This window comes from Pengzhenrongella frigida (genome assembly GCF_004168625.1).
GTDB lineage: Bacteria > Actinomycetota > Actinomycetes > Actinomycetales > Cellulomonadaceae > Pengzhenrongella > Pengzhenrongella frigida.
Genome location: NZ_SDWW01000003.1, coordinates 1 through 115,343, shown reverse-complemented (window position 1 = coordinate 115,343; position 115,343 = coordinate 1). Strand labels below are relative to the sequence as shown.

The 115,343-nt window shown below is 72.4% G+C and carries 98 protein-coding genes, 1 tRNA gene and 1 riboswitch (1 of these 100 running past the window's edge); of the genes, 37 read left to right on the top strand and 62 right to left on the bottom strand.

Features of this window, described 5'->3' with window-relative positions:
* A protein-coding gene (locus EUA98_RS02005) for an MFS transporter (RefSeq protein ID WP_130100983.1) crosses the window boundary here: on the top strand, positions 1-159 show its final stretch. Its footprint begins 1,188 nt before the window's first position; the window shows 159 of its 1,347 coding nt (coding positions 1,189-1,347); its start codon lies off the left edge, out of view; the stop codon is at positions 157-159.
* A 52-nt stretch (positions 160-211) separates the two neighbouring features.
* On the opposite strand, the gene EUA98_RS02000 is transcribed toward EUA98_RS02005, so the two are convergent.
* Positions 212-1,114: a hypothetical protein gene (locus tag EUA98_RS02000; RefSeq protein WP_207218931.1), complete on the bottom strand. Its 903-nt coding sequence runs from the start codon at positions 1,112-1,114 to the stop codon at positions 212-214.
* 5 nt (positions 1,115-1,119) lie between these two features.
* On the bottom strand, positions 1,120-1,770 hold the full coding sequence (locus tag EUA98_RS01995) for a hypothetical protein (protein WP_130100982.1): 651 nt from the start codon (positions 1,768-1,770) through the stop codon (positions 1,120-1,122).
* A 179-nt stretch (positions 1,771-1,949) separates the two neighbouring features.
* Between EUA98_RS01995 and EUA98_RS01990 the strand changes: the two genes are divergently transcribed.
* Positions 1,950-3,224 (top strand): MFS transporter, encoded by a 1,275-nt coding sequence (locus EUA98_RS01990; RefSeq protein ID WP_242511211.1) that lies wholly within the window; start codon positions 1,950-1,952, stop codon positions 3,222-3,224.
* Between the two features lie 121 nt (positions 3,225-3,345).
* On the opposite strand, the gene EUA98_RS01985 is transcribed toward EUA98_RS01990, so the two are convergent.
* From EUA98_RS01985 to EUA98_RS01955, 7 genes are all read right to left on the bottom strand, one after another.
* On the bottom strand, positions 3,346-4,899 hold the full coding sequence (locus tag EUA98_RS01985) for an ABC1 kinase family protein (RefSeq protein WP_207218930.1): 1,554 nt from the start codon (positions 4,897-4,899) through the stop codon (positions 3,346-3,348).
* Between the two features lie 33 nt (positions 4,900-4,932).
* Positions 4,933-5,820: an efflux permease Rv1217c-related protein gene (locus EUA98_RS01980; protein WP_130100981.1), complete on the bottom strand. Its 888-nt coding sequence runs from the start codon at positions 5,818-5,820 to the stop codon at positions 4,933-4,935.
* Positions 5,733-6,554: an efflux permease Rv1217c-related protein gene (locus EUA98_RS01975; RefSeq protein WP_130100980.1), complete on the bottom strand. Its 822-nt coding sequence runs from the start codon at positions 6,552-6,554 to the stop codon at positions 5,733-5,735. Before EUA98_RS01975 ends, EUA98_RS01980 begins: the two co-directional genes overlap by 88 nt.
* A gap of 51 nt (positions 6,555-6,605) precedes the next feature.
* On the bottom strand, positions 6,606-7,478 hold the full coding sequence (locus tag EUA98_RS01970; RefSeq protein ID WP_130100979.1) for an ABC transporter ATP-binding protein: 873 nt from the start codon (positions 7,476-7,478) through the stop codon (positions 6,606-6,608).
* A 144-nt stretch (positions 7,479-7,622) separates the two neighbouring features.
* On the bottom strand, positions 7,623-8,393 hold the full coding sequence (locus tag EUA98_RS01965; protein ID WP_165372685.1) for a GAF and ANTAR domain-containing protein: 771 nt from the start codon (positions 8,391-8,393) through the stop codon (positions 7,623-7,625).
* Between the two features lie 135 nt (positions 8,394-8,528).
* A complete protein-coding gene (locus EUA98_RS01960; RefSeq protein ID WP_165372684.1) occupies positions 8,529-9,176 on the bottom strand; it encodes an ANTAR domain-containing protein in 648 nt (215 codons plus the stop codon).
* Positions 9,177-9,315: 139 nt separating this feature from the next.
* Positions 9,316-9,882, bottom strand: a complete 567-nt coding sequence (locus EUA98_RS01955; RefSeq protein ID WP_130100976.1) for a hypothetical protein — start codon at positions 9,880-9,882, stop codon at positions 9,316-9,318.
* 126 nt (positions 9,883-10,008) lie between these two features.
* Between EUA98_RS01955 and EUA98_RS01950 the strand changes: the two genes are divergently transcribed.
* Both EUA98_RS01950 and EUA98_RS01945 read left to right on the top strand, forming a co-directional pair.
* Positions 10,009-10,860 (top strand): CPBP family intramembrane glutamic endopeptidase, encoded by an 852-nt coding sequence (locus tag EUA98_RS01950; protein WP_130100975.1) that lies wholly within the window; start codon positions 10,009-10,011, stop codon positions 10,858-10,860.
* Positions 10,861-10,946: 86 nt separating this feature from the next.
* The gene (locus EUA98_RS01945) at positions 10,947-12,539 is read left to right on the top strand and encodes an MFS transporter (RefSeq protein ID WP_242511209.1); all 1,593 of its coding nucleotides are present in this window, start codon (positions 10,947-10,949) and stop codon (positions 12,537-12,539) included.
* 55 nt (positions 12,540-12,594) lie between these two features.
* On the opposite strand, the gene EUA98_RS01940 is transcribed toward EUA98_RS01945, so the two are convergent.
* From EUA98_RS01940 to EUA98_RS01920, 5 genes are all read right to left on the bottom strand, one after another.
* The gene (locus tag EUA98_RS01940; RefSeq protein ID WP_130100974.1) at positions 12,595-14,067 is read right to left on the bottom strand and encodes a glutamate synthase subunit beta; all 1,473 of its coding nucleotides are present in this window, start codon (positions 14,065-14,067) and stop codon (positions 12,595-12,597) included.
* Positions 14,068-14,299: 232 nt separating this feature from the next.
* Positions 14,300-15,643, bottom strand: a complete 1,344-nt coding sequence (locus EUA98_RS01935) for an alpha/beta fold hydrolase (RefSeq protein ID WP_242511208.1) — start codon at positions 15,641-15,643, stop codon at positions 14,300-14,302.
* Positions 15,644-15,688: 45 nt separating this feature from the next.
* Positions 15,689-16,492, bottom strand: coding sequence for an energy-coupling factor transporter transmembrane component T family protein (locus EUA98_RS01930; protein WP_242511207.1), 804 nt, complete (start codon positions 16,490-16,492; stop codon positions 15,689-15,691).
* Positions 16,489-18,108: an ABC transporter ATP-binding protein gene (locus EUA98_RS01925; protein ID WP_130100973.1), complete on the bottom strand. Its 1,620-nt coding sequence runs from the start codon at positions 18,106-18,108 to the stop codon at positions 16,489-16,491. The genes EUA98_RS01930 and EUA98_RS01925 overlap by 4 nt, the downstream gene beginning before the upstream one ends.
* A gap of 14 nt (positions 18,109-18,122) precedes the next feature.
* The gene (locus tag EUA98_RS01920; RefSeq protein WP_242511206.1) at positions 18,123-18,989 is read right to left on the bottom strand and encodes an ECF transporter S component; all 867 of its coding nucleotides are present in this window, start codon (positions 18,987-18,989) and stop codon (positions 18,123-18,125) included.
* Between the two features lie 95 nt (positions 18,990-19,084).
* Positions 19,085-19,189: riboswitch (TPP riboswitch) on the bottom strand.
* A gap of 109 nt (positions 19,190-19,298) precedes the next feature.
* Between EUA98_RS01920 and EUA98_RS01915 the strand changes: the two genes are divergently transcribed.
* Complete coding sequence (locus tag EUA98_RS01915) at positions 19,299-21,860, top strand: cation-translocating P-type ATPase (protein ID WP_207218929.1); 2,562 nt, start codon at positions 19,299-19,301, stop codon at positions 21,858-21,860.
* Between the two features lie 42 nt (positions 21,861-21,902).
* On the opposite strand, the gene malQ is transcribed toward EUA98_RS01915, so the two are convergent.
* Positions 21,903-23,417 carry a 4-alpha-glucanotransferase gene (gene malQ / locus EUA98_RS01910; RefSeq protein ID WP_130100971.1) on the bottom strand — a complete coding sequence of 505 codons (1,515 nt, stop codon included), beginning with the start codon at positions 23,415-23,417 and terminating at the stop codon, positions 21,903-21,905.
* 310 nt (positions 23,418-23,727) lie between these two features.
* Here malQ and EUA98_RS01905 point away from each other — a divergent pair, with 310 nt between their 5' ends.
* Positions 23,728-25,461, top strand: coding sequence for an L-lactate permease (locus EUA98_RS01905; RefSeq protein ID WP_130100970.1), 1,734 nt, complete (start codon positions 23,728-23,730; stop codon positions 25,459-25,461).
* Positions 25,462-25,553: 92 nt separating this feature from the next.
* Positions 25,554-28,382 carry an FAD-binding and (Fe-S)-binding domain-containing protein gene (locus EUA98_RS01900; protein WP_130101022.1) on the top strand — a complete coding sequence of 943 codons (2,829 nt, stop codon included), beginning with the start codon at positions 25,554-25,556 and terminating at the stop codon, positions 28,380-28,382.
* Positions 28,383-28,488: 106 nt separating this feature from the next.
* On the opposite strand, the gene EUA98_RS01895 is transcribed toward EUA98_RS01900, so the two are convergent.
* Positions 28,489-29,724, bottom strand: a complete 1,236-nt coding sequence (locus EUA98_RS01895; RefSeq protein WP_130100969.1) for an Nramp family divalent metal transporter — start codon at positions 29,722-29,724, stop codon at positions 28,489-28,491.
* A 226-nt stretch (positions 29,725-29,950) separates the two neighbouring features.
* On the opposite strand from EUA98_RS01895, the gene EUA98_RS01890 reads away from it, so the two are divergent.
* The 5 genes from EUA98_RS01890 (at position 29,951) to EUA98_RS01870 (ending at position 31,932) form a co-directional block, all read left to right on the top strand.
* Positions 29,951-30,205 carry a DUF8691 family protein gene (locus EUA98_RS01890; RefSeq protein ID WP_130100968.1) on the top strand — a complete coding sequence of 85 codons (255 nt, stop codon included), beginning with the start codon at positions 29,951-29,953 and terminating at the stop codon, positions 30,203-30,205.
* Positions 30,202-30,453, top strand: coding sequence for a hypothetical protein (locus EUA98_RS01885; protein ID WP_130100967.1), 252 nt, complete (start codon positions 30,202-30,204; stop codon positions 30,451-30,453). Before EUA98_RS01890 ends, EUA98_RS01885 begins: the two co-directional genes overlap by 4 nt.
* A complete protein-coding gene (locus EUA98_RS01880; RefSeq protein ID WP_130100966.1) occupies positions 30,446-30,997 on the top strand; it encodes a potassium channel family protein in 552 nt (183 codons plus the stop codon). The genes EUA98_RS01885 and EUA98_RS01880 overlap by 8 nt, the downstream gene beginning before the upstream one ends.
* Positions 30,998-31,117: 120 nt before the next feature.
* Entirely contained in the window at positions 31,118-31,555 is a 438-nt protein-coding gene (locus EUA98_RS01875) for a DUF6325 family protein (protein ID WP_207218928.1), read from the top strand.
* Between the two features lie 80 nt (positions 31,556-31,635).
* Positions 31,636-31,932: an SHOCT domain-containing protein gene (locus EUA98_RS01870; RefSeq protein ID WP_130100965.1), complete on the top strand. Its 297-nt coding sequence runs from the start codon at positions 31,636-31,638 to the stop codon at positions 31,930-31,932.
* A gap of 43 nt (positions 31,933-31,975) precedes the next feature.
* On the opposite strand, the gene EUA98_RS01865 is transcribed toward EUA98_RS01870, so the two are convergent.
* The gene (locus EUA98_RS01865; RefSeq protein WP_130100964.1) at positions 31,976-34,768 is read right to left on the bottom strand and encodes a helix-turn-helix transcriptional regulator; all 2,793 of its coding nucleotides are present in this window, start codon (positions 34,766-34,768) and stop codon (positions 31,976-31,978) included.
* A gap of 161 nt (positions 34,769-34,929) precedes the next feature.
* On the opposite strand from EUA98_RS01865, the gene EUA98_RS01860 reads away from it, so the two are divergent.
* From EUA98_RS01860 to recQ, 3 genes are all read left to right on the top strand, one after another.
* A complete protein-coding gene (locus EUA98_RS01860) occupies positions 34,930-35,793 on the top strand; it encodes a Cof-type HAD-IIB family hydrolase (RefSeq protein ID WP_130100963.1) in 864 nt (287 codons plus the stop codon).
* Positions 35,794-35,803: 10 nt separating this feature from the next.
* Entirely contained in the window at positions 35,804-36,664 is an 861-nt protein-coding gene (locus EUA98_RS01855; RefSeq protein WP_130100962.1) for an aldo/keto reductase, read from the top strand.
* A gap of 101 nt (positions 36,665-36,765) precedes the next feature.
* Complete coding sequence (gene recQ, locus EUA98_RS01850; RefSeq protein WP_434063466.1) at positions 36,766-38,787, top strand: DNA helicase RecQ; 2,022 nt, start codon at positions 36,766-36,768, stop codon at positions 38,785-38,787.
* A gap of 84 nt (positions 38,788-38,871) precedes the next feature.
* Here recQ and EUA98_RS01845 read toward each other — a convergent pair whose 3' ends face one another.
* From EUA98_RS01845 to EUA98_RS01835, 3 genes are all read right to left on the bottom strand, one after another.
* Positions 38,872-39,120, bottom strand: coding sequence for a WhiB family transcriptional regulator (locus tag EUA98_RS01845; RefSeq protein ID WP_130100961.1), 249 nt, complete (start codon positions 39,118-39,120; stop codon positions 38,872-38,874).
* A 153-nt stretch (positions 39,121-39,273) separates the two neighbouring features.
* Positions 39,274-40,635 (bottom strand): Na+/H+ antiporter NhaA, encoded by a 1,362-nt coding sequence (gene nhaA / locus EUA98_RS01840; RefSeq protein ID WP_130100960.1) that lies wholly within the window; start codon positions 40,633-40,635, stop codon positions 39,274-39,276.
* A 134-nt stretch (positions 40,636-40,769) separates the two neighbouring features.
* A complete protein-coding gene (locus EUA98_RS01835) occupies positions 40,770-42,374 on the bottom strand; it encodes a peptide chain release factor 3 (protein WP_130100959.1) in 1,605 nt (534 codons plus the stop codon).
* Positions 42,375-42,602: 228 nt separating this feature from the next.
* Between EUA98_RS01835 and EUA98_RS01830 the strand changes: the two genes are divergently transcribed.
* Together EUA98_RS01830 and EUA98_RS01825 are read left to right on the top strand one after the other, a co-directional pair.
* A complete protein-coding gene (locus EUA98_RS01830; protein ID WP_130100958.1) occupies positions 42,603-43,325 on the top strand; it encodes a VIT1/CCC1 transporter family protein in 723 nt (240 codons plus the stop codon).
* A 72-nt stretch (positions 43,326-43,397) separates the two neighbouring features.
* Entirely contained in the window at positions 43,398-43,898 is a 501-nt protein-coding gene (locus tag EUA98_RS01825) for a DUF2231 domain-containing protein (RefSeq protein WP_130100957.1), read from the top strand.
* Between the two features lies 1 nt (position 43,899).
* Here EUA98_RS01825 and EUA98_RS01820 read toward each other — a convergent pair whose 3' ends face one another.
* Positions 43,900-44,481, bottom strand: a complete 582-nt coding sequence (locus tag EUA98_RS01820) for a hypothetical protein (protein ID WP_130100956.1) — start codon at positions 44,479-44,481, stop codon at positions 43,900-43,902.
* A 124-nt stretch (positions 44,482-44,605) separates the two neighbouring features.
* Here EUA98_RS01820 and EUA98_RS01815 point away from each other — a divergent pair, with 124 nt between their 5' ends.
* From EUA98_RS01815 to cydC, 7 genes are all read left to right on the top strand, one after another.
* Entirely contained in the window at positions 44,606-45,286 is a 681-nt protein-coding gene (locus tag EUA98_RS01815; protein WP_130100955.1) for a response regulator transcription factor, read from the top strand.
* A complete protein-coding gene (locus tag EUA98_RS01810; RefSeq protein WP_130100954.1) occupies positions 45,283-46,554 on the top strand; it encodes a sensor histidine kinase in 1,272 nt (423 codons plus the stop codon). The genes EUA98_RS01815 and EUA98_RS01810 overlap by 4 nt, the downstream gene beginning before the upstream one ends.
* Positions 46,555-46,596: 42 nt before the next feature.
* Positions 46,597-47,127, top strand: a complete 531-nt coding sequence (locus EUA98_RS01805; RefSeq protein ID WP_130100953.1) for a methyltransferase family protein — start codon at positions 46,597-46,599, stop codon at positions 47,125-47,127.
* Between the two features lie 276 nt (positions 47,128-47,403).
* Complete coding sequence (locus EUA98_RS01800; RefSeq protein WP_130100952.1) at positions 47,404-48,891, top strand: cytochrome ubiquinol oxidase subunit I; 1,488 nt, start codon at positions 47,404-47,406, stop codon at positions 48,889-48,891.
* Positions 48,892-48,923: 32 nt separating this feature from the next.
* Positions 48,924-49,982, top strand: coding sequence for a cytochrome d ubiquinol oxidase subunit II (gene cydB, locus EUA98_RS01795; protein WP_130100951.1), 1,059 nt, complete (start codon positions 48,924-48,926; stop codon positions 49,980-49,982).
* A 14-nt stretch (positions 49,983-49,996) separates the two neighbouring features.
* Entirely contained in the window at positions 49,997-51,772 is a 1,776-nt protein-coding gene (gene cydD / locus EUA98_RS01790) for a thiol reductant ABC exporter subunit CydD (RefSeq protein ID WP_130100950.1), read from the top strand.
* The gene (gene cydC, locus EUA98_RS01785) at positions 51,769-53,673 is read left to right on the top strand and encodes a thiol reductant ABC exporter subunit CydC (protein WP_130100949.1); all 1,905 of its coding nucleotides are present in this window, start codon (positions 51,769-51,771) and stop codon (positions 53,671-53,673) included. Before cydD ends, cydC begins: the two co-directional genes overlap by 4 nt.
* Before the next feature lie 30 nt (positions 53,674-53,703).
* Here the strand turns inward: cydC and EUA98_RS01780 are convergent, their stop codons facing one another.
* Positions 53,704-54,351 carry a response regulator gene (locus EUA98_RS01780; RefSeq protein WP_207218927.1) on the bottom strand — a complete coding sequence of 216 codons (648 nt, stop codon included), beginning with the start codon at positions 54,349-54,351 and terminating at the stop codon, positions 53,704-53,706.
* 236 nt (positions 54,352-54,587) lie between these two features.
* On the opposite strand from EUA98_RS01780, the gene EUA98_RS01775 reads away from it, so the two are divergent.
* On the top strand, positions 54,588-55,490 hold the full coding sequence (locus tag EUA98_RS01775) for a universal stress protein (protein WP_130100947.1): 903 nt from the start codon (positions 54,588-54,590) through the stop codon (positions 55,488-55,490).
* Positions 55,491-55,580: 90 nt separating this feature from the next.
* Here EUA98_RS01775 and EUA98_RS01770 read toward each other — a convergent pair whose 3' ends face one another.
* The 16 genes from EUA98_RS01770 to EUA98_RS01695 form a co-directional block, all read right to left on the bottom strand.
* A complete protein-coding gene (locus EUA98_RS01770) occupies positions 55,581-56,384 on the bottom strand; it encodes a VIT1/CCC1 transporter family protein (protein WP_130100946.1) in 804 nt (267 codons plus the stop codon).
* A gap of 147 nt (positions 56,385-56,531) precedes the next feature.
* Positions 56,532-57,962 (bottom strand): pyruvate kinase, encoded by a 1,431-nt coding sequence (gene pyk / locus EUA98_RS01765; protein ID WP_130100945.1) that lies wholly within the window; start codon positions 57,960-57,962, stop codon positions 56,532-56,534.
* Between the two features lie 158 nt (positions 57,963-58,120).
* The gene (locus EUA98_RS01760) at positions 58,121-59,605 is read right to left on the bottom strand and encodes a glutamate synthase subunit beta (protein WP_130100944.1); all 1,485 of its coding nucleotides are present in this window, start codon (positions 59,603-59,605) and stop codon (positions 58,121-58,123) included.
* Positions 59,598-64,166: a glutamate synthase large subunit gene (gltB, locus tag EUA98_RS01755; RefSeq protein WP_130100943.1), complete on the bottom strand. Its 4,569-nt coding sequence runs from the start codon at positions 64,164-64,166 to the stop codon at positions 59,598-59,600. The genes EUA98_RS01760 and gltB overlap by 8 nt, the downstream gene beginning before the upstream one ends.
* Before the next feature lie 160 nt (positions 64,167-64,326).
* Positions 64,327-65,229: a prolipoprotein diacylglyceryl transferase gene (gene lgt, locus EUA98_RS01750; RefSeq protein ID WP_242511205.1), complete on the bottom strand. Its 903-nt coding sequence runs from the start codon at positions 65,227-65,229 to the stop codon at positions 64,327-64,329.
* Positions 65,226-66,059 (bottom strand): tryptophan synthase subunit alpha, encoded by an 834-nt coding sequence (gene trpA / locus EUA98_RS01745; RefSeq protein WP_130100942.1) that lies wholly within the window; start codon positions 66,057-66,059, stop codon positions 65,226-65,228. Before trpA ends, lgt begins: the two co-directional genes overlap by 4 nt.
* A complete protein-coding gene (gene trpB / locus EUA98_RS01740; protein WP_130100941.1) occupies positions 66,056-67,336 on the bottom strand; it encodes a tryptophan synthase subunit beta in 1,281 nt (426 codons plus the stop codon). The genes trpA and trpB overlap by 4 nt, the downstream gene beginning before the upstream one ends.
* A 35-nt stretch (positions 67,337-67,371) precedes the next feature.
* Positions 67,372-68,193 carry an indole-3-glycerol phosphate synthase TrpC gene (trpC, locus tag EUA98_RS01735; RefSeq protein WP_130100940.1) on the bottom strand — a complete coding sequence of 274 codons (822 nt, stop codon included), beginning with the start codon at positions 68,191-68,193 and terminating at the stop codon, positions 67,372-67,374.
* Positions 68,194-68,321: 128 nt separating this feature from the next.
* Positions 68,322-68,792 (bottom strand): DUF2752 domain-containing protein, encoded by a 471-nt coding sequence (locus EUA98_RS01730; protein ID WP_130100939.1) that lies wholly within the window; start codon positions 68,790-68,792, stop codon positions 68,322-68,324.
* A gap of 19 nt (positions 68,793-68,811) precedes the next feature.
* Positions 68,812-69,459, bottom strand: coding sequence for a DUF4190 domain-containing protein (locus EUA98_RS01725; RefSeq protein WP_130100938.1), 648 nt, complete (start codon positions 69,457-69,459; stop codon positions 68,812-68,814).
* A gap of 82 nt (positions 69,460-69,541) precedes the next feature.
* Positions 69,542-69,850 carry an HGxxPAAW family protein gene (locus tag EUA98_RS01720; RefSeq protein ID WP_242511204.1) on the bottom strand — a complete coding sequence of 103 codons (309 nt, stop codon included), beginning with the start codon at positions 69,848-69,850 and terminating at the stop codon, positions 69,542-69,544.
* Between the two features lie 50 nt (positions 69,851-69,900).
* A complete protein-coding gene (locus tag EUA98_RS01715) occupies positions 69,901-70,509 on the bottom strand; it encodes a Trp biosynthesis-associated membrane protein (protein WP_130100937.1) in 609 nt (202 codons plus the stop codon).
* Positions 70,506-72,080, bottom strand: a complete 1,575-nt coding sequence (locus tag EUA98_RS01710) for an anthranilate synthase component I (RefSeq protein ID WP_130100936.1) — start codon at positions 72,078-72,080, stop codon at positions 70,506-70,508. Before EUA98_RS01710 ends, EUA98_RS01715 begins: the two co-directional genes overlap by 4 nt.
* Positions 72,077-72,484 carry a phosphoribosyl-AMP cyclohydrolase gene (hisI, locus tag EUA98_RS01705; protein WP_130101017.1) on the bottom strand — a complete coding sequence of 136 codons (408 nt, stop codon included), beginning with the start codon at positions 72,482-72,484 and terminating at the stop codon, positions 72,077-72,079. Before hisI ends, EUA98_RS01710 begins: the two co-directional genes overlap by 4 nt.
* Positions 72,485-72,590: 106 nt before the next feature.
* On the bottom strand, positions 72,591-74,435 hold the full coding sequence (locus tag EUA98_RS01700; RefSeq protein ID WP_130100935.1) for an ABC transporter ATP-binding protein: 1,845 nt from the start codon (positions 74,433-74,435) through the stop codon (positions 72,591-72,593).
* A complete protein-coding gene (locus EUA98_RS01695) occupies positions 74,432-76,321 on the bottom strand; it encodes an ABC transporter ATP-binding protein (protein ID WP_130101016.1) in 1,890 nt (629 codons plus the stop codon). The genes EUA98_RS01700 and EUA98_RS01695 overlap by 4 nt, the downstream gene beginning before the upstream one ends.
* 219 nt (positions 76,322-76,540) lie before the next feature.
* On the opposite strand from EUA98_RS01695, the gene EUA98_RS01690 reads away from it, so the two are divergent.
* The gene (locus tag EUA98_RS01690) at positions 76,541-77,185 is read left to right on the top strand and encodes a TIGR03085 family metal-binding protein (protein WP_130100934.1); all 645 of its coding nucleotides are present in this window, start codon (positions 76,541-76,543) and stop codon (positions 77,183-77,185) included.
* A 59-nt stretch (positions 77,186-77,244) separates the two neighbouring features.
* On the opposite strand, the gene hisF is transcribed toward EUA98_RS01690, so the two are convergent.
* The 10 genes from hisF to EUA98_RS01640 form a co-directional block, all read right to left on the bottom strand.
* Positions 77,245-78,015 (bottom strand): imidazole glycerol phosphate synthase subunit HisF, encoded by a 771-nt coding sequence (gene hisF / locus EUA98_RS01685; RefSeq protein ID WP_130100933.1) that lies wholly within the window; start codon positions 78,013-78,015, stop codon positions 77,245-77,247.
* A gap of 4 nt (positions 78,016-78,019) precedes the next feature.
* Positions 78,020-78,880 carry an FKBP-type peptidyl-prolyl cis-trans isomerase gene (locus EUA98_RS01680; RefSeq protein WP_130100932.1) on the bottom strand — a complete coding sequence of 287 codons (861 nt, stop codon included), beginning with the start codon at positions 78,878-78,880 and terminating at the stop codon, positions 78,020-78,022.
* Positions 78,881-78,946: 66 nt separating this feature from the next.
* Entirely contained in the window at positions 78,947-80,308 is a 1,362-nt protein-coding gene (gene pafA / locus EUA98_RS01675) for a Pup--protein ligase (RefSeq protein WP_130100931.1), read from the bottom strand.
* A gap of 17 nt (positions 80,309-80,325) precedes the next feature.
* Entirely contained in the window at positions 80,326-81,027 is a 702-nt protein-coding gene (gene prcA, locus EUA98_RS01670) for a proteasome subunit alpha (protein WP_130100930.1), read from the bottom strand.
* Positions 81,024-81,872 carry a proteasome subunit beta gene (prcB, locus tag EUA98_RS01665; protein ID WP_130100929.1) on the bottom strand — a complete coding sequence of 283 codons (849 nt, stop codon included), beginning with the start codon at positions 81,870-81,872 and terminating at the stop codon, positions 81,024-81,026. The genes prcA and prcB overlap by 4 nt, the downstream gene beginning before the upstream one ends.
* Before the next feature lie 7 nt (positions 81,873-81,879).
* On the bottom strand, positions 81,880-82,071 hold the full coding sequence (locus EUA98_RS01660) for a ubiquitin-like protein Pup (protein ID WP_130100928.1): 192 nt from the start codon (positions 82,069-82,071) through the stop codon (positions 81,880-81,882).
* A 114-nt stretch (positions 82,072-82,185) separates the two neighbouring features.
* Positions 82,186-83,883: a depupylase/deamidase Dop gene (gene dop, locus EUA98_RS01655; RefSeq protein WP_130100927.1), complete on the bottom strand. Its 1,698-nt coding sequence runs from the start codon at positions 83,881-83,883 to the stop codon at positions 82,186-82,188.
* A gap of 68 nt (positions 83,884-83,951) precedes the next feature.
* Positions 83,952-85,592 (bottom strand): proteasome ATPase, encoded by a 1,641-nt coding sequence (arc, locus tag EUA98_RS01650; protein WP_130100926.1) that lies wholly within the window; start codon positions 85,590-85,592, stop codon positions 83,952-83,954.
* 101 nt (positions 85,593-85,693) lie between these two features.
* The gene (locus EUA98_RS01645; RefSeq protein WP_207218934.1) at positions 85,694-86,668 is read right to left on the bottom strand and encodes a tRNA (adenine-N1)-methyltransferase; all 975 of its coding nucleotides are present in this window, start codon (positions 86,666-86,668) and stop codon (positions 85,694-85,696) included.
* Between the two features lie 157 nt (positions 86,669-86,825).
* Complete coding sequence (locus EUA98_RS01640) at positions 86,826-87,977, bottom strand: site-2 protease family protein (RefSeq protein ID WP_130100924.1); 1,152 nt, start codon at positions 87,975-87,977, stop codon at positions 86,826-86,828.
* Between the two features lie 65 nt (positions 87,978-88,042).
* On the opposite strand from EUA98_RS01640, the gene EUA98_RS01635 reads away from it, so the two are divergent.
* On the top strand, positions 88,043-88,948 hold the full coding sequence (locus EUA98_RS01635; protein ID WP_130100923.1) for a RecB family exonuclease: 906 nt from the start codon (positions 88,043-88,045) through the stop codon (positions 88,946-88,948).
* A 1-nt stretch (position 88,949) separates the two neighbouring features.
* Here EUA98_RS01635 and EUA98_RS01630 read toward each other — a convergent pair whose 3' ends face one another.
* The gene (locus EUA98_RS01630; protein WP_242511203.1) at positions 88,950-89,735 is read right to left on the bottom strand and encodes an HAD family hydrolase; all 786 of its coding nucleotides are present in this window, start codon (positions 89,733-89,735) and stop codon (positions 88,950-88,952) included.
* 69 nt (positions 89,736-89,804) lie between these two features.
* Here EUA98_RS01630 and EUA98_RS01625 point away from each other — a divergent pair, with 69 nt between their 5' ends.
* Entirely contained in the window at positions 89,805-90,665 is an 861-nt protein-coding gene (locus EUA98_RS01625; protein WP_130100922.1) for a PAC2 family protein, read from the top strand.
* Between the two features lie 47 nt (positions 90,666-90,712).
* Here EUA98_RS01625 and mshC read toward each other — a convergent pair whose 3' ends face one another.
* Positions 90,713-91,999 (bottom strand): cysteine--1-D-myo-inosityl 2-amino-2-deoxy-alpha-D-glucopyranoside ligase, encoded by a 1,287-nt coding sequence (mshC, locus tag EUA98_RS01620; protein WP_130100921.1) that lies wholly within the window; start codon positions 91,997-91,999, stop codon positions 90,713-90,715.
* 52 nt (positions 92,000-92,051) lie between these two features.
* Here mshC and EUA98_RS01615 point away from each other — a divergent pair, with 52 nt between their 5' ends.
* A complete protein-coding gene (locus EUA98_RS01615) occupies positions 92,052-93,068 on the top strand; it encodes a magnesium and cobalt transport protein CorA (protein ID WP_165372683.1) in 1,017 nt (338 codons plus the stop codon).
* A 56-nt stretch (positions 93,069-93,124) separates the two neighbouring features.
* Here EUA98_RS01615 and EUA98_RS01610 read toward each other — a convergent pair whose 3' ends face one another.
* The gene (locus tag EUA98_RS01610; RefSeq protein WP_130101014.1) at positions 93,125-93,991 is read right to left on the bottom strand and encodes an undecaprenyl-diphosphate phosphatase; all 867 of its coding nucleotides are present in this window, start codon (positions 93,989-93,991) and stop codon (positions 93,125-93,127) included.
* Between the two features lie 90 nt (positions 93,992-94,081).
* Between EUA98_RS01610 and EUA98_RS01605 the strand changes: the two genes are divergently transcribed.
* On the top strand, positions 94,082-95,044 hold the full coding sequence (locus EUA98_RS01605) for an aldo/keto reductase (protein WP_130100919.1): 963 nt from the start codon (positions 94,082-94,084) through the stop codon (positions 95,042-95,044).
* A 52-nt stretch (positions 95,045-95,096) separates the two neighbouring features.
* On the opposite strand, the gene EUA98_RS01600 is transcribed toward EUA98_RS01605, so the two are convergent.
* On the bottom strand, positions 95,097-95,438 hold the full coding sequence (locus EUA98_RS01600) for a primosomal protein (protein ID WP_130100918.1): 342 nt from the start codon (positions 95,436-95,438) through the stop codon (positions 95,097-95,099).
* Positions 95,439-95,538: 100 nt separating this feature from the next.
* Between EUA98_RS01600 and EUA98_RS01595 the strand changes: the two genes are divergently transcribed.
* The gene (locus EUA98_RS01595; protein WP_130100917.1) at positions 95,539-95,802 is read left to right on the top strand and encodes a DUF5703 family protein; all 264 of its coding nucleotides are present in this window, start codon (positions 95,539-95,541) and stop codon (positions 95,800-95,802) included.
* Positions 95,803-95,862: 60 nt separating this feature from the next.
* Here EUA98_RS01595 and EUA98_RS01590 read toward each other — a convergent pair whose 3' ends face one another.
* Together EUA98_RS01590 and ald are read right to left on the bottom strand one after the other, a co-directional pair.
* The gene (locus tag EUA98_RS01590; protein ID WP_130100916.1) at positions 95,863-97,194 is read right to left on the bottom strand and encodes a M20/M25/M40 family metallo-hydrolase; all 1,332 of its coding nucleotides are present in this window, start codon (positions 97,192-97,194) and stop codon (positions 95,863-95,865) included.
* Positions 97,195-97,254: 60 nt separating this feature from the next.
* Positions 97,255-98,370: an alanine dehydrogenase gene (gene ald, locus EUA98_RS01585; RefSeq protein ID WP_130100915.1), complete on the bottom strand. Its 1,116-nt coding sequence runs from the start codon at positions 98,368-98,370 to the stop codon at positions 97,255-97,257.
* A 140-nt stretch (positions 98,371-98,510) separates the two neighbouring features.
* Here ald and EUA98_RS01580 point away from each other — a divergent pair, with 140 nt between their 5' ends.
* On the top strand, positions 98,511-99,032 hold the full coding sequence (locus tag EUA98_RS01580; RefSeq protein WP_130100914.1) for an Lrp/AsnC family transcriptional regulator: 522 nt from the start codon (positions 98,511-98,513) through the stop codon (positions 99,030-99,032).
* Between the two features lie 47 nt (positions 99,033-99,079).
* On the opposite strand, the gene EUA98_RS01575 is transcribed toward EUA98_RS01580, so the two are convergent.
* From EUA98_RS01575 to EUA98_RS01565, 3 genes are all read right to left on the bottom strand, one after another.
* On the bottom strand, positions 99,080-101,005 hold the full coding sequence (locus EUA98_RS01575; RefSeq protein ID WP_165372682.1) for a GAF domain-containing SpoIIE family protein phosphatase: 1,926 nt from the start codon (positions 101,003-101,005) through the stop codon (positions 99,080-99,082).
* A 417-nt stretch (positions 101,006-101,422) separates the two neighbouring features.
* Complete coding sequence (locus tag EUA98_RS01570; protein ID WP_242511202.1) at positions 101,423-102,058, bottom strand: MBL fold metallo-hydrolase; 636 nt, start codon at positions 102,056-102,058, stop codon at positions 101,423-101,425.
* A complete protein-coding gene (locus EUA98_RS01565; protein WP_130100912.1) occupies positions 102,055-103,137 on the bottom strand; it encodes an S-(hydroxymethyl)mycothiol dehydrogenase in 1,083 nt (360 codons plus the stop codon). Before EUA98_RS01565 ends, EUA98_RS01570 begins: the two co-directional genes overlap by 4 nt.
* A gap of 284 nt (positions 103,138-103,421) precedes the next feature.
* On the opposite strand from EUA98_RS01565, the gene EUA98_RS01560 reads away from it, so the two are divergent.
* Both EUA98_RS01560 and EUA98_RS19995 read left to right on the top strand, forming a co-directional pair.
* Positions 103,422-103,850, top strand: a complete 429-nt coding sequence (locus EUA98_RS01560) for an SsgA family sporulation/cell division regulator (RefSeq protein ID WP_130100911.1) — start codon at positions 103,422-103,424, stop codon at positions 103,848-103,850.
* Between the two features lie 68 nt (positions 103,851-103,918).
* A complete protein-coding gene (locus EUA98_RS19995; RefSeq protein ID WP_130100910.1) occupies positions 103,919-105,322 on the top strand; it encodes an alpha/beta fold hydrolase in 1,404 nt (467 codons plus the stop codon).
* 113 nt (positions 105,323-105,435) lie between these two features.
* Here EUA98_RS19995 and EUA98_RS01550 read toward each other — a convergent pair.
* Positions 105,436-105,518, bottom strand: a tRNA-Leu gene (locus tag EUA98_RS01550).
* Positions 105,519-105,743: 225 nt separating this feature from the next.
* Between EUA98_RS01550 and EUA98_RS01545 the strand changes: the two genes are divergently transcribed.
* Complete coding sequence (locus EUA98_RS01545; protein ID WP_242511201.1) at positions 105,744-106,898, top strand: AI-2E family transporter; 1,155 nt, start codon at positions 105,744-105,746, stop codon at positions 106,896-106,898.
* Positions 106,899-106,909: 11 nt separating this feature from the next.
* Here EUA98_RS01545 and EUA98_RS01540 read toward each other — a convergent pair whose 3' ends face one another.
* From EUA98_RS01540 to imuA', 3 genes are all read right to left on the bottom strand, one after another.
* Positions 106,910-110,413, bottom strand: coding sequence for an error-prone DNA polymerase (locus EUA98_RS01540; protein ID WP_165372681.1), 3,504 nt, complete (start codon positions 110,411-110,413; stop codon positions 106,910-106,912).
* Positions 110,406-112,082, bottom strand: coding sequence for a DNA polymerase Y family protein (locus EUA98_RS01535; RefSeq protein WP_350339476.1), 1,677 nt, complete (start codon positions 112,080-112,082; stop codon positions 110,406-110,408). The genes EUA98_RS01540 and EUA98_RS01535 overlap by 8 nt, the downstream gene beginning before the upstream one ends.
* Before the next feature lie 112 nt (positions 112,083-112,194).
* Positions 112,195-112,881, bottom strand: coding sequence for a DnaE2-dependent mutagenesis accessory factor ImuA' (gene imuA', locus EUA98_RS01530; RefSeq protein ID WP_491562668.1), 687 nt, complete (start codon positions 112,879-112,881; stop codon positions 112,195-112,197).
* 567 nt (positions 112,882-113,448) lie between these two features.
* On the opposite strand from imuA', the gene EUA98_RS01520 reads away from it, so the two are divergent.
* Positions 113,449-113,979: a YbhB/YbcL family Raf kinase inhibitor-like protein gene (locus tag EUA98_RS01520; protein ID WP_130100907.1), complete on the top strand. Its 531-nt coding sequence runs from the start codon at positions 113,449-113,451 to the stop codon at positions 113,977-113,979.
* Positions 113,980-113,983: 4 nt separating this feature from the next.
* Positions 113,984-114,565 (top strand): YbaK/EbsC family protein, encoded by a 582-nt coding sequence (locus EUA98_RS01515; RefSeq protein ID WP_130100906.1) that lies wholly within the window; start codon positions 113,984-113,986, stop codon positions 114,563-114,565.
* A 164-nt stretch (positions 114,566-114,729) separates the two neighbouring features.
* Here the strand turns inward: EUA98_RS01515 and EUA98_RS01510 are convergent.
* Positions 114,730-115,343: HNH endonuclease signature motif containing protein (locus EUA98_RS01510; RefSeq protein ID WP_130100905.1), on the bottom strand; the 614-nt coding region annotated here is incomplete at its 5' end.

Genomic DNA, 115,343 nt, shown 5'->3' with positions numbered 1-115,343 from the left:
ATCGTCCCGCTCGCGGGTCTGCTCGTCGTGGCCCTTGCCGGTGCGCTCCCCGCCCGCAGAGTGGCGACCTCGGCGCGGGCCGGCGCGGGCTCGGCAGCACCGGTCGAATCGCTGCCCTCCGGACCCGAGAAGATTCCGGCCGGGCCGCACGTCTCGTAGACCTCCCGCGAGGCCCGTCGCCGAGCAAGGTGCGACAGTCGGGGCCCCCGCCTCACGGCGGGTCGTCGACGAAGCGGAAGCGCACGCGGGCGCGGTCGAAGTCCACGACGAACGTCGACCCCGACGGAGACCACCGCTCCGGGACGAGGAAGAGTCGCCCGTCCCCTTCGGCCAGCAGCCGCAGACCCCGGTAGCGGTACCGATAGGTCTGGCCCTCCTCCGGCGGGAAGGTGGTCTCGACCACCGCCGGGTCACCGGCGAACAGCGGCTCGGCGGTGTCGACGACGACGGCGGGCAGCGAGACCAGATCGCGGGCGAGCGCCTTGGCCTGACCGGTGCCGGACCACTGCGCGAGGGTCGCGGTCAGCCAGAAGACCGAGGCGACGACGACGAGCACCAGCAGGACGATCGTCGTGCGCCCGGGCCGCGAGCGCCCGGTGGCCCAGGTCGCGCCCCGGGCCAGCAGCCCCGCGCCGACTCCCAGCAGCGCCGGGGTGACCAGGGGGAAGGCGGGCCAGGACCCCACCAGCGGAAACGCGAGCAGCAGCACGAGCGCCACCCCGAGAAGCACCGCGCCGGCGGACCTGAGGACGACGAGCCAGCGGCTGGCGGAACCGCTCGGGACCGCATCGAGGCGGCGCCGCACCGCGCCGTTGCCCCAGACCAGTGCAGCCGTGCCCAGCAGCAGGACGAGCGTCGGGACGAGCAGCGGCTGCGGTGCGCGCATGACGAACTCCTGCGTGCTGAACCCCAGGGTGTCGACGTCCACGCCGAAGTACGCGAACTGCGCCCGCGCCGAGACGTAGCCGAAGTAGAACAGCAGGGCGCTGACCAAGGTGGCCGGTGCCACGACGGTCCCGACGAGGTTCCAGACACGGGCCAGGTCGACCGGCGCGGGTGACCCGGCCTCGTCCGGGGCCGGTTCCGGCTGGACGGGATGCGCGGCCTCCTCCACGACGATCAGCCGTCGCTCGGTGAGGGGCTCTCGTCGGCCCCGTCGTCCGTCCCGGTCTCGTCCTCGGTGCCGCTGGTGCTCGGGCGAAGGATCAGGGTCGAGGCCCCGTCGACGACGACGACCTGATCACAGGTGGCCTGGTCCGGGCACCGCAGCGTGCCGTCCAGTCGCACGCGAACCGACTCGGGCTCCGGTGACGGCGGGACGACAGCGAGCGCGCACCCCCGCTGGTCCTCCGAGATCGTCGCCCCGACGCACGGGGGCTTGTCCTCGCAGCCGACCGCCTGCACCGTGCCGCCCGGCTCCCCGACCTGGACGGCGTCGATCTCGAGCGTCACACCCGCGGGGAGCTCACTGCCCCAGAACAGGGCCTGGCACCACGCCTCACCGACCCGGACGGTCGACCCCCCACCGACCGGCAGGCCGGCCAGCTCCACGCTGACCCCACCTCCGCCCCCCTCGGCGGGGTCCTCGGTTCCCGAGGTCTCCTCCCCGGAGGCCGAGCCGGACTCCTCCTGCGAGGACGAGCCTCCGGTCGAGCCGGCGGCCTGCGACGTCGTGGGTGACGACGACTCCGAGTCCGGTCCGGCGCAGCCCGCCCCCACCGCCAGAGCGAGGGCCAGCAGGAGCGCAGCACGTCGGTGTTCTCTGGGCATGACTCCCGACCCCTCTCCCTGCGGACGTCATTTCAGTCTCGCCCCGGCGCGCGGTGCGGGCGAGTCCACGAGGCGGCGGCGCCCCGGCGACCGGTGGCCTTCACGAGACCGGCGACGTCCGAGCGCCGATCCGCAAATCAGATCGCCCGGATGAACCGGGGGGTCCTAGAGTGGCGGCCGTGCCACATCCCGCAGCGAGCCCGGCGTTCGTCGCCGTCGAACCCCGGCAGCGCTGGCGGCGCGACGCGACGGTCTTCCTCACGAGCCAGACCGTCTCGCTGTTCGGCTCGATGCTCGTCCAGTACGCGATCATGTGGCACCTCACGCTGGAGACGAAGTCGGGCGCGGTGATGGCCTTGGCCGCCGTGTTCGGTTTCCTCCCGCAGGCGGTCGTGTCCATCTTCGGCGGGGTGTGGGCCGACCGGCTCAACCGCAAGCTGCTCATCATCGGCGCCGATGCCATGATCGCGACGGCGACGCTGGCACTCGCGCTGCTCATGCTCGGCGGGGCCGACGACCTGTGGCTCATCTACGTCGCCCTGGCGATCCGGTCGGTCGGTGCCGGGATCCAGATGCCGGCGGTCAGCGCACTGCTGCCGCAGATCGTCCCCACCGACAAGCTCATGCGGGTCAACGGCATCAACGGCACGATCCAGTCCTCGATGATGCTCCTCGCACCGGCGGCAGCGGCCGCGGTGTATGCGAGCTCGACGATCGTCGCGGTCTTCTTCGTCGACATCGTCACGGCGGTCATCGGCATCGCCCTGCTGAGCCTGCTCTCCGTCCCGAGCCCCGTCCGCCGTCTCGCTGCAGGCGAGGCGCGCGCCGGGTACTTCGACGACCTCGTCGGCGGGTTGCGCTACACCGCGTCGCACACCTTCGTGCGGTGGCTGCTCGGGCTCTACGCCGTGGTCTTCGTGCTCATCGTCGCGCCGTCCTACCTGACGCCGCTCATGATCGTGCGGACCTTCGGTGACGAGGTGTGGAAGCTCACCGCCAACGAGGTCGCGTTCAGTGTCGGCATGATCCTGGGCGGCGCGTTGCTGGCCACCTGGGGCGGCCTGAAGAACCGCATCGCGATGGTCGTGGGGGCCACGGTGGCCTTCGGTGGCCTGTCGGTCGGGCTCGGCCTGTCGACGAACCTCTACGTGTTCTTCGCGTTCATGTTCGCCGTCGGCCTCGCGGTGCCGTTCTTCTCCACGACGTCGATGACGCTGCTGCAGGAGACGGTCGAGCCCGAGATGCAGGGCCGGGTGTTCGGTTTCGTCGGCATCGTGATGGCCGTCGCAATGCCCATCGGGATGGCGGTCTTCGGTCCGCTCGCCGATCGGTTCACGGTCGAGGCCGTGCTCGTCGCCTCCGGCGTGGCCACCTTCGGGGTGGTCGCCGCCGCCGTCGCCCTGCCGTCGGGGCGACGCGCCCTGGTGGCCGCCAGCAGCCACGCCGTTCCGTGACGTTGCGGGGCCCGCGTCACCGCGGTGTCCGCCCGCCCCGACCCCGCCAAGTGGAACCGACGAGGTAGGCGCCGAGCGCGCCGAGGGCCGCGAAACCGGTCCGGACCAGGGGCTCCTCCCACTAGCCGTACCGCTTCGGGTCCGCGGCGACGACGCGGCCGATCCCGCCGATGAGTGCGGCGGTGATCGTGCCCGCCACCAGACGGTTGCCGACCCGTTCGGCCTGGTCGAGCAACGGCCGCAGCTCCGCCGCCCGGATCTGCACGTCGAGGCCACCCTGCTCGAGGACCGCGAGCGCCCGTCGCAGGTGATCGGGGGCATCGACCCCCAGCTGGACGGCGTCGACCACGAGGTCCCGCAGGCGGCCGATGACCGCCTGCGGGGCGAAGGCCTCGCGGACCAGCCGGCGGGTGAACGGGGTGAGCACGCCCCAGAGGTCGAACTCGGGGTCGAGCTGCCGGCCGAGCCCGTCGACCATGACGAGCACCTTGAGCAGCAGGGCCACCTCCCGCGGCAGCTGGAGGTGGTGGGCGCGCAGGAGGTCGATGGCCTCGGCGACGAGGGCCACCACCGGGATCTCGGCGAGCGGTCGGCCCGCGTACCGCCGGACGAGGACGTCGACCGAGTCGCGCAGCCCCTGCCGGTCGCCGGGACGGGACCGCCCGCACATCTCGAGGACCGCCCCCACCAGCCGATCGGTGTCCTTGCGGGCGACGGCGACCAGCAACCGGACCAGCTGCTCGCGCAGCCTGTCGCCGATCACGCCGACCATGCCGAAGTCGATCAGCCCGATGGTTCCGTCGGCCTCGACGAAGAAGTTCCCCGGATGCGGGTCGGCATGGAAGAACCCGTCCTCGAAGACCATCTCGCACAGGAGGGTGGCGGCGCGCACGGCGAGGTCCTCGCGACCGATCCCCGCCGCGTCCAACGCATCGAGGTCGTTGATCTTGATGCCGTGCACACGCTCGAGCGTGAGCACCCGCGACGTCGTCCGGTCCCAGAAGACCCGCGGGATGTGGATCCGCGGATCCCCGGCGACCTGGCGCGCGAAGCGCTCGGCGTGCCGCGCCTCCTGGACGTAGTCGAGCTCGGCCCGCAGCGTGTCGCTGAAGTCCTTGACAAAGCCGACGACGTCGTACTCGCGCGCGGGCGCCCAGGCACGACGCGCGATCTCGGCGAGCTCGCGGAGGATCTCCAGGTCCTGGGTGACACTCTCGACCGCCCCGGGGCGGCGGACCTTGACGACCACCTCGACCCCGTCGATCGCGGCGGCGTGCGCCTGCCCGATCGAGGCGCTCGCCAGCGGGACGTCGTCGAACGCGGCGAACGCGTCGTGCGGGCTCGTGCCCAGCTCGTCCTGGATGACCTGGCGGATCGCCTCGATGCGGACCGGCGGGGCGGAGTCCTGCAGCTTCGCCAGCTCCGTCACGTAGGCGGGCGGGAGGAGGTCGGGGCGGGTGGAGAGGATCTGCCCGAGCTTGACGAACGTGGGCCCCAGCTCCGCCAGCATGATCCGCACCCGCTCGGGCTGCGTCGTCGTCCGCGACGCGTCGGTCGGTGCGTCGCGATCGAGCGAGGGTCGCAGCCCCGTCCCCACCGCCCCGAGGACGAAGCCGAGCCCGTGCCGGGAGAGCGTCTCGACGATCTCCCGAAGCCGGTCCCGCCGCCCGCTCACGGCGCCGCTCCGTCCCGCGTCGCGGGCGTCGACTCAGCCACCGACGACGTCCCGTCGCTGGAAGGCGACCATCCCGGCGACGACGAACCCCAGCGCGAGCACACCCATCACGACGGCGGCGCTCGCGCCCACGGGGTCCACGGGGACCATCTCGAGGTGGTGGAACGGTGAGAGTGCGACGAGGGGCTCGGGCCAGTCGAGCGGCGGACCGACGAAGTTCAGGACGTAGGCCACCATCGTCGCTGAGGCTCCCACCGGCACGACCAGGCGTGGCGCCACCCCGAAGAGGAACACCGCCAGGCCGAGGAACAGTGCGACGAGCGGGAGGGTGTTGAGCACGGCCGCCGCGGCATCCGCATAGGCGAGGTCGGCGCCGACGACCGCGGCGCAGGCCCAGGTGGCGGTGGCGGCGGTCCCGGTGAGCAGAAGGACCGCGACCGCGGCGAGCAGCACGTGCCCACCGAGCCACCGCCACCGCAGGACCGGCCGCACCAGGAGCTGATCGAGCCGCTGCGAGTCCTCCTCGGCCCGGGCCGCCCCGACCCGCCAGGTGACGTAGAGCGCCATCACGAGGCCGGTGATCACCCCCATCATCGCGACGTAGCCGAGGCTGATGTCGGCGAGGTCGATGCCGAAGGTGGCCATCAGCTCGGCGTAGGCCGGGTCGCCCGCGACGAACTCCTCCAGGCTCGGCAGCATCGCCCCGGCGACCGCCCCCAGCGCGGCGATCCCGACGGCCCAGCTGAGCAACGTCCCGATCGTGCTGCGCCACGCGAACGCCAGCGGGCTGGACAACCAGAGGTCGCGCGAGCGCTCGACCGCGCGCGCGGCGATCATTCCGGCGCCGCTGTCCCGGCGGTCCCGCAGACCGACGGCGACCGCCAGCAGCGAGCCGACCACGACGACGGGGACGAGCAGCACCGGCCAGTGGTTCCCGCCGAGGGCTCGAGGCGATCGTTCCAGCCGAGCGGGGTCAGCCAGGCGACCCACGACCGCGTGTCTGCGCTGTTGGCGACCATGCGCAGCAGCACGGCCGCGCCGAGGATCGTGGCCGCGGTGCCGAGCACCCGGCCCCGCGACCCGAGCAGCTGCGACAGGGCGGCGGTCAACGCGACGTACGTCGCGCCGAAGCAGGCGACCTCCGCCCCGAACAGCAGCGCGCCGCCGCCGTCGGCTCCGGCCGCGATCATCGCCGTCCCGACGGCCAGCCCGACGAGGGCGCTCGCCGCGACCAGGACCACGAGCTGCGCGCCCAGCGCGGTCCGCGCCCGCACCGGACCGGCGAGAAGCAGCTCGGAGCGATGCGCGTCCTCATCGCCGCGCAGCAGTCGGGCGGTGGTCACGACCGCCCAGACGCCCACCACCATCTGCAGCATCCAGCCTCCGTCCCACACGACGAGCGCACCGATCGACGTCCCGGCCGGCGTCCCCACCAGCACCCGCATGGCCGGATCCTGGCCGAACTGCGCGACCAGCTCTCGTGAGGCCTGGTCGGGGTACATGGACTCGAAGACCTGCACCTCCATCACCGCATAGGCGGCGAGGGCCACGACGAGCACCGCCGCTCCGACCCGCACCAGCCGGGCCGTCAACCGGACGACCGCGCTCCGCTCCGCCGGCCGCGCGCCGGCGGTGCGGTGCGCCGCGTGCTCCACGCCGACCACCTCCTGGCTGGGCGAGTCGTTCCGGGTCAGTTGTGTTCGCGGTCAGTAGTAGGTGAGGAAGATCTCCTCGAGCGAGGGCTCCTCGGTCCGGATCCGGTTCACCGGGACGCCCGCCAGCCGCTCGATCAGCGCAGCGGGCGAACCGGCGACCGCGACCCGCACGCCGCCGTCGATGAGATCGATGTCGGTCAACCCGGGGACGTCTTCGAGCGACGGCACGGGCCCGTCCACCAGCACCTCGATGACGGTGGTGTGCAGGCGACGCAGGTCGTCGAGGGCCGCGACCTCGACCAGCCGGCCGCTGCGCAGGATGCCGACCCGGTCGCAGAGGTCTTCCACCTCGTCCAGGATGTGCGAGGACAGGAAGATGGTCTGCCCCGCGACGGTCACCTCCCGCGCCAGGCGTTGGAACTCCTCCTCCATCAGCGGGTCGAGGCCTGCGGTCGGCTCATCGAGCAGCAGCACGTCCGGGCGGGACATGAAAGCCGCGACCAGGGCGATCTTCTGGCGGTTCCCCTTGGAGAACGACCGCAGCCGTGGCGCGGGGTCGAGCTCGAAACGGTCGAGCAGCTCCGCGCGGTACTTCGCGTCCACCCCGCCGGCGACGCGGCCGAGCAGGTCGAGGGTCTCGGTCCCGGTGAGCTGGGGCCACAGCGCGACGTCGCCCGGCACGTACCCGACATACCGGTGCGCCCGCCGGATGTCGCGCACCGGGATCCCGAGGATCTCTGCGGTCCCCCGGGTGGGGCGCACCAGGCCGAGCAGCAGCCGGATCGTGGTCGACTTGCCCGCGCCGTTCGGGCCGAGGAAGCCGAAGATCTCCCCCTGCTGGACCTCGACGGTCAGGTCGTCGAGGGCGACCACGCGACCGAAGTGCTTCGTCAGTCCGTGGGTGCTGATCGCCGCGGGCACCATGGACACCTCCTGAGCGGGGCGCGCTCCGACCGCTCACGATCGTGCGCTGCTCCCACGCTGCGCCCCGGTGGTCCGGCTGACCAGTGCCGATGGTCCTGCGTCGGTGCCGATGGTCCTGCGTCGGTCGAGGGCGGCCGGACGCGGTCACCGGACCAGCGGCGACCCGTCGTTGAACGGATGCCCACCGAGGGGTGGCTTGTGCCCGACGGCGGTGACGATCTCGGCGGCGACCGTGCGCAGCTTGATGTTGCGGTTCTGGGAGGCCGTGCGGAGGATCTCGAACGCCGCGTCGGCGTCGCAGCGGTTCTGCCCCATGATGATGCCGATCCCCTGGTCGATCACCGTCCGCGACGTCAGCGCGGCACGGAGCTGGTCGGTGATCTCGACGTTCTGGGCGAAGCGCACCGCGAGATTCAGCGCCCGCGACGCCTCATCGGCGAAGCGTTTCGCCTCACCCTGCTCGGTGGGGCCGAAGGCGTGCGGCTTTCCGGAGTACAGGTTCAGGGCGCCGATGGCGTGGTCCCCGCCGTCCAGCGGCATCGACAGGGACGACCGGACCCCCAAGGCGAGCGCACGAGGTCGGTACTGGCTGAACCGTTCGTCGCTGGCGAGGTCATCGATCAGGACGACGTTGCCGCTGCGCATCGCCGTCAGGCAGGGACCCTCGTTGTGGCCGTACTGCGCCTCGTCGAACTGGCTGGCGTACCGGTCGCTGCTGGCGACCGTGACCGGGTGACCGTAGCGGGAGACCGTGACACCGGCCGAGATGTCGCCGCCGAGGAACGCGACGGCGATCTCCACGAGCCGTTGCAGGAAGCCCTCGACGTTGTCGGAGGCCAGAACGAGGTCTTGCAGCTCGCCGGCGGCGTGCCTCGATGCACCTGCGGGCTGGGCGATCGGGATGTTGTCGGACATGGGTGGCCGAGGTTTCCAGGGTTCGAGCCCGCGTTCCGCGTTCACCGGGGACGGCGCGCCGAGTCCTGACGCACGCGAGATGCCTCCGGCTCCTTCCATGGTGACACCGAAGTCAGGACGAACAGACCATTCGGGTCAGCTCCCGCTCGAACCCAGTCGGGCGTCGAGCCGCACTCCGCGGCCGGCGGCCGGCGGCCGGCGGCTCACGGTCGACGCGATCTCCGCCGCGACGACGCGCAGGCGTACGTGCCGGTTCTGGGAGGCTGCTCGAAGGATCGCAAATGCCACGTTGGCATCGCACCGGTTCTGTCCCATGACGATCCCCAGCGCGTGGTCGATCACGGTCCGCGACGCGAGCTCTGCGCTGAGCTGATCGGTGACCTCATTGCCCCGCGCCAGTCGCAGCGCCAGGGACAGCACCCGAGACGACTCGTCCGCGAACCGCTGCGCCTGGCCTCGTTCGACCGGACCGAAACCGGCCAGGAGTCGCGGGTACAGGGTGACCGAACCGGTGGCGCGGTCGAGGTCGCTCAAGGGCACCGAGAGACGCCCGCTGCGACGGGCTCCAGCGGCCTGCTCGAGCCCCGACCGAGTCGTCGGTCGACCGTCGCGGGTGACGGTGATGACGGCCGAGGCCGCGCCATCCACGTGGTGCACCGCCGCGGTGGCCAGTCGCTGCAGAAGATCACTGAGGTCGTCCGCGGCCAGCACCAGCTCGGCCAGCTCGGGACGAGCGGGCCCGGTTGATCCGGGGGAAAGGTCGATCGAGTCGAGGCACGGCACGGTTCGCCAGCGTTTCCAGGGTTCGAGCCCGCGTTCCGCGTGCACCGGAAACGACGCGTCACCGGTTGACGCGCTCGGATGACCCCCGACCCCCCGACTGTCCCACCCGCGAGCACGCAAAGAAAGCGAGCGAGCGAGCTCAGCGGCGCGGGCGCTCCCCCGCGCGCTCGACGATCTCCGCCAGCACGTCCTTCTCGTAGACGTCCCCGGCGTCGACCGGGCCGCCGTCGAGCGCCGACCACTGCCAGTGCGGCGCCACGGCCTGCTCGGCGCCACGGGCACCGAGCCGAAGGTCGAGCACCGCCGCGAACTGGTACCCGAAGCGGGCCTGCAGCGCGCGTGCCCGCCCGAAGTCGCCGGTCGCCTCCCGGTCCAGGTCCGCACGGTCGGTCGCGAGCTCGAGCAGCAGCAGGTTGTGCTCCGGCCCCAGCTTGCCCCGGTGGTGGACGATCAGGTCCGGGATGCGCCGACCCTCGTCGTCGACGAGCCGCACGGACTCCTCGAGGTACATGCCGGACCGGTTGTACTCGCAGTCGATGTCCCACGACTCCTCGACCATCGGACGCAGGTACCAGCCCAGATGGAACGCCACGGCCCGCTCGCTCGGTCGACTCGTGCCCCCGGCCCCGCTGAGCAGGGACCACTCGTTGACGATCGTCGTCGTCAAGGCGATACGAACACGGCTCTGGAGGTCGGAAAGTTGCATGTGCCGACTTTAGTGGTCCGGAGGGAGCGCAAAGGGCCGACCAAGGTCCGGCACAAGGAGGATCAAAGATGCCCGCCGTCCTGCGAATGCTGGTCACGTCCGGGCGAGTGCGGCAAGGTTGCTCCGGTGGCAGACGGCGCGCACGACCCTCGGTCCGCGGCACCCCGGGACGTCAGCCCCGCCCCCGCCGCCGCTCGGTTGCTCGCGGCTGCGCTGGTGTGCGGCTCCGCCGTCCTGCTGTTCGCTGTGCACGTGCGCCCCGTGGCGTACGTCCCCCTCGTCCTGGGGGTGGCGCTCGCGTGGCGGATCGACCGCCCCCTGGGGCGCGACCTGCTGCTCATCGCCACCGGGATGACCATCGTCAGCTCGATCTCCCTCGAGGCGGACCTGTCCGACGCGGGCATCGCGCGGTTCGCCGTGGCGCTCTCGCTGGCCGTGGCAGTCCCGTTCGCTCTGTCGAGGTGGTGGCTGCGGGAAGAGTCCATCCAGTTCCCGTGGCGTGCGCACCGGCCGTGGACCCGGACCCACTGGGGCTACCTGGCGGGCGTCGTGCTCACCGGCTACCTCGTCCTGCCGTGGTACTTCCTGTCCTCCGGGGTGTGGTCGAACTGGCCGCCGCTGACGGGGCCCGGCGACATCGCCCGGCTCTTCGTCGGGGTGGCGGCGGTGGGGACCTGGGACGAGCTGTTCTTCATCTGCACGGTGTTCGCCCTCCTGCGGCGGCACTTCGCGCTCTGGCCCGCGAACGTCCTGCAGTCCCTGGTGTTCGTCTCGTTCCTCTGGGAGCTCGGCTACCGCAGCTGGGGTCCGGTCCTGACCGTGCCGTTCGCCCTGATCCAGGGCTTCACCTTCGCGAAGACGGCGTCGCTGACCTACGTGCTGGTCGTCCATCTGCTGTTCGATGCGGTCGTGTTCGCGGTGCTCGTGCACGCCCACGACCCGCGCCTGTTCGACGTGTTCCTCACTGCTCCCTGGTGAGCACCCCGCTCCGGCCCGGCCACGCGTCTCCCGTGAGGGGGCCTCAGCGTTCGCGGGGGTACGAAAGCCTCAATAGCATCCGAGAGGTGACGACCGATCAGAAGGTGCCCACGACCGGACTAGTCCTCCTCACGCTCGGCTCGGGTCAGTTCCTCATGACCCTCGACAGCTCGGTGATGAACGTGTCGATCGCCACGGTCGCCGCCGACGTCGGCACCACGGTCACCGGGATCCAGACGGCGATCACCCTGTACACGCTGGTGATGGCGATGTCGATGATCACGGGCGGGAAGATCGGCTCGATGATCGGGCGCAGGCGCGCCTTCGCGATCGGCTGCGTGATCTACGGCGCCGGCTCCCTGACCACCGCGCTCGCACCCAATCTCACGGTCCTGATCATCGGCTGGTCGTTCCTCGAAGGCATCGGGGCAGCCCTGATCCTGCCGGCGATCGTCGCCCTGGTCGCGGGGAACGTCCCACCGGAGGGCCGACCGCGGGCCTACGGCCTGATCATGGCCGCCGGGGCGATCGCCATCGCGATCGGACCGCTGATCGGCGGCCTCGCCACCACCTACTTCTCCTGGCGGTGGGTCTTCGTCGGCGAGGTGCTCATCGTGATCGCGATCCTCGCGCTGTCCCGGCGGATCCACGATGCGCCGGTCGAGGCGGAGCAACCCCCGCTCGACCTGGTCGGTTCGACCCTCTCCGCCTCAGGGCTCGGGCTGGCGGTCTTCGGTGTCCTGCGGTCGAGCGAGTGGGGCTGGGTGATCCCCAAGGTGAACGGCCCGTCGATCGTCGGCCTCTCACCGACGATCGTCCTGATCCTGCTCGGGACGGTGATCCTGTGGCTGTTCGGGGTGTGGGAGCGCCGGGTCGAGAAGCGGGGTGGTGAGCCGCTCGTCCGGCTGGCGATGTTCGGCAATCGGGAGTTCACCGGCGGCCTGACGATGTTCTTCTTCCAGTTCCTGGTGCAGGCCGGGCTCTTCTTCACCATCCCGCTCTACCTGTCGGTCGCGCTGGGTCTGTCGGCGATCGACACCGGGCTGCGGATCATGCCCCTGTCGATCACGCTCCTGCTCGCCGCCGCCGGTATCCCGAAGTTCTTCCCGGACGTCTCCCCGAGACGCGTCGTGCGGGTCGGGCTGCTGTCGATGTTCGCCGGGATCGTGTCCCTCTTCACCAGCATGGACGTCGATGCCGGTGCGGAGATCGTGACGATCCCCCTGCTGTTCGCGGGCTTCGGCATCGGGGCCCTCGCCTCGCAGCTCGGCAGCGTGACGGTCTCCGCGGTCCCTCCCGAGGAGACGGTGGAGGTCGGTGGCCTGCAGAACACCGCCACCAACCTCGGGGCCTCGATCGGCACGGCGCTGGCCGGCTCCCTGCTGATCGCGGCGCTGACCGCCTCGTTCCTCGCCGGCATCGAGGAGAACCCCGACGTCCCGCCGGAGGTCGCTGCCCAGGCGACCGTCGAGCTGGCCGGGGGCGCCCCGTTCATCTCCAACGCCGACCTCGAGGACGCCCTCACGCAGGCCGGCGTGAGCAGCGAGGTCACCCAGGCTGCCCTCGACGAGAACACCGAGGCCCGCCTCGACGGCCTCCGGGTCGCGCTGGCCGCGCTGGCGCTCATCGCGCTGCTCGGCCTCTTCTTCTCCGGCCGGATCCCCACCGAGCAACCCTGAGCCGCGTCGACGATCCGCCGCAGCTCTGCTCAGGCGCGCAGTGACACCGTGACGCTCAGGCGCGCAGTGACACCGTGACCGCGGTGACCGGCGCGGGCAGCTGCGTGCTGCCGGACAGGTAGGCGTCCACCGCGGCGGCCGTCGCGCGACCCTCCGCGATCGCCCAGACGATCAGCGACTGGCCCCGCCCGGCGTCCCCGGCGACGAACACCCCGGGTACAGCGGTGGCGAAGTCGTCGGCCCGCTCGATCGCGCCGCGGGGAGTGACGTCGACGCCGAACTGCTCGAGCAACGGTCCCTGCTCGGGGCCGGTGAAACCCATCGCCAGCAGGACGAGCTGCGCCGGGATCTCCCGCTCGGAGCCCTCCACCGGGGTGGGCCGGCCGTCGATCATCTCGACGTCGACGAGCACGAGGGCACTCACGTCGCCGGAGCCGTCGTCGCGGAACTCCTTGGTGCTGACGGCGTAGACCCGTTCGCCGCCCTCCTGGTGCGCGCTCGCGACCCGGAAGAGCATCGGGTACGTCGGCCACGGCTGGCCCTCGGGCCGGTCCTGCGGCGGGCGCGGCATGATCTCGAGCTGGGTCACCGAGCGCGCGCCCTGGCGCACCGCGGTCCCGACGCAGTCCGCTCCGGTGTCACCGCCACCGATGACGACGACGTCCTTGCCCGTCGCCAGCACCTGATCGTCATGCGGGTCGCCGGCCGCGGCGCGATTGGCGGGCGGCAGGTACTCCATCGCCTGGAGCACGCCACCGAGCTCCCTGCCTGGGACGGGCAGGTCGCGGGGGGTGGTCGAGCCGATGGCGATCACGATCGCGTCGTACCGGTCGCGGAGCTCGGTGCCGGAGACGTCGCGACCGATCTCGACCGAGGGCCGGAACCGGGTGCCCTCCGCCTCCATCTGCTCCAGGCGTCGGTCGATGTGACGCTTCTCCATCTTGAACTCGGGGATCCCGTAGCGCAGCAGGCCGCCGATCCGGGGTGCACGCTCGTAGACGGCCACCGTGTGGCCCGCGCGGGTCAGCTGCTGGGCCGCAGCGAGTCCGGCGGGTCCCGAGCCCACCACGGCCACGCTCTTGCCGGTGAGCCACTGCGGGATCTGCGGCACGACGAAGCCGCGGGCGAAGGCCTCGTCGACGATCGAGACCTCGATGTTCTTGATGGTCACCGGCGGCGCGTTGATGCCCAGCACGCAGCTGGACTCGCACGGCGCCGGGCACAGGCGCCCGGTGAACTCCGGGAAGTTGTTGGTGGAGTGCAACCGCTCGGCGGCGTCCTCCCACTGCCCGCGCCACACGAGGTCGTTCCACTCCGGGATGAGGTTCCCGAGCGGGCAGCCGTGGTGACAGAACGGGACGCCGCAGTCCATGCACCGGCTGGACTGACGGCCCAGCATCGCGAGATCGTCCGGGTTGCCCGCGCGGTGCGCGTGCACCTCCTGCCAGTCCAGGATGCGGACCGCGACCGGACGGTCGGCCGGCAGCTCTCGGTCACGGGTGGTCAGGAAGCCGCGGGGGTCAGCCACGTGCCACCTCCAGGTTCAGGGCCGGCGCACGAGGCGCCGTCGGTTCGAGTGCACGACCAGACGCGGACACGCCGATCGGCGGGCACGAGCATGCTCGGCGGGGTCGGGCGAACGATCTGTCACACCGTGGGCCGCACGGCGCGCACGTATCGGCGAAATCGTAAGCCCTTCGTCGGGGCGGTCGCGTGAACCGAACGTCCCGTGGACACCCGGCCGGAGGTCGGCCCCGAGGTCAGCGGACCGTCCACGTCCCCGCCGCGAGCCCCATCAGCTTGGGCAGGATCACGTCGCCCGCCACCCGGAGCCCGTCGTGCAGGTACTCGTTGGTGACCCACACGCTCGAGCTGCCCACCCGGTCCGACGTGCCGAGCGCCAGGTCGAGGTCGACGTACGGGTCGTCGTAGTACTGCACGGCCGCGACCGGCACCTCGTTCGCGGCCAGGCGGGCGACGTCGTACAGCTCGGGCCACTGCGTGCGGGCGGCGAGCTCCTCGGCCGCGGCCTGGAACGGCCGCAGCGCCCGGATCTGCGCGAACATCCACGGGTAGACCGCCTCGCCGGTGAGCAGCAGCGGCCGCTCCCCCGCGCCGAACGCCGGCTGCCGGTCGTGCTCGGCCTGCGCCGCCCAGCCGCCCGTGCGGGTGCCCTGGTGGTAGATGACCTCCTGCAGCACCGCGTACAGCGGGTTGTCGTCGAACCCCGTCTGATGGGCCACCGCCTCGAGGAAGGCGTCGCAGGGCTCCCCCGTGGCGTCGTCGACCTGGGCGGTGTCCAGCAGCCAGTGCAGCGCGTCCACCCCGGTGCTCATCCCGAACGGCATCCCGAGCATCTGCAGCCGCTCGGGGGTGAACCGGTCGCCGTTGGGCAGCACGACGCCCGGTCCGCGCGCACCGCCCGCGGCCAGCCGGTCCGCGAGCCGGCCGAGCAGGGCGACGTCGTCGGGGTAGCGCTGGGCGAGCACGGCGTTGCGCGCGGCCTGCCGCGGGTAGGTGTGCCGGTACACCGTCTCGGCGTCCGCGGTGATGCCCGGGAGCCCGCCGGTGACGTAGCAGGCGGTCAGCGCCTCGGGGTGGCGCGACAGGTACGCCAGGGTGAGGAAGCCGCCGTACGACTGGCCGAGGGTCGCCCACTTCTGCCCGGCATAGACGGTCCGGCGCAGGTGTTCGACGTCGGCGATGATCGCGTCCGCGCGGAAGCACGCCAGGTAGTCGGCCCCGGCTGCGGCGCTGTCGAACGCGGCGATCCGACGTCCGTCGATCCGCGAGGACCGACCGGTCCCGCGCTGGTCCACGAGCACCACCCGGTGCGTCGCGAGCGCCGTCGACCACCAGCCGTGCGCCAGGGGCCGCGGTCCCTGCCCCCCGGGCCCGCCCTGCAGGAAGAGCAGGAGCGGCAGGTCGTCACCGGCGCGGTCCGGGTCGACGATCTCCCGGGCGAAGACCTCGATCGCCGGGTACCGGTCGGGTGCCGACCAGTCGACCGGCACGGTGAGCCGGTGCTCCCGGACGACGACGCCCGGCACGCGGTACTCCGTCGAGCTCGGGCCGGACAGGGGCTGCGCATCGAAGGTGGTCACGTGAGCGAGGGTAGGCGCCCGGGCGTGCCGCGCGAACCCTGACAGTCAGGCGAGCGCGAGGTGCCAGGTCCCGGCGAGGACCCCGGCGGCGGTCGCGACCGTGACGATCACGATCCCCCCGGCCACCACCACGGCGTCCGACCACCGCAGCCGGCTCTGCCGGGCCCAGGTCCGCGGACCGGCGAGCCCGAACCCGCGGGCCTCCATCGCCATCGACAGGCGGGTCCCGCGCCGGATCACCAGCACCAGCAGGGCCAGCACCTGCCCGACGGCGGTCCGGGCCCGTCCGAGCGCACCGTCGTCACCCAGGCCGCGAGCGCGACGGGCCACGCCGAGCGACTCCCACTCGCTGCCGATCAACGCGAACAGCCGCATCGCCGCGAGCGCGGCGAGCACGAACCGGTGCGGGAGCCGAGCGACCTGCGCGAGCGCGTCGGCCAGGTCGGTCGGGTCGGTCGTCGCGAGCAGCACCACCCCGGGCAGGCCGACGGACAAGATCCGCAGCGTGATCGCGCACCCGGCGAGCAGCGACCCCTCCGTGATGGTCACCGGCCCGACGGCGACCAGCACCGCGCCCGAGTCGAGCCCGAGCCAGGTGGTCACCAGGCCCGCCGGGATCGCCCCGGCGAGCACGACCCAGCCGCGCCGGAGCAGGCCGCGCAGACTCAGCCCGCACCACGGCAGGACCGCGAGCTCGAGCAGCAGGGCCGTACCGGCCGTGACGACGTCCACGGTGAGCAGCAGCATCACCGAGATGAGCAGGGCGACCGCGAGCTTGGCGACGGGGTTGGCCCGGGCGACCGGCGCATCGCGGACGTCGTCGCCGGCGCCGAGCTGCAGGACGCTCACCGGGTCACCGCCGGTGCGGACGGCGCGCCGACCGGCTGCACGGTGCCGCCCGCGACGCGCAGCTCGCGGGCGCGGCCCTCGGCGACGAACACGTCGACCAGCTCGCGGTCATGCGTCGCGCAGACCAGGGCGGTGCCGGCGTCGAGCAGCTCGCGGAGCAGGTCGACGAGCTCGGCCCAGGTGCGGGAGTCCTGCCCGAAGGTGGGCTCGTCGAGGACCAGCAGCGTCGGCCGGGTCACCAGGGCGGTGGCGACGGACAGCCGTCGCTGCTCGCCGCCCGAGAGGGTGAACGGGTTCGCCTGCGCGAGCCGATCGAGCCGGAGCCGCACGAGCACCGCCGTCGTCCGGGCGGCCGTGTCGGCGGGATCCATCCCGGCGCGATTCGGCCCGACGGCGAGCTCGGCCTCGACCGTCGCGGCGACGAACTGGTGCTGCGGCTCCTGGAACACCATCCCGATCCGGGTCACGAGCTCCCGGGCCCGCCACGTCACGGGATGCGGTCCGGCGCCGCCCGCCAGCATCGCTTCCGCGACGACCTCGCCGGCCGCGGGGGCGGTGAGCCCGGCCAGGGCGAGGGCGAGGGTGGACTTGCCGGCGCCGTTCGGGCCGGTGAGGAACAGGGCCTGACCCGCGCGCACCTCGAGGTCGACGTCGGACAGCACCGGCGGCCGGCGGCCGCGTCGCACGGCCAGGCCGCGGGCGTGCAGCAGGACCGCGCCCTCGACCGGGGCCGTGGCCGTGGCCGTGGCCGTGGCCGGGGCCGGGACGCGGCGAACGGGCGCCGCGGGCCGGAACCGCGGCGGCACCCACACGCCGTGCCGGAACAGCTCGGGCCCCTGGTCGGCCAGCACCTCGAGCACGGGACCGTCGGCGAGGACCCCACCGCCGGGCTCGAGCACCACGATCCGCGTCACCAGGCCGAGCCACTGCTCCACCCGGTGCTCGACGACGATCAGGGTCGCGGCGGCGGCGGTGGCCTGGCGGGTGAGCACCCGCTCCACCGACCGGACCAGCATCCGGGCCCCGTCGGGATCGATCATCGCGGTGGGCTCGTCGAGCATCAGCAGCCCGGGTCGCATCGCGACCACCCCGGCGAGCGCGAGCCGTTGGCGTTCCCCGCCGGACAGTGTCGCGGTCGAGTGCGCGCGGTCGTACGGGAACCCGACCGCCCGCAGCGCCGCATCGACGCGCGGCCAGATCAGCTCGGCGGGCAGGGCATGGTTCTCCAGCCCGAACGCGACGTCGTCCCCGCAGCGGGCCAGGACGGTCTGCGCATCGGGGTCCTGCAGCAGCAGCCCGGTGCGCGACTCCCCCGGACCGGTGCCGGCGAGGCGGGCCAGGCGGGCGTCGAGACCGTCGAGGCACAGCTGGCCGACCGACTCGCCGGCGCCGGCGTCGAGCAGGCCCGCGGCCGCGGCGAGCAAGGTCGACTTCCCCGCGCCGCTCGGCCCGAGCAGCAGCACGCGCTCGCCCGGGGCGATGTCCAGGTCGACCCCGCGCAGCGCCCACGCCTTGCGGCCGGAATGCCGCCACCCCCACCCCCGGGCGGTCAGCCGCACGCCGGGGGCGGCCAGAACGGCCGTCCCCGGCGACGGCACCGGCGAGCTCCCGGTCATGCGTCCGACGACCGTCAGACCCGCCGCGCGTCGCGACCGGAGGCCAGCGAGGCCAGCGCCCCCGTCCGCGCGAGCGCCTTGGTCAGCGCCCACGAGCCGATCCCCGCGATGACCACGCCGCTGACGATGGTCGCGGCGATGTACGCCACCTTGAACGTCGGGGAGAACTCGGGGTAGTACAGGAACGTGTCGAGGAGCCCGACGACGACCCCGGCGCCCGCGCCACCGCCGATCGCCGCCCCGAGCCCGAACCGGCGGTACAGCAGGATCGCGAACACGACCTCCGGGCCGAGGCCCTCGAGCAGGCCGTACCAGACCGTCGCGAAGCCCCACTGGTTCCCCACCAGGGCGGACACGACGGCGGCGACGAGCTCGGTGTACACGGCCGCCCCGGGCTTGCGGATGATGAGCGCGCCCAGCACGCCGGGCACCAGCCAGACGCCGACGCCGAGGCCCGACGCCGGCGGGAACGCGGCCAGCGGCGCCTTGAGCACCTCCCAGGACAGGTTCCACAGCACGAACAGGAACCCGCCCGCGACCCCGAGCACGGACGCGGTCACGATGTCCACGACCCGCCACGGCTCACGCGTGGTGGCGGTCCACCCGGCCAGCCACAGACCGGCGAGGCCGAGCAGGATCGCCACCGGGATCGTCAGGTCGGCGAGCGGGGCCCCGAACACCTGGGGCTCCGCCGGCAGCCCGACGGCCCAGACCGCCGCCGCGAGCACGAGTCCGCCCACGGCCGGAGCGAGCACACGGGGCGTGAGCTGCCCCCACCCGCCATCGTCGCCGGACGGCGCGTGCGTCGGGCTGGGTACCGTCGCCGGTGGTCCGGCCTGCTGAGCAGGCGGGGCGGGCGACATCTCTTCGGATCTAGCCATGACTTTCCTCCCGTTGTCACACGGGGAGGGCTGCGACGTGTGCACCGCCGGGTCGACGGCGAGATCGCCGACGACGACGTCAGTGCCCCGGCTCGCGGCCGAGATACCCGACTCCCTACGCCGGTGCAAACCGGATCAGGTTCGAGGGTCTGCGGTTGCCCGCACTCTCAGCGCCTGGTGGCGCTCCCCTGTCGTTACCCCGTCGAGATTACACCGCCGGCGGCCCCGGGTGCACGCGCGTCGGCCGCACGGTCACCCCGCGCCCGCGCCCCGCTCGCCGGCCGGGGCCCGCTCGCTAGCGTGGGTGGCGTGACACCGGGACTGAGCTCCGGCGAGGCGGCGGACCGGCTGGCGGCCGACGGGCCGAACCGGCTGCCCGCACCGGCCCCGCCCCACCCCCTGCGCGAGCTCGCACGCCAGATGGTGCACTTCTTCGCCGTGATGCTCTGGGTGGCCGCCGCCCTGGCCTGGATCGCCCAGATGCCCGAGCTGGCCGCCGCCATCGTCGTCGTGGTCGTCCTCAACGGGTCGTTCTCGTTCGCGCAGGAGTACCGGGCCGACCGGGCCGCCGAGCGGCTGCGCGACCTGCTGCCGGTGCGCGCCACCGTCCGTCGCGACGGCCACGCCCAGGTCGTGGACGCGGCGCGCCTCGTCGTCGGCGACGTCGTGATCCTCGAGGCCGGCGACCGCGTCTCGGCCGATCTCCGGCTCGCCCACGGGCCCGGGCTGCAGGTCGACGAGTCGACCCTCACGGGCGAGAGCGCCGCACGGTCCACGGCGACCGGCGACCGGCTCCACGCCGGGACGTACATCGTCGAGGGGCACGGTGAGGCGGTCGTGGAGGCGACCGGCGCGCGCACCCGCCTCGCCGAGATCGCCGCGGCCACCCGCGGTGCGGTCCGACCCCGCAGCCCGCTCGCCACCCAGCTGCACACCGTCGTGCGACTCATCGCCCTGATCGCCGTCGTGATCGGGTTCGGGCTCTTCGCCGCCTCCGTCGTGCTGGGCCGCACCCTGAACGAGAGCTTCCTCTTCGCGATCGGCGCGACGGTCGCCCTCGTGCCCGAGGGGCTGCTGCCCACCGTCACGTTGTCGCTGTCCCGGGCCGCGCAGCGCATGTCCGCTCAGCACGCGCTCGTGCGACGCCTCGAAGCGGTGGAGACGCTCGGGTCGACGACGTTCATCTGCACGGACAAGACCGGCACGCTGACCCGCAACCAGATGTCCGTGGTGACGGCCTGGACGCCCGCCGGCACGGTGAATGTCCACGGGCTCGGCTACGAGCCGACCGCGACGCTGACCGGGCCGCCCGCGGCGCTCCGGGCGCTGGCCGCGTCCGCCGACTGCGCCGCGCGGTGCTCGCCCGACGCCCATGCCGTCGCGCGCCGCGACGGCTGGGAGCCGGTGGGCGACCCGATGGACGTGGCCCTGCACGTCCTGGCGTCGCGAGCGGGGGTCACGCACGCGCCCATCCCCGGCCACCGCCGCCCGTTCGACCCGCGGCGGCGCCGCTCGTCGGTCCTGGACGCGGACGGGCTGCACGTGGTGGGCGCACCGGACTCGGTCCTGGCGCTGTGCCACGAGGTCCCGGCCGCCGCGCGCGACGCGGTGACGCAGCTGGCGACCGGGGGCCTGCGGGTGCTCGCGGTCGCCGGACGACCCCCCTCGGACAGCCGTCTGCGCACCGACGACGGTTCCCCCGACGACGAGCACGACCTGGACCTGCTGGCCGTGCTCGGGCTCGAGGACCCCCCGCGGGACGACGTCGCGGCCGCCATCGCCTCGTGCCGCACCGCCGGCATCCGGATCGCCATGGTGACCGGCGACCACCCGATCACCGCGGTGACGATCGCGCGCGAGGTCGGTCTCGTGCGCGGCGAGGCGCTGGTCGTGGAGGGGACCGACCTGCCCACCGACGACGCGGCGCTCGGCGCGCTGCTCGACCGCGACGACGTGGTCGTCGCCCGGGTCACCCCGGAGGGAAAGCTCCGGATCGCGCACGCCCTCCAGTCCCGGGGCCACGTCGTGGCCATGACGGGCGACGGCGTCAACGACGGCCCTGCCCTCCGTGCGGCGGACATCGGCATCGCCATGGGCGCGTCCGGCACCGACGTGGCCCGCGAGGCCGCGGACCTGGTGCTGCTCGACGACCACTTCGGCACCATCGTGGCCGCGGTCGAGCTCGGGCGGGCGACGTTCGCCAACATCCGCCGGTTCCTCACCTACCACCTGACCGACAACGTCGCCGAGCTCACCCCGTTCGCGCTCTGGGCGATCTCGGGCGGCTCGGTGCCGCTCGCGCTGACCGTGCTGCAGGTGCTCGCCCTCGACATCGGCACCGACCTGCTGCCGGCGCTGGCGCTCGGGGCGGAGCGCCCGGGCCGGCGGACCATGTCCGGGCCGGCGCGGCTCGGGGTCCTGATGGATGCCCGGGTGGTGCGCCGCGCGTTCGGCGTGCTGGGGCCAGCGGAGGCGCTGACGTCGATGGCGGGTTTCGTGCTCGTGCTGTCGCACGGCGGCTGGAGCTTCGGGGACACCCCCGAGCCGGAGCTGCTGGCCTTGGCATCGGGGACGGCGTTCGCCGCGATCGTGCTCGGTCAGCTCGCCAACGCGTTCGCGTGCCGCAGCGAGAGCCGCTGGGTCGGGGCGACCGGGTTCACGGGGAACCCGCTGCTGCTGGTCGCCGTCGCGGTCGAGCTCGTCATGCTGCTCGTGTTCCTCGGTGTCCCGCCCCTGGCTGACCTGCTGGGGGGCGCGATGCCGGACGGCGCGGGGTGGGCCCTCGCGAGCCTCGCGATCCCGGCGGTCTGGGCCGCCGACACGACCGCCAAGGCGCTGGGCCCCCTCCGCCGGCGCCGCCGCACCCGGTGAGACGCCCCGCCGGGACGACGCAGCAGGGTCGACCCCGCACGGTCAGCCCTGCAGGCGCCCGTACTGCTGCGCGAGGCGCCGGACCGACTCGGCCAGCTCGGCGGACTCCGCGGTGGGCGGCATCCGCCAGGACCAGTTCCCGACGAAGGTCGACGGGTCGTTCATCCGGGCGCGGTCGTCCAGCACGAGCAGGTCCTGGATCGGCAGGATCGCCACGTCCGCGCGGGAGCCCATGGCCGCCTCGATCAGCGACCACACCACGCGACCGACGTCGGAGCCCGGGTCGACCTGGTAGTACCGGGCGACCTCGACGCGCTGCTCCGGCGGCATGGCGGCCCACCAGCCGGCCACCGTGTCGTTGTCGTGCGTGCCCGTGTAGACGATGCACGACGTCGGGAAGGCGTGCGGCTGGTGCGGGTTGTCGGGCGTGCCGTCGAAGCCGAACTGCAGGATGCGCATGCCGAACAGGCCGTTGTCGTCGCGGAGCGCGTGCACGTCGTCGTCGAGCGTGCCGAGGTCCTCGGCGACGAACGGCAGGCTCGGGAACTCCTCGCGCAGGCGATCGAGGAACGCCTGCCCGGGACCCTGGACCCAGCGCCCGCCCCGGGCGTCGGCGGCACCGGCCGGCACCTCCCAGTAGGCCGCGAGCGCACGGAAGTGGTCGATCCGCACGATGTCGGTCAGCTCGATGCAGCGCCGGAGCCGGTCGACCCACCAGGTGAAGCCGTCCTCGGCCATCTCGGCCCACCGGTACAGCGGGTTGCCCCACAGCTGCCCGGTCTCGCTGAAGTAGTCCGGCGGCACGCCGGACTGCGCGGTCAGGCCGCCCTCGGCGTCGAGCTGGAACTGCTCGGAGTGCAGCCAGACGTCGGCCGAGTCGTGGTTGACATAGATCGGCAGGTCACCGAGCACCCGGATGCCCTGGGCGTTCGCGTAGGCCTTGAGCTCGGACCACTGCCGGTCGGCGAAGTAGAACAGCACCTCCCACTCGGCGATCCGCGCGGCGAGCGTGCGCGCCGAGGCCGCGACGGCGCCCGGTTCCCGCGTGCGCAGCGCGGCGGGCCACTGCCACCACGGCGCGTCGTCGTACTGGGCCTTGAGGGCGAAGAAGTGCGCGGTGTCGGTGAGCCAGGCCTGCTCGGCCCGGAACTGCCGGAACGCGGGCCACCAGGCGTGGGCCGGGTCGGCGAGGAACGCATCGGCGGCCGCGAGCAGCTGCGGGCGCTTGGTCCGCGGCAGGTCGGCGAACGGGACGTGGGCGTCGATGACCTCGGCGTGGAGCTGGGGATCGGGCAGCAGGCCGGCGTCGCGCAGGAGCGCCAGGTCCACCAGCCACGGGTTTCCCGCGAACGTCGAGTAGCTGAAGTACGGGGAGTCGTACTGGCCGTTGAGGGTCAGCGGGAGGATCTGCCAGATCGAGGCCCCTGTGCTGGCGAGCCAGTCGACGAACTCGTACGCCTGGGCGCCGAGCGTCCCGATGTCGTCCTGGCCGGGCAGGCTCGACGGGTGCAGCAGGATGCCGAACTGGCGGCCGGCGAAGGGTGGGCTCACGGTCATGGCCACATCCTGTCAGGGATGCCACCCCGATCGGAGCGACGCGGGACGAAAGGCCTGGTCGCGCCGCGAATTGCGGATCGTCAGAACGAGCGCGGATCCGGCCGAACCGGCGAAAGCACGCGGGCCGGCGTCCGACCCGCTCAAGAACGAAGCGCTCCCGGGCCCGGCGCACAGGACCAAATGCCTAGGTAACACCTTTCACCCGCTGGTTCCCTGGAAGCACCTCGATCGACGAGCGGCCACCGGGAACCGCCCAGCAACGAAACACCAGTCACAACGATGTGACGCAACTCAGCGCGGAGACTGCACCATGTTCGAACAGATCATCGATCCGATCGCGGGATCGCTCGTGTTGTCGGCCATCTGCGCCGCCCTCCCCCTCGTCCTGCTCTTCGTGCTGCTCGGCGCGTTCCGCGTCAAGGCACCGCAGGCCGCGCTCGCCAGCCTGCTGCTGTCCATCGTGCTCGCCGTCGTCGGCTGGAAGATGCCGGTCGGCCAGGCGCTCAGCGCGACCGCGGAGGGCCTGGTCTACGGGCTCTTCCCGATCCTGTGGATCCTGGTGAACGCGCTGTGGGTCTACCGGCTGACGGTCGCCACCCCCTGGTTCGCCGTCCTCGGGCAGACCATCCGGTCGATCACGAGCGACCATCGGATCCTCGCGATCCTGATCGCATTCGGGTTCGGCGCCCTGCTGGAGTCCCTGGCCGGGTTCGGCGCCCCGGTGGCGATCGCCGCCGCGATGCTCATCGCCGCCGGCATGACGCCGCTGAAGTCCGCGATCGTCGCGCTGATCGCCAACACGGCGCCCGTCGCCTTCGGGGCCATGGCCGCGCCGGTCATCGCCCTGAGCGGCGTCACCGGCCTCCCCGTGGACGACATCGCCACGATGGCCGGGCGTCAGGGCCTGGTCGCGCTGGTCGTGCCGCTGGTGCTCGTGTTCGTCGTCGACGGCCGCCGCGGGCTGAAGCAGACCTGGCCGGTGGCCGTGATGGCGGGCATCGTCTTCGCGATGACGCAGTTCGTGGTCTCCAACTACTTCGCCATCGAGCTGACCGACGTGATCGCCGCGATCGTCACGGTGGGCGCGGTCCTGCTCATGCTGCGCGTGTGGCAGCCGACCCAGACCATCACCTCGTCCGCCGACGACGACGCCGCGCGCACCCCGGCGCTCGAACCGGTCGGGGCCGCACGCACCGATCGCTTCTCCGCGAAGACCTCCGTCACCGAAGCCGTCGCGCGCGCCGCGACCTCGGGCAACCACCACCACACCGGTGACTCGCCTGCGGACGCCACCCGGCCGAGCACGCGGCACATCCTCATGGCCACCGCGCCGTACCTGATCATCATCGCGGTGTTCTCGGTGGCCCAGATCCCGGCCGTCAAGGCCTGGCTCACCGAGGTCGGGAGCGTCACGTTCCGCTGGCCCGGCCTGGACGTCACCTCGGCCGACGGCGAACCGGTGGCGGCCCAGCTGTTCAAGCTCGACCACCTCAAGGCGACCGGGACCCTGCTGCTGTTCTCGGGCCTGGCCACGATGGCGCTGTACAAGGTCAGCGCCCGCAAGGGCTGGGCGATCTACCGGGAGGGCGTCTACCAGCTGCGGTGGACGATCGTCACCGTGAGCACCGTGCTGGCCCTGTCCTTCGTGATGAGCCTGTCGGGGCAGACCACGACGATGGGCGTCGCCCTCGCCTCCGCCGGCGGGTTCTTCGCCGTGCTCTCCCCCGTGATCGGCTGGGTCGGGGTCGCTCTGACCGGGTCGGACACCTCGTCGAACTCGTTGTTCGGCCAGCTCCAGGTCACCGCCGCCACCCAGACCGGCCTCTCGCCGGTGCTGATGGCCGTGTCCAACTCGTCGGCCGGCGCGCTCGGCAAGATGGTCTCGGTCCAGAACCTCGCCGTCGCGGCCGCCGCCGCTGGCCTCGAAGGCGGGGAGGGCACACTGTTCCGCAAGCTGCTCGGCTGGAGCCTGGGGCTGCTCGTCCTGATGGCCGGCCTCGTCCTGCTGCAGTCGACCCCGGTGCTCGGTTGGATGGTGCCGTGATGGCCGGCCACGCAGCGACCACCCCGACCGACGCCCGTCGCCACGCCGCCACCCCGCGCTCCCCGATCACCCCCACCGGACAGGACGGCCCCATGCTCAGCGCGCTGAACACCCCCCTGAGCACGGCGCTGCGCACCGCAGTGGCAGATCCGACCCAGGTCAGGACCCGCGCCCTCGACCTCCACGCCGGCGCGCACGACGCCTCGCACTTCCTGCTGATCCCGCAGGCCGTCGTGGTCGCCGCCGACGCCGACGAGGTGGGCCGGCTGCTGCGCGCCAGCGCCGCCCAGGGCGTCCCGCTCACCTTCCGCTCCGGCGGGACCAGCCTCAGCGGCCAGGCGCTCACCGACGGCGTCCTGGTGGACGTGCGGCGCAACTTCAAGGGCATCGAGGTGCTCGCCGGCGGCGCCCGCGTGCGGGTCCAGCCCGGCGTCACCGTGCGCGCGCTGAACGCACGGCTCGCCCCCTACGGCCGCAAGTTCGGCCCGGACCCCGCCAGCGAGCGCGCCTGCACGATCGGCGGCGTGGTGGCGAACAACTCGTCCGGCATGGCCTGCGGCACGGTGGACAACACCTACCGGACGATCGACTCCCTCACCGTCGTGCTGCCCAGCGGCACGGTGGTCGACACCGGGGCGCCCGACGCCGACGAGCACCTGCGGACCCGAGAGCCGGCCCTGCACGAGGGTCTCGTCCGGCTCTCGCGCCGGGTCAAGGGCAACGCCGCGTCGGTGGCGACGATCCAGCACCAGTTCTCGATGAAGAACACGATGGGGTACGGGGTCAACTCGCTCCTCGACTTCGACAAGCCGTCCGACATCCTCGCCCACCTGATCGTGGGCAGCGAGGGCACGCTCGGCTTCGTCGCCGAGGCCGTCTTCCGCACGGTGCCGAAGCTCAACCACGTCACCACCGGGCTGCTGGTCTTCGACGACCTCGAGGCCGCCAACGCGGCCCTGCCGGCGCTCGTCGAGACCGGCGCGGCCACCCTGGAGCTGATGGACGCGCTGTCGCTGAAGGTGGGCCAGGCGCTGCCCGGCACGCCCCAGTTGATCCTCGACCTGGCCGTGCGCGAGCACGCCGCGCTCCTGGTCGAGTACCACGCCGACAGCGCCGAGGGCCTCCTCGAGCAGCAGCGGGTGGGCGCGACGCTCGTCGGCTCCCTGCCGCTGAGCGCGCCGGCCGCCTTCAGCGCCGACGCCGCCGCACGCGCCCAGCTGTGGCACCTGCGCAAGGGTCTCTACGCCGCGGTCGCGGGCGCCCGCCGCCCGGGCACCACCGCGCTGCTCGAAGACGTCGTCGTGCCCGTGCCCGCGCTCGGCCGCACCTGCATCGAGCTGATCAAGCTGTTCGACAGGTACAGCTACCGCAACAGCGTGATCTTCGGCCACGCCAAGGACGGCAACATCCACTTCATGCTCACCGACGGCTTCCAGGCCAAGGCCGAGCTGGACCGCTACAGCGCGTTCACCGAGGACATGGTCGACGTCGTCCTCGGTGAGGGCGGTTCGCTCAAGGCCGAGCACGGGACCGGCCGCGTGATGGCCCCGTACGTGCGCCGCCAGTACGGCGACGAGCTCTACGAGGTCATGCGCGAGGTCAAGCGGCTGTTCGATCCGGCCGGGATGCTCAACCCCGGCGTGCTGATGGACGACGACCCGAAGGCGCACCTGCGGCACATCAAGTCCGCCCCGCCGGTGGCCGAGGAGGTCGACCGCTGCGTCTCGTGCGGGTACTGCGAGCCCGTCTGCCCGAGCAAGAACCTCACCCTCACCCCGCGCCAGCGGATCGTCACGCTGCGCGCCATCGAGCAGGCCACCCTCGACGGCAACTCGGCGCTCGCCGCCGAGCTCGAGCACGACTGGGCGTACGCCGCCGTCGACACGTGTGCCGTCGACAGCCTGTGCCAGCTCGCGTGCCCGGTGGACATCAACACCGCGACGCTGGTCAAGCGGTTACGCAAGGCCAACGCCGGCCCGGTCCTCAACGGGGTCTGGGGCACCGCGGCCAAGAACTGGTCCGTCGTCACCCAGGGTGCGAGCCTCGCGCTCGATGTGGTCCGCAAGGTCCCGATCGGCGTCGTGCTGGTGCCGGACAAGCTGGCGCGGGCCGTGCTCGGCAAGGACGTCGTGCCGTTGTACTCGGCGGAGATCCCCGGCGGCGGCAGCGCGCGCAAGCGCCCGGCCCCGACCACCGAGCCGGCGGCCGTCTACTTCCCGGCCTGCGTCGGGACGATGTTCGGCCCGGCCGTGGACACCTCCCCGGGCATCCAGAAGAGCTTCGAGCAGCTGTGCGAGCGCGCAGGCGTCACGGTGCTGGTTCCCGAGGGGATCGACGGCCTGTGCTGCGGCACGCCGTGGTCGTCGAAGGGGCTCGAGGCCGGTGAGGCCACCATGCACCGCAAGACGCTGGCGGCCCTGCGGCTGGCCACCCGGGACGGCGAGCTCCCCATCGTGTGCGACGCGTCGTCGTGCACCGAGGGCCTGCGGCACACGGTCGAGTCCGACCCGAGCGACAAGCCGATGACCATCGTCGACTCCGTCGAGTTCGCGATCTCGCATCTCCTGCCGCTGCTGCCCGACTACACGAAGCTCGAGTCCATCGAGTCCATCGTGGTGCACCCGACCTGCTCGTCCACCCGGATGGGCATGAACGAGGACCTCAAGACGGTGGCCGGCGGGGTGGCCGAGCGCGTGGAGGTCCCCGAGAACTGGGGCTGCTGCGCGTTCGCCGGGGACCGCGGGATGCTGCACCCGGAGCTGACCGAGTCCGCGACGGCCGCGGAGGCGGCCGACGTCGCCGCCCTCGACGTGACGGCGCACGCGTCCTGCAACCGCACGTGCGAGCTCGGCATGACCCGGGCGACCGGGGAGCCCTACCGGCACGTGCTCGAGCTCCTGGAGGAGGTCACCCGACCGTAGCCGGGCGCCGCTACGCGCCGGTGACATTGCGCCGCTGCGCGACGGTGACGTTGCGCCGCTACGCGCCGGTGACGTTGCGCCGCTACGCGCCGGTGACGTTGCGCCGCTACGCGCCGGTGACCGTCAGTGCGATCAGGCCGACGTTCAGCAGGGCGACGATCAGCACGATCGCGGTCATCGCCCAGCGCATCACCGGCCTGTTCGCGTTGGCGCCCATCAGCGTCCGATCGCTCGTCAGCCGCAGCAGCGGCACGAGGGCGAACGGGATGCCGAAGCTCAGCACGACCTGGCTGATGACCAGCGCCCAGGTCGGGTCGATCCCGGCCCCGAGGACGAGGAGCGCCGGGATCATCGTGATCAGTCTCCGCAGCAGCAACGGGATCTGGCGGTGGACGAGCCCCTGCATGATGGTCGCGCCGGCGTAGCAGCCGACCGAGGTGGAGGCCAGCCCCGACGCCAGCAGCCCGATCGCGAACACCAGCCCGATGCCCGGGCCGAGCGCGGACACGACCGCGGCGTGGGCACCGGTGACGGTGTCCGTGCCGGCCGCGCCCTGCAGGCTCGTCGCCGCGAGCAGGAGCATCGCCAGGTTCACGACGCCGGCAAGGCCGAGCGCGCCGATGACGTCCCACCGGGTCGCGCGCAGCAGGAGCCGCCGCTCGCCCGGGACGACGCCGCTGTGCCGGTCCCGCGCCAGCGCGGAGTGCACGTAGATCGCGTGCGGCATCACGGTCGCTCCGAGCATGCTCGTGGCGAGCAGCACGCTGTCGGCGCCGTCGAACCGCGGCACGAGCCCACCCACCACGTCCCCGGCGGCGGGCGGGTTGACCACGACGCCGGCGACGAACCCGACCGCGATGATCACCAGCAGTCCGATCACGACGGACTCGAACGGTCGCTGCCCGTACCGGCTCTGCACCGCGAGCAGCCCCATGGAGACCGTCCCGACGATCACCCCGCCGACCAGCAAGGGGGTACCGAACAGCAGGTAGAGCGCGATCGCCCCACCGATCACCTCGGCGAGGTCGGTGGCCGCCGCCACGACCTCGGCCTGCGCCCAGAACGCCAGCCGCGCCGGCCGGCGCAGCCGTTCACCCACGAGCTCCGGCAGGGTGCGCCCGGTGACCAGCCCCAGCTTCGCCGACTGGTACTGCACCAGGACGGCCATCAGGTTGGCCATGACCAGGACCCAGACGAGCAAGAACCCGTACCGCGCGCCGGCGGTGATGTTGGCGGCGACGTTGCCCGGATCCACATAGGCGATCGCCGCGACGAAGGCGGGTCCGAGCAGGGGCAGGACGCGCCGCCTGCGCGCGACCTCGGGGCGCGTGACCGTGGTCATCGGCACCTCCTGCGCTCGATGGAAGTTCGGATACCCGAACTTCTCGGCACCAGTATCTCCCCCCTCTCCCCCGCCGCGGACAGCACCCTGCCCAAGGTCACCCCTGCTGGATGACGACCCGTCACCACCCGTCAACGAGGCTCAGACCCACCGCGACCCGACCCGACCAAGGTCCGGCGCACCCGGATCGGGACGGCACGCGGCCTCAGCGAAGCGGGGTTGAGCCATGGCGATGACGACGTACGAGGTGTGGGTGTCCGGCGTGATCCCGGAGCAGGATCTTCGCGACCTCGGTGCGGTGACCCTGGCCACCGAGCGCGCCAGCACCGTCCTCTACGGGGACATCGCGGACCAGGCCGCCCTGTTCGGTCTGCTCGCGCGACTGCGCGCCCTGGGGCTCGAGGTCATCGAGGTGCGCCAGGTGCCCGCCCCGGAACCCCCTCCCGGCGAGCCCGCCACGAGCACGGGGCGGCACACGTGACCCACGACCCCCGCCCGCCGGGCCGGATCCGCTACCAGGTGAAGGTCGCCGGGCTGCTCAGCCCGATGCTGCGCAGCACGTTCGCCGACCTCGGCGCGATCCGGACCGCGACCGTCACGGTGCTCCGCCTGCGTCTGTCACCCGGGCAGGGCCCCGCGGACATCGCTGCGATGCTGGAGCGCAAGGGCCTCGTGCTGGTGGGAGCGCAACCGGTTCGGGCCCCGCTCGCCGGTCCGGTCGATGCCTGAGGCCGCCGCCGAGGAGTCGATCGCGCACCAGCTCTCGGCATTCCTGTGGCGCACGACCCTCATGCTCATGCTGCTCACCGCCTCCTATTTCGTGCTTCCGGCCGGCGGCCCGTTCGACGACCCGGAGTCAGCCGCGCGGGCCGGCTGCGTCCTGCTGGCCCTCGCCGGGATCGCCGTCGTGCTGCGCGTCCAGCGCAGGGCCCGACGCGCCGGGCCGTCGGTCTGGACCCGCGCTGAGACGCTGCTCACCGCGCTGTACGTGCTCATCCTCGTGTTCGCCGTGACGTACGACCGGATCGCGTCGAGCTCCCCGGACCAGTTCAGCGGCATGGAGAACCGCACGGACGCGCTCTACTTCACCGTGACCACGGTCGCCACGGTCGGCTACGGGGACATCCACGCCGTGAGCTCGCCGGCACGCCTGCTCGTCACCGCTCAGATGCTCCTCAACCTGATCTACGTCGGAACGGCGCTCCGGGTGCTCAGCAACCTGCGGGGCTTCGGCCAGGCGCCGGCTCCGCACGACGGTGGTACCCGTCCATGACCTCGTCCTCGGCGCCCGGATCGTCCGCGCGGGGTGACGCGCCGGAATGCCGCGCCCCGCGATCCTCGACCTGCGGCGCATCGCACCGCACCGGAGCTCCGAGACCCAGGGATGGCGGCCATGGCCGATGCAGAGATTGGTCCGATCGACTACATCGTGGTCGAGTTCCCCGGAAGCCGGATGACCGGCGAAGGCCTTCCGATGCTCGTCGATCTGGTGGATCGAGGAGTCATCCGCATCCTCGATCTCGTGTTCGTCAAGAAGGAGCTGGACGGGACCCTCAGCGGTCTGGAGCTCGCCGACCTCGACCGGGATGGCAGCCTCGACCTGGCGGTCTTCGAGGGGGTCTCCTCCGGCTTGATCGGTCCGGACGACGTCGAGGAGGCGGGCACGGTCCTGGAGCCCGGCAGCTCGGCCGGGATCCTGGTCTACGAGAACTGTTGGGCTGCCCCCTTCGCCGCAGCGCTGCGCCGCGGCGGGGCCCAGCTGGTCGCAAGCGGGCGCATCCCGGTCCAGGCGATCCTCGCCTCCCTGGACGACGTCGACCAGCTCACCTGACGCCAGGCTCCCCGGACCGCCCGCACGAACCGTGAAGGCACGACCCTAGAGAAGGCACGACCGTAGAAAGGACGCATGCCATGCCTGGACTCCTTCGAGGTGTCGCTCGGACCGCCGCGATCGCGGGAACCGCCACCGCCGTGTCCAATCGGGTCTCGCGCCGCCAGGCCGGGCGCTGGGCGAAGCAGGACGAGGAGCAGCAGCCCGAGCCGGAACCCGCCCCGCAGCCCGTCGCCGCCGCGCCGGACACCTCGACGCCGGATACCTCGATGGACCAGAAGCTCGCGCAGCTCAAGGAGCTCGGGGAGCTCAAGTCCCAGGGCATCCTCAGTGAGGCGGAGTTCGACACCCAGAAGAGCCGCATCCTCGAGTCGTGACCGTGCGCCGTCACCTCGTGTCCTGGTGACCTCGAGGTGGCGGTCAGCGCGCGATCTTCGAATGAACGGCCCGGTCAAGGGGTTTCGGGCGATCTGACTGGGTCGGGTGATCTGGCGGGGTGCCGCCCGCGTGGCCGGGCAGCAGCCCGAGCTCCCAGGCCCGGCGGATCGCCTCGTTGCGACGCGCGGCGCCGAGCTTGCGCAAGATGCTCCGCACATGGGTGCGCACGGTGTTCACCGAGACGAACATCGCGCTCGCGATCTCGTCGGTGCCGAGCAGGTCCGCGAGATGACCGAGCACCTCCTGCTCCTTGCGCGTGAGCGGCTCGATGAGGTCCACGACGCGCGCGGCGGCGCCCGAGGGGTCCGGCCTCGCGGTCTCGTCGCTGCGCGGCCCGATCCCCGGGGGGACGTCGAGCCACGGGTACTGCGCCGCCAGATGGCCAGTGGTGCGCAGCATGCGGCGCACGGCCGGCGAGGCTTCCTTGAACGGGCGGCGCAGGAGTTCCGGGGACGCCAGGCGGAGCGACCGCTCCAGGGCGGCCCGGGCCCGGCCCGGGTCGCCGAGACAGGCGGCGCGGGTCGCCTGGACGATCAGCGCCGTGACGCGGGTGTCGAGCGGTTTCGTCTCGTCCTGGGCGAGCGCGGCGAGTGCGACGGGGGCGCGCGCCGAGTCGACCTCACCCTGCGCGATCCGCGCCAGCTCCAGGATGACGGCCGGCTCGGGGAGCTCGGGCTCCGCGAGTTCCGCGATCGCGTCGACTGCCGCGTCCGGGTGCCCGTCCGCGACCAGGAGCGCGGCGTCGGCGGCGCCCAGCCAGGCAGCCAGCCAGGCCGGTGGTGCGGCACCCGAGGACGCGTCAGGCACTGCGAGGAGCGCGGCCCGGGCCCCTGCGAGATCGCCCGTCGCACGCAGGAGCCGTGCACGGACCAGGGCCAGAACCCCCACGAGGATCGGCTCGTCCGGCGAGACGGCAACCTCGACGTCCATCGCGTGGTCGCGGGTCGCATCGAGCGCGTACTCCTCCATCCGGATCCAGGCTCGGGCCGCGGCGGTGTTTCCCGCACCCGCGGTGCTGCCGGAGCGCCGCGCGATCGAGTCCGCCCGTTCCGCCAGCTCCGTGGCCTGCCGCAGCCGCCCGCTGAGCGCCGCAACCAGGGACCCGGCTCCGAGCGCGTCTGCCAGGAGGTCTTCGCGCCCCGCGGCATCGGCCGTGTCGACGGCGACGGCGAGCGAGGTCCGGGCGGAGCCCAGGTCCCCGCGCAGCAGAAGCAGCTCACCCCGGGAGCCGGCGAGCAGCGCGCCGATCGCCGAGCGCGCGGCGACCGTCGGGGGCACCACGGATCGCAGCAGGTGCTCGGCGGTATCGATCGCCTCGAGCCCGGCAGTCACGTCGGACGTCCGGTGGCCCAGGCGCGCCTCGATGAGCGCGACGGAGAGCCGGCAGGCGTACGCCGGGCGGGTGCGCGTCGCGTCGAGAGCGGCCCGGACCCGCACGAGAGACGCGCGACACCGGTCGACCTCTCCGGCGGTGATGGCCAGGGCGGCCCGGACCAGGTCGACCTCGGCACCCTCCGCGTCGTCGGGCAGGGCGGCGAACAGCGCAGCGACCGGTGCGTCCGTCGGCCCGGTGAGCAGCGCGTCGATCCCCAGGTCGTCGACGAGGTAGCGCGCCGCATCGCTCCACAACCCGGCGGCGGCGGCATGCCCGACCGCTTCGGGCCGCCGGTCGTTCCGGGCGAACCAGTCGGCAGCGAGCCCGTGCAGCCCGGGCACGAGGTCCGGCCGTTCGAACCGCAGCTGGGCGCGCAGGAACTCGCGGAACAACGGCTGATAGCGGTAGAAGCCATGGTGGCCGGACACGGGTTGGATGAACGAGTTCCCGTGCGCCATGAACTCGAGCGTGCGCCCGCCGGCCGGGTCCCCGGTCAGAGCCTCGAGCAGGCCGGGCTCGAGCTGGTCCACCACGCTGGTCCGGAGCAGAACGTCCCGCAGCGGTGACGGTTGCGCATCGAGCACCTCGCTGACGAGGTAGGCCGCCACGTCGCCGTCGTCGCCGGTGAACTCGCGGATCGCCAGGCCGGTGTCGGCCCGCCCGGCCAGGCTCATGGCGGCGAACTTCAGCCCGGCCGGCCAGCCATCGGTGCGGTCGACCAGGGCCTCCACCTCGGGCGCGGCGAGGTCCAGCCCCGATCGATGCAGCAGCTCACTCGTCTCGTCGAGGGTGAAGGCCAGGTCCGTGGCACGTATCTCGGTGACCGCACCCTCCAGCCGGTACCGGTGCAGCGGGAGGGTCGGGTCGGTCCGCGTCGCCAGCACGACCCGAAGGCGTCCGTCGCAGTGCCGGAGCAGGTACCCGAGATCACCGCCGAGCGTGCGGTCGACCAGGCAGTCACCGTCGTCGAGCACGAGCACGACCGGTTCCGTACGCGCCGCGATCCGCACCGCGAGCCGGTCGAGCAGGGGCCGCGCGACCGTGTCGGGGCGCTCCGGAGCACCTGCACCGGCAAGGTCCACCCCGGTGCGGGCCAGCCCTTCGATGACGTACGCCCAGAACACCCCCGGACGCTCGTCGCCGTCGTCCATCGTCATCCACAGCACCGGGCCGGGAACGGCCCGCGACGCGAGCCACGCCGCGAGCAGGACGGTCTTCCCGCTCCCGGCGGGCGCGCTCACCAAGGTCAGGAGGCCCTCGACGCCGGCACTCACGCCGTCGAGCAGGCGATCGCGGACCACCAGGTCGCGCGCGGGCGACGGGACCGCGAACCGGGTGCTCAGCAGCGGCCCCGCCGGGGTGCGTGCCGACACCGTCGTCGGGTCGGTCGTCTGGTGCATGTATCCCCCTGGGATCGCCCACCGTGCACGTTCTGCCCGTCTGCTCCCGATTTCTCAGGAGCTCCCCCTTCGTGGATAGCACAAGTCGGGGCAATCCACCCGGGGGGCCGCGGACGGGCGGGTGAACGACGTCGCCCGCCACCTAGGGGAGAATCGTGCGGATGACTGAGGCCGAAGCAACCCGACGCGAGCCCCCGACGTTCGCCGTCCGCCCCGAGATCCGCCTGATCGCCGCCGACATGGACGGCACCCTGCTCGACGACGACAACGAGCTGCACGAGCACCTGTGGCCGCTCGTACGCGAGCTGAGCCGCCGCGGCATCGTCTTCTGCCCGGCGAGCGGGCGGCAGTACTTCAACCTGCTGGAGCGGTTCGCGGACGTCGCCGACGACGTCGTGTTCATCGCGGAGAACGGCACCTACGTGGTCGCCCGCGGCCAGGAGGTCAGCTCCGACTGCCTCGAGCTGGACGTGGTGGGGCGCCTGGTCGCGGCCGTCCGCACCCTGCGCACCCGGGGGGCGGATGTCGGCGCCGTGGTGTGCGGCAAGCGCTCGGCGTACATCGAACGCCAGGACGCACCGTTCCGCGCGGAGGTGGACAAGTACTACTCGCGCCTGACGGTGGTCGACGACCTCGCGGACGTGACCGACGACGAGGTGCTCAAGGTCGCCGTCTTCACCTTCGGCTCCGCCGCGCACGACGTCGCCCCCGCCCTGGCCGGCTTTCGCGCCACGCACCAGGTCGTGGTCTCCGGCGAGCACTGGGCCGACATCATGAACACCACGGCGAACAAGGGCGAGGGCATCCGTCACCTCCAGGCGGCGCTCGGCATCACGCGCGCCGAGACGATGGTGTTCGGCGACTTCCTCAACGACCTGGAGATGATGGACGCCGCGGACTACTCGTTCGCGATGGACAACGCGCACCCCGAGCTGCGGGCGCGGGCGCGGTTCGTCGCCCCGTCGAACTCCGAGAACGGGGTCGTGCGGACGATCTCGTCCGTGCTCGGGCTCTCCTGGACGTAGCGTGGCCGTCATGCAGACGCGACGCATCGCCGACCTCGGAGTCTCCGCGATCGGCCTCGGGGGGATGCCCATGTCGATCGAGGGCCGCCCGGACGAGGCCCGGTCGATCGCCACGATCCACGCCGCGCTCGACGCGGGAGTCACGCTCTTCGACACCGCGGACTCGTACCACCTCCACGCGGACGACGTCGGCCACAACGAGTCCCTGATCGCGCGCGGACTCGCATCGTGGGGCGGTGACACCTCCCACGTGCTGGTCGCGACCAAGGGCGGGCACCTGCGTCCTGGCGACGGCACCTGGACCGTCGACGGCCGGCCGGAGCACCTCAAGGCCGCGGCCGAGGCTTCGCTGCAGCGCCTCGGCGGCGACGCGATCGGGCTCTACCAGTTCCACCGCCCCGACCCGGCGGTCCCGTACGCCGACTCGGTGGGCGCGATCCGCGACCTGCTCGACGCGGGCACGATCCGCCTCGCGGGGATCTCCAACGCGAACCCCGAGCAGATCCTGCTCGCCCAGGAGATCCTCGGCGGGCGCCTGGCGTCGGTGCAGAACCAGTTCTCCCCCGCGTTCCGCAGCAGCGCACCCGAGCTCGAGCTGTGCGACCGGCTCGGCATCGCGTTCCTGCCGTGGAGCCCGTTGGGCGGGATCGCGTCCGCGGCGGGGCTCGGCACCCGGTTCGCCCCGTTCCAGGTCATCGCCGACGAGCACGGGGTGAGCCCGCAGGTCGTGTGCCTCGCGTGGCACCTGGCGAAGTCCCCGCACGTGATCCCGATCCCGGGGGCCTCCCGGCCGGCGAGCATCCACGACTCGGTCAGTGCCGTCGACCTCACCCTGACCGACGACGAGCTGGCCACGCTCGACCGCGTCTGAGCGGGCCCACAGGGGTCCGGGGCGCCCGGTGCGTCCGGTGCGTCCGGGGTCCGGTGGACCGTCGCGACGGCCCGTGGGCTCATCGCTCGTAGGCTGTGCCGGTGACTCCCGGCCTGAACGCGTACGACGACGAACCGCCGTACGACCCCTGGTACGACGAGGCACCCCCCGAGGACGCCGGCGGCGGCCTGCCCGGGACGCCCCCGGCCGACGCGGCCTCCCTCGGGCCGGCGCGCGCGGCGAGCCGACGTGCGCAGGGCCGGGCTCCGGTGCCCGCACCGCAGGTCGCGGCCGGTCCCGCGCCGACCCCGCTCGAGGTGCTCGGCCGCGTGTTCGGGTACGACGCGTTCCGTGGCGACCAGGCCGAGATCATCCAGACCCTGGTCGACGGCGGCGATGCGCTCGTGCTCATGCCGACCGGCGGTGGCAAGTCGCTGTGCTACCAGATCCCGGCGCTGGTGCGCCCGGGGGTCGGCGTCGTCGTCTCCCCGCTCATCGCACTCATGCAGGACCAGGTGGACGCGCTGTCCGCGCTCGGCGTGCGGGCGGGCTTCCTCAACTCGACCCAGGACGCCGTCGCGCGCCGCCGGGTCGAGGCGGCGTTCGTGGCGGGCGAGCTCGACCTGTTGTACCTCGCGCCCGAGCGGCTCCGGGTCCCGAGCACGATGGACCTGCTCGACCGCGGCCAGATCGCGCTGTTCGCGATCGACGAGGCGCACTGCGTGTCGCAGTGGGGCCACGACTTCCGGCCCGACTACCTCCAGCTGTCGGTCCTGCACGAACGCTGGCCCGACGTCCCCCGGATCGCGCTCACCGCGACGGCCACCGCCACGACGCACGCCGAGATCGCCCAGCGCCTGCAGCTCACCGACGCGCGGCACTTCGTCGCGAGCTTCGACCGCCCGAACATCCAGTACCGCATCGCGGCGAAGAACAACCCGCGGTCCCAGCTGCTCGACCTCCTGCGGTCCGAGCACCCCGGGGACGCGGGCATCGTCTACTGCCTGTCGCGCGCGTCGGTGGAGAAGACGGCGCAGTACCTCGTCGATCAGGGGATCCCCGCGCTGCCGTACCACGCCGGTCTCGATTCGCGCGTGCGCGCCGCGAACCAGGCCCGGTTCCTGCGCGAGGACTCGCTCGTGATGGTGGCGACCATCGCGTTCGGCATGGGCATCGACAAGCCCGACGTGCGCTTCGTCGCGCATCTGGACCTGCCCAAGAGCGTCGAGGGCTACTACCAGGAGACCGGCCGCGCGGGCCGCGACGGCCTGCCGTCGACCGCGTGGCTCGCCTACGGGCTCCAGGACGTGGTGCAGCAGCGCCGGATGATCGACACCTCCGACGGCGATGCCGCGCACCGGCGCCGCCTGAGCGCGCACCTCGACGCGATGCTGGCGCTGTGCGAGACGGTCGAGTGCCGGCGGGTGCAGATCCTCGCCTACTTCGGTCAGTCCTCCGAACCGTGCGGCAACTGCGACACGTGCCTGGCTCCCCCCGAGACCTGGGACGGCACGGTGCCGGCCCAGAAGGTGCTCTCGGCGGTGACCCGGCTGGACCGTGAGCACGGCCAGCGGTTCGGGGCGGGCCACCTCGTCGACATCCTGCTCGGCAAGCTCACCCCCCGGGTCAGCCAGCACGGGCACGAGGCGCTGAGCGTCTTCGGGATCGGGACCGACCTGTCCGACGCCGAGTGGCGCGGGGTCGTGCGGCAGCTGCTCGCCCAGGGCCTGCTGGCGGTCGACGCCGACGGGTACGGGACGCTGCTCCTCACGGAGGCGAGCGCGGGGGTGCTGCGCGGCTCCCGGACGGTTCTGCTGCGCCGCGAGGCGCCCCGTGCGCCCGGGCGCGCGGCGCGGACGCCGCGCGCCGGCCGCCGCGGCGCAGCGCCTGCGGCGGACCTCGATCCGGCCGCGACCGGAGTGTTCGAGCGGCTCCGCACCTGGCGTGCGGCCACCGCGAAGGAGCTGGGAGTGCCTGCCTACGTGGTCTTCCACGACGCGAGCCTGCGAGAGATCGCTACGCGGCTACCGACGACGCTCGACGAGCTGGGCACCGTGAGCGGGGTCGGCGTCGCCAAGCTCGAGAAGTACGGGGCTCAGATCCTGGTGGCGCTGAGCACCTGAGCTCCTGGTGGCGCTGCGCACCTGAGCACGGTCAGCGCGCGCGACGATCCTGCCGCGCAGGTGGTCGGTCAGTTCGCGCGGCTGTCAGCTCGCGCGGCGCTGGCGGGCTGTGCGACGGCGCAATGCTCGGCGCTCGTCCTCGGAGAGGCCGCCCCAGACGCCGGCGTCCTGGCCCGACTCGAGCGCCCACTTGAGGCAGGTCTCGACGACCGTGCAGCGGTGACACACGGCCTTCGCCTGTTCGATCTGGTGGAGCGCAGGTCCGGTGTTGCCGATCGGGAAGAAGAGTTCAGGATCTTCATCCAGGCACGCCGCGCGGTGGCGCCAGTCCATGATTCTCCTAGGCACGTTCCGAGCAGCCCGGTTCCGGGGCAGATCTCGGGTGGGGGTTTTGGCAACACTGGGTGAGTGTTTGACCGAAGTACTGCACTCCAGACTCGCACCAGTTTCCATCCCGCACAAGGCCTATCGGGGCAAAAGTGCCAGTCAGAGCACCGTCGGAGAATCCTCGGATCCACCCGCGCGCGGCTCGAGCGAAGCGGATCCCGACTGGAACAGGTCCGGGACTCCGTCGTGGTCCCGGTCCACCGTCTCTGCCTCGACGATCCGGCGGTAGACCCGGTTGCGTGCCCGCAGCACGACGGTGGCGAGCAGTGCCGCGGTGAGCGAGCCGGCGAGAACGGCGACCTTGACGTGCGCGTCGCGTTCGCTGCCGATCCCGAACGCCAGCTCGCCGATGAGGAGGGACACGGTGAAGCCGATCCCCGCGAGGACTGCCAGCCCGAACACGTCGACCCACGCCAGGCCCTCGTCGAGGTCCGCGCGGGTGAACCGGGCCACGAGCCAGGTGGCGGCCAGGATGCCGACCGGCTTGCCGACCACGAGCCCGACCACGATGCCCACGGCGACCGGATCCGTCAGCGCGGCGACCAGGCCGCTGGTCCCGCCGATCGCCACTCCGGCGGAGAACAGGGCGAAGAGCGGCACCGCCACCCCCGCGGAGATCGGCCGGAACCGGTGCTCGAAGTGCTCGGCGAGGCCCGGACCGGCGTCGGGGCCCCCGGCGCGCTGACTGCGGATGACGGGCACGGCGAAACCGAGCAGCACGCCCGCGACCGTCGCATGCACCCCGGAGGCGTGCACCAGGGTCCAGACGGCGAACGCGAGCGGCAGGAGGAGCCACCAGGCGCGCACCCGACGCTGCACCAGCCAGGTGAAGATCGACAGCGGGACGAGTGCCAGCAGGAGCGGGCCCGCGGTGAGGTCGGCGGTGAAGAAGACGGCGATGATCGCGATCGCCAGCAGGTCGTCGACCACGGCGAGGGTGAGCAGGAAGGTGCGCAGCGCGGAGGGCAGATGGCGACCGATCACGGCGAGCACGGCGAGCGCGAAGGCGATGTCGGTCGCCGTCGGGATGGCCCAGCCCTGCGTGGCACCGTCGTGCGCCGCCCGGTTGATCAGGGTGTAGAGCACCGCCGGGACGATCACCCCGCCGACGGCGGCCGCGATCGGCACCGCCGCGCGCCGCGGATCGCTGAGGTCGCCCGCGACGAACTCCCGCTTGAGCTCGAGCCCGGCGACGAAGAAGAAGATCGCGAGCAGCCCGTCAGCCGCCCAGGTCGCCAGCGAGAGGTCGAGATGCAGGGCGGCCGGTCCGATGGTGAAGGCACGCATCGCCTCGTAGCCGGTCGCCCACGGCGAGTTGGCCCACACCAGCGCCACCACGGCGCCCACCATCAGCAGGGCGCCGCCGATCGTCTCCTTGCGGAGGATGTCGGCGACGCGGCTGGCCTCGGGCCACGAGGCGCGTCCGAAGAGGCGGTTCGGGCGACGGGCGGCATCGGTCATGGCGGGGCTCCAAGCATGCGGGGTCGAGTCAGACGTTGCCGACCAGACTTCCCGGCGCACCACTGGTCACCCTACCCGGGCGCCCTCCCGACCGTCCCGCGCCCGGCGAGGCGGCGCCTCAGGCCGCGGAGCCGTCAGGCGGCGACCGGTGGCTCGAGCACGGCACCCGGGTGGTTGCGCCGTACCGACGCGATGCGCCAGCTGTTCGGGAACAGCGCGAGCAGCTCGCCGTCCTCGCGATGCAGCACCTCCACGCCGCGCTCGGCATTCAGCGCCGCGACCCAGTCCTTCGTCGTCCGCATCGCGACGGTGTACTCGAGCCGCTCGAGCCGCACCGGGGAGTTGAACTCCATCGCCATGCGGTGCTCGGCGACCTCGAACTGCATGGGGCCGACGGCGGCCAGCACGGGTGCCTGATCCCCGCGCAGGTCCGAGCGCAGCACCTGCACGACACCCTCGGCCTCGAGCTGGGCGACGCCGCGGCGGAACTGCTTGTACTTCCCGGCGTCCTTCGCCCGCACGACGGCGAAGTGCTCGGGCGCGAACGTCGGCAGCGGCGGGTACTCGACCGCCTTGTCGAAGTAGAGCGTGTCGCCCACCCGCAGGTCGGAGCCGTTGACCAGCCCGACGACGTCTCCCGGGTACGCGGTGTCGATCACGGTCCGCTCCCGACCGAACGCCTGCTGGGCGTACTTGGTCGCGAACGGCCGGCCGGTGCGGGCCGAGGTGACGACCATGCCGCGCTCGAACAGCCCCGAGCACACGCGGATGAACGCGAGCCGGTCCCGGTGGGCGGTGTCCATCCCCGCCTGCATCTTGAACACGAACGCGCTGAACGGGGAGTCCACCGCCCGCGGCTCACCGCTGACCGACGGGCGCGGGCCGGGCGAGGGGGCGAGGTCGACGAGCACGTCGAGCAGCGCGTGCACGCCGAAGTTGCGCACGGCCGAGGCGAAGAGCACCGGGGTCGAGACCCCGGCGAGGAAGGACTCCTGGTCGTAGTCCGCGCCGGAGGCGGCGAGCAGCTCGCTCTCCTCCACCGCGGTCGTCCACAGGACACCCTCGCGCTCCGCCGCCGCAGATGGCTCGAACGTCTCCTGCGGTGCGACGTGGGCCCCGCCGGCGGACGGCGTGAACTGCACGTAGTTGCCGGTGCGGCGGTCCAGGACGCCCCGGAAGTCGCCGGCCACCCCGACCGGCCAGTCGAGCGGGGTCGGGGTCAGGCCCGTGCGCTCGGTGATCTCGTCCATGAGGGCCAGCGCGTCCAGCCCTGGGCGGTCCCACTTGTTGATGACGGTGATCAGCGGGATGCCGCGGTGCTTGCACACGGCGAACAGCTTCATCGTCTGGGCCTCGAGCCCCTTGGCCGCGTCGATCAGCATGACTGCGGCGTCCACCGCGGACAGCACCCGGTAGGTGTCCTCGGAGAAGTCGGCGTGCCCGGGGGTGTCGAGCAGGTTGATCACGGTGTCGCGGTAGTCGAACTGCAACGAGGCGGACGTGATCGAGATCCCGCGGGCCTGCTCCATCTCCATCCAGTCCGAGACGGTGTGCCGCCGCCCGCTCTTGCCGTTGATGTGCCCCGCCTCCGTGATGGCGTGGGCGTGCAGCGCGAGCGCCTCGGTCAGGGTGGACTTCCCGGCATCGGGGTGGCTGATGACCGCGAAGGAGCGGCGTCGAGCCGCCTCCGGGCCGACGCCGGACTCCTGCCGGGCACCGTTCGTGGTGCCGTGCCGCAACGGATCTCCTTCTCGAGGGTGGCGCTCATGCCGACGACGCCGGTCCGCGCGGGGTGGGAACTGCCGACCATTCTACCGTCGGGCCAGGTGGGGCCCGAGCCTGCGCGGTGCGCCCGGTCGGGACCCCGTGCCGCCACCCTGAAGTGCGCCGCGAGCGCCGGTCGGGACCTGCCCAGCGGAGCCTTTCCTTCGTGGCGCGCGACCGACCCACGTCCTACGTTCACCTACATGACCGCCCTCGACGCCCGTCCCCAGAAGAGCACGTCGGAGACTCCGAGCCATGCTTCGCGGTTGAACTGGCTGCGCGCGGGGGTGCTCGGCGCGAACGACGGGATCATCTCGACGGCGGGTCTGGTGGTCGGTGTCGCCGGCGCGACCACGGCGATCGGCCCCATCCTCACCGCCGGTCTCGCCGGCCTCGTCGCCGGCGCCGTATCGATGGCCCTCGGCGAGTACGTGTCCGTCTCGAGCCAGCGCGACGCCGAGAAGTCCCTGATCGAACGCGAACGACGCAAGCTCACGGAGGACCCGGAGGCCGAGCTTGCCCAGCTGGCGGCGATCTACCAGGCGAAGGGCATGTCCGCGGCGACGGCCCACGCCGTCGCGGTCGAGCTGACCGAGCACGACGTGTACGCCGCTCACATCGACGCCCAGCTCCGCCTCGACCCCGACGACCTCACGAACCCGTCCCACGCGGCGATCTCGTCCGGCGTCGCCTTCACCCTCGGCGCGATCCTGCCCATCCTCGCGGTCTGGCTCGCCCCCGACAGCATCCGGATCCCGCTGACCTTCGTCGCAGTCCTGATCGCGCTCGCCGCGACCGGTTCCGCGAGCGCGGCCCTCGGCGGCGCCGGTCACGTGCGCGCGGTGTCCCGCATCGTCGTGGGCGGGGCCGCGGCGATGGTCATCACCTATGCGGTCGGCCGCCTGCTCGGGGTCAGCGGCATCTGACGCGGCAGTCGCCCGCGACCCCGACGGTCATCACCGATGACCCACCCGCCGATCCCCGCAACGAGGAGAACCATGTTCGACACCATCGCAGGACTCCCCCTCCACCCCCTCGTCGTCCATGCGACCGAGGTCGTCGTGCCCACCGCCGCTCTCGTCCTGCTGGTCGCTGCCCTCTGGCCGCGTTTTCGCCGGTGGGCGGGCCTCCTACCGTTCCTCCTGACGCTCGCAGCCGTCGTGCTGGTCCCGATCTCCAGCGAGTCGGGCGAGGCCCTCGAGCACCGTGTCGGGGAGAACGCCCTGATCGAGACCCACTCCGAGCTGGCGGAGGAGCTGCTGCCGTGGGCCATCGCCATGGTCGCCGTCGCGGCCGTGCTGCTGTGGTGGAACTGGAACGAGCGCACGGCCACGACGCCGCGCGCTCCGAAGTGGGTCGCCGTCGCCCTCGCCGTGGCCGCCGTGCTCGCCACCACCGGGACCACCGTCCAGGCCATCCGCATCGGGCACTCGGGGGCCACCGCCGTCTGGTCGCAGGACGTGAGCGCCACCCCGGCCGGCAGTGGCGACGAGGACTGACTCAGTCGGACTCCGCCTCGGCCACCATCGAGGGAACCCCGTCCACGCACGCGCCGTGCGCCGACGTCTCGGACTCCCCGCGGCGGAACGTGACCTCGAGCTCCTCCGGACCGCCGTGCTTGACCTCGACGGTCCACCCGTCCGACGGGGTCGCATAGAGCAGCGCGATCTGCGGGCCGCGGCACTGCGCGCCGATCTGGCCGCCGACGACGTCCCAGGTCCGGGCGACATCCACGGGCACGGGGACAGGAGTCTGGACCGCAGAGGGGCTGGGCGTCGGGCTCGGGCTCGGGGAGGTCTCGGTGGGCGTGCTCGACGGCGTCGCGGTGGCGCCGGGGTCGGAGTCGGAGTCGGAGTCGGTCGACGGGACCGTCAGCTCGGCGACCTGGGCCTGCGTGTACACCCGTCCGCGGGCACCCCCCTGCTCGCCGCCGATGGCCGCGACGGCCCACCACACGACGGATCCTGCGACCACGGCCGACAGCACCCACAGGAGCAGGACCGCGGGCCGCACGAGGCGCCCGGCCCGGGCCGATCCCCCCTCGCCCGGGTCGGCCTCTGGCGAGCCCTTCTCGTTCCGCATCCCGGCATCTTCCCGCAGAGCCTGGTGAAGGGAGGGTTAAGGCCACGACAAGTTCGGCGCCGGCACCTCACCAGATCGGGCCGCGCCGCCCCGAAGGCCGCTCCGATGCCCTACGGTCCGAGATGTGGCCGATGTTCTGATCGTCGAGGACGATGCGACGATTCGCACCGCCCTGGTGCGCGCGCTGTCCGCGCGGGACCACTCCACGATGACCGCACCCACCGCGATGGACGGCCTGCAGAGCCTCGTCGCCCACCGGCCCGACGTCGTCCTCCTCGACCTCGGACTGCCCGACCTGGACGGCGCCTCGCTGCTCGCCATGATCCGCGCCGTGAGCGACGTGCCCGTCATCGTCCTGAGTGCGCGCGACGACGGCGCGGGGATCGTCGCCCTGCTCGACGGGGGCGCCGACGACTACCTCGTCAAACCGTTCGCCGCCGACCAGCTCGACGCGCGGATCCGGGCCGTGCTCCGGCGCGCCGATCCCGGGCGGCCGCCGGGGCCGGTCACCGTCGGCGCGCTGGTGATCGACGCGCGGGCGCGCTCGGTCCAGCTCGACGGGGTCACCCTCGACCTGAGCCCCAAGGAGTTCGACCTCCTGCACTACCTGGCCGAGCGGGCCGGCGAGGTGATCGGCAAGCGCGAGCTGCTCGCGAAGGTCTGGAACCAGCCCTACGGCGGCGCGGACAAGACCGTCGACGTGCACCTCCACTGGCTGCGACGCAAGCTCGGCGAGAGTGCGGACGCCCCGCGCTACCTGCACCGCGTGCGGGGAGTGGGCGTCAAGCTCGCCCCACCGACATGAGGCGGCTCCTGGTCCAGTACGGGCTCGCCATGACCTCGGTCGTTCTCGTCGCCTTCCTGGTCCCGCTGGGCATCCTGGCCCGCTCCCTCGCCCTGGAGCGCGCGCTCGACGCGGGCCTGCGCGACGCGCAGAGCGTGGCCGTCTTCGCCGGCGGCGCCGCGCAGGACGAGGCCCGGCTCGAGGCCACGATCCTGTCCGTGAACGACGACGCCCGGCGCACCACGGTGTTCCTCCCCGACGCGACGAGCATGGGCGAGCCGGCCACCAGATCGCCCGCGGCCGAGGTCGCGGCGAGCGGACGCGCGCTCACCGCCCGGGCGGACGGCGGTGTCGAGGTCTTGCTGCCGGTCGGGAGCACCGCCGGCCTGGCCGTCGTCCGCACCTTCGTGCCCGACTCGGAGCTGACGTCCGGCGTCCGGCAGTCCTGGCTCGTCCTCGCGACCGTCGGCGCGGTCCTGCTCGCGGGCACCGTCCTCGCCGGGGACCGGATCGCGCGTCGGCTCGCCCGGTCCGTCACGGACCTCTCCGACGTGGCCGAGCGCCTCGGCGCGGGCGAGCTGACGGCACGCGTGGCGCCGTCGGGACCCGCCGAGGTCGCCTCCGTCGGTCGCGTCCTGAACGGGCTCGGCGCCCGGGTCGCGGGGCTGCTCGCCGACGAGCGCGAGCTGGTGGCCGACCTGTCCCACCGTCTGCGGACGCCGATCACCGCGCTGCGCCTCGATGTGGACCTGCTGACCGAACCCCAGGAGCGCGAGCGGATGAGTGGCCACGTCGACGAGCTCGTCCGGGCCGTGGATGCGATCGTCTGGACCGCCCGGCACCCCCGGCACGACGACGCGTCGCACGGTCGCTGCGACGCGGCGCGGGTGGTCCGCGAGCGCGCGCGGTTCTGGGCCGTGCTGGCGGCCGACCAAGGGCGCGAGCTACGGGTCGAGGTGCCCGACGGCGTCCTCGAGGTCGGGGTCGGCGCTGGCGAGCTGGGGGTCGCGCTCGATGTCCTGGTCGACAACGTGTTCAGCCACACCCCCGACCGCGTCCCGTTCGGGCTCGCCGTCCGGACCCGCCCGGGCGTCGTCGAGGTCGTCGTCGAGGATGACGGTCCCGGGTTCGAGCGGCCGGACGCGGTGGACCGCGGCCGCAGCGGCGCCGGCTCCACCGGGCTCGGCCTCGACGTGGCCCGCCGCACCGCCGAGAAGGCGGCCGGCCGTCTCGTTCTCGGCGCGAGCGCCACGGGCGGCGCGCGCGTCGTGCTCGAGCTCCCGGCCTAGGCTGGCACGCAGACCTCCGATCAGCAGCAAGGATCGCCTTCGATGAGTCCGACCGAGGATCACGACCCGATGACCGACCGCGCCACCACGCCGTCCGGATCGGCACACCGCCCCCAGGACGTCCGGACCGCGCGCCTGCTCGTCGCCGCCCAGTTCGCCCTCATCGCGGTCATCGTCGTCCTCCCGGGTCGAGACGACTGGCCTGTCCCCCGCGCTCTCGCCGTGGCCTGCCTGGTCGCCGTCGTCGTCGGTGTGCTCGTGATGGCGCTCGGTGCCACCGGGCTCGGGCGGGGTCTGACCGCCGCCCCGCTGCCCAACGCGCACGCCCGCCTGCGCACCGGCGGCCTGTACGGGTTCGTCCGGCACCCCATCTACAGCGGGCTGCTGCTCCTCATGGGCGCCCTCGCGGTCGCGTCGGGCAGCGTCCTGCGGCTGCTCTTCTTCGGTCTGCTCGTGGCGCTCCTCCACCGCAAGGCGCGCTGGGAGGAGGGCCACCTGGCCGCGCGCTTTGCCGACTACCCCGCGTACGCGAGACGCACGCCGCGCTTCGTCCCGTTCTGGCGGCCGAGGTAAGGGTCGACTTGCCTGCAATACCGCCCGCGACGTGGCCAAACGCCCCTGACGGTGTGTGTCGAGGGACACGGCCATAAGTCCCAAATCCCCAGGGGGCCCGCTGCTAGGTTTCCCCTAGGTGGCACCCCCGAGCGACGCGCTGGAGCCACCCGTGCGGGAGTGGGCATCCACGGCGCCGACGCATCGTGAACCGGGCCGGCACCTTGTGAGCCGGCCGGTCGCATCCCGCACGTATTGTCCTGAAGATCTCACTCGTACGCCCCGAAGGACGATTCAGTGGAAGCTCTAGACCTCGCTCGGTGGCAGTTCGGCATCATCACCGTCTACCACTTCATCCTCGTCCCACTGACGATCGGCCTCGCGCCCCTCGTCGCGATCATGCACACCCTCTGGGTGCGCACGGGCAGCGAGCGATGGCTCAAGATGACGAAGTTCTTCGGCAAGCTCCTGCTGATCAACTTCGCCCTGGGCGTCGCCACGGGGATCGTGCAGGAGTTCCAGTTCGGCATGAACTGGTCCGAGTACTCCCGGTTCGTGGGCGACATCTTCGGCGCCCCGCTGGCGATCGAGGCGCTGGTCGCGTTCTTCCTCGAGTCCACGTTCCTCGGCCTGTGGATCTTCGGCTGGGACCGGCTCCCGAAGAAGGTGCACCTCGCCTGCATCTGGCTCGTCGCGTTCGGGACCACCGCGTCGGCGTACTTCATCCTCGCCGCGAACTCCTGGATGCAGCACCCCGTCGGAGCGGTCTTCAACCCGGAGACCGGCCGCGCGGAGCTCGACGGGGTCCAGGGCATCTTCGCCGTCCTGACCAACAGCACCCTCCTGGCCGCCTTCCCGCACACGATCGCGACCTCCTGGCTCGTGGCCGGGACGTTCGTGGCCGGGATCTCCGGCTGGTGGATCGTCCGCTCGGTCAAGGCCGGCCGCACCGAGGAGGCGCGCCTGACCTGGCGGCCCGCCGCCTACATCGGCCTGGTCGCGATGGTGATCGCCGGGATCGCCGTGATCGGCACCGGCGACGCGCAGGGCAAGCTCATGTACGAGCAGCAGCCCTCCAAGATGGCTGCGGCCGAGGCTCAGTGCGAGAGCACCGAGGCCGCACCGTTCTCGCTGCTCACGATCGGCGACCTGTCCAACAACTGCGACAGCTCCACCCGCCTCCTGTCGGTCCCGGGACTGACGTCCTTCCTCGGCACCGGCCACTTCTCCGGTCCCGAGAGCTTCCTGCCCGGCGTCAACGACCTCCAGTCGGAGGCGCAGGCCCGCTTCGCCGACCAGTTCGGACCGGACCAGGACTACACGCCGAACCTGATGGTGACCTACTGGAGCTTCCGGCTGATGATCGGCCTCGGCGTCTTCTCCGCCGTGCTCGCGCTCGCCGGCCTGTGGCTGCTGCGCAAGGGCCGGGTGACCGACAGCGTCTGGTTCTCCCGGCTGTGCCTGCTCGCGCTGCCGATGCCGTTCCTGGCCGCCTCCTTCGGCTGGATCTTCACCGAGATGGGCCGTCAGCCGTGGGTGGTGGCACCGAACCCCGCCAACCCGGTCGACAACGTCTACCTGCTCACGCAGCAGGGTGTCTCGACCGTCGTGCCCGCCTGGTCGGTCCTCACCTCGATGGTCATCTTCACGCTGTTGTACGCAGCCCTCGGAGCGGTCTGGTTCTTCCTGCTGCGTCGCTACGTCCGCGAGGGCATCGAACCGGAGGTGCCGACGTCGGAGCAGCTCCCTGGGCAGCCTGAGCCCACCCTGTCCTTCGCCTACTGACCGCCGCTCGAAACCCGCTGGAGACGCACATCATGGATCTCTCCGTCCTCTGGTTCCTCCTCCTCGCTGTGCTGTGGACGGGCTACCTCGTCCTCGAAGGCTTCGACTTCGGCGTCGGCATGCTCCTCAAGCCCTTCGCCCGCAACGAGAACGAGCGGCGCATGCTGCTCCGCACCGTCGGGCCCATCTGGGACGGCAACGAGGTCTGGCTGCTCACCGCGGGCGGCGCCACGTTCGCGGCGTTCCCGGAGTGGTACGCCACGATGTTCTCCGGCTTCTACCTCGCGCTGCTCCTGATCCTCGTGGCCCTCATCGTGCGCATCTGCGCCTTCGAATGGCGCCAGAAGATCGACGACCCGATCTGGCGCAACCGGTGGGACTGGGCGCACACGTTCGGCGCCTGGATCCCCTCGGTCCTGTGGGGCGTCGCGTTCGCCAACCTGGTCCAGGGCATGCAGATCGAGATCATCGACGGGAACCACCAGCTCACCGGCGGATTCTTCTCGCTCATCACCCCGTTCACCCTGCTCGGCGGCGTCACCACGGCCGCCCTGTTCCTGACCCACGGAGCGGTCTTCCTCGCCCTCAAGACGGATGGCGAGGTGCGCGTGCGCGCCGGCCTGCTCGCCCAGCGCCTCTCGATCGGCTCGCTCCTCGTGGCCGCGGTCTGGGCCGTCTGGGCGCAGCTCGCGTTCTCCTCCAACGTGTTCTCCTGGGTCCCCCTCGTCATCGCCGCGCTCTCCCTGGTCGGGGTCGTCATCGCGGCCCGGGCACGCCGCGAGGGCTGGGCCTTCGCCCTGAACGCCGTCGCGATCGCCGCCGCCGTGGCGCTGATCTTCTCGATCATGTACCCGAACGTCATGCCGTCGTCGCTGAACCCCGACTGGTCCCTGACCATCGCCGGGGCCTCCTCGTCGAAGGCGACGTTGCAGGTCATGAGCGTGATCGCGCTCGTCATGGTCCCGATCGTGCTGGCCTACCAGGGCTGGACGCTCTGGGTGTTCCGGGCTCGGCTCACGGGCGCGCAGATCGGGTCGGCCACGGGCCTGCACCCGTTCCGGGAGCGTTCCTTCGAGAACGTCGACCGCTAGGCGCCGCAGCTGCTGTGAAACCTCTGGACCCACGACTGCTGCGCCACACCCGCGGGGCCCGTCGGTACATCCTGATCACCGCCACCACCGGCGCCGTCACCGCGGCGCTGGTGGTGGCGCAGGCGTTGCTGATCGCCCACGCGGTGGCGCCGGTGATCGACGGCACCGCCGGGTGGGCGCACGTCGCCACGCTGCTGCCGGCCCTGGCCGCAGTGGTCGCGTTGCGCGCGGGCGTCCTCGTCGTGCAGGAGTCGAGCGCGCACCGCTCCGCCACGCACGTGATCGCCGAGCTCCGGGAGCAGGTCCTGACCCGCACGGTCGAGCTCGGGCCGCGCTGGCTCGCGGCCGAGCAGGGGCCCGCCGTCGTCACCCTGGTCACGCGCGGGCTGGACGACCTCGAGCCGTACTTCGTGCGGTACCTGCCCCAGCTCCTGCTGGCCGCGACCGTCACGCCCGCCACCCTCGCCGTCGTGCTCGGCCTCAACCTCGTCGCGGCCCTCACCATCGCGTTCACCCTCCCGCTCATCCCGGTCTTCATGTGGCTCATCGGCGTGCTCACCCAGAAGTTCGCCGCCGAGCGGCTCGCCACGATGCAACGCCTCGGCGCCCAGCTGATGGATCTGCTCGCGGGCCTGGGCACCCTCAAGGCCCTCGGACGCGAGCAGGGACCCGGAGCCAGGGTCGGCGAGCTGGGCCGGGCCTACACGCGGACCACCATGGCCACGCTGCGGGTGGCCTTCCTGTCGGGCGCGGTCCTGGAGTTCCTCTCCTCGATCGCGGTGGCTCTGGTCGCGGTGGGCATCGGTACGGGCCTGGTCTACGGCCGGATCGACCTCGTCACCGGCCTCGCGGTGCTCATGCTCGCGCCCGAGGTCTACCGGCCGATCCGGGAGGTCGGTGCGCAGTTCCACGCCTCCGCCGACGGCATCGCCGCCGCAGCGCAGAGCTTCGCCGTGATCGAGCACCCGCTCCCTCCTCGGGGGACGCGCCCCGCCCCCGACCTGCGCCAGACCGACATCGTGCTCGACGCGGTCAGCGTCGCCGCGCCGGGCCGGGCCACCTGGGCCCCGTGGCAGCTCGAGGCGCGCCTGCGGCCCGGCCGGGTGCTCGCGCTCGTCGGCCCCTCCGGTGCGGGCAAGTCCACCGCGGCCTCCGTGGTGCTCGGGCTGCTGACCCCCGACGACGGGGCCGTCCGGCTCGTCCCCGCCACCCCAGCCGGCGACTCCCCCGCCTCCGCCGGGGTCAGCCTGTCCGACGTCGATCCGGCCTCCTGGTGGGCGCAGATCGCCTGGGTGCCGCAGCGCCCCGTGATCGTGCCCGGGACGGTGCGGGCCAACGTCCTGGGGGACGCGGCCGCGGCCGTCGACGACCGCGCCCGGGTCGCGGCGCACGACACCGGGTTCGACGAGGTGCTGGCGCAGCTTCCCCACGGGTGGGACTCCGTGCTCGGTCAGGGCGGCGTCGGGCTGTCCCTCGGTCAGCGCCAGCGCCTCGCCCTCACGCGCGCGCTGCTCGGCACCCACCCCCTGGTCGTCCTCGACGAGCCCACCGCCCACCTCGACGCGCGGGCCGAGGAGCACGTGCTCACCGCGGTCGACCGCCTCCGCGCCCAGGGACGGACGGTGCTCGTGATCGCGCACCGGCAGGCCCTCATCGCCCGGGCCGACGACGTCGTGACCGTGCGATCCCGCGCCACCGACCCGGCCGACGGCGACCGTCCCGACGCGCCCCGCACGACCTCGACCCCGAGCCCGACCTCGGCTTCCGCCCGTGCGGAGCCGACGCCGTGAGCGCGCCCACCCGCGCGCCGGCGCACCCGTCCGAAGCGCCGACGACGACCGATCCACTCGCGAGGGGACTTGTCCCCCAGGAGGAACGCTCCGCCCTGCGTCGGTCGATCCGCCTGCTGCACATCGACCGACGACGCCTGCTCTGGGCTGTCCTCGCGGGCAGCGCCGGGCTCGGGAGCGCCGTGGCGCTGACCGCGACCGCGGCGTGGATGATCGCGCGCGCCTCCCAGATGCCCGACTTCGGCCAGCTGGCGGTCGCGGCCGTCGCCGTGCGCCTGTTCGGCACGTCCCGCGCCGTGCTCCGGTACCTCGAACGGCTCGCCTCCCACCAGGTGGCGCTCGAGGGGATGGCGGCGCTCCGGGAGAGCGTCTACACCACCCTCGCGAGCGGTCGAACCGACACCGTCACGACCCTGCGGCGCGGTGATCTGCTGGCCCGCACCGGGGCCGACGTCGACTCGGTGGGCGACGTCGTGGTCCGCGCCCTCGTCCCGGCCGCGGTCGCGGCGCTCGTGGGGCTCGGCTCGGCGGTCCTGGTGGGCTGGCTGAACGTCGGGGCCGGCATCGTCCTGGCCGGGTGCCTCCTGGTCGCCGGCGTCGTCGGGCCCGCACTGACCATCCGGTCGGTCCGGCTGTCCGAGCATGCCCAGATCCTTGCCCGCAGCGAGCTCAGCGCGACCGCGATGACCATGGTCGACGGTGCCGGTGAGCTCACGGTGTCGGGCGGGGTCCACGGGATGCTGTCCGAGCTGCGCCGGACGGAGGTCGCCCTGGCGCGGGCCAAGGACGCCGGGGCGCGGCCGGCCGCCCTGGCCGCCGGCATCGACACCCTCGCGATGGGCGTCGCGGTGCTCGGGTCCCTGCTCCTCGGGGTCCCGGCGACGATCGCCGGGGCGATGCAGCCGGTCGAGCTCGCGGTCATCGTGCTCACCCCCCTCGCCGCCTTCGAGGGCACCGCCCTGCTCGGCCCCGCGGCCGCACAGCTGGTGCGGTCCGGCGGCGCCGCGCTGCGGATCATGCGACTGCTCGACAACGCGACCAGCGACAGAACGACCAGCGGCAGCGCAGCGGACGGCAGCGCGCCGACGGCCCAGCTGAGCGCCGTCGGCGTCTCGGTCGGGTGGCCGGGCGGCCCGATCGTGGCCCACGGCATCGATCTGGACGTCGCCCCGGGACGGGCCATCGCCGTCGTCGGCGCCAGCGGCCTGGGCAAGACCACGGTGCTGCTCACCCTCGCCGGTCTGCTGCCCCCGGTCAGCGGTCAGGTGACCGTCGGCGGCCGGGCCGCGTGGGGCGCGCCGCGACCCTGGGTGAGCCGCCAGGTCGTGCTCACCGCCGAGGACGCCCACATCTTCGCCACGACCGTGCTGGAGAACCTCCGGGTCGCGCGCGGCGACGTCACCCCCGAGGAGGCCACCGACCTGCTCGGGCGGGTCGAGCTCGGCCCGTGGCTGGCCGCCCTGCCGCAGGGCCTGGACACGGTGCTCGGGTCGGACGCCACCACGATCTCCGGCGGCGAGCGTCGACGTCTGCTGCTGGCGCGTGCCCTGGCCAGCCGGGCGCAGCTCCTCCTGCTCGACGAACCGGGCGAGCACCTCGACGCGAGCACGGCCGACCGGCTCGTGGCCGACCTGTTGCGCACCGCCCACGAGTCCGGCGCCGGCCCCGCAGGTGACGAACCGCGCGGCCTCGTCCTGGTCACCCACCGCCTGGCCGCCCTCGGCGGCGCCGACGAGGTGATCGTGCTGGGGCACGCGGCTGCCGGCGGCGGGCCCGCACCCGACCAGGGAGGGCTGCGCCGCCCGGTGACGGTCGTCGCGCGCGGCACGCACGCCGAGCTCCTGGCGAGCGTGCCCGAGTACCGCTGGGCCGCCGAGCAGGACTCGGCACCTGACGTCTGACGCGTCGCGCCCGGTCGGTGACGTGCCCGGTCAGTGAACCGGTGGGTGCACCCGTCTCTGCTCGGCGATGTAGAGAGCCGCCTGCGTGCGCCCGTGCACCTGGATCTTGGCCAGCAGGCTCGAGACGTAGTTCTTGACGGTCTTCTCCGCCAGGTACATGCGGTCGGCGATCTCACGGTTCGTCAGCCCTTGCCCGATGAGGTCGAGAACCGCGCTCTCCTGGGCCGTCAGCAGGTCGAGCCGCCCGTCGTGCTGGTCGGCGCGTCGCAGGCGCTCGAGCACGCGCGCCGTCATCGACGAGTCGAGCAGCGTCCGTCCGGAGGCGACCGTCCGGATCGCGCCGACCAGGTCGACGCCCCGGATCTCCTTGAGGACGTAGCCCGCGGCACCGGCGGTGATGGCGTTGAGGAGTGCCTCGTCGTCGGAGTAGGACGTCAGCATCAGGCAGGCCAGGTCCGGCTGTGCCGACCGGAGCTCGCGGCACACCTCGACCCCGCTCCCGTCGGGCAGTCGGACGTCGAGGATGGCCACGTCCGCCTTCACCAGCGGACCCCGTGCCAGGGCCTCCGCCGCGGTGGCCGCCTCGCCCACGACGAGCATGTCGGGTTGCGAGTCGACGAGCCGGAGCAGGCCTTGGCGGACGATCTCGTGGTCGTCGAGCACGAATACCCTGATCACACCGACCCCCTCGTTCAGACCGACGCGCGCCGTCGGTACGGACCGACCCACCCGGCCACGGCCGGAGGCCGGTCGACGAGCTGGAAGCCCTTCCGAACCAGCGCCCCGCAGAGGGGACTGAAGACCCGGGACTTTATGACCCGTCTCCTCCATGGTGGGGGTATCGGTACCACTTGGCATCTGGGTGGCATCGGCGACGGGTCTTCACCGGCGGTATCGCGGGGAGGGGGTCATCCATGAGGGTCGACGGTCCGCTGGTGATCGCGCTCGACGGCTCGCTCCACAGCGCCCAGACGGTGCACTGGGGACTGACCGAGGCGGTCCTGCGCGATGCCCCCGTCCTCCTCACCCGGGTGTATCGCGAACCGCGCGAGCTCCTCGAGTGGAGCTGGTACCCGCTCCTGGGCGAGGACCTCGGGCTCGACACCGAGGTGCAGCAGTACCTCGCCGAGCAGCTCGAGCGCGCCCGTGCCCGCTTCCCGGCACTGACGATCGACGTGCGGGTGCTGTCCGGTCCCGAGGTACCCGAGCTGCGACGGCTCAGCGAGGACGCCCAGCTCCTGGTGATCGGCGCACGCGGTCACGCCGGCCGACGGCGGGTGGGTTCCGTGAGCGGGCATCTGGCGGCCCAGGGTCGCTGTCCGGTCGCTGTGGTGCGTGGCCCGGACGACGAGTCCCGACTGCACGCGGCGCCCGTCGTGGTCGGCGTCGACGGGTCGCAGTCGTCCCTGACAGCCGCCCACACGGCCGCCCGGGAAGCCTCGCTGCGAGCGGTCCCGCTCGTCGTCGTCCATGCCCGTCCCACGATCGCCAACCCCAACGGCCGCGGGATGCCGGCACTCCCCCCGCTCGCTGCCGGTCGGGTCGACGAGAACGATCCGACGCACCGCGCCGCGCAGGACATGGCGGCGGTCCTCCGAGCGATGTACCCGACCCTGGATGTCCGCCTGGAGCTGCTCGACGACGATCCGGTGCACGCACTCGTGGCCGCCTCACGCGACGCCCAGCTGGTCGTCGTCGGGTCACGGGGTCTCGGCGCGTTCCGCGGGATGCTGCTGGGCGCGGTCAGCAACGAGGTCGTCCGGGACGCCGAGTCCACGGTCCTCGTCCTGCACGATGCCGGGCCTCGCTCGCCGTAGCTCCGCACCATCGGTCACCGTCAGACAACGGTTTCCCCAGCGTCATGCACAGTTGTGCACAACCTGGACATACATCCCAAAGCGCCGCCGCTAGACCACGCTCGCGCCGAGCAGCGCGCCGATCCCGAAGGTCACGGCCATGGCGAGCGCACCGCCGAGCACCACCCGCAGCACCGCACGCAACCGGCTGGCCTTGCCGAGGAACGCGCTCACGGAGCCCGTGATCGCCAGCGCGAGCACGACGACCGCGAACGTGGCAGCCACGCGCACCGACGCCGGCGAGAGCGTGATCGCCGCGAGCGGGAGCAGTGCCCCGACGGTGAACGCCACCGCGGAGGCGAACGCCGCGTGCCACGGATTGGTCAGCGCGTCCGGGTCCAGGCCGAGCTCGACGTCGACGTGCGCGGCGAAGGCGTCCTGCGCGGTGAGCTCCTCGGCCACGAGCAGCGCGGTCGCGCCCGACAGGCCCTTGCGGCGGTAGAGGTCCGCGAGCTCGGCCAGCTCGGCCGCCGGGTCGTCGGCCAGCTCCTGGCGTTCCTTGGCGAGCAGCGCACGCTCGGTGTCGCGCTGGCTGCTCACCGAGACGTACTCCCCCAACGCCATCGAGACCGCACCGGCCACCAGCCCCGCGACGCCCGCGGTGAGGATCGGGCCCGGCTCGCTCGTGGCCGCCGCGACGCCGATGACGAGGCCGGCGGTCGAGATGATGCCGTCGTTGGCGCCGAGCACGCCGGCCCGCAACCAGTTCAACCGCGCCGCGAGGCCGTTCTCGTGGGGCTCGTCGGTGTGCGTGGCGAGCAGGCCGGGCGCCGGTGCCTCAGCGGGACCGGTGAGGTCGACTGGCTCGACGGGCTCGGTGGGGTCGACGGGCTCGGTGGCGCGGAAGTCGTCCATGCTCCGACGCTAGGCCCGTGGTGAACCCGCGCACCAGCGAGGTGAGGCTTCCCGAACCGGGTGTCGAGACCGGGAAACGACGTCGCCCGACCGGCGGCGTCCGGGTGAGGACGCTGCCGCTCGGGCGACGTGGGCGATCAGGGTAGATCAGGGCCGGCTGTGACCGGACTCCTCACCGACCTTGTGCACGAGGATCGAGTTGGTCGTTCCGGGGATGCCGACGGGCGCACCGGAGACGATCACCACGTAGTCACCGAGCTCGACGAGCCCGTTGGCGCGCAGGGTCTGATCGACCTGCTGGACCATGGCGTCCGTGTCCGCGACCGAGGCGACCTCGTAGCTCTGCACGCCCCAGCTCAGCGAGAGCCGGTTGCGCACGGTCGTGATCGGCGTGAACGCGAGCAACGGGATCTTCGAGCGCAGGCGGGACATCCGCTGGGCGGAGTCACCCGACTGCGTGAACGTCACGAGGTACTTGACGTTGAGGGTCTCGCCGATCTCGGCCGCCGCCCGGGTGATCGCGCCACCGCGGGTGTGCGGGCTCGAACCGAGCGGTGCGATGCGCTCGGCACCGAACTCCTCGGTGTTCTCGATGATCCGCGCCATCGTGCGCACGGCCTCGATCGGGAACTCTCCCATGGCGGTCTCGCCCGAGAGCATGACCGCGTCGGCACCGTCGAGCACCGCGTTGGCGCAGTCCGAAGCCTCGGCCCGCGTCGGGCGCGGCGCGGAGATCATCGACTCGAGGACCTGCGTCGCGACGATGACGGGCTTGGCGCTGCGACGAGCGAGCTCGATCGCGCGCTTCTGCACGAGCGGGACCTGCTCGAGCGGCATCTCGACGCCGAGGTCGCCGCGGGCGACCATGATGCCGTCGAACGCATCCACGATCTCGGCGAGGTTGTCGACGGCCTGCGGCTTCTCGACCTTGGCGATGACGGGGACGATGCGCCCCTCCTCCTCCATGATCCGGCGCACGTCGTCGTAGTCCGCCGCGCTGCGCACGAAGGACAGCGCGATCATGTCCGCGCCGATCCGCAGGCCCCAGCGGAGGTCGGCCTCGTCCTTCTCGGACATGGCCGGCACGGAGACCGCGACACCCGGGAGGTTCAGGCCCTTGTTGTTGGAGACCGGACCGGCCACCTCGACGCGGGTCACGACGCGCGGGCCGTCGACGGCCGTCACGCGGACGAGCACGCGGCCGTCGTCGATGAGGATCGGGTCGCCGACGCGGGCATCGCCCGGCAGGCCCTTGTGCGTGGTGGAGACGAGCTCCTTGGTTCCCGGGACGTCTTCGGTCGTGATCGTGAAGACGTCGCCGATGGCCAGCTCGTGCTTGGTCTCGACGAACCGGCCGAGCCGGATCTTGGGACCCTGGAGGTCGACCAGGACGGCAACCGAACGACCCGACGCCTTGGCGGCGGCCCGGACGTTGTTGTACACGCGCTCGTGAACCTCGGTAGCTCCGTGGCTACGGTTCAGTCGGGCCACGTCCATGCCGGCGTCAACCAGCGCCTGGATCTGCTCGGCGGACTCCGTGGCGGGTCCGATGGTGCATACAATTTTCGCTCTGCGCATGAGGGAAGCCTAGGCCTTTCGTTGTGGTGGTCACTGTGCCGATAGTCCCAATGGCGGCCCCCACCACCGGGATATGACGAGCTGTCTACGAGCGGGCAATCGGGGGCGATCAGTCAAGAACGGAGCGGTCAAGAACGGAGCGGTCAGGGGCGGAGCGGTCAGGGGCGGAGCGGAACCGTGCTCGCGGTGATCGGGAACGGCAGCTCGGTGCCCCCGGACAGGTAGGCGTCGACCGACGCGGCCGCGGCGCGGCCCTCGGCGATCGCCCAGACGATGAGGGACTGGCCCCGGCCGGCGTCGCCGGCCACGAACATCCCGGGCACGCTCGACGCGTAGTCGTCGCCGCGCGCGACCCAGCCCCTGCCGGTGAGGTCGGCACCCGTCTGCTCGACGAGCTCCGCGCTCTCCGGTCCGGTGAACCCCATGGCGATGAGCACGAGGTCCGCCGGGATCTCGCGCTCGGTGCCGGCGGTCGGGACCCGGCGTCCGTCCGCGAGGTACTCGGTGGTGGCCAGCCGGAGCCGTCGCACGTGGCCGGCGTCGGCGCCCTCGCCCCCGACGAACGCGACGGTGGACGCGAGGTAGTCGCGCTCACCACCTTCCTCGTGCGAGCTCGACACCTCGAACACGATCGGGTCGGTCGGCCAGGGCTGGTCGACCGGCCGGTCCGTGGGCGGGTGCTTGCCGATGGCGAGCGTGGTGACCGACGCGGCCCCCTGCCGCAACGCGGTACCCAGGCAGTCCGACCCGGTGTCGCCGCCGCCGATGATGACCACGTGCTTGCCGGTCGCGAGGATCTGGTCGGGCACCGCCCGACCGGCCACCACGAGGTTGGACTGGTGCAGGAAGGGCATGGCCACGTGCACGCCCTCGAGCTCGCGCCCGGGGAGGGGCAGCTCGCGCGGCACGGTCGCACCCGTGGCGACGACCACGGCGTCGTACCGGGCCTGCAGATCGGCCCAGGTGATGTCCTTGCCGATCGTGATGCCCGGGCGGAAGCGGGTGCCCTCTTCCTCCATCTGGGCCAGCCGACGGTCGATGTGGATCTTCTCGAGCTTGAAGTCGGGGACGCCGTACCGCAGCAGCCCCCCGATCGCGTCGTCGCGCTCGTACACCGCGACGGTGTGCCCCGCCCGCGTCAGCTGCTGGGCGGCGGCCAGCCCGGCCGGACCGGAGCCCACGACGGCCACGGTGAACCCGGTGAGGCGCTGCGGGATCTGCGGCGCGACCAGGCCACGTTCGAAGGCCTCATCGATGATCGAGACCTCGATGTTCTTGATCGTCACCGGCGGCTGGTTGATGCCGAGCACGCACGCCGACTCGCACGGCGCGGGGCAGATCCGGCCGGTGAACTCCGGGAAGTTGTTCGTCACGTGCAGGCGCTCGATCGCGTCGCCCCACTGCTCCTGCCGGGCCAGGTCGTTCCACTCGGGGATCAGGTTCCCGAGCGGACAGCCCTGGTGACAGAACGGGATGCCGCAGTCCATGCACCGGGTCGCCTGGCGCTGCAGCATCGCCAGGTCCTCCGGGTGGGTGGCCCGATGCGCGTGCACCTCGCGCCAGTCCATGAGCCGCACCGGGACGGGCCGGTTCGCGGGCAGCTCCCGCTCCCGGAACGTGAGGAACCCGCGAGGGTCAGGCACGGGAGACCTGCAGGATGTGCTCCCAGACGCCGGGGGCGCCCGGGTCGAGACCTTCGGCCTTCGCGCTCGCCATCGCGATGGTCATCCGAGCGAACTCGGTCGGCAGGACCCGCGTGAACCGGCTCCGCAGCGCCGTCGGGTCCGTCAGCAGCTCGGCCGCGAGCGGCGAACCGGTCTCGTCGTGGTGGCGGCGCAGGAGGCCCTCGATCCGGGCCACGTCGTCGTCGTCCGGCGTCGCCAGGGTGATCTCGCCCGACGCGAGCGCGGGGAGGTTGACCGCGCTCGGGCGCAGGTCGAGCACGTACGCGGTGCCGCCCGACATCCCGGCGGCGAAGTTGCGCCCGGTCCGACCGAGCACGAGGACGGTGCCGCCCGTCATGTACTCGCAGCCGTGGTCGCCGACCCCCTCGACGACGAGGGTCGCCCCGGAGTTGCGGACCGCGAACCGCTCCCCGACGACGCCGCGCAGGTAGATCTCGCCCGAGGTGGCGCCGTAGCCGATCACGTTGCCCGCGATCACGTCGCGGTCACCGGTGAGGACCGCCGACCGGTCGGGGCGCACCACGATGCGCCCGCCGGACAGCCCCTTGCCGACGTAGTCGTTGGCGTCGCCGAACAGGCGGATCGTGATCCCCGCGGGCAGGAAGGCGCCGAGGGACTGGCCGGCCGAGCCGGTGAGGGTGAGGTCGATCGTGCCGTCCGGCAGCCCGGCGCCACCGAACCGCTTGGTCACCTCGTGCCCGAGCATCGTGCCGACCGTGCGGTTGACGTTGCGCACCGGCAGATCGATCCGGACCGGCTCGCTGCGTTCGAGCGCATCGGCGGAGAGCGCGATGAGGGTGTTGTCGAGCGCCTTGGCAAGACCGTGGTCCTGCGAGCGCGTGTGGCGCAAGGAGGAGCCCTCGGCCGGCGACGGGACAGCGAGCACGGGACCGAGGTCGAGACCGTCGGCCTTCCAGTGCTCGATCGCCGAGCGCGTGTCGAGCGTCTCGACCCGCCCGATCGCCTCGGCGATCGTGCGGAACCCGAGTGCGGCGAGGTGCTCGCGCACCTCCTGGGCGATGTACTCGAAGAACGTGATGACGAACTCCGGCTTGCCGGTGTAGCGCGCCCGGAGCTCGGGGTTCTGGGTGGCGACGCCGACCGGACAGGTGTCGAGGTGGCACGCGCGCATCATGACGCAGCCGGAGACGACCAGCGGGGCGGTGGCGAAGCCGAACTCCTCGGCCCCGAGCAGCGCCGCCACCATCACGTCGCGCCCGGTCTTGAGCTGGCCGTCGACCTGCACGACGATCCGGTCGCGCAGGTTGTTCAGCACGAGCGTCTGCTGCGTGTCGGCGAGGCCGATCTCCCACGGCCCACCGGCGTGCTTCAGCGACGTGAGCGGGCTCGCACCCGTGCCGCCGTCGTGCCCGGAGATGAGGACGACGTCGGCGTGCGCCTTCGAGACCCCCGCCGCCACCGTGCCGACGCCGACCTGGCTGACGAGCTTGACGTGCACGCGCGCCACCGGGTTGGCGTTCTTCAGGTCGTGGATCAGCTGGGCGAGATCCTCGATCGAGTAGATGTCGTGGTGCGGCGGCGGCGAGATGAGGCCGACGCCCGGCGTGGAGTGCCGCGTGGCCGCGATGGCCGGCGAGACCTTGTGCCCGGGCAGCTGGCCGCCCTCGCCCGGCTTGGCGCCCTGGGCCATCTTGATCTGGATGTCGTCGGCGTTCGTCAGGTAGTCCGACGTGACCCCGAACCGGCCCGAGGCGACCTGCTTGATCTTGCTGCGCCGCTTGGGGTCCCGCAGACGGTCCGGGTCCTCGCCGCCCTCGCCGGTGTTCGAGCGCCCGCCGAGCGCGTTCATCGCGATCGCCATGGTCTCGTGCGCCTCGGCGGAGATCGAGCCGTACGACATCGCCCCGGTGTTGAACCGCTTGACGATCTCGCTGACCGGCTCGACCTCGTCGAGCGGGACGGCCGGCCGCGCGCCGTCCTGGAACGAGAGCAGCCCGCGCAGCGTCATGAGACGACGGGACTGGTCGTCGATCCGCCGCGTGTACTCACGGAACACGCCCATCTGGCGGGTCCGGGTGGAGTGCTGCAGGCGGAAGACGGTCTCGGGGTCGAAGAGGTGCTCCTCGCCGTCCCGGCGCCACTGGTACTCCCCGCCGACGGCGAGCCGCTTGTGCGGCAGGCTGTTGCCGCTGCGCGGGTACGCGTCGGCGTGCCGCGCCGCGACCTCGGCGGCGATCACGTCCAGACCGATGCCCCCCAACCGGCTCGTGGTCCCGTGGAAGTACGTGTCGACGAGGTCCTGCGACAGCCCGATGGCCTCGAAGACCTGCGAGCCGCGGTAGCTCATGATGGTCGAGATCCCCATCTTGCTCATGACCTTGAGCACGCCCTTGCCGAGGGCCTTGATGAGGTTGGCGACGGCCTTCTCAGGCGCGAGGTCCAGGTAGCCCGCGATCGCGAGGTCCTCGACCGTCTCCATCGCGAGGTAGGGGTTGACCGCGGCCGCGCCGTAGCCGATCAGCAGCGCGACGTGGTGGACCTCGCGCACGTCGCCGGCCTCGATGACGAGCGAGACGCGGGTGCGGGTGCGCCGGCGCAGCAGGTGGTGGTGCACCCCGCTCGACAGCAGCAGCGACGGGATGGCCGCGAGGGTCGCGTCGCCGTCCCGGTCGGACAGCACGATGAAGTTGACCCCGGCCTCGACGGCCTCGTCGACCTCGGCGAAGATCTCCTCGAGGCGGGCCTCGAGGGCGTCGCCGCCGCCGTCGACCCGGTACAGGCCACGCACGGTGATCGCCTTGAACGTCCCCGCGAGCCGCGGATCGCGGTGCACTCGGGCGATCTTGGCCAGCTCGTCGTTGTCGATCACCGGGAACGGCAGCACGAGCTTGCGGGCATGCTCCGGGGTGTCGTCCAGCAGGTTCGGCTCGGTGCCGATCGCCCCGCCGATCGAGGTCACCAGCTCCTCGCGGATCGCGTCCAGCGGCGGGTTCGTGACCTGCGCGAACATCTGCGTGAAGTAGTCGAAGAGCAACCGCGGACGGGTCGAGAGGACCGCGAGCGGGGTGTCCGAACCCATGGCTCCGAGCGGCTCTCCCCCGCTGGCGGCGATCGGGCCGAGGATGATCTTGAGCTCTTCCTCGGTGTACCCGAAGGCTCGCTGGCGCCGGTGGACCGAGGCGCGGGAGTGCGCCACGTGCTCGCGCTCGGGCAGGTCGGGCAGGGCGATCGCATACTGCTCGACCCACTGCGCATAGGGGCGCTGGGAGGCGAGCTGGGTCTTGATCTCCTCGTCCTCGACGATCCGGCCGGCGCCGGTGTCCACGAGGAACATGCGGCCGGGCTCGAGGCGGCCCTTGCGGACGACCGTCGCGGGGTCGATGTCGAGCACCCCGGCCTCGGAGGCCAGCACGACCAGCCCGTCCTCGGTGACCCAGTACCGCCCCGGGCGCAGGCCGTTGCGGTCCAGCACGGCGCCGATGAGGGTGCCGTCGGTGAAGGTGAGGGCGGCGGGGCCGTCCCACGGCTCCATCAGGGACGCGTGGTACTCGTAGAACGCCCGACGCGCGGGGTCCATCTCGGCGTGGTTCTCCCACGCCTCCGGGATCATCATCAGCACGGCGTGCGGCAGGGAGCGGCCGGCCAGGTGCAGCAGCTCGAGGACCTCGTCGAAGGTCGCCGAGTCGCTCGCCGAGTCGCTGCACACGGGCAGCAGCGGTGCGAGGTCGCCGAGCTTGTCGCTCGCGAGGGTGCTCTCGCGGGCGGCCATCCAGTTGCGGTTGCCTCGGACGGTGTTGATCTCACCGTTGTGGGCGATCAGCCGGAACGGCTGGGCGAGCGGCCAGGACGGGAACGTGTTGGTCGAGAACCGCGAGTGGACCAGCGCGAGCTCGCTCGCGTACCGCGGGTCGGACAGGTCGGGGAAGAACGGCTCGAGCTGGGACGTGGTGAGCATGCCCTTGTAGGTGATCGTCCGGGCGGACAGCGACGCGAAGTAGACGTCGGCCTCCCGCTCGGCCCGCCGGCGCAGGCGGAAGGCCCGGCGGTCGAGCTCGAGCCCGGACAGCTCACCGGACGGGTCCGCCACGACCAGGTGGCGGAACAGGGGCATGGACGCGCGAGCCGTCGGGCCGACCAGGTCCGCCGTGACGGGGACGTCGCGCCACGCGAGCACGTCGAGCTTCTCCTCGACGGCGATCGCTTCGATCGCGGCGACCGCAGCGGTCCGCTCGGCGTCGTCGACCGGGAGGAAGGCCATGCCGATGGCGTAGTGCCCGGCGGGCGGGAGGTCGGCGTCGATCACGTCCCGCATGAACGCGTCCGGGATCTGGGTGAGGATCCCGGCGCCGTCACCGCTGTCGGGTTCGGCACCGACGGCGCCGCGGTGGTCGAGGTTGAGCAGGGCGGTCAGCCCCGCGTCGACGATGTCGCGCCCGGGCGTGCCGCGCAGCGTCGCGACGAACGCGACCCCGCACGCATCGTGCTCGTTGGCGGGGTCGTACAGACCCTGCTGCAGGGGCGCGACAGCCTCTGATGTGCGCTTCGACGACGTGGACATCTGGACCGCCCTCACCATCCCGGGCACCACGCCAGGGAGTTTGCATGAACATGGGGGTACGTACCGGACGCCGTCGGCAGGCACGTGTGAAGTGGACGATACATGCCGGAAACGAACCCGGTCACGCTGTCCAAGGTCTTCCCGCACAACCCGGCCCGAGTCACGGGGACGCGTCTGCCGAGTTCTGCGCGTCCTGCGGGACCGATGGCTCCACCAGGACGGAGGTCTCACGCCCAGGGTGACGGCGTCCGACCAGGACGAACATTATCAGCGCACCAAGGCCCACCACGATGGACGTCCAGACGTTGAGCCGCAGGCCGAGCACCAACGTGGCCGGGTCGATCCGCAGCAGCTCGATCCAGAGCCGACCCGTCGTGTACATGACCACGTACAGCCAGAACACCCGACCGTGCCCGAGCCGGTACCGCCGGTCGAGGTAGATCAGCAGCGCAGCGGCCGCCAGGTTCCACAGGATCTCGTACAGGAACGTGGGATGGAACAAGGTGTCCGCGGGGTAGCCCTCGGGGAAGGTCGGGCTGGTCGGGTCGATGCGCAGGCCCCAGGGCAGGGTCGTCGGACCACCGAAGAGCTCCTGGTTGAACCAGTTCCCGAGCCGACCGAGGGCCTGGGCCACGAGCAGTCCCGGGGCGACCGCGTCCGCGAACGACGAGAAGCGCACGCCTTCGCGCTTGCAGCCGATCCAGGCCCCGACCGCTCCCAGGGCGATCGCACCCCAGATGCCGAGACCGCCCTCCCAGATGAACAGCGCCGTGACCGGGTCGCCACCGGCACCGAAGTACGCGTCCGGCGAGCTGATCACGTGGTAGATCCGGCCGCCGATGATCCCGAACGGCACGGCCCAGAACACGATCTCGAGCACCGTCTCGGGGTCTCCCCCGCGCTCCGCCCAGCGCCGTCGTGTCATCCACAGCGCGACGGCGATCCCGGCCAGGATCGAGAACGCGTAGGCGCGCAGCGGGAACGGGCCGAGGTGCCAGACGGAGACGGACGGGCTGGGGATGGCGACCGGGAGAAGTCCGGACACCGAGCCGAAGGAGATCACGTCCTGATCGTACGTTCCGCCGACCGGACCCCGGCGGCGAGGGCCGCGGTCACCGTGGTGAGCCCGGCGATGCCCGCGGCCAGGGTGTCCGCCTCGAGGAGCGGTCGCACGAGCGCTGAGCCGACGATCACGCCGTCCGCGTACGAGGCCACGTCGGCCGCCTGCTCGGGGCGCGAGACCCCCAGGCCCACGCAGACCCGGGCGGCGCCGGCGGCACGCGTGTCGGCGACGAGCGCCGACGCCCGCGCCCCGAGCGTCGTCCGTTCCCCGGTCACGCCCATGGTGGAGGCGGCGTAGACGAACCCGCGGGAGGCGGCCGACGTCGAGGCGAGCCGCCGGGGCGTCGAGCTGGGCGCGACGATGAACACCCGATCGAGGCCGTGCGCGTCCGAGGCCACGATCCACTCGCCGGCCTCGTCGGGGATGAGGTCGGGGGTGATCAGGCCCGCACCGCCCGCAGCGGCCAGGTCGCGCGCGAACGCGTCGACCCCGTAGTGCATGACGGGGTTCCAGTAGGTCATCACCAGCACGGGGGCACCCGCCTGCGCGATCTGCTCCACGGCGGCGAACACGTCGTGCACCCGCACCCCGCCGGCGAGCGCGTGCTCGACGGCGTTCTGGATGATCGGACCGTCCATCACGGGATCCGAGTACGGCACCCCGAGCTCGACGACGTCGACCCCCGCCTCGACCATCGCGATGGCCGCGGCGATGGAGCCGGGCACGTCGGGGAACCCGAGGGGCAGGTAGCCGATCAACGCCGCGCGCCCCGCACCGTTGAGCTCGTCGAGCCGGTCGGCGGTCTTGCTCTGGATCGTCAGCGCGCTCACAGCGTGTCTCCCGCTTCCTGGCCGACGACGGCGTCCTGGCCGACGACGCCCGGCTCGGCGTCAAGAACCCCGAACCAGGCGGCGGCGGTCTCCACGTCCTTGTCGCCGCGACCCGAGAGGTTCACGAGGATGACCGCATCCGGTCCCAGCTCGCGCCCGAGGTCGATCGCGCCCGCCAACGCGTGCGCCGACTCGATCGCCGGGATGATGCCCTCCGTGCGGCACAGCAGCCGGAACGCGTCCATCGCCTGGGCGTCGGTGATCGGGCGGTACTCGGCCCGGTGGATGCTGGCGAGGAAGGAGTGTTCCGGTCCGACCCCGGGGTAGTCCAGACCGGCCGAGATGGAGTGGCTCTCGATCGTCTGGCCGTCGTCGTCCTGGAGCAGGAACGACCGGGCGCCGTGCAGCACGCCCGGGCTGCCCGCGGTGATGGTGGCAGCGTGCCGACCCGTCTCGACGCCGTCGCCACCGGCCTCGAGCCCGACCAGCCGCACCTCCGGGTCGTCGAGGAACGCATGGAAGATGCCGATGGCGTTCGATCCGCCGCCGACGCAGGCCGCGACGACGTCGGGCAGCCGCCCGACCAGGTCGAGCACCTGCTGTCGGGCCTCGACCCCGATGATCCGCTGCAGGTCGCGCACCATCCCCGGGAACGGGTGGGGACCGGCGACCGTCCCGAACACGTAGTTGGTCGTCTCGACGTTGGTCACCCAGTCGCGCAGCGCCTCGTTGATCGCGTCCTTGAGCGTCCGCGACCCCGTGGTCACCGGGATGACCTCCGCCCCGAGCAGACGCATCCGCGCCACGTTCAGAGCCTGCCGGCGGGTGTCCTCCTCGCCCATGTAGACCACGCACTCGAGGTCGAACAGGGCGGCCGCGGTCGCCGTCGCCACACCGTGCTGCCCGGCACCGGTCTCCGCGATCACGCGGGTCTTGCCGATCCGTTTGGTCAGCAGCGCCTGGCCGAGCACGTTGTTGATCTTGTGCGACCCCGTGTGGTTGAGGTCTTCACGCTTGAGGATGATCCGCGCGCCGCCGGCGTGCGCCGCGAACCGGGGCACCTCGGTGATGATGCTGGGCCGGCCGGTGTAGGTGCGGTGCAGCCGCGCGAGCTCCTCGAGGAACTCCGGGTCGACCTTGGCCTTCTGGAACTCGGTGTCGAGCTCGTCGAGCGCCGCGATCAGCGCCTCCGGCACGAACCGGCCCCCGAACTCACCGAAGTAGGGGCCCGCACCCGTTGCCAACGACTCGCGCGCGCTCTTGCTGCTCTGCTCCACCGGAGACTGCTCCTTCACGTTCTGGTCGGTTCGGGTCAGGTCGGTCGGTTCCGCACGGCGCGCAGCGACGGGTGCGAACCCGCAGCGACGAGGCTGGCCACCGACTCACCGGGATCCGCACCGGTCACGAGCGCCTCGCCGACGAGCACCGCGTCGGCACCGAGCCGGGCGAACGCCATCACGTCGTGCGGGCCGCGGATGCCGGACTCGGCCACCCGCACGATCCCGGCCGGGATGAGCGGGGCCACCCGGCCGAAGGTCTCGCGGTCGACCAGCAGGGTCTTGAGGTTGCGGGAGTTCACGCCGATGATGCGGGCCCCCGCGTCGACGGCCCGGGCGACCTCGTCGCCGTCGTGCACCTCGACCAGGGCGGTCATCCCGAGCGAGTGGACCCGCTCGACGAACGAGGTGAGCACCGTCTGCTCGAGCGCCGCGACTATCAGGAGCACGAGGTCGGCGCCATAGGCGCGCGCCTCCCAGATCTGGTACGGCGAGACGATGAAGTCCTTGCGCAGGATGGGGATGTCCACGGCGGCGCGAACGGCGGCAAGGTCGGCGAGCGACCCCTTGAACCGGCGCTGCTCGGTCAGGACGGAGATGATGGCCGCGCCACCCTGCTCGTACTTGCGGGCGAGCGCGGCCGGGTCGGTGATCGACGCCAGCTCACCCTTGCTGGGGCTCGACCGCTTGACCTCGGCGATCACGGCCACGGCGGAGTCGTCGTGCAGGGTGCTCAGGCACTCCTTGGCACCGAGCGCGCGCGCGGCGCGCTCCTTGAGCGCACTCAGTGGTGTCTTTGCCTCGCGCATCGCGAGATCCTCTCGGACCCCCGCGATGATGTCGTCAAGCACCGTCATCGTCGCCCCAACCTCCCCCTGGCCGACGCCGCCTACCCGAGGGGTAGCGGCGAAACTGCGTCAATCGTAGAGCCGGAGCCCATCGGACCTGACCATGGCACGGGCATGAACACCTCCGCGCGAGCGTCTCACGGCGCCAACCACGGAGCCAGAGCGGGGACGTTGCGAGCCACCCCGTACGCCACCAGAACGGTCAGCAGCACCGCTGCGAGCCACGCGCTGCGCCGGCTCGAGGTGACGGTCGGGCGCCACCGGCCCGGGTGCCACGACCGCACCAGCCACCGCCCCCAGGCGCCGACGACGAGCGGCGCCGCCAGGACGAGGAGGGGGTTGTGGCCCCACGCCCCGGCGAGATCGAGCTGGGTGAGGTCGTGGACCGCGCGCAACCCGCCGCACGCGGGGCAGTACAGCCCGGTGAGGGTCAGCAGCGGGCACACGACGTAGTGCCCGGGACGGTTCGGGTCGACCGCCGCGACGTACGCCGTGGCGATCAGCGCGAGGCCCGCCGCCACCAGGGGCCCGCGCACCGCTCGGACGACGACGGCGCGGCCCGTCCCCGCCTGGGGGATCGGACCGCGCCGGCCGGTGTCGGTGCTCACCGGTTCAGCTCCTCGAACCTCAGGTGTTCAGGTTCGCGTCGTTGAGGTCGTTGAGGTCGTTGATGACCATCTCCCAGTCCCCCGTCGCAACCACGACGAAGAAGAAGATGAGCCCCAGCAGGAAGAGCACGGTCGCGATCCACCCGAGCACGATCCCGGCCGTGGCCAGGCCACCGTTGTTCGCCTGACCCTCGGCGACCGCTCGCTTGGCCTTGTTCCCCAGGATGATCGCCGGGATCCCGGTGAAGAAGCCGCAGGACAGCACGAAGGAGGCGATGCCGAGCACGAGGGACCAAACGCCGAGGCTGTTCTTCGGGAACCCGTACCCCGGCTGGCCGGCGTAGGCGCCGCCGTACGGAGCGGGTGCCTGCGCGCCGTACGGCGGCTGGGCACCGTAGGGCGGCTGGGCACCGTAGGGCGGGGGCTGCGCACCGTACGCCGGGGGCTGCGCACCGTAGGCGGGGGGCTGGGCACCGTAGGCCGGAGGCTGCGCGCCGGGCACCGGCGGCTGGGCGCCGTACGGTTCGGCACCGTAGCCCGAGGGCTGGGAACCGTAGGACGACGGGGTCTCGCCCGCCGACGGCTGCGCCGGCTGGTCGGAGGAGCTGGGCTGCTCGGGCTCACGCCCAGCGGCGAACGGGTCAATCGGTGCGTTCGGATCCGACATCGAACCTCCCTGGTTGGCTCCCGTGCAGCGCGGACCGCGATTTCGGCCCGGGCCCCACGGGTTGCGATGGTGGCGGACAGGCCTAGTGAGAGCGTCCCTCGGCACGGGCGCGGGCCGCGCGGGCGAGGGTGTACTTCCCGCCCTGTCCGTAGCCGGCCATCTGCAGGACCTTGCCGGCGACGACCCCGACGACGACGACCGCCATCCCCACCCAGAACAACCAGGGCAGGGCCGCGAGCACCCCGAACGAGGCGAGGATCCCCCCGACCAGCACCACGGTCACGGCGGTCCACGCGGCGATCGTCCGACCGTGGTTGCGCCACGGCGCGGTCGCAGGCAGCGATGCGGTCTCGGACAGGGACGTCGATCTCTCGACGGACGGATCGGTCATGCAAAGGCCCTTTCATCTGCGGACACGTCGAACACTATCGTCACCAGCACTCAGCTGGGGTCGTCGCCCCGCGTCAGCGCGTCCCAGGCGGACTGGTCGTCGTCGGGCACGGGGACACCCGCCCCCCCGGTGGTCCCGGCCGCCTCGTGCCGCGCGGACGAGCGCGACCAGGTGCGCGACGTCACGGCGAGCCAGCCCCCCACCAGGATCGTCACGAGGCCGAGGCCGGCGGCCGCGTACGGGGCGACGGTGAGGGTCACCGGGGCGGCGAGGGTCGCCACGCCCGTCGCGTTCGCGACCTGGGTGCCGGCGACCGCCGTCGGGTCCGCGATCACCGCGAGCGCCGACCCGATGAGCAGCGCGCCGAGCCCGACCACGACCGCCACGACCACCCACCGCCCGATCCGGCCGACCAGCCCGATCGCACCGGCCGCCGCGAGGAGCGCGAGCGCCGCCGCCGGCACCGCCGGGGCCGCCTGGGTCCCGGCGATGTCCACGGGGACCAGCCCTTCGAGCACCGAGGTGCCCGCCGTGGACATCCACCGCGGCACGCCTGCGGCCAAGGTGGCGAGGGCGAGGGCGAGCACCACCAGCACCGCGCGTCGCCGGGTGGAGGGTGCACCTTCGCGTCGGTCGGTGACCGGGGCCGGCCGGTTCACGCGCCGGCGCCGTCGCCTGCGGGGCGCAGGCGAGCAGCCAGCTGGACGGCGCGGACGGCCGCGGCCGCCTTGTTGCGGGACTCGGCGTACTCGAGCGCCGGGACCGAGTCGGCCACGATCCCGCCCCCGGCCTGGACGCTGGCCCGGCCGCCAGCGATCACAGCGGTGCGGATCGCGATCGCCATGTCCATGTCGCCGGCGAAGTCGAAGTACCCGATCGTGCCGCCGTAGATCCCGCGGCGCGCCGGTTCGAGCGCGTCGATCAGGGCCATCGCCCGCGGCTTGGGCGCACCCGAGAGCGTGCCCGCCGGGAACGTCGCGGCCAGCGCCTCGAGGGCGGTCGCGCCGGCGCGCAGCCGGCCGACGACCGTCGAGCAGATGTGCATGATGTGGCTGAAACGCTTGACGGCCATGAACTCGACGACCTCGACGCTGGACGGCTCGCAGACCTTGACCAGGTCGTTGCGCGACAGGTCGACCAGCATGATGTGCTCGGCCCGCTCCTTGGGGTCCGCGAGCAGCTCCTCGCCGAGCGCCAGGTCGTCGGCCGGGTTCGCCCCGCGTGGGCGCGAGCCCGCGATCGGGAAGGTGACCACGTGGCCGTCGGTGACCTTGACGAGCGTCTCGGGGCTCGAGCCGACGACGGCGAAGTCCTTGCCGGCGGCGTCCTGGAGCTGGAGGTAGTACATGTACGGGCTCGGGTTGATGGTCCGAAGCATGCGGTAGACCTCGATCGGCTCGGCCGGGCAGTCGAGGTCCAGGCGCTGCGAGAGCACCACCTGGAACACCTCACCGTCCCGGATCGCCTCCTTGCCCAGCACGACGGATGCCTCGAACTCGGCCTGGGTCGACCGGAACTCGAGCTCCGGCTCGGCTCCGGCCCCCAGGACCGCGGTCGCCGGCGCGGCCGGGTGCGCGAGCGCGGCCTGCATCGCGTCCAGGCGCCGGACGGCGTCCGCCCGCGCCTCGTCCACCCGCTGGTCGGTGTCGTCGAAGTTGATCGCGTTCGCGATCAGCCAGACCGACCCGTCGAGGTGGTCCACGACCGCGAGATCGGTCGCCAGGCACAGGGTCAGCTCGGGAACCCCGAGCTCGTCGGGCGCGACCGCGGGCAAGGTGGGTTCCCAGTGGCGCACGACGTCCCAGCCGAGAGCGCCGACGAGCCCGCCGGTCAGGGGCGGCAGGCCGGCGATCGCGGGCGTGTGCAGCACCTCGAGGGTGGCAGCGAGCACGTCGAGCGGCCGACCGTGGGTGGGCACGCCGCGGGGGACGTCGCCGCACCAGACGGCCTCGCCCTCGGCCACGGTCAACGTCGCCCGCGAGTGCACCCCCACGAACGAGTACCGGGACCAGCCCCCGTCGACCTCCGCCGACTCGAGGATGAACGTGCCCGGACGGCCGCCGGCCAGGGTGCGGTACAGCCCGACGGGCGTGACGTCGTCGGCCAGCAACCGGCGCACGACCGGGATCACGCGGCGGTGGGCCGCGAGCTCCCGGAACAGCTCGAGCGACGGCCAGGTCGCACCCCAGGGGACGTCGACCGCGACCCCGTCCACCGTCGACGCGCTCATCGCCGACTCCCCGCGTCCGTGGCGGTGCCGGGGCGGTGCCCGATGGCGGTCGGCAGCGGCCCACCGGCTTCGAAGCACGAGCGCGAGCCGGTGTGGCAGGCCGCACCGACCTGGTCGACGCGCACGAGCAGCGCGTCGCCGTCGCAGTCGAGGTCGACCGACTGCACGTACTGCGCGTGGCCCGAGGTGTCGCCCTTGCGCCAGTACTCCTGGCGGGACCGGCTCCAGAACGTGACGCGGCCGGTGGTCAACGTGCGCCGCAGCGCCTCGTCGTTCATCCAGCCGACCATGAGGACCTCACCGCTGTCGTGCTGCTGGATGACGGCGGCCACGAGGCCGGCGTGGTCCCGGGTGAGGCGGGCGGCGATCGCGGGATCGAGCCCGCCGGCCTGGTCGGGGACCAGATCGGCGGCGGACGGCGGTACGTCGGGCGAGGGCTGGAGGGGCACGCCACGATCCTCCCACGGCACCTCACGGGGCGGTGGGCCCGATCAGCTCCGAGGCGGACGGTCAGCGGGTCTGCGCCACCCACGCGCGGTGCATCGCGGCGTAGGTGCCGTCGCGGGCCACGAGCTCGGCGTGCGTCCCGGTCTCGACGACCGCACCGGCCTCCACCACGAGCACCAGGTCGGCGGCCTCGGCCGTCGAGAGCCGGTGCGCGATCGTCAAGGTGCTGCGCCCGGCGGTCAGGGAGTCCAGCGCCCGGGCGATCCGGACCTCGGTGGCGGGGTCGACCGCCGACGTCGCCTCGTCGAGCACGAGGAGGTCGGCCCCGGTGAGGTAGGCCCGGGCGAGGGCGATGAGCTGCCGCTCCCCCGCGGACAGCGACTCGCCGCGCTGCCCGACCGGCGTCGCGAGACCGCCGGGCAGCTCCGCGAGCCAGCCGGTCAGTCCGAGCTCGTCCAGGGCGGCGCCCACCCGCCGGTCGCGTTCGAGGTCGCGCTCGGGGTCGGGGGCGCCGAGGCCGTCGTGGTCCCGGAGCCCGTACGCGATGCTCTCCGCGAGCGTGCCCTCGAAGAGGAACCCCTCCTGGGGCACCAGCACGACGCGTTGCCGCAGGCTCGCGGCGCTGATGTCGCGCAGGTCGACGCCGTCGAGCAGCACCTGGCCGCCCGTGGGGTCCATCAGCCGCGCGACGAGCTTGGCGACGGTGGTCTTGCCCGACCCGGTCGCGCCGACGACGGCGACCGAGGTGCGGGCGGGGATCGTCAGGTCGATCCCGTGCAGCACGCCGGGACCGCCGGGGTAGGCGAAGTGGACGTCCCGGAGCTCGACCGTGGCCGGTCCGCGGCCGGAGGCGACGCCCGCCGCCCCGGGGTCCCGGACGTCCACCGGGGTCTCCAGGACGGCCAGGACCCGGCGCCACCCCGCGACCGCGTTCTGCAGCTCGTTCAGGATCTCGGTCGCCATCTGGACAGGGCCGGTGAACAGCTGGACGAGGAACAGGAACGCGAGCAGCCGGCCCACGGAGATGTCACCCGCGATGCCGAGCCGGGTCCCGACCACGACCACCGCGCACAGGACCAGGTTGGACACGAGCACGCCGCCCGAGAACACCACCGACACGAGCTTCTGCGCGTGCACCATCGCGTCGCGGGTCGCGGTGATCGACGCGTCGATCCGGCGCTGGACGCGCTCGGCGACGCCGTACGCACGGATCGTCTCGGCACCGACGACGGCCTCGGAGATGGCCCCGAGCATCGCGCCCACCCGCTCCCGCACACGGGTGTACGCCAGGTTCACCCGTCCCTGCGCGGGCCTCAGCACGAGCAGGAGCGGGACGAAGCAGAGCCACACGAGCACCGTCAGCTGCCAGGAGTACACCGCCATGAGCGCCGTCGCCACGCCGATCTGGAGCACCGAGACGAGCAGCTGGATCCCGCCCCACTGCACGAACAGCGAGATCGTGTCGACGTCGGAGGTGACCCGGGAGACGAGCGAGCCGCGACGCTCGGTGTTCTGGGTGAGCACCGACAGGTCGTGCACGTGCCGGAACGCCCGGACCCGCAGCGAGGCGAGGCCGGCCTCGGTCGAGCTGAAGAGCCGCACGTTGACGAAGGCCGAGCAGACCCCGGCGACGAGCAGCACCACGGTGGCGGTCACGACGAGCACCACGACCCGCTGCACGTCCGGCCCGCCCTCCGCGAGGATGCCCGTGTCGATCGTCTGCTGCACCGAGATCGGCACCACGACGCGCCCGACGGCGGCCACGACGGCGAGGAGCAGGGTCAGCACCCAACCCCGGGTGATCTCCGGCGAGACCTGCACGCCCCGCCGGAGCGTCGCGAACACGCCGAGCCCGCTCGTCGACGCGATCCGCGCACCGGCGTCGTCGTCCGCCGTACGGGCGTTCATCGTCGGTCCTCGGCGGTGTCATCCGCGGGCTCGTCGGTGTCATTGACGAGGTCGTCGGTCTCGAGGTCATCGAGGTCCGTGAGGTCGCCGTCGACCAGGAGGCCGTTCGCCCGGTCGTCGGCCCGGCGCTGGGTCTCGCGCTCGTAGGCGGTCGCCAGCTCGGCGTAGCCCGGGTCCCGCACGAGCAGCTCCGCGTGGGAACCACGGTCGACGATGCGCCCTGCCTCGAGGTGGACCACCTCGTCCGCGAGCAGCACGGACGACATCCGGTAGGCGACCATGAGCACCGTCGGACGGTCGGCGTCGGCGCCGCGCTCGCGCAGGCCCGTGAGGATCTGGCGCTCGACCCGGGGATCGACCGCGGACGTGGCGTCGTCGAGCACCAGCAGCCGGGGGTTGCGGACCAGCGCCCGGGCGATCGCGAGCCGCTGACGCTGGCCACCCGAGAGGTTCGCGCCGCGCTCGCCGAGCCGGGCATCCAGACCACCCGGCAGCGCCGCCACGACGGCGTCGACCCGGGCAAGCCGCAGGGCGACCCAGACCCGGTCGTCGTCGGGCGCTGCGGGGTCGTCCGGGTCGGCGAGCGTGACGTTCGCCCGCACGGAGTCCTCGAACAGGAACGTCGACTGCGCCACGAGCGCGACCTGCGCGGTGAGGTCACTCGGTCGGGCGTCGCGCACGTCGACCCCGTCGAGCGTGACGGTTCCCGTCGTCGGGTCGGAGAGCCGGGACAGCAGGCCCACCAACGTGGTCTTCCCCGCGCCTGTGGGCCCGACCAGCGCGACCGTGCGGCCCGGGGCCAGGTCGAGATCGATGCCGCTGAGCAGCGTGGACGTGCCTGCACCGGCGGGCACGTCGACCCCCACCCCCCGCATCTCGACCCGGAGCCCCCCGCCAACGAGAACAGGCGCCAGAGGCACCGTGCCCGGCACGAGCTCACCGCGCGCGTCGATCACGCGGCCGATCCGCTCGTACCCGACCAGGGCCCGCGGCAGCTCCCCCAGCACCCAGCCGAACGCGCGGACGGGCACGGCGAGCAGCGTCAGGAGATAGGCGGCCGACACGACGTCGCCGGTGCCGATCGCGCCGGCCTGCACGCGCACGGTCCCGACCAGCAGCACGAGCAGCGCACCGAGACCCGGCAGCAGGTCGATCGCGGGATCGAAGACCGCCCGCACCCGGCCGACCTGCACGTTGGCGTGCCGCAGCTCCTCCGCGCGGGCGGCGAACCGTCGTTCCTCGCGCTGCGCCGTGCCGAGGGACTTCACCAGGAGCGCCGCCTCGAAGCTCTCGTGGGCGATGTCCGAGACCTCGGCACGCAGCTGCTGGGCCCGGGTGATCGCCGGCGACATCGCCCGCTGGAAGACGAGGTTGGCGATGACGGCGACGGGCAGGACCGCGAGCGCGGCGACCGCGAGCCACCCGTCGGCGCGCAGCAGGGCGACGGTCGCCACGGCGATCATCACCGCGACCCCCAGGGCGTACGGCAACGGGTTGAACACGCCCGTCGCGGCCTCGACGTCGGAGTTCGCGTTCGACAGCAGCTGCCCCGTGGGGTGCTGCCGGTGCCACGACATGGGCAGGCGCAGGTACTGCCGGGTGACCCGGCTCCGGTGCCCGGCCTGGAGGTCGGCGTACCCGATCCCCGCGAAGATCCGGCGGAGCGCGACGCTGACACCCAGCGTCACCGCGACCGCCGCAAGGACCAGACCCGCGAGGGGCAGCCGGTCACGCGCCGCCGCCGAACCCGCGAGCGCGGGCACGATGACGTCGTCGGTGATGACCCCGAGCACCTGGCTCACCGCCACCGTGGCCGCACCGAAGAGCCCGGACACCCCGATCGCCAGGGCGTACGTGCGCGGCTCGGCGGCGATCCCGCGCGTCATGATCTGGACCGATCGACGCAGGACCGAGCCGGTCAGCTCATAGGACGCCGGGCGCGCCGGCGGCACAGCACTGTCGGGTGCCTGCGGCACGGCGCTCTCGGGTGCCCGCGGCACAGCACTGTCGGGTGCCTGCGGCACAGTGCTCCTTCGTGGCTCATCGGTGGGGATCGGGCGATCCTCTCACGCGCGCCTGGACCGACCGGCGTGGGACGATGCCCCATGACCTGGCACGAGATCGAACGGTCAGCCCTCGTGAGCGCGCTGACCGAGGTGGGCCCCGACGCACCGACCCTCTGCGAAGGGTGGCGCAGCAGGCATCTGGCGGCGCACGTGGTCCTGCGCGAGACGGCACCCCTGGTCGCCGCCGGCATCGTCGTGCCTCCCCTGGCCGGGCGGACAGAACGCGCCATCGACGACCTCGCGAGCAGTGCGACGCGGGCGGACTCGTACGCGCAGCTCGTCGCGCGGATCGCCGCCGGCGCACCGCGCTGGAACCCGATGTCGTGGGCGGCCGAGCGCGCCAACCTGCTGGAGTTCTTCGTCCACACCGAGGACGTCCGCCGCGGCGCCGGCCTGGACACGCCCCGGGTGCTCGACGCCGACCACGCCGAGGCGCTGTGGCAGCACCTGGTGCACAGCGCATCGAGGCACTACCGGCGCGCTCCCTGCGGCGTCGTGCTGGTCGTGCCGGGCGGGCCACGCCGCGCGGTGCGCCGGACGCCACGCGACGGCGGGACCGTCGTCGTGCGCGGTGAGGTGGGTGAGCTGGCGCTGCACGCCTTCGGCCGCGGGACCGCCGCCCGCGTGCACGTGCTCGGCGACCCCGCCGACGTCGCGGCCCTCAACCGGGCCACCGGCGCCTAGCAGTCCGTCGGGGGCCCGCTGGCCCCCGACCACGCGCTCCCGATCGCTCGCTGCGCCCGCTAGCGGACGACGACGCCCGCGGACCGCAGACGATCCTTGACCTGCCCGATCGTCAAGGTCCGGAAGTGGAAGACGCTCGCCGCGAGGACGGCGTCCGCGCCGGCGTGGGCCGCCTCGACGAAGTGGTCCGCCGTGCCCGCCCCGCCGCTCGCGATGAGCGGCACGTGCACCCGGGCGCGCACCGCGCGGAGCATCTCGAGGTCGAAACCGGATGTCGTGCCGTCGGCGTCCATCGAGTTGAGCAGGATCTCGCCGACGCCGAGCCGGGCGCCGCGTTCGGCCCACTCGACCGCATCGATCCCGGTGCCCCGCCGGCCACCGTGCGTCGTGACCTCGAACCCCGACTCGGTCCGGGTATCGCCGGTCACCCGGCGGGCGTCGACCGAGAGGACGAGCACCTGGCTGCCGAACCGCTGAGCGATCTCGGCGATCAGCTCAGGTCGGGCGATCGCCGCGGTGTTCACCCCGACCTTGTCGGCGCCCGCGCGGAGCAGCCGGTCGACGTCCTGGGTGGTGCGCACGCCACCGCCCACCGTGAGGGGGACAAAGATCTCCTCGGCCGTGCGGCGGACCACGTCGTAGGTCGTCTCCCGATCGCCCGACGACGCCGAGACGTCGAGGAAGGTGATCTCGTCCGCGCCCTCGGCGTCGTATCGCCGCGCCAGCTCGACCGGGTCGCCGGCATCTCGCAGGTTCTCGAAGTTGACGCCCTTGACCACCCGCCCCGCCTCGACGTCCAGGCACGGGATCACTCGCAGCGCGACGGCCATCGGCTCAGCCCTGCTCGACGGGCGGGTTGCTCGCGGCGAGGATGTCGACGACGAAGACGAGCGTGTCGACCTCGTCCCCCTCAGCGGCCCCGACCATCGGCGGGATCACGAGCATGACCTGGCTCCCGACCGTCTGCTGGACCAGCCCCTCCGCCAGGCCGGGCAGGATCCCCGCCCCGAGGTCGAACGACTTGGGTTCGCCCTGGGTCCAGGTGGAGTCGTACGCCGAGCCGTCCGACCACCGCACGCCGCTGTACTGGACCGTGACGGTCGCCCCCTCCTCGACCTGCACGCCGTCGCCCTTGATCAGGGCCTGCACCATGAGGTCGGCCGGCGCTTCGCCCTGCGGCGCCGCAATGCTGGGTTCGCCGTCATCGGCCAGCGTCACCGCGGGCATGCCCTCGCGCGGCGGCACGGCCTCCCCCGAGGCGCGGGTCGGGAGCACGTCGACCACCATCACCGAGGCGAAGCTCGAGGTGACGGACGTCGCGGGCAGGACCAGCAGGATGCGCGCGCCCACGGACTCGCCGGACAGCGCGTCGTACAGGTCCTCGCTGAGCGTCTCGGGGGTGAGCGTGGACGGCTTCGGGACCTGCGAGTAGGTCTCCTTCACCAGGGAGGCGTCGGTGGCCTTCTCGAGCCGGTAGTTGATCAGCACCGGTCCGCCGTCGACCAGTCGCGGGCCGGAGCCCTCCCAGATCACCTCGGACGTGGCGTGCTCGATGACGAGCGGGTGCCGGTAGACCAGCGTGGGCACCTGACCGGCGTCCCCGCTGACCTGGACGTCCGGCGCCGGATCGTCACCGGGCGAGCAGCCGGCGAGAAGCAGCGCAGCCGCGAGGACCGCGACCAGCAGACGTCGCACAAGAGACCTTTCATCGGAAGGAAGCCAGCGGCCACTGTAGCCGGTGACCCCAGCCCGACGGTCGGGTCACATCGACTCGATCAACCGCTCCACCCGCTCGTCCACACTGCGGAAGGGGTCCTTGCACAGCACCGTGCGCTGGGCCTGGTCGTTCAGCTTGAGGTGGACCCAGTCGACCGTGTAGTCCCGCCGTGCCTCCTGCGCACGTCGCACGAAGTCCCCGCGCAGCTTGGCCCGGGTCGTCTGCGGTGGCACCGCGGTCGCCTCGAACACCTCGAGGTCCGTCGTGACCCGCTCGACCATCCCGCGAGCGGCCAGGAGGTTGTACAGGCCCTCGGTGCGCGAGATGTCGTGGTAGGCGAGATCGAGGCGAGCGATCCGCGGATCGGACAGCTCCAGCCCGTGCTTCTCCTGGTAGCGCGAGATGATCCGCCACTTGATCACCCAGTCGAGCTCGCGGTCGACCAGTGACAGGTCGCCGGTGCGCAGCGCGACCAGCCCCCGCTCCCACAGGTCGACGACCTGCTTGATCGCGGGCGTCGCGTCCAGGTTGGCCGCCAGGAACTCCTTCGCGCGGGCCAGGTACTCCTCCTGCATCTCGATCGCGGTGGCCGTCTTGCCGTTCGCCATCTGCACGACATGCTGACCGGTCATGTCGTGGCTGATCTCCCGGATCGCCCGGATCGGGTTCTCGAGGGCCATGTCGCGCAGCGGCACGCCGGCCTCGACCATCCGCAGCATCAGGTCGGTCGCACCGACCTTGAGCATCGTGGTCGTCTCGGACATCGACGAGTCCCCGACGATCACGTGCAGCCGGCGGTAGTGCTCGGCGTCGGCGTGCGGCTCGTCCCGGGTGTTGATGATCGGCCGGGACCGGGTGGTCGCGCTCGAGACCGCCTCCCAGATGTGGTCGGCCCGCTGGGACAGGCAGTACGTCGCGCCCCGCGGGGTCGGGAGCACCTTGCCGGCGCCGGTGAGCACCTGGCGGCTGATGAGGAACGGCACGAGGACGTCCGACAGGTGGGTGAAGTCACCCTGCCTGCGCACCAGGTAGTTCTCGTGGCAGCCGTAGGAGTTCCCGGCCGAGTCGGTGTTGTTCTTGAACAGGTGGATCCGCCCGGGGAGCCCCTCGTGCGCGAGCCTCTGCTGGGCGTCGGCGACCAGCCCCTCGAGGATGCGCTCCCCGCCGCGGTCGTGGGCCACGAGCTGGCGGACGTCGTCGCACTCGGCCGTCGCGTACTCCGGGTGCGAACCCACGTCCAGGTAGAGCCGGGACCCGTTGCGCAGGAAGACGTTGGACGACCTCCCCCAGGCCACCACCTTCCGGAACAGGTACCGGGCGACCTCGTCCGCAGACAGCCCTCGGCCGTCGTCGGCCGCGCAGGTCACGCCGTACTCGGTCTCCAGACCGAAGATCCGCCGATCCATCGCCTCGCCCCTCCCGCCTATGACGGCGTGTCTCCGAGCAGGTCTTCGAGCGTCGTGCCCGTCAATCGACGGAACGCTCGCCGGGGCCGCGTGCGGTCCAGGACGGCGACCTCGAGCTGGCCGGCCGGGATGGCGCGCGGCTCCCCCTCAGCCTGCGCCCCGAGCGTGCGGACCGCCAGCCCCAGCACCTCGCGCAGCGTGAGTCCGGCGCGCCACTCGTCAGCGAGCCGGGCGTCGAGCTGGTCGGCGTGGCCGCCCATCACGACGAACCCGCTCTCGTCCGCGACCGAACCGTCGTACGAGAGCCGGTAGATCTGGTCACCCGCTTCGTCGTCCCCCACCTCGGCGACGACGAGCTCGACCTCGAGCGGTTTGGACTCGGTCGTGAACACCGTGCCGAGCGTCTGGGCGTACGCGTTCGCCAGGCCGCGCGCGTTGACGTCCGCCCGGTCGTAGGAGTAGCCGCGCAGGTCCGCGTACCGGACGCCGGCGACCCGCAGGTTCTCGAACTCGTTGTACTTGCCGACCGCGGCGAAGGCGATCCGGTCGTAGATCTCGGAGATCTTGTGCAGCGAGCGGGACGGGTTCTCCGTCGCGAACGCGATGCCCTGGTCGAAGCCCAGCACGACGACGGAGCGACCCCGGGCGATCCCCTTGCGGGCGTAGTCGGCCCGGTCCTTCATCAGCTGTTCGGGCGAGACGTAGAACGGCATGCTCATCGCGCACCCCCGGTCTCGGACGCCCGACCCCGCGCATGCTCGGCGCGACGGACCTCCGCGAGGGCCTCGACCATCTCGCCGAGCTCGGCCTCCCCGACCCGCTGGTAGCCGGCCGAGGTCACGGTCGCCACGACCGGCCAGATCCGCCGCACGAGGTCGGGGCCTCCGGTCGCCGAGTCGTCGTCGGCCGCGTCGACCAGCGCCTCGAGCGCCACCCGCACGGCGCCGACCGCGTCGAGGCCCGGCTGCCACCGCTTCTTGAGCGAGCCGCGGGCGAACACCGAGCCGGACCCGACGCTGTGGTGCTCGTGCTCCTCGTACCGTCCGCCGGTCACGTCGAACGAGAAGATCCGCCCGACCCCGCGATCCAGGTCGAAGCCGGCGAACATCGGCACGACTGCCAGGCCCTGCATCGCGAGCGCGAGGTTGCCGCGAATCATGGTGGCGAGCCGGTTCGCCTTGCCGTCGAGCGACAGCAGCGCGCCCTCGATCTTCTCGTAGTGCTCGAGCTCGAGCTGGAACAGCCGCACCATCTCCACGGCGAGGCCGGCCACGCCGGCGATCCCCACCGCGGAGAACTCGTCCGAGGGAAAGACCTTCTCGATCTCGCGGCTCGCGATCATCGAGCCCGCCGTCGCACGCCGGTCACCCGCCATCACCGCGCCGCCGTCGAACGCGAGCGACACGATCGTGGTCGCGTGCGGGGCGACCGGCACCGAGCCCGCGGGCAGGGGTCGGCCGCTCGGCAGCAGCTCCGGGGCGTGGGCCGTCAGGAAATCGACGAACGACGACGAGCCGGGTGTCGTGAACGCTCGGGGTAGCCGACCGTAGGCATCTGGGCTCATCGGCGCGTCACTCACCGCCCTTCTGCACGAAGCCCCGCACGAACTGCTCGGCGTTGGACTCGAGCACCTCGTCGATCTCCTCGAGCAGGGAGTCGACCTCGGCGTCACGCGCCTGGGCAGCGGGGGCGGGCGGAGTCGTCGGCTCCGGCTCTCCCTCGTCCTCGGACCGGTGTGCCTGGGCGTGTTCCTGACCAGCCATGGTGCCCTCCTCGATGCTCTCGACGGATACCGGTTCCACCCTAGGCCCTGCCCCCGACAGACCGACTGTCGGACACCGGCCGTCCCAGGGTGCAATCACACCGGCGCGGAGCGCTCAGGGTTCCGCGAGCGCGGCGAGCAGGCTCCGGGCATCGGGGCTGCGGTCGAGCAGGGCGCCCACATGGTCCCGGGTCCCCCGCAGCGGGTCACGCATCGGCACCCGCTGGAGCGTCGGGGCACCCGGGATGTCGAACACGATCGAGTCCCAGCTCGCCGCGGAGATGTGGCCCGCATAGCGCGCGAGCGCCTCGCCGCGGAAGTACGCCCGCGTGTCGGCCGGCGGACGCACCGCGGCGCGTTCGGCCGAACCCTCCTCGATGAGCCGCTCGACGGCGCCCGCCTCGAGCAGCCGGTGGTAGAGCCCCCGCTCGGGCCGGACGTCGGACCACTGCAGGTCCACCGCGGCGAGGCGCGGGTGGTCCCACGCCAGGTGGTCGCGGCGCCGCAAGCCCTCGAGCAGGCGCAGCTTGGCGAGCCACTCCACCTCGCGCGCGCAGCTCGCGGGATCGGTGCCGAGCCGTTCGAGCAGCGAGTCCCACCGGTCGAGGACGTCCCCGGTCTCGGCGTCGGGCACGTCACCGAGCACGAGCCGCACCGCGGCGAGGTACTCGCGCTGGACCTCGAGCGCGGTGAGCCGCCGGCCGTCGGCGAGGTCGAGCCGGGTGGTCAGGGTGAGGTCGTGGCTGACGGCGTGCACGGCCCCGACGGGGTCCCGCAGCGTGAGCCGGTCGATGGCGGCGAGCGCCGTGGCCGCGGCTCGCGGGGCCGCCGTGGCGACACTCTGCTCGAGGAGCCAGAGCACGAGGGAGGTCGTGCCGAGCTTGAGGTAGGTCGCGGTCTGGAGCAGGTTCGCGTCCCCGATGATCACGTGCAGCCGGCGCCAGCGCTCGGGGTCCGCATGCGGCTCGTCGCGGGTGTTCACGATCGGCCGTCGCAGCGTCGTCTCGAGGCCGATCTCGGCCTCGATGTAGTCCGCCCGCTGGGACAGCTGGAAGCCCGCGGTCTCCCCCCGCTGGCCGAGGCCCACCCGTCCGGCCCCGGTGAACACCTGGCGGGTCACGAAGAACGGGATGAGCCGACGGGCGAGATCCGCGAACGGGACCGCCCGGTCGACCAGGTAGTTCTCGTGCGTCCCGTAGGTCGCACCCTTGCCGTCCACGTTGTTCTTGTACAGCGCGACGTCGGGCAGGCCGGGGTTCTGCGCCAGCGCGCGCACGGAGGCGAGCATGACGATCTCCCCCGCGCGGTCCCACCGCACGCCGTCCATCGGGCCGGTGACCTCGGGCGAGGAGTACTCGGGATGCGCGTGGTCGACGTACAGCCGGGCGCCGTTGGTGAGGATCACGTTCGCAGCGCCCGGGTCGTCGTACTCGTCGACGATCGGCCGCGCGAGCTCCTGGAGCTTCTCGGGCACGGCGGCGACCCCAGCCGTCCTGGCAGAGCCAGCAGAGCCAGCCGGGCCGGCAGAGCCAGCAGAGCCGGCAGGGCCGACGTCGCCCGAGGGCGCGAGCCGCGTCGGGTCGTCGGTCAGCATCGACGGCTGGGCGGAGGCGCGCTGGAGGCGGAAGCCCCGGGCGTCATGGAGCGGGTCCTCGTCGTCGTAGTCCCACTTCGCCCGGGTGCGCGACCCCTCCAGGGCGGGCACGTGCGCCGCGACGACGTACGAGGAGAGCAGCATCGGGTTCGCCGTCGGCCGCCCGGGCTGCAAGATCCCGTACTCGGTCTCGATACCCATCACGCGGCGCACAGTCACGCGGCCACCCTAGTTCGCTCGCCGCTGCCTCTCGCGGGCAGATGCGGCGGCCTCACCCGGAGCGGCGGTCAGAGGTACTGCCCCGTGCTGGTCACGGTCTCGATGGTCCGCGGCGAGTCGGAGCCCTTCTTGCTCGTGACGATCGTCCGGATGAAGACGATCCGTTCGCCCTTCTTGCCCGAGATCCGCGCCCAGTCGTCCGGGTTGGTCGTGTTCGGCAGGTCCTCGTTCTCCTTGAACTCGTCGACGCACGCCGCGAGCAGGTGATCGACCCGCAGCCCGCGCTGCCCGGAGGCGAGCAGGTCCTTGATGGCCGCCTTCTTCGCGCGGTCGACGACGTTCTGGATCATGGCACCGGAGTTGAAGTCCTTGAAGAACAGGATCTCCTTGTCGCCGGACGCGTAGGTCACCTCGAGGAACCGGTTCTCCTCGCCCTCGGAGTACATCCGCTCGACGACCCGATGGATCATCGCCTCGACCACCGCTACCCGGTCCCCGTCGTGCTCGAGCAGGTCATCAGCGTGGATCGGCAGGTCCGGGGTGAGGTACTTCGCGAAGATCTCCTTCGCCCCCTCGGCGTCGGGCCGCTCGATCTTGATCTTCACGTCCAGGCGCCCGGGGCGCAGGATCGCGGGGTCGATCATGTCCTCGCGGTTCGAGGCGCCGATCACGATGACGTTGTCGAGCCGCTCGACCCCGTCGATCTCGGAGAGCAGCTGCGGCACGATCGTGGTCTCGACGTCGCTGGAGATCCCCGTGCCGCGGGTGCGGAAGAGGGACTCCATCTCGTCGAAGAACACCACGACGGGTGAGCCCTCGGAGGCCTTCTCGCGCGCCCGGGCGAAGATCAGGCGGATGTGCCGCTCGGTCTCCCCGACGTACTTGTTGAGCAGCTCCGGACCCTTGACGTTGAGGAAGTAGCTCTTGGCAGATCCGGGCGCCTCGCCGCGGGCCGCCGCAGCGGTCGCCGCGAGGGAGTGCGCGACCGCCTTGGCGATCAGCGTCTTGCCGCACCCGGGCGGGCCGTACAGGAGCACGCCCTTGGGCGGCTTGAGCCCGTGCTCCCGGAACAGCTCGGGGTGCAGGAACGGGAGCTCGACGGCGTCCCGGATCTGCTCGATCTGCGGCCCGAGCCCGCCGATGTCGGCGTACTCGATGTCCGGGACCTCCTCGAGGATGAGCTCCTCGACCTCGGACCGCGGGATCTTCTCGAAGACGAACCCGCTGCGCGGGTCGATCGTGAGGGCGTCCCCGACCCGGACGTTCTGCATCAGCAGCTGGCCCGCGAGGCGCACGACCCGCTCCTCGTCCGCGCGGCCGACCACCAGCGCCCGGTCGCCGTCGAGCATCTCCTTGACGGTCACCAGCTCGCCGATGGGTTCGTAGCCGCCGACCTCGACGACCGTCAGGGCCTCGTTGAGCATGACCTCCTGGCCGGGACGGATGTGGGCGAGGTCGAGCGTGGGGCTCGCTCCGACGTGCATCTTGCGGCCCGCCGACATGATGTCGACGGTGCCGTCCTCGCGCGCCGCCAGGAAGAACGCGTACGTGCCGGGCGGCTTCGCGAGGTCGTCGAGCTGCGCCTTGAGATCGATGATCTGGTCGCGCGCGGCGACGAGCGCATCCGTCAGTCGTTCGTTCTTCGCGGCCAACGCGGCGAACTGCCGCTCCAGCTCACGCTGCTGGGAGTAGCCCGGTGACTCGGTCATCGTGGGAACCCTTCTCCTCGGCGGTCGGCGAATTCCCCTACCCCGACCCTAACCATCCCTGTCAATCAGCCTGCGTCTCCAACATGCGTCACCAGCATGCGTCACTCGGCCGTGGGGGCCTGTCCGACGTCGCGCCGCACGCGCCGTACTTTCTTGGCCGAGATCGGACGCTCACCGAGGTCCTCGGCGCTCCACTCCCCGAGCACCGGCGCGTCCACGTGGCCGTCCTCGGGGTAGTTGCCCTTGGCGGGACGGCGACGCCGCGTGGGGGCCTCGACGCCGTCGGCCATCCGGCGGGTGGTCAGCAGGAAGCCGGTGTGCCCGATCATGCGGTGCTCGGGGCGCACCGCGAGCCCCTCGAGGTGCCAGCCACGAACCATCGTCTCGAAGGCCTCGGGCTCGGTGTAGCGCCCATCGAGGCGCAGGTCCTCCGCGACCCGGGACAGCTGCGTGGTCGTGGCGACGTAGACGATCAGGACCCCGCCGGGGGCGAGCGCCGTCGCGACCGCCTCGAGGTTCTCCCACGGGGCGAGCATGTCGAGCACGACCCGGTCGACCGTCCCGGGCTCGGCCACGGTCGGCAGGACGTCGGAGAGGTCGCCGACCGACAGCTGCCAGGCCGGGTGCGGCCCGCCGAACTGACCCTCGACGTTGCCGCGGGCGATCGCGGCGAAGTCCTCGCGGCGCTCGATCGAGTGCAGCGAGCCGCCGTCGCCCACGGCGCGAAGCAGCGACATCGTCAGGGCACCGGATCCGACCCCGGCCTCGACGACCCGTGCGCCGGGGTAGATGTCGGCCATCGCGACGATCTGGCCGGCGTCCTTCGGGTACACGACCTGGGCACCGCGCGGCATCGACAGGACGTAGTCGCTGAGCAAGGGGCGCAGCGCGAGGTACTCGGTCCCGGCCGTGCTGCGCACGACCGAACCCTCGGGCTGACCGATGATGTCGTCGTGCGTGAAGTAGCCACGGTGGGTGTGGAACTGGGCGCCGGCGGCGAGGGTGATGGTGAACAGCTTGCCGCGCGGATCGGTGAGCTGGACCTTGTCGCCCTCGCGCAGCGGCCCTCGCCGCATGTCGGCCCCGGTCGAGCGGGGGGCGTCGGGCCCGGTCGGGCGGGTCACGGTCGCACTGGTCACGGTCGCGCTGGGGGCCTGGCCGGTCACGGGGGGCTGCGGGTTCACGGGGGTTTCGTCGGTCACGGGGGTCGAGTCTAGGAGCGCGCGCGCCGGGTTACGCCCGCGGGCGCAGTGCGGCGACCACGTCGCGCGCGAACACGAGGCCCGTGACCCGACCGTCGACCACCACCGCCATCGCGGCGGCGAAGTGGCTGACCGCCCCGATGGCGCGCACGAGCTCGGGGCCGGTCAGCCGGCCGTCGATCACGGCGCCCACCGGCAGCGGGACCGCCACCGCCTGGACCCCGGTCCGGACCCGGGCCTCGGTCGGCACCGCCGCGGCCGCCTCGGGGTCGATGTACGCCGCCGGACGGCCGTCCGGGGCGAGCAGGACGACCTGGCTGAGCCCGGCGGCCACAGCCATCGCCTCCGCCTCGGCGAGGCTGGCCTCGAACCGGATCCCGACCGCCGGGCGGGCGACGGTCGCGACGGTGATCCCGTCGAGGGCACGCTGCGCGTGGGCGCCCCGAATCGCCTGGCTCGCTCCGCTCCACAAGAACGCCCCGATCAGCGCGGCCCACCCGACGGTGAACAGGTCGGGCTGCTCGCCACGCAAGAACGGGTACCCGATCGCCCACGCGGCGAAGACCACCGCACCGACCCGGCCCACCCAGCCGGCCACGACCGTGCCCCGCTCCCGATCGCCCGACAACCGCCACACGAGCGCCTCGAGCACTCGGCCGCCGTCGAGCGGGAGACCTGGGACGAGGTTGAAGAAGGCGACGAACGCGTTCGCGAACGCCCCCGAGAAGGCGATGATCCCCACGAGGCTGCCGGCGGGCAGGGCCTGCGCCGCGAACCAGCACGCGACCCCGACGAGCAGGTTCGTCAGCGGGCCGACGACGGCGATCAGGGCGCTCGCCCCGGGGGTCGCGGCGGCCCCCCCGAACGCCGTGTGACCACCCCAGAGCGTGATCGCGAACTCGCGGACCTCGAGCCCGCGCGCGCGCGCCACGAACCCGTGCGCGAGCTCGTGCAGGAACACCGAGACGAACAGCAGCACGACGAAGCTCAGCGCGACGAGGTAGGTGGCGACCCCGCTGATCCCGGGGGCCAGGTTCTGGACGGTGGGGGCGAACAGCACCGTGAGCAGGGCCGCGGCCACGAGCCACGACGGCGCCAGGATCACGGGCGCGCCGGCCGCCCGGCCGATCACCCAGCCCGCGGTCCGCTCGCGCCGGCGGTCGGGGGCGTTCGCAGCATTCACCGCGCCAGCCTAGAGCGGTGTCAAGGCGTCCGAGGCCTGTGGGTCGGTGCGCCTACGCTCGCGGGGTGCCTCTCCCCCAGTCCGGTCCCGTGCCCGAACTCGTATCGACGCCGATCGAGGCCGCCCCCCACGAGGGGCGGCGCAGACCCGGCCTGTCGCCGTCGAGGGCGAACGACTTCCTGCAGTGCCCGCTGCTGTTCAGGTTCCGGGTCGTCGACAAGCTCCCCGAGCCCACCAGTGAGGCCGCGGCGCGGGGAACGCTCGTGCACGCGGTGCTCGAACGGCTCTTCGACGCCCCGGCCGGGTTGCGCACGTTGGAAGCGGCCCGCGCCCTGCTCCCCGGTGAGTGGGACCGGTTGCGCACCGCCGAGCCGAAGTACGCCGCTCTGTTCGAGCCAGAATCCGAAGCCGTGACCTGGCTGGCGAGCGCCGACACCCTTCTGGGCACCTACTTCACCCTGGAAGACCCGACCCGCCTCGAGCCGCGGGAACGCGAGCTGTTCGTGGAGACCGAGCTCGCCGGGGGCCCGCTCCTGCGCGGCATCGTGGACCGCCTCGACGTGGCGCCGAACGGTGCGATGCGGGTGGTCGACTACAAGACCGGCAAGTCCCCGCGGGCGGGGTACGAGAGCTCCGCGCTCTTCCAGATGCGGTTCTACGCCCTCGTGCTGTGGCGCCTGCGAGGCGAGATCCCCAAGATGCTCCAGCTCGTGTACCTCGGCGACGCGCGGATCCTGCGGCACGAGCCGGTGGAGTCGGAGCTCCTCACGGTCGAGCGCCGGATCCGGTCGATCTGGTCCGGCATCGAGGCGACCGCCCGGACCGGCGACTGGCAGCCCCGCAAGTCCGCGCTGTGCCCGTGGTGCGCGCACCAGGCGCTCTGCCCGGCCTTCGGGGGGACCGCACCTGACGTCCCGGCGGGAGCCGTCGAGGTCGCGCTCGGGGTGCGGCCGGAACCGGTGCTGAGCTAGGTCAGGCGGTCGGGGTGAGCCGGTCGAGCGTCTGACCGCTCGCGACCCGGCCGAGATCCGCCAGGGTCAGCGTCGTCAACGACCCGATCCGGCTGAGGCCCGGCTGTGGCGGGACCGGGACCATGACCTCGATCCCGATCGTCCGTGCGCCCGACGCGAGCGCAGACGCGATCCCGGGGGGCGAGTCCTCGAGCGCGACGCAGTCCCGCACCTCGACGCCGAGCAGGGCGGCCGCGCGCAGGAACGGCTCGGGGTGCGGCTTGCCGAACGTGACCTCGTCGCCGGCCACGATCGCGCCGAACGCGTTCGCCGGGGAGGCTGCCACGAGGGCGTCGGTGAGCATCCGGTACGACATCGTCACGAGCGCGCACGGCACCCCGGCGGTCGCGAGGTCGGTGAGCAGCTCGAGCGCGCCGGGCTGCCACGGGACGCTCAGCGTGACCGCCTCGGCAACCCGGCGGACGAGGAAGTCGATGATCTCCGTGGCGCCGAGATCGACCCCGTGGGCCTGGAGGATCTCGGCCGACTCGAGCAGCGCGTTGCCGACGAGGCCGAGCGCATCCTCATGGGTCCAGACGCCGCCGTGCGCCTCGACCAGCTCCATCTCGGCCGCGATCCAGTAGGGCTCGGTGTCGACCAGAGTGCCGTCCATGTCCCACAGGACCGCCGCAGGCAGCGCGGAGGTCTCGGGCCCGACCGTCGCGACGAGCGGGTCCGCCGAGCGCGACCCGCTCGCGGTGCGGGCGGGGTCGGCGGCGGTCGGGACGGGGAGGAGGGGAACTGGCACTCGGCCAATCTTAGATCCCCACCGCGCGGCTCCCGGGTCGCCTGCGGACGTGCACCCTAGGCTGGGCAGATGACCGAGCTGGAACCAGGACTGGACCTGCCCGAACGCGAGGCGGTGATGCTGGCCGCCTTCGAGGGCTGGAACGATGCCGGGTCCGCCGCGAGCCAGGCGCTCGAGCTTCTGGACGACGCCTGGGGAGCCGCAGAGATCGAGAAGCTGGACCCGGAGGAGTACCACGACTTCCAGGTCAACCGGCCGACGGTCGCCCCCGGAGCGAACGGCCAGCGCGAGATCACCTGGCCCACGACGCACGTCTCCATCCTGACCACACCGCTGACCGGTCGCACGGTGGTGCTCGTGCACGGCATCGAGCCGTCGATGCGCTGGCGCCGGTACTGCGCGGAGCTGCTGGAGATCGCCGCGAACCTGGGCGTCCGATCGGTGATCACCCTGGGTGCGCTGCTCGCGGACGTCCCGCACACGCGCCCCATCCCGGTCACGACCACGTCCGAGGACCCGGACGTCCAGGAGGTTCTCGGGATCGAGCCGAACACCTACGAAGGCCCGACCGGCATCGTGGGGATCCTGCAGCACGAGGCCGCCCAGCGCGGGCTCCGCGCGCTGTCGCTGTGGGCTGCGGTGCCGCACTACGTCGCGCACGCGCCCTCCCCCAAGGCCACGTTGGCCCTGCTCGCCCGGATCGAGGAGCTGCTCGGTGAGCCGGTCCCGCTCGGCGACCTGCCCGACGAGTCCGCCGCGTGGCAGCAGGGCGTCGACGAGCTCGCTGCGGAGGACGCCGAGATCGCGGACTACGTCCGTCAGCTCGAGGAGGCGAAGGACACCGCCGAGCTGCCCGAGGCCAGCGGCGAGGCGATCGCGCGCGAGTTCGAGCGCTACCTGCGCCGCCGTGACCGGGGCACCGGCGGCTAGCAGCCCGAGCCCGCTGGCAGTCCGAGCCCGCTAGCAGTCCGAACCGCTCAGAGCCGCACCCCGAGCAGGGCGTTGACGGCCCGGGCGATCACTCCGGGAGCACCGTCGATGGCGTGATCCGTCACATCCCAGCCGCCCGGGGCGCCGGCGAGCGCGAGCTCGGCCCAGGCGTCCACCGCCGCGATCGCCGTCGGCGCATCGAGGTCGTCCGCCAGGGCCGATCGCATCTGGGCGAGCGTCACGTCGGCGACGGGTCCGCCGTTGCCGGAGACCGCGCTGCGCCAGAGCTCGAGGCGGGCTGCGCCGGCGACCAGGTCGGCCGGCGTCCACTCCCAGTCCCCGGCGTAGTGGTGCGCGAGGATCGCGAGCCGGATCGCCATCGGATCGTTGCCCTCGGCCCGCAGCTGCGAGACGAGCACCAGGTTGCCGCGGGACTTGCTCATCTTCTCGCCGTCCAGGCCGACCATGCCGGCGTGGACGTGGAACCGCGAGCCCAGCCCGCCGTCGAGCATGCGCGCGTGCGACGTGCTCATCTCGTGGTGCGGGAAGCGCAGGTCGACCCCGCCACCCTGGACGTCGAACGGCAGACCGAGTCCGTCGCGGGCGATGACGGCGCACTCGATGTGCCAGCCCGGCCGGCCGGTGCCGAGCGTGCTGCCGTCCCAGGCGGGCTCGCCGGGGCGCTCGCGCCGCCACAGCAGCGAGTCGAGCGGATCGCGTTTGCCGGGCCGGTCCGGGTCTCCGCCGCGCTCGGCGAACACCGCGAGCATCTCGGCGCGGTCGAGGCGCGCGACCGACCCGAACTCCGTGTCCACGGACCGATCGGCGTAGACGTCGCCGAGCTCCGGATCGGCGCCACCGGCCCCGGGCTCGTTCGGCACGCGATAGGCGGAGCCCCGCCTGAGCATCTGCTCGACGGCCAGCACGACGTCGGGAATCGACTCGACCGCGCCGACGAACACGTCCGGCGGCACGACGCCGAGCGCGGTCATGTCCTGCGTGAACAGGGCGGTCTGGTCGGCGGCGAGGTCGCGCCAGTCGACGCCGGTGGCGGTGGCCCGCTCGAGGAGGGGATCGTCGACGTCGGTCACGTTCGAGGCGTACCGGACCGCGTGGCCGGCGTCCCGCCAGGCGCGCAGCAGCAGGTCAAAGGCGATGTACGTCGCGGCGTGGCCGAGGTGCGTGGCGTCGTACGGGGTGATGCCGCACACGAACATCGTCGCCGTCGGGCCGGTGGCCGCCACGACGAGCTCGCCCGAGGAGGTGTCTCGCACCCGGATCTCCGGACCCGTCCCGGGAAGCTGAGGGATCTGCGGGGCAGGCCAGGTATGCACCCCGAAAGCGTAACCGGCGCTCCCATCGGCTCAGCGCGCAACAATGGCAACCGTGAGCCACCTCACCGCCCAGAGCGGTCCAGTCGATGTCAGCCGGGTCCTGGTGGACCACCATGGGACGTGGGTGCCGACGACGCTCGACGCAGCGGTCACCGGTCATGACGGGTCCGACCCCGCGCCCGTCTGGGTCAGCCTCGGGAACCCGGAGCAGCTCGAGTCCGTCGCGCAGCGGTTCGGCGTGCCGCTGGGCGCCGTGCAACGTGCGGACCAGCGGGGCAGGGTCGGACAGGCCCCGCGACCGCACCTCGAGCGCCTTCCCGGCGGCGGCCTGTTCCTGTCCAGCCCGACCCTGAGCTATGTCGAGCAGACCCAGGACGTGCAGACCGGGACTCTCACCATGGTGGTGGCCGGGGAGGTGATCCTCACGGTCGAGCACGGCGATGCGGGCACCGAGGCAGCCGCCGTCGAACGCCTGGGTGCGACCGACCTCGCGCCCGAGGCGGGGGCTCGCCAGGTGCTCGCCGTCCTGCTGCTCAGCCTGGTCAGCGCGACCAGCGAGGTCGAGATCGCCCTCGGCGAGGCCGTCGCGGACACCGAACGGGCCACGTTCTCACCCGAGGGCGCCAGCCCGGTCCAGCGGATCTACCGGCTCAAGCGCGAGATCGCCGAGGCGCGTCGCGCCCTCGTCCCGTTCAGCGCCGAGCTCCCGGAGCTCGTGGCCGACGACGAGGACGCGCACGGCAGCGGTCGGGCGCAGCCGTGGCTCCACCGGCTGGAGAAGGCGGCCGACCGGCTGGACCGGCGGCTGGAGGGGCACGACCGGCTGCTCGGAGACATGCTCTCGGCCTACCTGTCGCAGGTGTCCGTGCGCCAGAACGAGGACGTCCGCAAGATCTCCGCGTGGGCCGCGATCGCCGTCGTGCCCACGCTGGTGGCCAGCGTGTACGGCATGAACTTCCAGCACATGCCCGAGCTCTCCTGGTCGCTCGGCTACCCGGGAGTGATCCTCGCGATGGTCGGCTCGTGCGTCGTGCTCTTCAACGTGTTCAAGCGGTCGGGCTGGCTGTAGCCACTGCTGCTGCAGCCACTGCTGTCGGGGCCTTCGGCTGTCGGGTCGTCAAGCCCTCAGGTGGTCGGCAGCGCGTCGAGGGCGCCGGTCGCGAGCAGCAGGAGCACCAACGCCGCGAGCACGAGCCGATAGATGACGAACGGCCGGTAGCTGTAGGTCGAGACGATCTTCAGGAACGCGATGATCACCACGTAGCCGACGACGAAGGCGACGAGCGTCGCGATCAGGGTCGCGCCCAGGCTCGGGGTCCCCGGGGTGCCGAACTCGTCCAGGCTCTTCGCGAGCTGGAAGAGTCCCGAGCCGAGCACCGCCGGGATCGCCAGCAGGAACGAGTACCGCGCCGCCGCCTCACGGGTGTACCCCATCAGCAGGCCGGCCGTGATCGTTCCCCCCGAGCGCGAGACGCCGGGGATGAGGGCGAGCGCCTGCGCGAAGCCGAAGTAGACGGCGTGGCGCGGGGAGAGCTCGTCGAGGGTCCGCGTCAGGCTGGCGCGGCGGTCCGCCCAGCCGAGCACCAGGGCGAACGCCGCCAGCGTGAACGCGATCAGGTACAGGTTGCGAAAGCTGCTCTCGATGGTGTCCTGGAAGGCGAGCCCGAGCACGACGATCGGCAGGCTGCCGAGCCCGATGTACCAGCCCATCCGGGCGTTCTGGTCGTGCGCCCCCAGGCGGGACGCGCGGTCGGTGCCGTGCGCGCCGCTGACGGCCTGCCACCACGCGACACAGATCCGCGCGATGTCGCGCCGGAAGTAGAGCACGACGGCGGACTCGGTGCCGATCTGCGTGATCGCGGTGAACGCCGCCCCAGGGTCGCCCACCCCGAGCAGCTCGCCCACGATGCGCAGGTGCGCGCTCGAGGACACGGGCAAGAACTCCGTGAGCCCCTGCACCAGCCCGAGCACGATCGCCACCCACGCACTCATCCCAGCCTCCACGACGTCCATGGGGCGACAGGTTACCGACGCCCGTGGCCCCTCCCCGACCAGGGACGCGCGGGCGGGTAGGTTCACGCCATGGAACAGCGGCAGCTCGGGCGGTCAGGTCTTCGGGTCTCCCACCTCGGACTCGGCACGATGACCTGGAGTCGCGACACCGACGAGCACGAGGCGGCGGAGCAGCTGCGTGACTTCGTCGACGCCGGCGGGACGCTGCTCGACACCGCGGCGTCGTATGCCGACGGCGCCTCGGAGGAGCTCATCGGCTCGCTGCTCGGCACAATCGTGCCCCGCAACGAGGTGGTGCTCTGCACCAAGGGCGGCGTACGTCGCACCGCGAACGGCGGCGTCGTCGATGCCTCGCGGGGCGCGCTCCTCGACTCCCTCGACGGGTCCCTGGCGCGGCTGCGCACCGACCACGTCGACCTGTGGCTGGTGCAGACCCCCGACCCGCGCACCCCGCTGGCCGAGACCGTCTCCGCCATGCGCTACGCGGTCACGAGCGGGCGGGCGCGGTACGTCGGGCTGTCCAACCACCCCGGGTGGCAGACCGCACGGGCCGCGACCCTGCTCGGCGACGAGATCACCCTCGCGGCGGTCGAGGTCGAGTACTCGCTCCTGCAGCGCGGGATCGAGCGCGAGGTCCTGCCTGCGGCAGCCGACCTCGGGGTGGGGGTCCTCGCCTGGTCTCCGCTCGGGCGCGGGGTGCTGACGGGCAAGTACCGTCGCACGATCCCGGCGGACTCCCGAGCGGCTTCCCCCCACCTGGCCGGGTTCGTCGAGCCCTACCTCGGCGCCGACTCGCTCGCCGTCGTCGAGGCGGTCGCGACGGCGGCCCAGGGGCTCGGGCGGTCCCCGCTCGAGGTCGCGCTCGCCTGGCTGCAGGCCCGGACGGAGGTGAGCTGCGCGATCGTCGGCGCACGCACGGCGGCCCAGCTCCGCGGATCGCTCGCCGCCGACGGGCTCGAGCTGCCGCCGGAGATCCTGCACGCGCTCGACGAGGTCAGCGCGCCCGAGGTGGGCTACCCCGAGCGCCGCTGACTCGCCAGGTGCGACCGGCTCGACAGGTGCACCGGCGCCGGACCGCGCAGGACTACTGCTGCGCGCGCGCCCCTTCCGAACGGTCGCCGACGGCGTCGTCGGACAGGACGTCGTAGTCGTCGACGAAGGCCTCGTCGGGGACGCGGTCCTCGTCGTCGAGATCGGCGACGTCGTCCTCGTCGTCCTCCTCGTCGTCGTCCGCGAGGTCGAACGGGGTGCTCTCCCCGTAGACGCCGCTCAAGGCGTCGTCGTAGACCTCGAAGGCATCCGCGAGAACGTCGTAGGCGTCATCGACGGCGGGATCATCCTCGCTGCGACGCGAGGAGATCGCGTGAAAGTGGGCCTCGAGGGCGGCAACGAGGCGGTCCAAAGCGGCGCGCGGATCGACAGTCATACGCTGACGGTATCGCCGCTGCGTGCACAATGGCACCGACGGCCATTTCAGGCGACCGACGTGGGGCTCAGGCCACCGAACCGCACAGGATGGAGCGCTCATGAACAAGGGCGTCACAGGACGGGCCGCCGATGATTGGGCGGCCCAGGGCGGCGAGTACGAGTACCGCATGGTGCGGTTGCCACCGAGCACGAGTCGCGGCGAAGCGCGCCGGATGCTGACCGAGGAGGCGGAGTACGGGCGCTGGGAGCTGGCTCGGACCCGCCTGTTCCCCGGCGGCGCGCGCAAGGTGTGGCTGCGTCGCAAGGCCATCCGCGTGCGAAGCACCCTCGACATCCGCCTGCTCGACGACGCGTTCGAGTAGGGGCTCGCCGGAGCAAGAGCCCGCCGGAGCCGGAGCCCGCCGACGGCGCAGCCGAACCGGTCAGCAGGTTCCGAGCAGGCGGTCCAGGACGCGGACCCCGAACTTCAGCGAGTCCGTGGGGACCCGCTCGTCGACGCCGTGGAACATCCCCGGGAAGTCCAGGTCGGCGGGCAGCAGCAGCGGCACGAAGCCGTAGCCGGTGATCCCGAGCCGCGACAGGGACTTGTTGTCGGTCCCGGCGGACAGCGTGTAGGGCAGCACCGCCACCCCCGGGTCCTCCGCCCGCAGGGCCGCCACCATCGCGTCGACCAGGTCTCCCTCGAACGGGACCTCGAGCGCGATGTCCTGGTGGACGCGCTCGAAGCGCACGTGCTCACCGGCGAGCTCCGCGAGCGTGGCGAACGTCTCGTCGCCGTGGCCGGGCGGGTACCGCACATCGATCGTCGCCTCGGCGCGACCGGGGATCACGTTGGCCTTGTACCCCGCGGCGAGCTGGGTGGGGGCGGCGGTGGTGCGGATCGTCGCACCCACGAACCGCGCCGCCGGCCCGAGCGCCGCGACGAGCCGGTCGATCCCCGCCGGGTCGTCCTCGTCGAACCGGGTCCCGGTGAGGTCCGCGACGCCGGTGAGGAGCCGTCGCACGGTCGGGGTCAGGGTGAGCGGCCAGTCGTGCAGCCCGATCCGCGCGACGGCGGCCGCGAGATGGGTGACCGCGTTGTCGGGGTTCACCTGGCTGCCGTGACCCGCCCTGCCGTCGGCGATGAGCCGCAGCCAGGCGAGGCCCTTCTCCGCGGTCTGCAGCAGATACGCGCGCTTGCCGTCGATCTCGACCGAGAAGCCGCCGACCTCGCTGATCGCCTCCGTCGCGCCCTCGAACAGGTCGGGACGGTGGTCGACGGACCACCGCGCCCCGAAGGCGCCACCCGCCTCCTCATCGGCGAACATGGCGACGACGACGTCCCGCGCGGGGCGCCGACCGTCCCGCGCCATCTGCCGCACGACCGCGAGGATCATCGCGTCCATGTCCTTCATGTCGACCGCGCCGCGTCCCCACAGCAGGCCGTCGCGCTCCTCTCCCCCGAACGGGTCGACCTGCCAGTCGCTGGCCTGGGCCGGGACCACGTCGAGGTGCCCGTGGAGCACGAGCGCGCCCAGGGTCGGGTCCTCGCCGGGGAGTCGCACCACGACGTTGGCCCGGCCGGGCGCCGACTCGTAGTACTCCGGATCGAGCCCGACCTCCGTGAGCGAGGCCATCACGTACTCGGCCGCGGCACGTTCGCCGGGTCCGGACCCGTCCCCGAAGTTCGACGAGTCGATCCGCAGCAGGTCGCGACACAGCCCCACGACCTCGTCCTCGGCGGTGATGGCGGGCTCAGGTGCACGGAGAGGCATGCGGACACCGTATGCCCGCGCCAGGCTCTGGCCGCTCACGCGAGCGCCGTCGACGGCCGCTCAGGCGAGCGCGGCAGCGACGTCCTTCACCGCGTAGCCGAGCGACTCGCCGACCGCCTCGTTGTACAGCGCGCCCGCGTGCGTGGTCAGGCCGGCCGCGAGCGCCCGGTCGGCGCCCGCGGCCTCGCGCCAGCCGCGGTCGGCGAGGGCCGTGAGGTACGGCAGGGTCGCGTTGGTGAGCGCGCGCGTCGAGGTGACCGGGACCGCACCCGGCATGTTGGCGACGCAGTAGAAGACGGAGCCGTGCACCAGGAACGTCGGGTCGTCGTGCGTGGTCGCGTGGGTGGACTCGAAGCAGCCCCCCTGGTCCACGGCGATGTCCACGAGCACCGACCCGGGCCGCATCCCGGCGACGAGCACATCGGTGACGAGGTGGGGTGCGCGGGCACCGGGCACGAGCACCGCCCCGATGACGAGGTCCGCGCCGGTGACCTCCTGCTCGAGCGTGTACGCGCTGGAGGCCAGGGTGCGTACCTGGCCGCCGAAGGCGCGGTCGAGCTCCCGCAGCCGCGGCAGCGACACGTCGAGCACGGTCACGTCGGCCCGCATCCCGAGCGCGATCTCCGCCGCATGCTGCCCGGCCACGCCGCCGCCGATGATCACCACCTTCGCCGGCGCGACGCCGGGGACCCCGCCGAGCAGGATCCCGAGACCGCCCTCGCTCTTCATCAGGTGGTACGCGCCGACCTGGATCGAGAGCCGCCCGGCGACCTCGCTCATCGGGGCCAGCAACGGCAGCGACCCGTCCGGCAGCCGCACGGTCTCGTAGGCGATCGACGTCGTGCCCGCGTCGAGCAGCGCATCCGCTCCGGCACGGTCCGCCGCGAGGTGCAGGTAGGTGAACAGGACCAGGTCCTCGCGCAGGAACGGGTACTCGGCGGCGATCGGCTCCTTCACCTTGCAGACGAGCTCCGCCGCGCCCCAGACCTCGGCGGCCGTGTCGAGCAGGGCCGCACCCGCACCCGAGTAGGCCTCGTCCGCGATCGCGGAGCCGAGTCCCGCTCCGCGTTGGACCAGCACCTCGTGCCCGGCAGCGACGAGCTGGTGCACGCCTGCCGGCGTGATGGCGACGCGGTACTCGTGGTTCTTGATCTCCGTCGGGACACCGATGCGCATGATGTGGCTCCAGGGCAGTGCACGCTTCCCACGGTCGATCGACTGTGGCGTGTTCAATTCTTACGTGCCCCAGATCACAATGGTGAACTTCATGTGTTTCTGTTCTGTTTCGTCAACCGAATCTTCGGTAGCATCGCGATATGGTTACTGAATCTTCGGCGACGGTGCCCGGTCGCCGCGCTGCACCGCCAGATGTTCGGCGGCCAGTTCTCGATGAGACCGACCGGCGGATCCTGCGGATCCTCGAGCGGGATGCCCGGGTCCCGAACAACGCCCTCGCGGCCGCCGTCGGGGTCGCGGCCTCGACGTGCCTGGGCCGGGTGCGTGCCATGCGGGAGGCGGGGATCATCCGGGGGTTCCACGCCGAGATCGACCCGGAAGCCCTCGGCCGCGGGCTGCAAGCCATGATCGCGGTCCGGATGCAGTCAGGGGCACGCGGCGAGCTGGCCGCCTTCGCCCAGGGGATCGCCGCCCGGCCGGAGGTGCGTGACGTGTACTTCGTCGCGGGCGCCGACGACTTCCTGCTCCACGTCGCGGTGCGCGACACGGCCACGCTGCGGGCCTTCGTGGTCGACCAGCTCAGCGCGCGGCCCGAGGTCGCCCTGACCGAGACCAGCCTGATCTTCGAACACCTTCCCGCCGCGGGGGCCGCTCTGGCGTGAGGGTCGGCGGTCGGTGGTCCTTCGTCGACCCGGCCGCGTGGCCCGGGCTACGTCGCGGCCGGGTCGAGCGGTCGCGCGGCCAGCACGGCGACGTCGTCCTGGTCGTCCCTGTGGGCCATCGCGACGAGCACCGCGTCGAGCAGGCGGTCGAGCGGCTCCCCCGCGACTCGTGCGGCCTCCCGCCGGAGCACCTCGAGCCGCTCGCCGACCCGGTGGCCGCGGAGCTCGATCAGCCCGTCGGTGAACATCAGCAGGGTCGATCCGCTGGGCACCCGATCGACCCAGGTGTGTCGTTGCGCGCTGCCGTCGACCCCGAGCAGGAGGTCGGACCGGCCGGTGAGCTGCGCCGTGCGCCCGTCGGGGTGTACGAGCAAGGGCGCGTAGTGGCCCGCGCTGGACCACGTGAGCCGGGCTCCCGTCGAGTCGTCGGGATCGGTCGCCTCCAGCCGCGCGACCAGGGCAGTGGCGACCGTGCCGGACCCCAGCGCGAGGTTCGCCCGGTCGAGGCGGCCCAACAGCTCGGACGGGGAGTCGTCCCGGTCGATCGCGAAGCCGCGCAGGATGCTGCGCAGCTGCCCCATCTCCGCAGCGGCGGCCACATCGTGGCCCGCAACGTCCCCGATCACCAAGGTGGTCGACCGGGGGAACGCCAGCGCGTCGTACCAGTCGCCGCCGACCTTGTCCGACGCGCTCGCCGGGTTGTACCTGGCTGCCAGCTCCAGGCCCGGTACGACCGGCAGCGTGCTCAGGAGCGCGTCCTGAAGCGTGTGGGCGACCTCGCGGCGCTGCTGGATGAGGGCTGCGCGCTGCATCGCCTGCGACGTCGTGCGCGCCAGCGTCGACAGGAGCTCGCGGACGTCGTCGTCCATCCGGCGCGGGGCCCGCCAGCCCAGCCCGAGCCAGCCGAGCGGTCGCCCGCTCGCGCTGAGCGGCAGGAACGCCCGCGAACCTCCAGCCGCCCACGTCGGGTCGTCGCGAAGGTGCGGGAAGTCGGCAAGGAACGCGGTCTGGTCGGTGTAGACCAGAGCGCGTCCGCTCCGCATCGCCCGCGGCCCCGGGAGGTCGGCGCCCGGATCCACGGCCAGCCAGCAGGTCGTGGCGGCCGAGGACAGGTCCGGCAGCCGAGCGCGCCGCACCGCGCGGAGGTCACCGGCGGCCAGCTCGCCGTCGGCCGCGCCCAGCGCGCTGTGGGCGAGGGCTCGGACGGCGGCGAGGACCTCGTTCTCGGTCGTGGTGTGGACCATCGCCTCGCTGAATCGAAGCAGCAGTCGCGACTGCCTGGTCGCGCGGATCGCGGCATGCGTCGCCTCCTGCAGGCCGCTCACGATCTGTCGCCGGACGAGGGACCACGAACAGGCTGCGGCGATCTCGCTCAAGGTGGTCAGGTCGCCGGCAGAGAACTCCCGAGGCTCGTGCTCGATCGCGCACAACGCGCCGACCACCCGGCCGCGGGCATCGACGAGCGGAATCCCGGCGAACGCCCCGACCCGCAGGTCCCCGTCTGCCGTGTCTGCCGGCGCTCTACCTCCTGCGCGAGCGTCCGGAACGACCAGCGGACGCCCGGTGCTCACGACCTGGTGACCGAAGGCGGGTGCCCCCTGGGCGGCGCGGGTGGTCGCGAGCGGTTCGATGAGGCCGGCGGCCCCGGGAAAGACCTGCCGATCACCGTCGTCGAGCGACACGAGTGCGATCGAGACGTGCAGCAGCTGGCGGGCCATCGCGGCGAACCCGTCGAGCTCCTCGTCCGGGGCTGCGGGCAGCAGATCTCCGGCCGGCTGCGCCGGTGACAGGGCGACACCGTCGAGCTGAGCAGAAGCGAAGCCGTCCGGGGGTGTCGCGAAGCCGTCCAGGGGCACCATGGCGAAGCCGTCCAGGGGCTCCATGGCGAAGCCGTCCAGGGGCACGTCGGCGAAGCCGTCCGGGGTCACCCCGGCGGAGCCCGGCAGCGCTGCCTTCCCCGTGTCGTCCCCCACGCTCACATCTTGCCGCGACGGGACACCTCCGGGCAGGGAATCGCACAACCCGACCCGGTACGAATGACAAAGGCCCCGATCTCGCCTCTCGGCAGATCGGGGCCAGAGCCCTACATCTTGGGCCAGCATCTCCACGCCACTGCCCACCGCGCCCGCTTGTTCTTGTCTCGCGCGGCTTGAACCGCCCCCGGCCATCTTGGGGGCTGTCAGTGACGAGCCACCCGGTCCCCGTCCGTCCGCTCCTCACAAGGAGCGCGTTCCGTGGCCGAGCCGATTATTCACGACGGGATGCTGGCACCACCGTGAGAACCGAATACTGCTCGAACGCTTGTCGTACGCGTTCACACAACCTATCGGCTGCGCCTTGAGCCCGTTGAGCATAACACCCGAAGCAGTGTGGACCAAGCCGGGCCGGTCTCAGTGACCGCGAGCGACCCATTCGGCCAGGTGGGGAGCTTCGGCGCCGATCGTGGTGTCGTCACCGTGCCCGGTATGGACGACCGTCTGCGACGGCAGGGTCAGCAGCTGGGCGCTGATGGACTCGATGATCGTCGGGAAGTCCGAGAAGGACCGCCCGGTGGCCCCCGGTCCCCCGGCGAACAGCGTGTCGCCGGTGAACACCACGCCGAGCACCGGCACGACGAAGCAGCACGCGCCCCAGCTGTGGCCCGGGGTGTGCAGGACGCGGACCTCGACGCCTCCCACCGTGACCACGTCGCCGTCGGCCAGGTCGCGATCCGGGGCGACCGGGGTGGACATGTCCCACAGGTCCCGATCGGCCGGATGCAGCGCGGTCGGAGCCCCGGTGGCCGTCGCGAGCGCCTCGATCGCGCCGAGGTGGTCGTCGTGCCCGTGGGTGAGCAGGATCGCGACCACCCGGCGTCCGTCCACCGCGGCCAGGATCGGCTCGGCGTCGTGCGCAGCATCGATGACCAGGCACTCGTCGTCGTCGCCGAGCACCCAGACGTTGTTGTCGACGTCCCACGTCCCGCCGTCCAGGCTGAACGTGCCCGAGGTGACGACCCGGTCCACGCGCAGCACAGTCGCGCTCACAGGACGACGACCGAGCGCAGGACCTCGCCGGTGCGCATCTTCTCGAAGGCGGACTCGACGTCACCGAGGCCGATCGTCTCGGACACGAACGCCCCCAGGTCGAACCGGCCCTGACGGTAGAGGTCGACCAGCATCGGGAAATCCCTGCTGGGCAGGCAGTCGCCGTACCAGGAGGACTTCAGCGCACCGCCGCGACCGAAGATCTCGATCATCGGCAAGGTGACCTCCAGGTCGGGCGTGGGCACCCCCCCCAGGACGACGGTGCCGGCCAGGTCTCGGGCGTAGAACGCCTGCTCGTACGTCTCGGGCCGCCCGACGGCGTCGATCACCACGTCTGCGCCGTACCCGCCGGTGCGCTCCCGGATGGCTTCGACGGCGTCGGTGGTCGCCGAGTTCACGGTGTGGGTGGCGCCGAAGCTCCGGGCCCGCTCGAGCTTCCGTTCGTCCACGTCCACCGCGATGATCGTCGTCGCTCCGGCCACGACGGCACCGGCGATCGCCGCGTTGCCGACCCCACCGCAGCCGATCACTGCGACCGAGTCTCCCCGGGTGACCCCGCCGGTGTTGACCGCAGCACCGAAGCCCGCCATCACTCCGCACCCGAGCAGGCCGACGGCGGCCGGATCGGCCCGGTCGACCTTGGTGCACTGCCCCGAGGCCACCAGGGTCTTCTCGATGAAGGCGCCGATCCCCAGGGCGGGCGACAGCTCGGTTCCGTCCGTCAGCGTCATCTTCTGGGTGGCGTTGTAGGTGTTGAAGCAGTACTGCGGCTTGCCCTTGGCGCAGGCCCGGCACTGGCCGCAGACCGCGCGCCAGTTGAGGATCACGAAGTCGCCGGGAGCGACGTCGGTGACGCCCGCACCGACGGCCTCGACGACACCGGCGGCCTCATGGCCGAGCAGGAACGGGAACTCGTCATTGATGCCGCCGTCGCGGTAGTGCACGTCGGTGTGGCAGACCCCGCAGGCCTCGATCGTGACGACGGCCTCACCCGGACCGGGATCCGGCACGATGATCTCGACGGTCTCGACCGGCGCCCCCTTGGCTCGCGCGATGACTCCCTTGACGACGCTGGGCATGCGGTCTCCTCTGCGGTGGCGTGGGCGATGCGGTGGCGGACCCACAGACTACGGAGCCGCACCGCGCGGGCAACCGCGAGCACATCGTTTCGCGGGGCCTGGTCGACCGATCACGAGAGCCCACCGCGAATCGCTCTGGTTGACTGCCGCGGGGTAGCGGGCATGCACAAATTTGTGCGGCTTGGTCCGTATTGGTTGCGGCCGTACGGGTGACAGATGAGCACGGCTGAAGAGACACAGGACCTTCGTCCCCTAGCGTTCGGGCACCGAGATGGAGGACCCGCATGAATCAAGACACGTACGACGTCACGACGGTGATCCACGCACACCTCATACTCTCGGACTCGACCACGACCGATGTGGCCATCGAACTCGGGTACCGCGCGTCCGACCCGTTCGCCATTCATGCCGAATTCGTCTGCGGGGATTCGACGACCACGTGGTTGCTGGCTCGCGACCTCTTTGACCAGGGCCTCGTCTCCGACCAGGACTCCGCCGCGGGCGACGGCGACGTGCACATCTGGCGGGACGAGGACCTCGACTACCTGCTCCTCTCCCTGACGGGGGCCCTCGGCACCGCACTGCTGGCTGCCCCGGCCGAACCGCTCGAACGATTCATGGACGAGACCCATGTCCGCGTTCCCGTGGGGATGGAGAGCGACCGGTTCGATTCGGCACTCGACGCCTTCGTTGCGAGCATTCTGACCACCTGACCACCGGGCGGCCGTTCGTCGCAATTGACGACGTCCGAACGCCCGACGGGGGTAGCTAGGGTCGGGTCGTGGCGAGCTATGTGGCATCCGACGGAGCTGAGCTCCACTACGACCTGCTCGGCGTCCATGGCCTGCCCGTGGGAGGTTCCAGCGGGCGCGCCGCGATCGTCGTGCTGGCCGGCGGCGCGGCACGGCACCCCAGCTACCTCGGTGATCTCGCCGGGCTCGCGAGCGGGCGTGCGCTCGTGGTGCCCCACCTGAGAGGGGTCGGACGCTCCCCCGCCCCCGCGCTCACCGAGTCGGGCGCGTTCTGGCGGCAGGCTGGGGACATCGAGGCATTGCGCGTGCACCTCGGCGTGGACCAGATCCTCGTCGTCGCGCACTCGGCCGGGACCCGGCTGGCGATCGCGTACGCGGCCCGGTACGCAGCTCGAGTTGCCGGCCTCCTCCTCATCACACCGCCGGCCGGCTACCTGGTCGACGACGCCTCCGATGTCGATTCCCTCATCGACGCCCGGCGCGGCGATCCGGCCTTCGATGCCGCACTCGCGGCCCTGTCTGCGGGGCCGGACGGGAGCACCGAGGACGCGTTCAACGCATGGCAGCAGGTCGTCGCGCCGGCGGGATACGCCACGTGGGCTGCCGGCGAGCAGGCTCATGCGCGCGTCGGGCGCTGGAACCTGGCCGCGGCAAGGGCCTATTTCGGCGTCGAGCCGCCATCCGACCTGCCGGCACAGCTCCGCACGGTCGACGCCCCGGTGCTGGTCATTGCGGGGGCTCAGGACTGCTTCACCGGTGTCGCGCCGGTGATGGCCCTCGCCGCCCTCTTCCCGAACGGCTCCTGCGTCGTGATCGACCGCTGCGGCCACTACCCGTGGATCGAACAGCCCGGCGCCTTCCGGAGCGCCGCGGACGCGTTCCTGGACGCCGTCGACCCGCGCGCCTGGCCGGTGGCGGAGAGCGTCGAGACCACTCGACTCGTGCTGGAGCCCCTGAACGTCGCTCACACCGCCGAGCTCGTTCGCGTGCTCGACGACGAGCGCCTCCACGAGTTCATCGGGGGCCGGCCCGCGACGCGGACCGAGATGTCCGCACGCGTGGCCCGGCAGGTTCGGGGGGCGTCCGGCGACGGAAGCCAGGGATGGTGCAACTGGGTGGTTCGTCATCGTCGGTCCGGGTCGGCGGTGGGCACGGTTCAGGCGACGATCCAGGCGGAGCCGGAGCGGGTCGTCGCCGAGATCGCCTGGGTCATCGCCTCGCCCCACCAGCTGCAGGGTTTCGCGTCCGAAGCGGCCACCGGGATGGCTCACTGGTTGTTCGCCCACGGGGTGGACGTGCTGGTCGCCCATGTCCACCCGGACCATCAGGGGTCCAACGGCGTGGCCCGCCGCGTCGGTCTCGCGCCGACCGCCGTCATGGTCGACGGAGAGGTCTGCTGGTCGACAGCGCCCGAAACGACCCATCTCGGGTGATCGGCCGAGGTGGCGAGCGGGAGGTGGGAGCGGGTTCGACCGGGACCGACAACAAAGGCCCCGACCCATGCGTTTCCGCTGGTCGGAGCCTTGTCGTTCGCTGTCTCAACGAGTGTCCGGAAAGGGACTTGAACCCTCACGCCCATAAGGGCACTAGCACCTCAAGCTAGCGCGTCTGCCATTCCGCCACCCGGACGAGTGGACCATGACGGGGGTTCAACCCCGTCAGGTGCGGCCGTAAAGATAGCACGGAGTGGCGGTCGAGCGATCATCGAGGCCGGGGTGCAGACTGTCGCCGACGAGGATGCCGGTACGACGTGGGTGCGACGTGGAGAGGTTCGGGATGACGGAGCAGGAGAGCCCGATCATGGGCGAAAGCGAGAGCTCCCCGGGGTCGCCTCGGCGTGTCGCGGGAGCGCCTGTGGGCGCACGCCGCGCTGTGGCGGTGCGTCGCGGCCCGTCCAGCAGGGACTTCGAGCCGAACTCCCCCCGCTGGTTGCGGTCGATGGCCGGGGTGTCGTGGCGGCTGCTCGTCGTCGTCGCCGCGATCGCGCTGGTCTTCTTCGTGACGTCCCGCGTCCAGCTGCTCGTCATCGCGGTCTTCATCGCGCTCGTGTTCACCGCCGTGCTGCGGCCGGCCGTGGAGTTCCTCAGCCGACTCATGCCCAGGGGGCTCGCCACCGCGCTCTCGCTCCTGCTCGGCATCCTCACGCTGGTGGGCATGCTCACCTATGTGGGCGTCTCGGTCGCCGGCCAGTGGGTGAATCTCTCCGAGCAGTTCGGCACGGGTATCGAGGACCTCAAGAACCTCCTCATCGACGGTCCGCTGCCGTTCGTCATCACCAACGACCAGATCAACCAGTGGATCACCGACGGGCAGGCCTGGCTCCAGGAGCACAGCGGTGAGTTGGCCGGCCAGGCCGCCGCCGGTGCGGGTTCCGTCGTGGAGGTGTTCGCGGCTCTCGCGCTGGCGACCTTCTGCACGGTCTTCTTCCTGTCCCGTGGTGCGGACATGTGGACCTGGTTCCTCAACCAGCTGCCGTCCCGGGCGCGGACCATCTGGCAGACCGCGGGAGGGGCCGGCTGGTACACCTTCTCCGGCTACACCCGCGGCACCGTCATCATCGCGGTGTCGGACGGGGCGTTGGCCTTCATCCTGCTCACCATCATCGGCGTGCCGCTCGCGGCGCCGCTGGCGGTGCTCGTGCTGATCGGCGCGTTCGTTCCCCTGATCGGCGCACCGGTGGCGATGGTCATCGCCATGATCGTGGCACTGGCGGCCAACGGGCCGATCCAGGCGGCGGTCGTCGGTGTCGGGATCGCACTCATCGGCCAGTTCGAGGGGCACATCCTGCAGCCCCTGGTGATGGGCAAGCAGGTCTCTCTCCACCCGGTCGTGGTCGCCCTCGTCATCACCGCCGGAACCCTCGCGGCAGGCATCCTCGGCGCGGTCATCGCCGTACCGCTCGTCGCGGTGGCCTGGGCCGTCTTCTCCAGGCTGCGCACGATCGACCCGCCGATGACCGAGGACCAGGAGGACGAGTCCCTCGAGGACGTGGCACCGATCGAGGGCTGAGGGCTCCGTAGCTACTGGAAGTCCCGGGACGTCGTCGGCACCCGGAGCGACAAGGGCGCGAGGTGCTCCGCGAGGAGATTCGTGGCACCGTCGGCCCGCTCGAGCCGGCCCCGCACGACCAGGGCAGCAGACGTGCGCGCGACCCGTCGGAACCGCTGCCACAGGCCGGTGCTGCAGATGACGTTGAGCATCCCCGTCTCGTCCTCGAGGGACAGGAACGTGACCCCACCCGCGGTACCCGGGCGCTGGCGATGGGTGACCACCCCTGCAACCGCGACCCGCCGCTCGGGCTCGTGCTGGAAGGCCTCGGCCACCCGCAGCACCCCGGCCGCGTCCAGGCCGGCCCGGACGTACTGCGTCGGGTAGGAGTCCACGGAGACCCCTGTGGCCCAGACGTCGGCCACGGCCAGCTCGACGTCGCTCATACCGGGAAGCGTCGGGGCAGCGACGCCGACCGACACCCCCGGGAGCGTGTCGGGGCCCTCCTGAGACAGCGCCCCCGCAGCCCACAGCGCCTCGCGCCGCTCGACCCCGCGCCCGGTCGGCCCCGGCAGGCTGCCGAGCGCCCCCGCTGTAGCCATCGCCTCGAGCTGCGTCGTGGTCAGCCGCACCCGCCGGGCGAGGTCGCGCAGGTCGCGATAGGGGCCGTTCGCCGTGCGTTCGGCGACGATCGCCGTCGCGGCCTCGGTGCTCACCCCGCGCACGGAGGCGAGGCCGAGCCTCACCGCGAGCGCACCGTGGGGCAGGACGCCGTCGGGCATCACGCCGTCGGGCATCACGCCGTCGGGCGCCCGCAGAGGCCGCGCCGAGCTGCCGGAGGGCAGCGGGACGAGCGGCAGCGCCGGGCCCGCGTCCCCCGGCACCCGCTCGAGCCCGGCCTGCACCCCCGACGTGAGCACGTCCGGACGCAGCGCGGTCAGCCCGTGCCGTCGCGCGTCGGCCACGAGCGACTGCGGCGAGTAGAACCCCATCGGCTGGGCCGCGAGCAGACCCGCGTAGAACGCTGCGGGGTGGTGGACCTTGAGCCAGGCGCTCGCGTAGACGAGATAGGCGAAGGAGTAGGCGTGCGACTCCGGGAACCCGAAGTCCGCGAACGCTTTGAGCTTGTCGAAGATCTCCTCCCCCACCTCGCGCCCGATCCCGTTGGCCCTCATACCCTCCTGGAGACGCGCGTGCAGCGCCTCCATCTTCTCGGTCGACCGTTTGGAACCCATCGCCCGGCGCAGCTGGTCCGCCTCCGCACCGGTGAAGTCGGCGACGTCGATCGCCATCTGCATGAGCTGCTCCTGGAACAGCGGCACGCCGAGGGTCTTGGCGAGCGACTTCTCCAGCAGCGGGTGCAGGTAGGTGACCTTCTCGCGCCCCTGCGCCCGCTCGATGTACGGATGGACCGAACCGCCCTGGATCGGACCGGGACGGATCAGCGCAACCTCGACGACGATGTCGTAGAACGTGCGCGGCCGCAGGCGGGGCAGCGTCGACATCTGCGCGCGCGACTCGACCTGGAACACCCCGACCGTGTCCGCCGCACAGAGCAGGTCGTAGACGAGCGGGTCCTCCTGCGGCAGGCCGTGCAGGTCGAGCTCGACGCCTTCGTGCTCGCGGACCAGCGTGAACCCGATCTGCAACGCGGTGAGCATGCCGAGGCCGAGCAGGTCGAACTTCACCAGTCCGGCATCGGCGCAGTCGTCCTTGTCCCACTGCAGCACGGTGCGGCCCGGCATCCGGGCCCACTCCACGGGGCACACCTCGATCACCGGTCGGTCGCACAGCACCATGCCGCCCGAGTGGATCCCGAGGTGTCGGGGCAGGTGGAGAAACCGCTCAGCCAGGTCCAGCACCTGCTCGGGGATCTCGTCGAGGTCGCTGGCCGGTGGGGGTCGGTGCGCCGGGACGACGTCGTGCCGGTCGGCGGTGAGGTCGCCCGGCAGCCCGCCGCCGGCACTGCCGTGCGCGCCGAACCCGGGCGGCTGGCCTGGCCCCTGCGGCTCCGGGGTTCCACGCAGGCTCCCCCACCTCTCGATGCTCTTGCTCCAGGCATCCTGCTGCCCGACGTCGTGCCCCAGCGCCCGGGCGGCATCGCGCACCGCCGAGCGAGGACGGTAGGAGATGACGTTGGCCACCTGTGCCGCGTGCGTGCGCCCGTGCTTGGCGTAGACGTACTGGATGACCTCCTCGCGGCGGCCCGACTCGATGTCCACGTCGATGTCCGGCGGACCGTCGCGCTCGGGCGCGAGGAACCGCTCGAAGAGCAGACCGTGCCGCACGGCGTCGACAGCGGTGACTCCGAGCGCGTAGCAGACCGCCGAGTTCGCTGCCGAGCCCCGTCCCTGGCACAGGATGCCGTTCTCGCGACAGAACTCGACCAGGTCGTGGACGATCAGGAAGTACCCGGGGAAGGTCAGCGCCTCGATGACGTCGAGCTCGCGGGCGATCTGGGCGTACGCCCCGGGCACCCGTTCCGACCCTCGAGGTCCGTACCGCCGGGCGGCACCACGCCAGGTCAGCTCGCGCAGCCAGGTCGCCTCGGTGTGTCCGGGGGGAACCGGGTACGGCGGGAGCTGCGGGGCCACGAGATGGAGGTCGAACGCGCACTCGTCCCCGAGCGCGGCCGCGGTGGCAACCGCCTGCGGGTGGCGCGCGTGTCGGCCGAGCATCTCGGCCGCCGATCGCAGGTGCAACCCCCCGGTCGAGGGCAGCCACCCGTCGAGGTCATCGAGCGAGGACCTGGCCCGCACCGCGGCCAAGGCACCAGCCAGGTCCGCGTCGCGCGGGGTCGCGTAGTGCACGTTGCCCGTCGCGACGAGCGGCAGGCCCGACGCCGCCGCGAGCGCCGCGAGCGCATCGACCCGATCGGAGTCCCACGGGTCGCCAGAATCGGTGATCTCGACCGCGACGTTGTCTCGGCCGAACAGCGCGCTGAGCCGATCGACCTCCGTGCGCGCGGCCTGCTCGCGGTCGGACCTGCTCCGGCCGGCACCCGGGCCGTGGACGCCGGCACCGGCGCCGGCCGGATCGAGCGCGCGGCGGACCGCGCCCTTGCGGCAGCCGGTCAGGATGAGCCACTGCCCCGCCGCCTGCTCGGCGAGCTCCTCCAACCGGTACGCCGCAGCGCCCTTGCGTCCCGTCGACAGGTGCGCGGTGGCGATCGCTCGCGAAAGGTTGCGGTAGCCGTCCGGCCCCCGGGCGAGCACCAGCAGGTGGGTCGAGCGGGGGTCTGGCACACCGGTGGGCGGGTCGAGCACCTCACCCCGGACATCGGGGGCGGGCAGGTGCAGCTCCGCCCCGAAAACCGTCGGCAGCCCGACAGCGCGGGCCGCTTGCGCGAACCGCACGACGCCGTACAGCCCGTCGTGGTCGGTCACTGCGAGGGCGGACAGGCCCAGGCGCGCGGCCTCGGCCGCGAGCTCCTCCGGCTGGCTGGCGCCGTCGAGGAAGCTGAAGGCTGTGTGGGCGTGCAGCTCGGCATAGCGGGGCCCAGCCGTCCCACCCCCAGCCGTTGCACGCTCAGTCATAGACCGCCTCGCACGTCCACTCGCCGCCGGTGCAGGCAAGGAGCAGGGCACGGCCGTCCGCGAGCGCGACCTGCAGGTGCACCCGTCGCTTCGGTGCCTGGCTCCACCACCGCTCGACCATCGGCCACGGTCCGGCCCAGGCCACCAGGGCATGCGGGCCGTCGTCGTCACCGCTCTGGCCGCTACCACTCTGGACACCGTCGCCCTGGCCGCGGTCGCGCGGGCGGGCCCGCCACTGCAGCGCGACCGGAGGGGCACTCATCGTCAGACGCAGGTCTACCCGCACCCCTGCACCCAGCGCGTCGAGCACGTCCACCGGCGCCGGCTCGACGAGGACCGTGGCAGGAGCGGGTTCGGGCAACCGGCCGGGCCAGGGACGGTCCGCCACCCGCGGCGGGGTCCGGGCGTCCCCCCAGGCAGCCAGGTGAACCTGGTCGCGCACGTCACGGCCACCCTGCAGCGTGGCCACCTGGACCCCGTCGCCACCGATCAGCCCCTGCACCCGGAGGAGGGCCCGGTGGGCGCGCAGATCGCCGCCGCTCGCCCCGCCCCACAGCCAACCCTGTTCCGCCCCGGCGGGCGCGACCTCCTCGGCCGCGATCCCGAGGCGCACGAGCGCTGCCGGCGCGGGTGCGCTCCGGTCGTGGTTCCCCGACCCGCCCTGGCCGCCGGCCCGCCCCGGACCGCGCAAGGCGTTGCCCGACAACCACCCTTCGAGCTGCCAGCGGACCCGGTCGGTGATCCGTGCCGGGCTCAACCCGCCCAGCCCGCCCGCATCGGTACGCCAGGTGCGCACGAGCTCGTCCCCCGCATCGGTCCACGCGGTGATCCGCAGTCGCCCGCAGCTCACGGACCGCTCGAGGAGCATCGCCTGCAGCTGCTCTGCGAGGCGGCGGGCGGCGAACGCCGCGGCGTCGACCCGTTCCGCCGGCGGATCGAACTCGCAGGTCACCTCGACGTCCGGCTCGAGCCGTCGCCGAACCGGCGGACGCACATCCTCCCCGCGGGCCAGCCGGTGCGCCCAGAGGCCGAGCCGCCCGAACCGCGCCTCGACGTCGGAGGCCGGAAGAGCCGTCAGGTCGCCCAGGGTCCGCAGCCCGAGCCGGTGCAGCACATCGAGCAGACCGTTGATCTCGGCCACCGCACGATCGCCCATCGCCGCGTGCACCAGCTGCTCGACGGCGAGCGGGGCGAGGAAGGCGCGCGCACCTCCAGGCGCCACGACGCTCGAGGCGCGGGCCGCCAGGATCGCCGCGAAACCGCCGTCGGCCACCCCCACCTGGCACTCGTGCCCCGTGCGCTCGGCAACCTGCTCCACGAGCGCTTCGGCGAGCGCCTGCTCGGACCCGTGGAAACGGCTGGCGCCGTCCGCCGGAAGCAGCAGCAGGCCCGGACGGGCCACCTCCAGTCCGGCCACCACGGTCTCGGCAGCCGCGGAGACCGGCTCGAACGCGCGCGCGTCACGCCCCTCGTCGACGGTGAGCAGCACCAGCTCCGGGCAGCACTCCTGGGCCTGACGTCTGCGCATGCCGCGGCGCACCCCCTGGGTCCGGGCGAGCGCGGAGACGGCCGTGATCCGCCGCCCGTCGTGCACGGCCACACTCTGATGGACCTCCGCCTGGCCGGCCGCCATCGCGGCGACCACCGGCCAGTCGGGGACCCAGAGCACTGCCGTACGGACCGCCGGGCTCGCAGACTCTCGACTCGCCGGCTCCCGACCCGCCGACTTCCGACCCGCTGGTTCCCGACCCGCCGGCTCCCGACTCATCCCGACACCACCCTCATCCGACCAGCCGCAGTGGCGTGGCCTCGGGCGGGCCCGCAGGCAGCTGTCGCAGTGGATCGGTCGGCACGCCGGCGCGCTCACGCACCGGCAGGACGACCTCTGCCCGGACGAGACGCCCTGCGCTCCCCCGCCCGCCGCGCGTCACGGTCAGCCGTTGACTGCGCAGGTGCCCGTGCCCGATCCCGAGACCGGTCCAGCCCGCGGGCACAGCGGTGAGCACGAGGTGCGCGCCGACCCAGGACACGGTCGACAGCAGCACCGTGCCGCGTTCGCGGGCGCGGGCCATGAGGCGGCGACGGTCGGAGTCCACGAGCGCCGCCGCCGCGCCGACGATCACCAGGTCGACGCCGTCGATGAGGGCGGCCAGCACGGTCGGGGCATCCGGACCGGGGCACGGCACGAGCGCCAGCCGGTCGAGGTCGACACCGGCCTGCTGCGCCGCGAGCACGCCGACCTCCGGCAGGCCGACGACCGCCGCCCAGGACCCCTCCTGGGAGGCGCGGGCGACGAGCGCCAACAGGAGCGAGGTGGAGCCGGTCACCACGAGGGTGCCCCCTCGATGCAGCGCCCCCTCGGGCAGAAGATGCGCAAGAGAGCTCGACACGGGTAGGGGCGGCCGGTCCGGATGACCCGTACGACCCCGTCCGCGCCCCTGCGAAGCGGAGTCCCCCGCCAGGTTCATCGACGTCAGCACCGGAGGATTCTGGCTCTGGCTCTGGCGTGGAGCCTGATTCAGGTTCACGCTCGGGACCGGGACCGGGCTCGGGCTCGGGCTCGGGCTCGGGCTCGGGCTCGGGCTCGGGCTCGGGCTCGGGCTCGGGACCGACGATGCAGGTGCAGTTTTCCGGGACGATGCGGCGGCAGGCCCCGGTACCGGCATGCTCCTGGCACCGGTACGCAGCTCGGCGCGCAGCAACGCCTCTCGCGCCCGTAGCACCCGGTCCGTCGCGGTCGTCATGCCCTCTCCTTTCGCACCGTGGTGCCTTTGACACCGTGGTGCCCTTGAACCGACCGTTTGCCCTACCTGCATCAGGGTCCTGCTCCCTGTTTCAGGCCCTGCTCCGCCGTCGCGAAAGCTGCCGACAAAAGGTCGACGTGACGAGAGACGATGTGCCACCAGTCTACCTCTTGTTCGAACAGGTGTTCGAGGTGATTCTTCTAGTGAACGACCCCTGCCCCGGGCTGTCAACCCGGCCCGCGCGCGAGTGTCCGCAGACCGGGACGGGGCCTCGCGGAGCATGATGGCCCGATGGATCTGACCCGGCCGATCGCACCTGACCCGTACGCCCTGCTCCCCCACGTCCCGTCCTTCACCCTGGTGAGCGACGACGTCGCCGAGGGCGATGAGATGGCAGACCCGCACACCGAGGCTGGAGACGTCTCGCCGCACCTGCGCTGGGAAGGCGCCCCCGTCGGCACCCGCTCGTTCGTCGTGAACTGCTTCGACCCCGACGCTCCGACCCCCGCGGGGTACTGGCACTGGACCGTCGTCGACCTGCCCGCCGGCACGACGACGCTCCCCACCGGCGCAGGTGACCCCGCCAGCGCCGCACTACCCTCCCCCGCGTTTCAGACCCGCAACGACGGCGGCACCACGGGCTACGCCGGTGCCGCACCCCCGCCCGGCGACCACACCCACCGGTACGTCTTCGCGGTGCACGCTCTCGACGTCGAGCACCTGGGCCTGACCCCGGACGCGACCCCGACCGCGGTGGCCTTCAACGCGTTGTTCCACACCCTGGGGCGAGCCGTCCTGACCCCGACGTACCGGCGCCAGTGACCCGATGTCCCTGACCACGATCGGACGCCTGAAGTGGCTCCGCGCCGTCGACCACCCCGACCTGCTCGCAGCCGGCACCCGCGAGGCGCTGGACCGCTGGGCAGCCCTCGACCCGACGGTCGCCGATCGCGTTGCCGTCGCCGAGATCGACCCCGACCTCGCCGACACGGCCGCACTCACAGCGGCCTATGACCTCCCGCCGGCAGCCTCGGCCAACTGCGTACTCGTCGCCGGCACGCGGAGCGGCGACGAGCGCATCGCGGCCGCCGTGGTGAGGGCGACCACCCGGGCCGACGTCAACAACGTCATCCGGCGTCTGCTCGACGTGCGCAAGGCCTCCTTCCTGCCCACCGATCGCGCCACCGAGCTGTCCGGGATGGCGCACGGCGGGATCACCCCGGTAGGCCTGCCGACAACCTGGCGAGTGCTGGTCGATTCGCGGATCGGCGAGCCCGACACCGAGGCCCACGGGGTCGTGATCATCGGGAGCGGCCTGCGCCGCTCCAAGCTCGCCCTGCCCGGCGCACTGCTCACCACGATGCCCGGCGCCCAGGTGATCACGGACCTGGCGACGCTGAGTCGCTGAGTCGCTGAGTCGCTGAGTCGCTGAGTCGCTGAGTCGCTGAGTCGCTGAGTCGCTGACGAAGGATGGCGACAAAGACAAAGACAATGACAATGACTAGAGAACACTGCCAAATACTCGCTCGCTCGATGAACGAGCCCATGGCTGAGCAGTCTAATGAGCACTGACTAATCCGGCGTCAGAATCTGGCCGTTTTGGTCGGTGAATTGCCAGCCGTGGCCGGGTTCCCAGTGGATCTCGATGTGGTTGTCGTGGACGACGGTGTGGTGGTGGGTGCAGAGCAGGACGCCGGTGCGGGCGTCGGTGGTGCCGTGGTCGCGGGTCCAGTGCTTGCTGTGGTGGGCCTGGCACATGCGGGGTGGGGCGTGGCAGGAGGGGTATTGGCAGTGTTTGTCGCGGGCGATGATGGCGCGGCGTAGGTGGGTGGGGTAGGTGCGGTGGGTGCGGCCGACGTCGAGGATCTGGGAGTCGGGGCCGAACACGATGCGGGTGATGGCGGCGTCGCACAGGAGCCGGTCCAGGACGGCGCGGGGCACGGGTTGGCCGCTTTCGAACACGGCCGGGTTGAGCGTGCCCGGAGTGAGGGCGCCCGGGGTGAGCGGGCTGGCGAGGAGGGGGAAGGTCCCGGCGGGGCACGGCGGCGCCCCGGTCGCCTCGGTGGTCCCCGCGGTCTGGGCGGTGCAGGTGGGGTGGTGGGTGGTGGTGGTGAGGGTGAGCAGGGTGGGGTAGTCGACCAGGACGGACAGGTGGGGGCGGATGGTGGCGCCGCGGCCGGTCAGGG

Bases quoted from the DNA above. Each gene is read 5' to 3' on its own strand.
- hisF (WP_130100933.1), bottom strand. From the start codon at position 78,015: ATGGCCGTCGCGCTGCGAGTGATCCCGTGCCTGGACGTCGAGGCGGGG.
- EUA98_RS01900 (WP_130101022.1), top strand. From the start codon at position 25,554: ATGCTCAGCGCGCTGAACACCCCCCTGAGCACGGCGCTGCGCACCGCA.
- EUA98_RS01580 (WP_130100914.1), top strand. From the start codon at position 98,511: ATGGTTACTGAATCTTCGGCGACGGTGCCCGGTCGCCGCGCTGCACCG.
- EUA98_RS01700 (WP_130100935.1), bottom strand. From the start codon at position 74,435: ATGAACGCCCGTACGGCGGACGACGACGCCGGTGCGCGGATCGCGTCG.
- EUA98_RS01870 (WP_130100965.1), top strand. From the start codon at position 31,636: ATGCCTGGACTCCTTCGAGGTGTCGCTCGGACCGCCGCGATCGCGGGA.
- prcB (WP_130100929.1), bottom strand. From the start codon at position 81,872: ATGAGCCCAGATGCCTACGGTCGGCTACCCCGAGCGTTCACGACACCC.
- EUA98_RS01865 (WP_130100964.1), bottom strand. From the start codon at position 34,768: ATGCACCAGACGACCGACCCGACGACGGTGTCGGCACGCACCCCGGCG.
- EUA98_RS01920 (WP_242511206.1), bottom strand. From the start codon at position 18,989: ATGGCTAGATCCGAAGAGATGTCGCCCGCCCCGCCTGCTCAGCAGGCC.
- EUA98_RS01560 (WP_130100911.1), top strand. From the start codon at position 103,422: ATGAATCAAGACACGTACGACGTCACGACGGTGATCCACGCACACCTC.
- EUA98_RS01595 (WP_130100917.1), top strand. From the start codon at position 95,539: ATGAACAAGGGCGTCACAGGACGGGCCGCCGATGATTGGGCGGCCCAG.
- pafA (WP_130100931.1), bottom strand. From the start codon at position 80,308: ATGGATCGGCGGATCTTCGGTCTGGAGACCGAGTACGGCGTGACCTGC.
- EUA98_RS01845 (WP_130100961.1), bottom strand. From the start codon at position 39,120: ATGGACTGGCGCCACCGCGCGGCGTGCCTGGATGAAGATCCTGAACTC.
- EUA98_RS01995 (WP_130100982.1), bottom strand. From the start codon at position 1,770: ATGCCCAGAGAACACCGACGTGCTGCGCTCCTGCTGGCCCTCGCTCTG.
- EUA98_RS01625 (WP_130100922.1), top strand. From the start codon at position 89,805: ATGACCGAGCTGGAACCAGGACTGGACCTGCCCGAACGCGAGGCGGTG.
- EUA98_RS01880 (WP_130100966.1), top strand. From the start codon at position 30,446: ATGCCTGAGGCCGCCGCCGAGGAGTCGATCGCGCACCAGCTCTCGGCA.
- EUA98_RS01860 (WP_130100963.1), top strand. From the start codon at position 34,930: ATGACTGAGGCCGAAGCAACCCGACGCGAGCCCCCGACGTTCGCCGTC.
- EUA98_RS01515 (WP_130100906.1), top strand. From the start codon at position 113,984: ATGTCCCTGACCACGATCGGACGCCTGAAGTGGCTCCGCGCCGTCGAC.
- EUA98_RS01605 (WP_130100919.1), top strand. From the start codon at position 94,082: ATGGAACAGCGGCAGCTCGGGCGGTCAGGTCTTCGGGTCTCCCACCTC.
- EUA98_RS01725 (WP_130100938.1), bottom strand. From the start codon at position 69,459: ATGTCGGATCCGAACGCACCGATTGACCCGTTCGCCGCTGGGCGTGAG.
- EUA98_RS01645 (WP_207218934.1), bottom strand. From the start codon at position 86,668: ATGCGGCGAGGGCCGCTGCGCGAGGGCGACAAGGTCCAGCTCACCGAT.
- EUA98_RS01955 (WP_130100976.1), bottom strand. From the start codon at position 9,882: ATGCAACTTTCCGACCTCCAGAGCCGTGTTCGTATCGCCTTGACGACG.
- malQ (WP_130100971.1), bottom strand. From the start codon at position 23,417: ATGACCGTGAGCCCACCCTTCGCCGGCCGCCAGTTCGGCATCCTGCTG.
- EUA98_RS01855 (WP_130100962.1), top strand. From the start codon at position 35,804: ATGCAGACGCGACGCATCGCCGACCTCGGAGTCTCCGCGATCGGCCTC.
- EUA98_RS01890 (WP_130100968.1), top strand. From the start codon at position 29,951: ATGGCGATGACGACGTACGAGGTGTGGGTGTCCGGCGTGATCCCGGAG.
- EUA98_RS01775 (WP_130100947.1), top strand. From the start codon at position 54,588: ATGAGGGTCGACGGTCCGCTGGTGATCGCGCTCGACGGCTCGCTCCAC.
- EUA98_RS01770 (WP_130100946.1), bottom strand. From the start codon at position 56,384: ATGGACGACTTCCGCGCCACCGAGCCCGTCGACCCCACCGAGCCCGTC.
- EUA98_RS01565 (WP_130100912.1), bottom strand. From the start codon at position 103,137: ATGCCCAGCGTCGTCAAGGGAGTCATCGCGCGAGCCAAGGGGGCGCCG.
- EUA98_RS01540 (WP_165372681.1), bottom strand. From the start codon at position 110,413: ATGACTGAGCGTGCAACGGCTGGGGGTGGGACGGCTGGGCCCCGCTAT.
- EUA98_RS01610 (WP_130101014.1), bottom strand. From the start codon at position 93,991: ATGAGTGCGTGGGTGGCGATCGTGCTCGGGCTGGTGCAGGGGCTCACG.
- EUA98_RS01720 (WP_242511204.1), bottom strand. From the start codon at position 69,850: ATGACCGATCCGTCCGTCGAGAGATCGACGTCCCTGTCCGAGACCGCA.
- imuA' (WP_491562668.1), bottom strand. From the start codon at position 112,881: ATGAACCTGGCGGGGGACTCCGCTTCGCAGGGGCGCGGACGGGGTCGT.
- EUA98_RS01905 (WP_130100970.1), top strand. From the start codon at position 23,728: ATGTTCGAACAGATCATCGATCCGATCGCGGGATCGCTCGTGTTGTCG.
- EUA98_RS01820 (WP_130100956.1), bottom strand. From the start codon at position 44,481: ATGCGGAACGAGAAGGGCTCGCCAGAGGCCGACCCGGGCGAGGGGGGA.
- EUA98_RS01520 (WP_130100907.1), top strand. From the start codon at position 113,449: ATGGATCTGACCCGGCCGATCGCACCTGACCCGTACGCCCTGCTCCCC.
- EUA98_RS01590 (WP_130100916.1), bottom strand. From the start codon at position 97,194: ATGCCTCTCCGTGCACCTGAGCCCGCCATCACCGCCGAGGACGAGGTC.
- EUA98_RS01710 (WP_130100936.1), bottom strand. From the start codon at position 72,080: ATGAGCGCGTCGACGGTGGACGGGGTCGCGGTCGACGTCCCCTGGGGT.
- EUA98_RS01690 (WP_130100934.1), top strand. From the start codon at position 76,541: ATGACCTGGCACGAGATCGAACGGTCAGCCCTCGTGAGCGCGCTGACC.
- trpC (WP_130100940.1), bottom strand. From the start codon at position 68,193: ATGACGGTGCTTGACGACATCATCGCGGGGGTCCGAGAGGATCTCGCG.
- EUA98_RS01895 (WP_130100969.1), bottom strand. From the start codon at position 29,724: ATGACCACGGTCACGCGCCCCGAGGTCGCGCGCAGGCGGCGCGTCCTG.
- gltB (WP_130100943.1), bottom strand. From the start codon at position 64,166: ATGTCCACGTCGTCGAAGCGCACATCAGAGGCTGTCGCGCCCCTGCAG.
- arc (WP_130100926.1), bottom strand. From the start codon at position 85,592: ATGACCGAGTCACCGGGCTACTCCCAGCAGCGTGAGCTGGAGCGGCAG.
- EUA98_RS01695 (WP_130101016.1), bottom strand. From the start codon at position 76,321: ATGACGCGCGGGATCGCCGCCGAGCCGCGCACGTACGCCCTGGCGATC.
- nhaA (WP_130100960.1), bottom strand. From the start codon at position 40,635: ATGACCGATGCCGCCCGTCGCCCGAACCGCCTCTTCGGACGCGCCTCG.
- cydB (WP_130100951.1), top strand. From the start codon at position 48,924: ATGGATCTCTCCGTCCTCTGGTTCCTCCTCCTCGCTGTGCTGTGGACG.
- EUA98_RS01965 (WP_165372685.1), bottom strand. From the start codon at position 8,393: ATGTCCGACAACATCCCGATCGCCCAGCCCGCAGGTGCATCGAGGCAC.
- EUA98_RS01875 (WP_207218928.1), top strand. From the start codon at position 31,118: ATGGCCGATGCAGAGATTGGTCCGATCGACTACATCGTGGTCGAGTTC.
- EUA98_RS01660 (WP_130100928.1), bottom strand. From the start codon at position 82,071: ATGGCTGGTCAGGAACACGCCCAGGCACACCGGTCCGAGGACGAGGGA.
- ald (WP_130100915.1), bottom strand. From the start codon at position 98,370: ATGCGCATCGGTGTCCCGACGGAGATCAAGAACCACGAGTACCGCGTC.
- prcA (WP_130100930.1), bottom strand. From the start codon at position 81,027: ATGAGCATGCCGTTCTACGTCTCGCCCGAACAGCTGATGAAGGACCGG.
- EUA98_RS01810 (WP_130100954.1), top strand. From the start codon at position 45,283: ATGAGGCGGCTCCTGGTCCAGTACGGGCTCGCCATGACCTCGGTCGTT.
- EUA98_RS01600 (WP_130100918.1), bottom strand. From the start codon at position 95,438: ATGACTGTCGATCCGCGCGCCGCTTTGGACCGCCTCGTTGCCGCCCTC.
- EUA98_RS01805 (WP_130100953.1), top strand. From the start codon at position 46,597: ATGAGTCCGACCGAGGATCACGACCCGATGACCGACCGCGCCACCACG.
- EUA98_RS01925 (WP_130100973.1), bottom strand. From the start codon at position 18,108: ATGACCGGGAGCTCGCCGGTGCCGTCGCCGGGGACGGCCGTTCTGGCC.
- pyk (WP_130100945.1), bottom strand. From the start codon at position 57,962: ATGCGCAGAGCGAAAATTGTATGCACCATCGGACCCGCCACGGAGTCC.
- EUA98_RS01830 (WP_130100958.1), top strand. From the start codon at position 42,603: ATGACCGCCCTCGACGCCCGTCCCCAGAAGAGCACGTCGGAGACTCCG.
- EUA98_RS01970 (WP_130100979.1), bottom strand. From the start codon at position 7,478: ATGGTGCCCGCGGCGATCAGCACCCACGGACTGACGAAGCACTTCGGT.
- EUA98_RS01825 (WP_130100957.1), top strand. From the start codon at position 43,398: ATGTTCGACACCATCGCAGGACTCCCCCTCCACCCCCTCGTCGTCCAT.